General features: G+C 45.1%; 101 protein-coding genes and 2 other RNA genes (1 of these 103 running past the window's edge). 88 read left to right on the top strand and 15 right to left on the bottom strand.

Annotated features, from left to right (window positions below; translation table 11 throughout):
- The first annotated feature begins 244 nt into the window (after positions 1–244).
- Positions 245–421 carry a hypothetical protein gene (locus tag BEP19_RS17765; RefSeq protein WP_170145411.1) on the top strand — a complete coding sequence of 59 codons (177 nt, stop codon included), beginning with the start codon at positions 245–247 and terminating at the stop codon, positions 419–421.
- A 129-nt stretch (positions 422–550) separates the two neighbouring features.
- Here BEP19_RS17765 and BEP19_RS16265 read toward each other — a convergent pair whose 3' ends face one another.
- Positions 551–1,348, bottom strand: coding sequence for an alpha/beta fold hydrolase (locus BEP19_RS16265; protein WP_120190979.1), 798 nt, complete (start codon positions 1,346–1,348; stop codon positions 551–553).
- A 184-nt stretch (positions 1,349–1,532) separates the two neighbouring features.
- Between BEP19_RS16265 and BEP19_RS16260 the strand changes: the two genes are divergently transcribed.
- Entirely contained in the window at positions 1,533–2,564 is a 1,032-nt protein-coding gene (locus tag BEP19_RS16260; protein WP_170145410.1) for an S-layer homology domain-containing protein, read from the top strand.
- A gap of 52 nt (positions 2,565–2,616) precedes the next feature.
- Here BEP19_RS16260 and BEP19_RS16255 read toward each other — a convergent pair whose 3' ends face one another.
- Positions 2,617–3,489: a helix-turn-helix domain-containing protein gene (locus BEP19_RS16255; protein ID WP_170145409.1), complete on the bottom strand. Its 873-nt coding sequence runs from the start codon at positions 3,487–3,489 to the stop codon at positions 2,617–2,619.
- 672 nt (positions 3,490–4,161) lie between these two features.
- Here BEP19_RS16255 and BEP19_RS16250 point away from each other — a divergent pair.
- The 6 genes from BEP19_RS16250 to prfB all read left to right on the top strand — a co-directional run bounded on the left by BEP19_RS16250 (position 4,162) and on the right by prfB (position 10,595).
- Positions 4,162–4,947, top strand: a complete 786-nt coding sequence (locus tag BEP19_RS16250; RefSeq protein ID WP_170145408.1) for a basic amino acid ABC transporter substrate-binding protein — start codon at positions 4,162–4,164, stop codon at positions 4,945–4,947.
- A 60-nt stretch (positions 4,948–5,007) separates the two neighbouring features.
- A complete protein-coding gene (locus BEP19_RS16245) occupies positions 5,008–5,679 on the top strand; it encodes an amino acid ABC transporter permease (RefSeq protein WP_120190975.1) in 672 nt (223 codons plus the stop codon).
- Positions 5,680–5,819: 140 nt separating this feature from the next.
- Positions 5,820–6,017 (top strand): cold-shock protein CspD, encoded by a 198-nt coding sequence (gene cspD / locus BEP19_RS16240; RefSeq protein ID WP_120190974.1) that lies wholly within the window; start codon positions 5,820–5,822, stop codon positions 6,015–6,017.
- Positions 6,018–6,195: 178 nt separating this feature from the next.
- Complete coding sequence (gene hpf / locus BEP19_RS16235) at positions 6,196–6,744, top strand: ribosome hibernation-promoting factor, HPF/YfiA family (RefSeq protein ID WP_120190973.1); 549 nt, start codon at positions 6,196–6,198, stop codon at positions 6,742–6,744.
- A gap of 234 nt (positions 6,745–6,978) precedes the next feature.
- Entirely contained in the window at positions 6,979–9,489 is a 2,511-nt protein-coding gene (gene secA2, locus BEP19_RS16230; RefSeq protein ID WP_120190972.1) for an accessory Sec system translocase SecA2, read from the top strand.
- A gap of 4 nt (positions 9,490–9,493) precedes the next feature.
- Positions 9,494–10,595, top strand: a protein-coding gene (prfB, locus tag BEP19_RS16225; RefSeq protein WP_120190971.1) for a peptide chain release factor 2 whose coding sequence is annotated in 2 segments (ribosomal slippage) — positions 9,494–9,565 and positions 9,567–10,595 — 1,101 coding nt in all. Because the reading frame shifts where the segments join, the coding sequence is not laid out codon by codon here.
- A gap of 186 nt (positions 10,596–10,781) precedes the next feature.
- Here prfB and BEP19_RS16220 read toward each other — a convergent pair.
- Positions 10,782–11,201, bottom strand: a complete 420-nt coding sequence (locus tag BEP19_RS16220; protein WP_120190970.1) for a DUF2935 domain-containing protein — start codon at positions 11,199–11,201, stop codon at positions 10,782–10,784.
- 217 nt (positions 11,202–11,418) lie between these two features.
- Positions 11,419–11,922, bottom strand: a complete 504-nt coding sequence (gene tpx / locus BEP19_RS16215; RefSeq protein WP_120190969.1) for a thiol peroxidase — start codon at positions 11,920–11,922, stop codon at positions 11,419–11,421.
- Between the two features lie 235 nt (positions 11,923–12,157).
- Here tpx and BEP19_RS16210 point away from each other — a divergent pair, with 235 nt between their 5' ends.
- Positions 12,158–12,694, top strand: coding sequence for a peroxiredoxin (locus BEP19_RS16210; protein WP_120190968.1), 537 nt, complete (start codon positions 12,158–12,160; stop codon positions 12,692–12,694).
- Positions 12,695–12,721: 27 nt separating this feature from the next.
- Positions 12,722–14,002 (top strand): FAD-dependent oxidoreductase, encoded by a 1,281-nt coding sequence (locus tag BEP19_RS16205; RefSeq protein WP_120190967.1) that lies wholly within the window; start codon positions 12,722–12,724, stop codon positions 14,000–14,002.
- 499 nt (positions 14,003–14,501) lie between these two features.
- On the opposite strand, the gene fdhF (BEP19_RS16195) is transcribed toward BEP19_RS16205, so the two are convergent.
- Positions 14,502–16,571: a formate dehydrogenase subunit alpha gene (gene fdhF / locus BEP19_RS16195; RefSeq protein ID WP_120190965.1), complete on the bottom strand. Its 2,070-nt coding sequence runs from the start codon at positions 16,569–16,571 to the stop codon at positions 14,502–14,504.
- Between the two features lie 508 nt (positions 16,572–17,079).
- Here fdhF (BEP19_RS16195) and BEP19_RS16190 point away from each other — a divergent pair.
- From BEP19_RS16190 to BEP19_RS16140, 11 genes are all read left to right on the top strand, one after another.
- Entirely contained in the window at positions 17,080–17,766 is a 687-nt protein-coding gene (locus BEP19_RS16190) for a YdjY domain-containing protein (RefSeq protein ID WP_120190964.1), read from the top strand.
- 87 nt (positions 17,767–17,853) lie between these two features.
- The gene (locus BEP19_RS18045; RefSeq protein WP_245983647.1) at positions 17,854–19,041 is read left to right on the top strand and encodes a TVP38/TMEM64 family protein; all 1,188 of its coding nucleotides are present in this window, start codon (positions 17,854–17,856) and stop codon (positions 19,039–19,041) included.
- Positions 19,042–19,050: 9 nt separating this feature from the next.
- The gene (locus BEP19_RS16180) at positions 19,051–20,502 is read left to right on the top strand and encodes a dihydrolipoyl dehydrogenase family protein (RefSeq protein WP_120190963.1); all 1,452 of its coding nucleotides are present in this window, start codon (positions 19,051–19,053) and stop codon (positions 20,500–20,502) included.
- Positions 20,502–21,170: a TVP38/TMEM64 family protein gene (locus tag BEP19_RS16175; protein WP_170145407.1), complete on the top strand. Its 669-nt coding sequence runs from the start codon at positions 20,502–20,504 to the stop codon at positions 21,168–21,170. Before BEP19_RS16180 ends, BEP19_RS16175 begins: the two co-directional genes overlap by 1 nt.
- Positions 21,167–22,429, top strand: coding sequence for an ABC transporter substrate-binding protein (locus BEP19_RS16170; protein ID WP_245983646.1), 1,263 nt, complete (start codon positions 21,167–21,169; stop codon positions 22,427–22,429). Before BEP19_RS16175 ends, BEP19_RS16170 begins: the two co-directional genes overlap by 4 nt.
- Positions 22,407–23,279: an ABC transporter permease gene (locus BEP19_RS16165; protein ID WP_120190961.1), complete on the top strand. Its 873-nt coding sequence runs from the start codon at positions 22,407–22,409 to the stop codon at positions 23,277–23,279. The genes BEP19_RS16170 and BEP19_RS16165 overlap by 23 nt, the downstream gene beginning before the upstream one ends.
- The gene (locus tag BEP19_RS16160) at positions 23,270–24,070 is read left to right on the top strand and encodes an ABC transporter permease (RefSeq protein WP_120190960.1); all 801 of its coding nucleotides are present in this window, start codon (positions 23,270–23,272) and stop codon (positions 24,068–24,070) included. Before BEP19_RS16165 ends, BEP19_RS16160 begins: the two co-directional genes overlap by 10 nt.
- 1 nt (position 24,071) lies before the next feature.
- Positions 24,072–25,142, top strand: coding sequence for an ABC transporter ATP-binding protein (locus BEP19_RS16155; RefSeq protein WP_211329372.1), 1,071 nt, complete (start codon positions 24,072–24,074; stop codon positions 25,140–25,142).
- Positions 25,135–25,725: a CDP-alcohol phosphatidyltransferase family protein gene (locus BEP19_RS16150; protein WP_120190959.1), complete on the top strand. Its 591-nt coding sequence runs from the start codon at positions 25,135–25,137 to the stop codon at positions 25,723–25,725. Before BEP19_RS16155 ends, BEP19_RS16150 begins: the two co-directional genes overlap by 8 nt.
- A gap of 3 nt (positions 25,726–25,728) precedes the next feature.
- Positions 25,729–26,193 (top strand): glycine/sarcosine/betaine reductase selenoprotein B family protein, encoded by a 465-nt coding sequence (locus tag BEP19_RS16145; protein ID WP_120190958.1) that lies wholly within the window; start codon positions 25,729–25,731, stop codon positions 26,191–26,193.
- Positions 26,194–26,217: 24 nt separating this feature from the next.
- Positions 26,218–26,448 (top strand): hypothetical protein, encoded by a 231-nt coding sequence (locus BEP19_RS16140; RefSeq protein ID WP_120190957.1) that lies wholly within the window; start codon positions 26,218–26,220, stop codon positions 26,446–26,448.
- 196 nt (positions 26,449–26,644) lie between these two features.
- On the opposite strand, the gene BEP19_RS16135 is transcribed toward BEP19_RS16140, so the two are convergent.
- Entirely contained in the window at positions 26,645–27,088 is a 444-nt protein-coding gene (locus BEP19_RS16135; protein WP_120190956.1) for a MarR family winged helix-turn-helix transcriptional regulator, read from the bottom strand.
- A gap of 159 nt (positions 27,089–27,247) precedes the next feature.
- Here BEP19_RS16135 and BEP19_RS16130 point away from each other — a divergent pair, with 159 nt between their 5' ends.
- Positions 27,248–27,886, top strand: a complete 639-nt coding sequence (locus tag BEP19_RS16130) for a spore coat protein (RefSeq protein WP_120190955.1) — start codon at positions 27,248–27,250, stop codon at positions 27,884–27,886.
- A 97-nt stretch (positions 27,887–27,983) separates the two neighbouring features.
- On the opposite strand, the gene BEP19_RS16125 is transcribed toward BEP19_RS16130, so the two are convergent.
- Complete coding sequence (locus BEP19_RS16125) at positions 27,984–28,928, bottom strand: EamA family transporter (protein WP_120190954.1); 945 nt, start codon at positions 28,926–28,928, stop codon at positions 27,984–27,986.
- 171 nt (positions 28,929–29,099) lie between these two features.
- Here BEP19_RS16125 and BEP19_RS16120 point away from each other — a divergent pair, with 171 nt between their 5' ends.
- Entirely contained in the window at positions 29,100–29,972 is an 873-nt protein-coding gene (locus BEP19_RS16120; RefSeq protein WP_120191002.1) for a YitT family protein, read from the top strand.
- Positions 29,973–30,151: 179 nt separating this feature from the next.
- Positions 30,152–32,224: a sensor domain-containing protein gene (locus BEP19_RS16115; protein WP_120190953.1), complete on the top strand. Its 2,073-nt coding sequence runs from the start codon at positions 30,152–30,154 to the stop codon at positions 32,222–32,224.
- Between the two features lie 86 nt (positions 32,225–32,310).
- Here the strand turns inward: BEP19_RS16115 and tkt are convergent, their stop codons facing one another.
- Complete coding sequence (gene tkt / locus BEP19_RS16110) at positions 32,311–34,317, bottom strand: transketolase (RefSeq protein ID WP_120190952.1); 2,007 nt, start codon at positions 34,315–34,317, stop codon at positions 32,311–32,313.
- Between the two features lie 245 nt (positions 34,318–34,562).
- Between tkt and BEP19_RS16105 the strand changes: the two genes are divergently transcribed.
- On the top strand, positions 34,563–34,778 hold the full coding sequence (locus tag BEP19_RS16105; protein WP_120190951.1) for a transposase: 216 nt from the start codon (positions 34,563–34,565) through the stop codon (positions 34,776–34,778).
- Positions 34,779–35,202: 424 nt separating this feature from the next.
- On the opposite strand, the gene BEP19_RS16100 is transcribed toward BEP19_RS16105, so the two are convergent.
- Entirely contained in the window at positions 35,203–35,643 is a 441-nt protein-coding gene (locus tag BEP19_RS16100) for an RDD family protein (protein WP_120190950.1), read from the bottom strand.
- Positions 35,644–35,797: 154 nt separating this feature from the next.
- Here BEP19_RS16100 and argC point away from each other — a divergent pair, with 154 nt between their 5' ends.
- From argC to BEP19_RS16055, 9 genes are all read left to right on the top strand, one after another.
- Positions 35,798–36,808, top strand: a complete 1,011-nt coding sequence (gene argC, locus BEP19_RS16095) for an N-acetyl-gamma-glutamyl-phosphate reductase (protein WP_120190949.1) — start codon at positions 35,798–35,800, stop codon at positions 36,806–36,808.
- A gap of 24 nt (positions 36,809–36,832) precedes the next feature.
- Positions 36,833–37,579 (top strand): acetylglutamate kinase, encoded by a 747-nt coding sequence (gene argB, locus BEP19_RS16090; RefSeq protein WP_120190948.1) that lies wholly within the window; start codon positions 36,833–36,835, stop codon positions 37,577–37,579.
- A 3-nt stretch (positions 37,580–37,582) separates the two neighbouring features.
- On the top strand, positions 37,583–38,716 hold the full coding sequence (locus tag BEP19_RS16085; protein ID WP_120190947.1) for an acetylornithine transaminase: 1,134 nt from the start codon (positions 37,583–37,585) through the stop codon (positions 38,714–38,716).
- Positions 38,717–38,740: 24 nt separating this feature from the next.
- Complete coding sequence (gene argF, locus BEP19_RS16080) at positions 38,741–39,700, top strand: ornithine carbamoyltransferase (RefSeq protein WP_120190946.1); 960 nt, start codon at positions 38,741–38,743, stop codon at positions 39,698–39,700.
- A gap of 126 nt (positions 39,701–39,826) precedes the next feature.
- Entirely contained in the window at positions 39,827–42,208 is a 2,382-nt protein-coding gene (locus tag BEP19_RS16075) for a Lon protease family protein (protein ID WP_120190945.1), read from the top strand.
- Positions 42,209–42,311: 103 nt separating this feature from the next.
- Positions 42,312–42,732: RNase P RNA component class B (gene rnpB / locus BEP19_RS16070), an RNA gene on the top strand.
- Positions 42,733–42,956: 224 nt separating this feature from the next.
- Positions 42,957–44,216 carry an argininosuccinate synthase gene (locus BEP19_RS16065; RefSeq protein ID WP_120190944.1) on the top strand — a complete coding sequence of 420 codons (1,260 nt, stop codon included), beginning with the start codon at positions 42,957–42,959 and terminating at the stop codon, positions 44,214–44,216.
- Entirely contained in the window at positions 44,209–45,633 is a 1,425-nt protein-coding gene (gene argH, locus BEP19_RS16060; protein ID WP_120190943.1) for an argininosuccinate lyase, read from the top strand. The genes BEP19_RS16065 and argH overlap by 8 nt, the downstream gene beginning before the upstream one ends.
- Before the next feature lie 295 nt (positions 45,634–45,928).
- Positions 45,929–46,135: an aspartyl-phosphate phosphatase Spo0E family protein gene (locus BEP19_RS16055; RefSeq protein WP_170145406.1), complete on the top strand. Its 207-nt coding sequence runs from the start codon at positions 45,929–45,931 to the stop codon at positions 46,133–46,135.
- A gap of 55 nt (positions 46,136–46,190) precedes the next feature.
- Here BEP19_RS16055 and BEP19_RS16050 read toward each other — a convergent pair whose 3' ends face one another.
- On the bottom strand, positions 46,191–47,450 hold the full coding sequence (locus BEP19_RS16050) for a VanW family protein (RefSeq protein ID WP_170145405.1): 1,260 nt from the start codon (positions 47,448–47,450) through the stop codon (positions 46,191–46,193).
- Between the two features lie 234 nt (positions 47,451–47,684).
- Here BEP19_RS16050 and ftsE point away from each other — a divergent pair, with 234 nt between their 5' ends.
- From ftsE to BEP19_RS15985, 13 genes are all read left to right on the top strand, one after another.
- Positions 47,685–48,371, top strand: a complete 687-nt coding sequence (ftsE, locus tag BEP19_RS16045; protein WP_120191001.1) for a cell division ATP-binding protein FtsE — start codon at positions 47,685–47,687, stop codon at positions 48,369–48,371.
- On the top strand, positions 48,361–49,257 hold the full coding sequence (gene ftsX, locus BEP19_RS16040; protein WP_120190940.1) for a permease-like cell division protein FtsX: 897 nt from the start codon (positions 48,361–48,363) through the stop codon (positions 49,255–49,257). The genes ftsE and ftsX overlap by 11 nt, the downstream gene beginning before the upstream one ends.
- Positions 49,258–49,272: 15 nt before the next feature.
- Positions 49,273–50,451, top strand: a complete 1,179-nt coding sequence (locus BEP19_RS16035) for a murein hydrolase activator EnvC family protein (RefSeq protein ID WP_120190939.1) — start codon at positions 49,273–49,275, stop codon at positions 50,449–50,451.
- 109 nt (positions 50,452–50,560) lie between these two features.
- A complete protein-coding gene (locus BEP19_RS16030) occupies positions 50,561–52,051 on the top strand; it encodes a S41 family peptidase (RefSeq protein ID WP_120191000.1) in 1,491 nt (496 codons plus the stop codon).
- Between the two features lie 97 nt (positions 52,052–52,148).
- Positions 52,149–53,417 (top strand): PDZ domain-containing protein, encoded by a 1,269-nt coding sequence (locus BEP19_RS16025; RefSeq protein WP_120190938.1) that lies wholly within the window; start codon positions 52,149–52,151, stop codon positions 53,415–53,417.
- Positions 53,418–53,443: 26 nt separating this feature from the next.
- Positions 53,444–53,674, top strand: coding sequence for a DUF2198 family protein (locus BEP19_RS16020; protein ID WP_120190937.1), 231 nt, complete (start codon positions 53,444–53,446; stop codon positions 53,672–53,674).
- Positions 53,675–53,746: 72 nt separating this feature from the next.
- A complete protein-coding gene (gene uvrB / locus BEP19_RS16015; RefSeq protein ID WP_120190936.1) occupies positions 53,747–55,723 on the top strand; it encodes an excinuclease ABC subunit UvrB in 1,977 nt (658 codons plus the stop codon).
- 7 nt (positions 55,724–55,730) lie between these two features.
- Positions 55,731–58,616, top strand: coding sequence for an excinuclease ABC subunit UvrA (gene uvrA, locus BEP19_RS16010; protein WP_120190935.1), 2,886 nt, complete (start codon positions 55,731–55,733; stop codon positions 58,614–58,616).
- A gap of 108 nt (positions 58,617–58,724) precedes the next feature.
- Entirely contained in the window at positions 58,725–59,657 is a 933-nt protein-coding gene (hprK, locus tag BEP19_RS16005) for an HPr(Ser) kinase/phosphatase (RefSeq protein WP_120190934.1), read from the top strand.
- Positions 59,658–59,671: 14 nt separating this feature from the next.
- The gene (gene lgt, locus BEP19_RS16000) at positions 59,672–60,484 is read left to right on the top strand and encodes a prolipoprotein diacylglyceryl transferase (RefSeq protein WP_120190933.1); all 813 of its coding nucleotides are present in this window, start codon (positions 59,672–59,674) and stop codon (positions 60,482–60,484) included.
- 16 nt (positions 60,485–60,500) lie between these two features.
- A complete protein-coding gene (gene ppaX, locus BEP19_RS15995) occupies positions 60,501–61,148 on the top strand; it encodes a pyrophosphatase PpaX (protein ID WP_170145404.1) in 648 nt (215 codons plus the stop codon).
- 4 nt (positions 61,149–61,152) lie between these two features.
- Entirely contained in the window at positions 61,153–61,656 is a 504-nt protein-coding gene (locus tag BEP19_RS15990) for an acyltransferase (RefSeq protein WP_120190931.1), read from the top strand.
- Positions 61,649–61,939: a hypothetical protein gene (locus BEP19_RS15985; RefSeq protein ID WP_120190930.1), complete on the top strand. Its 291-nt coding sequence runs from the start codon at positions 61,649–61,651 to the stop codon at positions 61,937–61,939. The genes BEP19_RS15990 and BEP19_RS15985 overlap by 8 nt, the downstream gene beginning before the upstream one ends.
- 188 nt (positions 61,940–62,127) lie before the next feature.
- On the opposite strand, the gene BEP19_RS15980 is transcribed toward BEP19_RS15985, so the two are convergent.
- A complete protein-coding gene (locus BEP19_RS15980; RefSeq protein ID WP_211329371.1) occupies positions 62,128–62,556 on the bottom strand; it encodes an acyl-CoA thioesterase in 429 nt (142 codons plus the stop codon).
- 176 nt (positions 62,557–62,732) lie between these two features.
- Between BEP19_RS15980 and BEP19_RS15975 the strand changes: the two genes are divergently transcribed.
- Both BEP19_RS15975 and gabT read left to right on the top strand, forming a co-directional pair.
- Positions 62,733–63,452, top strand: a complete 720-nt coding sequence (locus BEP19_RS15975; protein ID WP_120190929.1) for a class I SAM-dependent methyltransferase — start codon at positions 62,733–62,735, stop codon at positions 63,450–63,452.
- A 222-nt stretch (positions 63,453–63,674) separates the two neighbouring features.
- On the top strand, positions 63,675–65,009 hold the full coding sequence (gabT, locus tag BEP19_RS15970; RefSeq protein WP_120190928.1) for a 4-aminobutyrate--2-oxoglutarate transaminase: 1,335 nt from the start codon (positions 63,675–63,677) through the stop codon (positions 65,007–65,009).
- Between the two features lie 33 nt (positions 65,010–65,042).
- On the opposite strand, the gene BEP19_RS15965 is transcribed toward gabT, so the two are convergent.
- Complete coding sequence (locus BEP19_RS15965) at positions 65,043–65,498, bottom strand: pyridoxamine 5'-phosphate oxidase family protein (protein ID WP_120190927.1); 456 nt, start codon at positions 65,496–65,498, stop codon at positions 65,043–65,045.
- A 290-nt stretch (positions 65,499–65,788) separates the two neighbouring features.
- Here BEP19_RS15965 and BEP19_RS15960 point away from each other — a divergent pair, with 290 nt between their 5' ends.
- The 13 genes from BEP19_RS15960 (at position 65,789) to BEP19_RS15900 (ending at position 77,566) form a co-directional block, all read left to right on the top strand.
- Positions 65,789–66,943, top strand: a complete 1,155-nt coding sequence (locus tag BEP19_RS15960; RefSeq protein WP_120190926.1) for an ATP phosphoribosyltransferase regulatory subunit — start codon at positions 65,789–65,791, stop codon at positions 66,941–66,943.
- On the top strand, positions 66,936–67,571 hold the full coding sequence (hisG, locus tag BEP19_RS15955; protein WP_120190925.1) for an ATP phosphoribosyltransferase: 636 nt from the start codon (positions 66,936–66,938) through the stop codon (positions 67,569–67,571). The genes BEP19_RS15960 and hisG overlap by 8 nt, the downstream gene beginning before the upstream one ends.
- Positions 67,568–68,848, top strand: coding sequence for a histidinol dehydrogenase (hisD, locus tag BEP19_RS15950; protein WP_211329370.1), 1,281 nt, complete (start codon positions 67,568–67,570; stop codon positions 68,846–68,848). The genes hisG and hisD overlap by 4 nt, the downstream gene beginning before the upstream one ends.
- A gap of 3 nt (positions 68,849–68,851) precedes the next feature.
- Positions 68,852–69,436, top strand: a complete 585-nt coding sequence (gene hisB, locus BEP19_RS15945) for an imidazoleglycerol-phosphate dehydratase HisB (protein WP_120190924.1) — start codon at positions 68,852–68,854, stop codon at positions 69,434–69,436.
- 23 nt (positions 69,437–69,459) lie between these two features.
- Positions 69,460–70,200, top strand: a complete 741-nt coding sequence (hisA, locus tag BEP19_RS15940) for a 1-(5-phosphoribosyl)-5-[(5-phosphoribosylamino)methylideneamino]imidazole-4-carboxamide isomerase (RefSeq protein WP_120190923.1) — start codon at positions 69,460–69,462, stop codon at positions 70,198–70,200.
- 1 nt (position 70,201) lies between these two features.
- Positions 70,202–70,969, top strand: coding sequence for an imidazole glycerol phosphate synthase subunit HisF (gene hisF / locus BEP19_RS15935; RefSeq protein WP_120190922.1), 768 nt, complete (start codon positions 70,202–70,204; stop codon positions 70,967–70,969).
- Positions 70,959–71,588, top strand: coding sequence for a bifunctional phosphoribosyl-AMP cyclohydrolase/phosphoribosyl-ATP diphosphatase HisIE (gene hisIE / locus BEP19_RS15930; RefSeq protein ID WP_120190921.1), 630 nt, complete (start codon positions 70,959–70,961; stop codon positions 71,586–71,588). Before hisF ends, hisIE begins: the two co-directional genes overlap by 11 nt.
- Before the next feature lie 120 nt (positions 71,589–71,708).
- A complete protein-coding gene (locus BEP19_RS15925) occupies positions 71,709–73,271 on the top strand; it encodes a tetratricopeptide repeat protein (protein ID WP_120190920.1) in 1,563 nt (520 codons plus the stop codon).
- 106 nt (positions 73,272–73,377) lie between these two features.
- A complete protein-coding gene (trxB, locus tag BEP19_RS15920) occupies positions 73,378–74,331 on the top strand; it encodes a thioredoxin-disulfide reductase (RefSeq protein WP_120190919.1) in 954 nt (317 codons plus the stop codon).
- Positions 74,332–74,441: 110 nt separating this feature from the next.
- Entirely contained in the window at positions 74,442–75,314 is an 873-nt protein-coding gene (rapZ, locus tag BEP19_RS15915; RefSeq protein ID WP_120190918.1) for an RNase adapter RapZ, read from the top strand.
- 19 nt (positions 75,315–75,333) lie between these two features.
- On the top strand, positions 75,334–76,311 hold the full coding sequence (locus BEP19_RS15910; protein ID WP_120190917.1) for a gluconeogenesis factor YvcK family protein: 978 nt from the start codon (positions 75,334–75,336) through the stop codon (positions 76,309–76,311).
- 12 nt (positions 76,312–76,323) lie between these two features.
- Positions 76,324–77,262 carry a DNA-binding protein WhiA gene (gene whiA / locus BEP19_RS15905; protein WP_120190916.1) on the top strand — a complete coding sequence of 313 codons (939 nt, stop codon included), beginning with the start codon at positions 76,324–76,326 and terminating at the stop codon, positions 77,260–77,262.
- A gap of 43 nt (positions 77,263–77,305) precedes the next feature.
- Complete coding sequence (locus BEP19_RS15900; RefSeq protein ID WP_425452794.1) at positions 77,306–77,566, top strand: HPr family phosphocarrier protein; 261 nt, start codon at positions 77,306–77,308, stop codon at positions 77,564–77,566.
- 73 nt (positions 77,567–77,639) lie between these two features.
- On the opposite strand, the gene clpP is transcribed toward BEP19_RS15900, so the two are convergent.
- Positions 77,640–78,233, bottom strand: coding sequence for an ATP-dependent Clp endopeptidase proteolytic subunit ClpP (gene clpP, locus BEP19_RS15895; protein WP_120190915.1), 594 nt, complete (start codon positions 78,231–78,233; stop codon positions 77,640–77,642).
- A gap of 420 nt (positions 78,234–78,653) precedes the next feature.
- Here clpP and rpoN point away from each other — a divergent pair, with 420 nt between their 5' ends.
- The 19 genes from rpoN (at position 78,654) to BEP19_RS15800 (ending at position 97,784) form a co-directional block, all read left to right on the top strand.
- Positions 78,654–80,030, top strand: a complete 1,377-nt coding sequence (gene rpoN, locus BEP19_RS15890) for an RNA polymerase factor sigma-54 (RefSeq protein WP_245983656.1) — start codon at positions 78,654–78,656, stop codon at positions 80,028–80,030.
- A gap of 203 nt (positions 80,031–80,233) precedes the next feature.
- Entirely contained in the window at positions 80,234–81,244 is a 1,011-nt protein-coding gene (gene gap, locus BEP19_RS15885) for a type I glyceraldehyde-3-phosphate dehydrogenase (RefSeq protein WP_120190913.1), read from the top strand.
- A 77-nt stretch (positions 81,245–81,321) separates the two neighbouring features.
- Positions 81,322–82,503, top strand: coding sequence for a phosphoglycerate kinase (locus tag BEP19_RS15880; RefSeq protein ID WP_120190996.1), 1,182 nt, complete (start codon positions 81,322–81,324; stop codon positions 82,501–82,503).
- Between the two features lie 8 nt (positions 82,504–82,511).
- Positions 82,512–83,261 carry a triose-phosphate isomerase gene (gene tpiA, locus BEP19_RS15875; protein ID WP_120190912.1) on the top strand — a complete coding sequence of 250 codons (750 nt, stop codon included), beginning with the start codon at positions 82,512–82,514 and terminating at the stop codon, positions 83,259–83,261.
- Positions 83,258–84,793 carry a 2,3-bisphosphoglycerate-independent phosphoglycerate mutase gene (gene gpmI / locus BEP19_RS15870; protein WP_120190911.1) on the top strand — a complete coding sequence of 512 codons (1,536 nt, stop codon included), beginning with the start codon at positions 83,258–83,260 and terminating at the stop codon, positions 84,791–84,793. Before tpiA ends, gpmI begins: the two co-directional genes overlap by 4 nt.
- A 39-nt stretch (positions 84,794–84,832) precedes the next feature.
- A complete protein-coding gene (gene eno / locus BEP19_RS15865) occupies positions 84,833–86,110 on the top strand; it encodes a phosphopyruvate hydratase (RefSeq protein WP_120190910.1) in 1,278 nt (425 codons plus the stop codon).
- A gap of 117 nt (positions 86,111–86,227) precedes the next feature.
- Entirely contained in the window at positions 86,228–86,461 is a 234-nt protein-coding gene (gene secG / locus BEP19_RS15860; RefSeq protein WP_120190909.1) for a preprotein translocase subunit SecG, read from the top strand.
- Between the two features lie 55 nt (positions 86,462–86,516).
- Positions 86,517–87,272 (top strand): alpha/beta hydrolase, encoded by a 756-nt coding sequence (locus BEP19_RS15855; RefSeq protein WP_147393812.1) that lies wholly within the window; start codon positions 86,517–86,519, stop codon positions 87,270–87,272.
- A 16-nt stretch (positions 87,273–87,288) separates the two neighbouring features.
- On the top strand, positions 87,289–88,110 hold the full coding sequence (locus BEP19_RS15850; protein ID WP_120190907.1) for an alpha/beta hydrolase: 822 nt from the start codon (positions 87,289–87,291) through the stop codon (positions 88,108–88,110).
- A 4-nt stretch (positions 88,111–88,114) separates the two neighbouring features.
- A complete protein-coding gene (gene rnr / locus BEP19_RS15845; RefSeq protein ID WP_120190995.1) occupies positions 88,115–90,376 on the top strand; it encodes a ribonuclease R in 2,262 nt (753 codons plus the stop codon).
- A 108-nt stretch (positions 90,377–90,484) separates the two neighbouring features.
- A complete protein-coding gene (gene smpB / locus BEP19_RS15840; RefSeq protein ID WP_120190994.1) occupies positions 90,485–90,946 on the top strand; it encodes an SsrA-binding protein SmpB in 462 nt (153 codons plus the stop codon).
- Between the two features lie 80 nt (positions 90,947–91,026).
- Positions 91,027–91,386, top strand: a transfer-messenger RNA (tmRNA) gene (gene ssrA, locus BEP19_RS15835).
- A 729-nt stretch (positions 91,387–92,115) separates the two neighbouring features.
- A complete protein-coding gene (gene coxB, locus BEP19_RS15830) occupies positions 92,116–93,138 on the top strand; it encodes a cytochrome c oxidase subunit II (RefSeq protein ID WP_120190906.1) in 1,023 nt (340 codons plus the stop codon).
- A 111-nt stretch (positions 93,139–93,249) separates the two neighbouring features.
- On the top strand, positions 93,250–95,010 hold the full coding sequence (locus tag BEP19_RS15825) for a cbb3-type cytochrome c oxidase subunit I (protein WP_120190993.1): 1,761 nt from the start codon (positions 93,250–93,252) through the stop codon (positions 95,008–95,010).
- Positions 95,010–95,618, top strand: a complete 609-nt coding sequence (locus BEP19_RS15820; protein WP_120190905.1) for a cytochrome (ubi)quinol oxidase subunit III — start codon at positions 95,010–95,012, stop codon at positions 95,616–95,618. The genes BEP19_RS15825 and BEP19_RS15820 overlap by 1 nt, the downstream gene beginning before the upstream one ends.
- 3 nt (positions 95,619–95,621) lie before the next feature.
- Positions 95,622–95,930, top strand: coding sequence for a cytochrome C oxidase subunit IV family protein (locus BEP19_RS15815; protein ID WP_120190904.1), 309 nt, complete (start codon positions 95,622–95,624; stop codon positions 95,928–95,930).
- A gap of 107 nt (positions 95,931–96,037) precedes the next feature.
- Complete coding sequence (locus BEP19_RS15810; protein WP_120190903.1) at positions 96,038–96,889, top strand: cytochrome c oxidase assembly protein; 852 nt, start codon at positions 96,038–96,040, stop codon at positions 96,887–96,889.
- 20 nt (positions 96,890–96,909) lie between these two features.
- Complete coding sequence (locus BEP19_RS15805) at positions 96,910–97,362, top strand: DUF420 domain-containing protein (protein WP_120190902.1); 453 nt, start codon at positions 96,910–96,912, stop codon at positions 97,360–97,362.
- A 116-nt stretch (positions 97,363–97,478) separates the two neighbouring features.
- Positions 97,479–97,784, top strand: coding sequence for a hypothetical protein (locus BEP19_RS15800; RefSeq protein ID WP_120190901.1), 306 nt, complete (start codon positions 97,479–97,481; stop codon positions 97,782–97,784).
- A gap of 62 nt (positions 97,785–97,846) precedes the next feature.
- Here BEP19_RS15800 and hemQ read toward each other — a convergent pair whose 3' ends face one another.
- Positions 97,847–98,632, bottom strand: a complete 786-nt coding sequence (gene hemQ, locus BEP19_RS15795; protein ID WP_120190900.1) for a hydrogen peroxide-dependent heme synthase — start codon at positions 98,630–98,632, stop codon at positions 97,847–97,849.
- A gap of 188 nt (positions 98,633–98,820) precedes the next feature.
- Complete coding sequence (locus BEP19_RS15790) at positions 98,821–99,117, bottom strand: YokU family protein (RefSeq protein ID WP_170145403.1); 297 nt, start codon at positions 99,115–99,117, stop codon at positions 98,821–98,823.
- A 914-nt stretch (positions 99,118–100,031) separates the two neighbouring features.
- Here BEP19_RS15790 and fdhF (BEP19_RS15785) point away from each other — a divergent pair.
- The 7 genes from fdhF (BEP19_RS15785) to pxpB form a co-directional block, all read left to right on the top strand.
- Positions 100,032–102,080 (top strand): formate dehydrogenase subunit alpha, encoded by a 2,049-nt coding sequence (gene fdhF / locus BEP19_RS15785; protein WP_120190898.1) that lies wholly within the window; start codon positions 100,032–100,034, stop codon positions 102,078–102,080.
- Positions 102,081–102,101: 21 nt separating this feature from the next.
- Entirely contained in the window at positions 102,102–102,905 is an 804-nt protein-coding gene (fdhD, locus tag BEP19_RS15780; RefSeq protein ID WP_120190897.1) for a formate dehydrogenase accessory sulfurtransferase FdhD, read from the top strand.
- 335 nt (positions 102,906–103,240) lie between these two features.
- Positions 103,241–104,533 carry a formyl-CoA transferase gene (gene frc, locus BEP19_RS15775; RefSeq protein ID WP_120190896.1) on the top strand — a complete coding sequence of 431 codons (1,293 nt, stop codon included), beginning with the start codon at positions 103,241–103,243 and terminating at the stop codon, positions 104,531–104,533.
- Between the two features lie 157 nt (positions 104,534–104,690).
- Positions 104,691–106,379, top strand: a complete 1,689-nt coding sequence (oxc, locus tag BEP19_RS15770) for an oxalyl-CoA decarboxylase (protein WP_120190895.1) — start codon at positions 104,691–104,693, stop codon at positions 106,377–106,379.
- Between the two features lie 469 nt (positions 106,380–106,848).
- Complete coding sequence (gene oxlT, locus BEP19_RS15765) at positions 106,849–108,123, top strand: oxalate/formate MFS antiporter (RefSeq protein WP_120190894.1); 1,275 nt, start codon at positions 106,849–106,851, stop codon at positions 108,121–108,123.
- A 647-nt stretch (positions 108,124–108,770) separates the two neighbouring features.
- Entirely contained in the window at positions 108,771–109,343 is a 573-nt protein-coding gene (locus BEP19_RS15760) for a beta-class carbonic anhydrase (RefSeq protein ID WP_120190893.1), read from the top strand.
- A gap of 83 nt (positions 109,344–109,426) precedes the next feature.
- Positions 109,427–109,915: the 5' portion of a 5-oxoprolinase subunit PxpB gene (pxpB, locus tag BEP19_RS15755; RefSeq protein WP_120190892.1), read on the top strand. Its footprint extends 249 nt past the window's final position; only the first 489 of its 738 coding nucleotides appear in the window; the start codon lies at positions 109,427–109,429; its stop codon lies beyond the right edge, outside the window.

Raw genomic sequence — 109,915 nt, 5'->3', positions numbered from 1 at the left:
TTGGTAGCAGCTCCTCGATCCGAGCGCGGCGCTGCTACCAACGGACTTATTCACTCTCCACGTTCGCTTCCCCCTTTTTTTGCCATAAGCCTTCCCATTTCGACAAAAGTCGTGTATCCTTTTAGCTAAATGATGACTAATTTCAACAATTTTGTTAACTTTAGTCCAGTTATTTTCATAAAATGCGCACATTTGCCTTTCAGCCTGAAACGCGATTATTTTTGAAGAAATAAGGTGAGATCAAATGACGAAGCGAAGACGAAATTTGTTTTTATTTCTCTTTTTGTTTACGATTGTATTTTACGTCTATCATGTCCGCCAGTTCGGATTCGGTTCTTGGATCAGTATGATGGCTTTAGCTAGTTGTCTGTCTATCATCGGGTTTATTCATACATTTTTAAAAGTAGGCTCGCGCGCATGACAAAAAGCAGGTGGATAAAATCCCGCCTGCTTTTTTTGTGCGTGTTTTGATGCAGAAACGGACCGTGAAGCGGCCCGTCTTTTATTATTCCTAGAAGCCCCCGATCTCCCAAGCCCCGCCTCAGCCAACCTATCGTGACAACAAGGGATTGCTGCACACTTTCGCAAAATGATCGAGCAGCGCGTTAAACTCTTGCGGCTTTTCGACGTTAGGAAGGTGACCGCAGTCCGTGAGAATCTCGAGTTCTGAATTAACGAGTCGCTCAAAAAGCTCGTTGGCGCAAGATTGCGGCACGAAGTCATCGCGGTCGCCATGAATGATAATCGCGGGTACATCGATGATGTCGAGTTGATCCGTTTGCTCATAGTCAAGGAATTCGGTAAACGTGTTGTACATGAAATCAAGCGAAGCGCTCTCCAGCGCTTTTGAAAAGCCTTTTGCGATGGGACCTTGCGGGTCCAAGCCCATTTGGGAGATCACTGTTTCAAGCCAACGATCAGCGCCCCCAGGTTGATGAATCATGTCCCAAATTTCTTTGCGTTTTCGCTTTTCCGCGCTGTTCATATCGGCAAAGGTGGAGGCTATGAATAGCCCAGCGACTGTGTCTGGATAACGGGAGGCAAAATCGATTGCGACTTTACCGCCCATAGATAGGCCGCACAAAATGATTTCGTCCACTCGCAGTTCGTCGATCAGCAACGTTTTTAATAGGTCCTGATAGTTATAAAAGGGGATTTCATCGCCGCCTTCTGATTTTCCGTGGCCTGGCAGATCAACCGCAATCAGTTGATAGTCTTGTTTAAATTGATTGCGTTGGTAGACCCAGTTCAGTGAACCGCCGCCTAATCCATGGAGAAAAACGATGGTTTTTCCTTCTCCTTCAATGGTGTAGTGAATCTCAAAGCCATCATAAATAAAGCTCGCCATAGTTAAAAACCATCCTTTCTACATGATTTTTTCTTATATTCTACCTTTTCTAGCGAAAAAGTCTATATATGAAAGATAATACAGGAAAAACTCGGAAAATAGTAAAAAAGGTCGATTGCTCGCTTTTCGTCTATGCTTTATAGTTATCTGGGTGTCATAATTCAAAGCGATGAGGAGAAACATTGTGAAACGAATAAGGAAACGAATTCTTGCAGGTTTACTTGTTTTTTCTATTTTTACAAGTCCAGCGATTGCGGCAGAGTATCATTTTTCTGATGCGGGTCAAATTTCATGGGCCGCTTCAAGTGTTGAAAAGTTATATCAAGAGGGGATTTTGAGCGGGGTTAACGGCAGCCAGTTTGCGCCAAATAGCCCGATTACGCGCGCCCAACTAATTGGCGCATTATCTAAAGTTGTTAAAAATAAACCCGTTACGCGAACCAATTTTCCGTTTACAGATGTACATAGTAATGATTGGTATTATGGCGCTGTAAAGAAAATGTACAGTATGGGAATTATCGAAGGTACGAGTGAAAATAATAAGCAATTTTCGCCTAATCAACCGATCACACGCGAAGAAGCAGCGGTGATTATCGCCCGTACGTTTGATATTTCTTATCAGTGGAAGACATTCCCGCCATATATTGATGCGAACACCGTTAGTCCATGGGCGAAAGACGCGGTTGCTTCGGTCACTAAAGAAGGAGCCTTTTCTCTATTTGGCAATCAGATTAAAGCGAAAAATGCGCTGACTCGAGCGGAGACAGCGGTGATCCTACATAAGATTTTGTATGGTGAGCCTGCTCCATATCAACCGCCAAAAGCGATGGCGTCTCGGTCAAGCCAAATGATGGACCAACGTTTAACGAGCGCGATTAATTCAGGGCTTGGCGTTCCTTACCGTTATGGGGGCGCGACGATGAGCGGTTTTGATTGCAGCGGCTACACAAGTCATGTATATAGTCAATTAGGCGTCAAATTGCCGCGTGATTCGCGCAGTCAGTATAACGTGGGGCAATCGGTCTCGATGTCCGAGATGGAAAAAGGTGATTTGATCTTTTTCGATACGGGTGGCGGACGGATTACGCATGTTGGGATTTATGTTGGCAATAACCGCATGGCTCACGCCCCGAGTTCGGGCGGGAAGAGCCGTATCGATAGTTTAGATTGGTACAAGAAAAACTACCGCATAGCCGGTGTGAAACGCGTACTCTAGATGACGCGAAGGCCCTTACGGATAGATCCGCAAGGGCCTTTTGTTTATGAGTTCAATTGAATTTGAACTGATGCATTTGTTGAACCGCGTACTCGGCTAATTCCTCCTCCTCTTCATCCAATAAGTAGATGATCGACTTTTCCATGCAGCGCTGCGCTTTTTCCTTATAACCGAGATGGTACGCGCTGTAACCATACTGATAGGTCAATTCGCCGCGGAGGTAAGTGGACTTGCTTTCTTTGCAAATTTGTAGGGCTTGAAATGATTTGTGTTGAGAATCTTTGAACTGTTCTAAGCGCAGGTAAGTGGTGGCAAGGTTATATAAAACACGGACGCTAACATGTGGGTGGATTAAGGGGTCGAGCACAGATAATAAATTTTCAGCCTGATGAAAATAATGCAGGGCGGCTTCAGTGTCACCTGTAACAAGGTGGTAGATTGCGTAGCTATTTAAAATTTCAACCCGTTTGAAGAAGGTTTCGAATTGGTCTGCCATCCGTAAAGCTTCTTCTAAATGTTGTTTAGCGGCTTGGGGATTGTTCATTTCGTGTAGCTCGACAATTCCTTGGTGCCAGTGTAGAAAGACGTGGTCCTTTTTGCTTTGAAAATGAGGCCCGTTCCAACAATCCCGCACTTGGCAGGCCATTGTTTTGTAATCGCGTTTATGAGCGAGGTAACGAATATACTTTTTGGTTTGTTCAACGTTGTGGAAATCTTCCAGCTGACTTACTTTGGTGCCAAAAAACTCTTTGGGGTGAATCCCGAGTTTCCAAGCGACATGGTGTATAATTTCACCACAAACGATTTCGCCTGATTCGATTTTACTAATCATCGCTTGATCGCATCCGAGCATCTGCGCAAAATCTTTTTGCGTGTAATCTAGCCGAGTTCTTAACAGTGAGATATATTGTCCGTATTGTTTCACAGCTGCGCACTCTCCTAACGGCGTGATGTCTATCCCTCTTCCATTTTAATCCTGAATCAGTTTTCCAAAAGTTACAATTGTGTGAATACTTATGAAAAATGAGTCTTTTCATTTAGATGAGGCAAACAATGGGAAAAACGACCTAAATAGTCTTTTGCGCCTACCCGATCGATCGCGTTGAAAGAATATCCGGTTTTACAGCGTGGTTTGTTACGAGTATGCTAAGGACAAGCGATCATGAAAGGAGGGAATCAATGAACGCGTCTTCGGCTGGATGTTACATAGGGAGCCTAGGTAATGACGGCAATCATCATAAACGCCTTCCGACCATTTCCTCACAAGCTTCCTCAAATGAAAAACCAATTTTACCTCCCGCGCATGAGAGCTGTTAAGTTAGTATGTCCTCCCTTCGGAATGCGCTTCTCGTGTTCCGTCTCCCATTCGGGTAGAAAAAAGCGTCCCGCCAATTCCTCAGGAAGGGCGCCAATTACAGAAAATCTAACTTGTAAAGCCAACCTCCATAGGAGGGTGGCTTGTTCTTTTTTTTAATAGGTTTGAACGTTTTATGAAATTTATGGAACCCATTGTACAGGCTCGCAACAGGATGTATAATTATACGAAAATCGATTTCTTAAGAGAAGATTAGAATGAGACCACATGGGGGTAAACGAGATGATCAAGTTTAAAGATATGGCCAAAGCGGTATTAGCTGTAGTTACTGTTGCAGCATTGGTTGCGTGCGGAGGCGGGAAAGAAGATGTGGCGCAGCCAGACGCCAAAGAAGTTTTGACAGTGGGCACTGAAGCGGGTTATCCGCCATTTGAAATGATAGAAGGCGGAGAAATCGTCGGATTTGATATCGATATTATTAAAGCAATCGCCGAAGAGAGTGATTTTGCGGTTGATGTTCAACATTTAGGTTGGGAAGGAACGTTAGAGGGCGTTGAAAAGGGAAAGGTCGATCTGGCGATCGCCGCGATTTCAAAAGATTCAGAGAGGGAAAAGCGTTTCGATTTCTCAGATTCATATTTTGAGGCGATTCAAATGATTTTGGTGAGGGAAGATTCAACCGTGACGTCGTTTACTGAATTGGAAGGTAAAAATATCGGCGTTCAGGGCGGGACAACAGCAGACGGTTCTGTGCAAGAAAAGTTTGGGAAAACGTATCAAGGGTTAAAAGCGTATGAAGATATTCCATCCGCGATTGATGATTTATTAAATGGGCGATTAGACGCGATTGTCGCTGACGATTTCGTGATCAAAGAGTTCATTAAAAAGATGGGTGATCAAGGATTAAAACCTGTTGAGGATCCGCAAGCATTCTCGCCTGAATTTTTTGGGGTTATCGCGCAAAAAGGAAATAGCGAACTACTAACTAAAATCAATGATGGATTAAAGAAGATTCAGGAAAATGGAAAGTATGATGAAATTTACAAAAAGTATTTTCCTGAAGAATAATGTAAATAACAAAAAAGAGTGGTTGTTGTTGGCGGCTAGTCGGTGGAGGAGGAATGAGCTATGGCTTGGGATTGGTCGGTAGTCTGGGATTATCGGGAGTTGTTTTACCGCGGGTTTCTAAATACGATTATCCTAACCTCGCTGGGGGTAGCTTCTGGGCTGGTCATCGGACTTTTCCTCGGCTTGGGAAAGTTGTCCGAAAAATGGTATTTGCGAATTCCATCCAAAATCTATATCGATTTATTCAGAGGGACCCCACTGTTTGTGCAGATTTTATTAATCCATTTTGCGGTGATTCCTTCCGTTTTTGAATTTATCGGTCGCGATATTCCTGGACCTTTTTTCTCCGGGTTTGTCGCGTTGTCGCTCAATTCGGGGGCTTACATTGCAGAAATCTTTCGATCAGGCATTCAATCGATTGCTAAAGGGCAAATGGAAGCGGCTCGTTCGTTGGGGATGACGCATAACCAAGCGATGTTTCACGTCATTTTACCGCAGGCGTTCAAAAGAATTCTGCCCCCGCTGGGCAACGAATTCATTGCCTTGCTTAAGGATTCCTCTTTACTTGCGGTGATCGCTGCAAATGAGTTAGCGTACGCGGGTTTTACAACAGCCAAAAACACGTTTGTTCGTTATCCGCCATATGTGACGGTGGCCGCGCTTTATTTAGTCTTGACACTCATCTTTTCACAAATTGTGTCATGGCTAGAGAGACGCTACAAAACGGACTAGCGTAACATCAATCAGTTTGATTTCATTTATTGACTGGATCCTCAAAACATGGTATAGTCATACTAATGAGTATGGATGTTATTGGGAACCCAACGATTGACCGCTCATTAGTTTATTTCTGAAAGGAATGTGTAACGTACATGCAAGGTAAAGTTAAATGGTTTAACGCGGAAAAAGGTTTTGGTTTCATCGAGAGAGAAGACGGAGACGACGTATTCGTTCATTTCTCCGCAATTCAAGGGGATGGATTCAAATCTCTTGAAGAGGGACAATCTGTTGAGTTCGATATCGTTGAAGGCGCTCGTGGACCACAAGCTGCTAACGTGGTTAAACTATAATAGATGACGATCCAAGCCCTGGAATTTCCAGGGCTTTTTCTCTTACATACACCAATCAACGCTAAAAATCGTTCACAAAGAATTCAAAAAATAACGACTAAATTTTAGCGTAGAGTGGAAGGATTTTAATGTAATTATATAGAATTATTTATTATGAAAAGGAGGAGGAGTTATATTGATGAAATATACGATTCGCGGAGAAAACGTCGAAGTCACACCAGCCTTGAAAGAACATGTAGAAAAGAAGGTGGGACGCTTAGAAAGGTATTTCGATGATATCCCTCCAACAATGGAAGCGATTGTCACGATGCAAGTCCTTAGAGGAGAACACACGATTGAAGTGACGATCCCAGCTCCAGGTGTCATCTTGCGGGCGGAGGAAACGCGCGATGATATGTATGCGGCAACTGATCTTGTTGTTGAAAAATTAGAACGACAAATTCGTAAACATAAAACAAAAGTAAACCGAAAGTTCCGTCAAGATGGAAGCTTGAAGCAATTGTTCGCTGAACATGTGGAAGGCGTTGAGGCGGAGGACGAAGTAAATATTGAAATCGTTCGCAATAAGCGTTTTGATTTAAAGCCGATGGATGTGGAAGAGGCTGCCATGCAAATGGACATGCTTGGTCATAACTTTTTCGTTTTCACCAATGCGGATAACAATCATGTCAGTGTCGTTTACAAGCGTCGCGATGGTCGCTATGGTTTAATCGAACCAGATCTATAAAATGAACACCAACCACCCCTCTTCGGAGGGGGTTTTCTTGTTTTAACAGATGCTGGCTTATTGCATTTACTCTCCGATTTTTATCGCAATATCCTCAAATCAACTCTCTCGTTACGTAAATTATGGTTCTGCCCCAAATATTCTTGTTTTGGCCTTTGGGATACAGTACAATTAAATGCTAGGATGAGATCAGTTTAATTTGATAATGAATGAATGGGAAGGAGCTATCCCAAGATGATAGGACTCGTGAAGAAGATCTTCGGGACTTCTGATGAAAGAGAAATCAAAAGATTGACAAGACGTGTTGATGAAATCAATGGTTTAGAACCTGAAATACAAAAGTTAAGCGATGAACAACTGCAAGCGAAAACTGCTGAATTCAAGTCTCGTGTTGAGCAAGGGGAAACGTTAGATCAACTGTTGCCAGAGGCGTTTGCTGTTGTTCGTGAGGCTTCAAAGCGTGTCATGAATATGCGTCACTATGATGTGCAGCTAATCGGTGGAATGGTATTGCACGAAGGTAAAATTGCCGAGATGAAAACGGGGGAAGGAAAAACGCTCGTCTCTACGTTGCCGACCTATTTGAACGCGCTTGAAGGAAAAGGTGTTCATGTCGTTACCGTCAACGAATATTTAGCGGCTCGTGATGCTGAAGAAATGGGTCAATTACACAACTTTCTCGGTTTGACAGTTGGGTTGAATCAAAGTGGGATGAATCCCGAACAAAAACGGGAAGCGTACGCTTGCGATATCACATATGGAACAAACAACGAATTCGGTTTTGATTACTTACGCGACAATATGGTCCTTTATAAGGAAAATAAGGTGCAACGTCCGCTCTATTTTGCGGTAGTTGATGAGGTCGACTCCAACTTGATTGACGAAGCCCGAACGCCGTTGATCATTTCTGGACAAGCTCAGCGCTCAACAGATCTGTACTTTGTCGCGGCTCGTTTTGTAAAAATGCTTAAGGAAGAAGAACACTTTTTGGTTGACGAAAAAGTAAAAGGGATCACGCTGACCGACGAAGGGGCGTCCCGAATTGAAAAAGCGTTCAAAATAGACAACTTGTACGACGCGGAACATATTATTTTAAATCACCACCTGCAAAATGCATTGCGCGCTGAATATATTATGAAACGCGATGTGGACTATGTCGTCTCCGAGGGCGAAATTATTATCGTCGATGAGTTTACGGGACGGATGATGCAAGGGCGTCGTTACAGTGATGGGCTGCATCAAGCAATCGAAGCTAAAGAAGGGCTCAAAGTGCAAAACGAGAGCATGACGCTGGCGACGATTACATTGCAAAACTACTTCCGTATGTATGAAAAGTTGTCTGGGATGACAGGGACAGCGAAGACAGAGGAAGAAGAATTCAAGCGGATCTATGGGATGGAAGTCGTTGTGATTCCGACGAATAGACCAATCGCTCGCGAAGATTTGCCTGATATGATTTATAAAACAGAAGCCGCAAAATACCGCGCGGCTGTTGATGAGATTGTTGAGCGCCATAAGACGGGCCAACCGATTTTGGTTGGAACGACATCGATTGAAAAGTCGGAAATGATCTCTGAGCTACTGCGCCGTAAAGGGGTTCGTCACACGGTGTTGAACGCGAAGCAACACGAACGGGAAGCGGATATTGTGTTGAACGCCGGTCAAAAAGGAGCCGTCACGATCGCTACGAATATGGCTGGACGCGGAACAGACATTAAACTTGGCGAAGGCGTTCATGAAATTGGCGGGTTGCATATATTAGGTACAGAACGCCATGAGAGTCGCCGAATCGATAACCAGTTGCGCGGACGCGCCGGACGACAAGGGGATCCAGGTTCTTCGCAATTTTTCCTATCGTTGCAAGATGAATTAATGCGACGTTTCGGTTCCGATAACATCTCCAGTATGATGGATCGTTTGGGGATGGAGGAAGACACGCCAATTGAGAGTCGGATGGTTTCTCGGGCCATCGAATCTGCTCAAAAACGAGTCGAAGGAAATAACTTTGATGTGCGTCGCGTCGTTTTACAGTATGACGACGTGATGAACCAGCAGCGAAGCGTGATTTATAAACAACGGAACGAAGTATTAGAGAGCGAAGATTTGCATGAGATTGTTGTCAATATGATCCTTTCCCATGTCGATCGCGTGTTGGAGTCGTTCTGTCCTGAAAGTCAAGTGCCGGAAGAGTGGGATTTGGAAGGCCTTGTTGAACACGCGCAATCTACCTTCCTCGTTGAGGGGGCCCTTGCCGTTGATGATATTCGAGGGTTGGAAGAGGTAGCTGAGATTCGCGCCAAATTTGAAACGGCGATTGAGCAGCTTTACGAGGAACGCGAAGAATTAATGGGACCTGAAAGTATGCGTGAATTTGAAAAAGTAATCTTGCTGCGGGCCGTTGATAGTAAGTGGCTCGACCACATTGATGCGATGGACCACTTGCGTCAAGGGATCCATTTACGCGCCTATGCTCAGACTGACCCGCTTCGCGAGTATCAGTTTGAAGGCTTTGAAATGTTCAATGAGATGATCGCCCAAATTGAGGAAGAAGTGGCGACGCTAATGTTGAAGACAGAGGTTCGCCCAGAAGTCACATTACAGCGTCAAGTCATCGCCGAAGGCAAAGCGGTCAACACGGATGAAGAAGAATCAAAGACGGTTCGTCGCGACGGTGAAAAAGTGGGTCGTAATGAACCGTGTCCGTGCGGCAGCGGGAAAAAGTTTAAAAATTGTCATGGAGAGTGATCGTATGGAAGTCTCAGAATTGCGAAATGAACTTTCCACTATTGAAAGGAAATTGATGAATATCAGGGGGTCTCTTTGACCTCGATAACAAGCAACGCCGCATTGCCGAACTAGAAGAAAAAATGTCCGATCCATCCTTTTGGGATGATCATGATACCGCCCAAGGGACGATTGCGGAGGTTAACCAACTGAAGGACAAAGTCACAAAGGTCCAACAATTGGCGACTACGCTTGAAGACAGTCAACTGATGCTCGAACTGATTGTCGAAGAGCAGGATTTGTCGTTGCTTCCTGATGTGTCGGAAACGGTGGACAGTCTAAGTGAGCAAATTGAGGACTTTGAGTTGCAGCTGCTACTCAGCGAGCCGCACGATAAAAACAATGCCATTTTGGAGCTGCATCCCGGGGCTGGCGGCACAGAGTCTCAGGATTGGGCCCAAATTTTACTGCGAATGTATACGCGTTGGGCCGAGGATCGCGGTTACAAGGTGGAGTCGCTGGACTATTTGCCAGGCGATGAGGCAGGAGTAAAAAGTGTTACTTTGCTGATCAAAGGTTTTAACGCCTATGGTTATTTAAAAGCGGAAAAAGGGGTTCATCGCCTCGTTCGAATCTCTCCGTTTGATTCATCTGGGCGACGGCATACATCGTTTGTGTCTTGTTCGGTCGTGCCTGAGCTGGGTGATGATGTCGATATTGAGATTCGCTCGGAGGACTTAAAAATCGATACGTATCGTTCCAGCGGGGCCGGCGGACAGCACGTGAATACGACGGACTCTGCTGTGCGGATTACACACGCGCCGACAGGCATTATTGTGACGTGTCAATCCGAACGATCGCAGATTAAAAACCGTGAAAAAGCGATGAAAATATTGAAAGGCCGCATCTACGAAAAGAGAATCGAAGAGCAAGAAAAAGCGCTCGTCGAAATCCGCGGCGAACAAAAAGAAATCGGCTGGGGCAGCCAAATTCGCTCCTACGTTTTCCATCCCTACAGTATGGTCAAAGACCACCGCACTGGCCAAGAAACAGGCAACATCCAAGCCGTCGTTGACGGTGAACTGGACCCGTTCATCAACGCCTATTTACGCCAACAATTGAACTAGTTCAATTTGACTTAGTAGGATTAGTTAGTATAGAAAAAGATCCTTGCGCTTCAATGCAAGGATCTTTTTTGGTTGGCGTGAGGTGAGCGTTTGGGAGGGGCGACGACACATTGGGCGGAGAGGTCGCCCATATCGTTGGAAAGTCGCTCATTTCCCAAACGGATCCTCGCCAACCTCGCGTCGACTTTACTGTTTCAACACTTGCAGTACACCGATAAAGTATTCCGATTCACGGGCGATATGATCGATTACGGTGAGCAGCGTCGGCTTTCCTTTAATCGCTTTACTGGTCGTTCTCATTTGATGTAAAAACTGTAAAAAGCGTTCACTTTGCTCCAAGGAAAAGCGGGCCATTTCCATCACATGCTGATGCATGGCTGGTGTCGATTTTCCGTTCATCCTAATGTATGTTTCTATGTCGCGTGTGATCCGATTCAGAACCAATGTAAAGCTTTCCTTCCAAGCATCCAATGCTTCCACAAACTGTGGCTCCAAGTCCTTGACTAATTCCTTAATCACATCGATATGTTCTTCTTCCTGTTGCTTCCAAAAGCGCATCTCATCCAATGTGCGTAAATCTTGGTATGGTCCATAGGCAAAAAGCATAATATAACCCCCTCATTATCGTTGCGCTATTATCCTATTCTGCCTATGCCTAGGCGGTTCACGCAATACAGACAGGGGGCTTTTAACGAGGGAATCTTTCAGTAATCCTTTTGGATCGGAATTCTTTTTAAGTTCCACGTTAGAAGGAGGCAGTAGGGGGGACAGGTTCCATAAAAAAAGGCGAACCCATTTAGAATGGCCCGCCGTCTTTTGCTCGTTATGCTAATGCTTTTTTTGCTGCTTCGATCGCCGCTTCATAGTTCGGGTGATCCGTTGCTTCTGGAACATACTCGACATATGTAACTGTATCGTTTTTGTCAATTACAAAAATCGCGCGCGTCAAAAGTTGGAAGTCTTGGATAAGCACGCCATATGCTTCGCCAAAATTTCGGTCGCGGTAGTCAGAAACCGTTTGCAGGTTTTCAATGCCTGCAGCTCCGCACCAACGTTGTTGAGCAAACGGCAAGTCGACGCTAACAGTTAGAACAGTCACGCCTTCTAATTTCGCTGCCTCTTCATTGAATCGACGTGTTTGTTGATCGCATACCTCTGTGTCGATCGATGGAACCACACTGATTAATCGAACCGTTCCTTTTGAGTCTTCAAGCGTCAATCGGCGCAAGTTATTTTGTCTTACTGTAAAATCAGGCGCTTTGTCGCCTACTTTGACCTCATTGCCTACAAGCGTAACTTCTCTTCCACCAAATGTAACATTTGCCATGTAATAGCCTCCTCTACCTCTCAAGGTAAGTTAATAACCCTATTATGATGGTGAAAAGGGATTTTATCAAGAGGATAAGTGTAATCTATATAATTAAAAACTTATGATCTTGATAAATATAAATTATAGTGGTAACATACTCCATGTCAACACTAATACCCAGGCGCAGGAATTTTTGGATGGAATTCCTGCGTTAGCCCTGGGCTTTTTCAAGACAAAAAGATGAAAGGGGTTAATAAAAATGAGTTTAGTAGGAAGACAAGCTCCACATTTTGAGATGGAAACAGCGTTAGGGAACGGGGAAGATTTTGGACAAGCTTCCTTATCCGACTATAAAGGTAAATATTTGATTTTCTTCTTTTATCCACTTGATTTCACGTTTGTATGCCCGACAGAAATTAAAGCGTTAAGTGACGCTGTTGAAGAATTTAAAGATTTGGATACGGAGATTTTGGGTGTATCGACCGACTCCAAATTCTCGCACCGCGCTTGGATCGCCACATCTGAAGAGGACAAAGGATTGGGTGGACTCAATTTCCCGTTGGCTGCGGATTACAAAAAGGAAGTGGCTGAGGCTTATGGTGTGTTGAACGACGAAGGGATTGCGCAACGCGGTCTGTTCATCATCGACCCAGAAGGGATCATTCAATACCAAGTGATCACGCCAGATAGCGTAGGTCGCAGTGTGGACGAAACGCTACGCGTTTTGCAAGCCATTCAAGCGGGTGGATTATGCCCTGCCAATTGGAGACCTGGCGAAGAGATGCTATAAGCAGCAAAAAGTGAAGGAGGGGGAACAATGGAAGTTATCGTTTACTCGAGCACGGGTTGCCCCAAATGTTTAGAAGTAAAGGAACAGCTGGAACAGTGGGGTATTTCCTACGAAGAACGCAACGTATCAGAGAATGCGGCTTATTTCAAAGAGTTGCAAGAGCGACGCATTTTTGGGACGCCTGCGACATTCATCGACGGCAGACCGGTGCTCGGGTTTCAGCCGAAACGATTACAAGATCGCCTTGGACTTAGCGATGATCAAATTGAGGCGGCGAAAAAAAGCGATCCACAGCAACAACAAGAAAGTTCGTCTGAATCGTCGTCAACCGCCGACTCATTGTTTGAGACGATTGATTCGGATCTGTTAGGCAAAGAATATGATTTTGTGATTATTGGGGCGGGACCCGCGGGTTCAACAGCCGCTCTGTACGCCTCACGGGCGAGATTAAACACGCTTCTCATTGATCGCTCCCCTCAAACAGGCACACTTGCGATTACGCATAAAATCGCGAACTATCCGGGAGTGTTAGGCGAACTGACCGGGTTAGAGCTTGTGGAGCGAATGCAAAAGCAAGCCAAGTCGTTTGGAACAACGCTCGTTCAGAGTCAGGTGTTATCGGTGAACTTTACCGATGAGCAAAAGGAAATTAAGCTTCCTGAAGGTGTGGTTAAAGCAAAAGCGGTCTTCATTGCAGTTGGCGCTCGGGCCGCTGGGAGAAAGTTGCCTGGCGAAGAAGAGTATACAGGTCGGGGCGTTAGTTATTGCTCTACCTGTGATGCCGCTTTTTATGAGGGACGGGAAGTCGTGGTAATCGGCGATGATGAAGAGGCTGTCCAAGAAGCAGGCGCGTTGGCTAAATTCTCCAAACAGGTGCATTTGTTAGTGCCTAGCGGAAAATTAAGAGGCGGCGCATCGTTGGAAGAAGTAGAACAGCTGTCAAACATCAAAGTCTACCCTCGATATCGCATTAAAGAAATCATTGGGGATGACCATGTTAGCGGAGTCAAAGTTACGACCGCCGAACGAACGGAAGAAAAGTGGGATGTAGACGGTGTGTTCCTATACTTAAGCGGGATGAAACCAGGCACCGACTTTTTAGGGGAACAGGTCAAGCGAGATACAGAAGGATACGTATCTGTTAACGAAACGTTGGAAACGAGTGTGCCTGGTGTTTACGCAGGCGGCGACGCCCGTAAAACACAAGTCAAACAAGCCGTGCTTGCAGCGGCTGATGGCTGTGTCGCTGCTTTAGAAGCGGAGAAGTTTATCCATGGACGGAAAACGGTTCGCCCGCAATATAGTTAAATTAAAAGTTGAGAAGGACTGTTCGAGGTTATTCCTCGCAACGGTCCTTTTTCGGTTTTCGCCAAAGTTTGATTGGTGTAACGGGAGATAAGGCCCTTATAAAGGACTGGTGCGATGAACGCAGTCTGTAGCGGGAGTTGAGGCCTTTACAATTCGGGTTGTCCAGCTTTTCGCTGTTTTTGTCACTGTAACGGTCTCGGTGACCCCTACACAAAGTTGATCCGTCGATCTCATGCTGTAAGAGTATATTTGTCCTTTGCATTGACCCGACATCGCATTTACCCTCACGATCAGACCGTAACAAAGGGAATCTCCAAAATTAGGTATAATTTATATGAATCGCAAATAGGATATAAAGCAGCGGCGCTGCTGGCGGGAGAAATGGTGAAAGGTCGCAATGCGTTTTGCGGCCTTTTGCGCATTCAGTTTCCAAAAAAAGAGGTGAAGAAAACAATTGGTTTTCTTCACCTTATCTATTTTTAAAAAGGGGGATCTGCGTTTATCCGATCCGCTCAACTTGAACGGCGCAGGCTTTATATTCAGCTGTGCCAGCTAAAGGACAAGTTGCGTTGATCGTCAATCGGTTTGTATCTGTTTGCTCTGGGAAGTGGAAGGTCATGAACACAAGGCCGCGTGGTTGACGCTTGCTGATCTTCACTTTCGTTTCCACTTCACCGCGACGGGATCGAACTTTAACTGGAGCCCCATCCTCCAGCTGATAAGCCGCCGCGTCTTCCGGGTGGATTTCCAAAGATTCCTCGGGATCTCTCACCTTTTTATAATCGGATGTTTGTACACCTGTATTGTAAAATTCAAGGCGACGCCCTGTTGTTAACTGCAACGGATACTCATCGTCCGGCAATTCTACAGGGTCACGATTGTCCACGGGTTTAAACGACGCTTTTTGCTCGACATGTTCCTTCCACAGTCGCCCGTGAATAAACGGTGTGCCAGGATGCGATTCTTCTGGACAAGGCCACTGCAACCCGCCATCGTCCAAGCGATCATATGTGACGCCAGCGAAATCAGGTGCTAATCTGCGAATTTCCTCCCAAATATCTTCGGCTGATTGGTAGTTCCAATTGGCGCCCATGCGGTTCGCAATATCTTGTACAATAAAATGATCTTGCTTCGCTAAGCCTGGCGGTTGAATCGCGGGACGCACTCGTTGAATCCGTCGTTCCGAGTTTGTAAAGGTACCGTCATTTTCTGCCCAACCGGCAGCAGGAAGCACTACGTCAGCTAACTCTGCTGTTTTTGTCATTAAAATATCTTGGACAACCATAAAGTCTAGTTTTTTGAGCAATTGTTCCACATGGTTCGCGTCGGCATCTGCCTGGACTGGGTTTTCGCCGATCACGTACAATGCTTTAATATCTTCGTTGTCAATTGCTTCCTGCATTTCTGTCAAGTTTAAGCCTAACTGCTCAGGAATTGGAGCGCCCCATACCTCTTCGTGCAACTGGCGTCCTGTCGCGTCGTTATATAACCATCCTCCAACAGAGCGGTTCGGAAGCGCGCCCATATCACCGCCGCCTTGTACGTTATTCTGACCGCGAAGTGGGTTGACCCCTGAACCCCGTTTTCCGATATGACCCGTTAATAGCGCGAGGTTAATCAGGGAAAATACGTTTTCCGTCCCATTCGCATGTTCGGTAATCCCTAAAGTCCAGCAAATAATCGCTTTATCCGCTTGCGCGTAAAGGCGGGCGACTTCACGGATATCATCCGCGGGAACACCTGTAATCTCTTCGGCGTACTCCGGTGTATATTTTTGCGTGTGTTGTTTGTATGATTCAAAATCTAGCGTGGCCCGTTCGAGAAATGCTCGGTTTTCTAAACCTTCTTCTATAATTACGTGTCCCATGGCATTGGCGAGCGTGACATCGTAACCGACCTTAATAGGCAACCACTTATGCGCGAGTCTTGTTTGGGCGATTTCACGCGGATCCACGACGACCATTTTTGCCCCGTTACGAATCCCTCTGCGCATATGATTGAACACGATGGGATGACATTCTTGTGTGTTACTTCCCCAGGCGATAATCACATCTGTTTCTTCTAATTCATCATAGGATGTCGTCGAAGCCCCTGTGCCGAATACTTCTACCAAACCTGTCACACTCGGGGCGTGACACGTGCGATTGCAACTATCAATGTTGTTCGTGCCAATTACCGTACGCATAAACTTTCCAGCAATAAAGTTTAATTCATTCGTGGAACGAGAGGAGCTAAAACAGCCCAACGCGTTTGGTCCATGGGTGTCTCTGATCGTAGTAAATTGCTTCGCGATCAAGTCCAATGCTTCGTCCCAAGAAGCGGGCGTTAATTTTCCGTTTTTACGGATTAATGGCTCCTTAATTCGTTTGTTGCTATACACATAGCCCCACCCCATCGCCCCTTTAATGCAAGTCTCTCCATGGCTTGTTGGATTTTCCTTGTGTCCTCTAACTCTACTAATTCGACCGTCTTCCACCTGAACTGTCAAACCGCACCCTGTGCCGCAAAAGCTACAAATCGTGTTTACTTCGCTGTTGGCAGGAAGGGTTACATGATTGGTTGTCGTCATCCTCTTCACCTCTAAAAACTTATATTTTTGAGAAGATTAGCTGCGCCACATGTAGTAAAATTACTCTTCTCCCTATCTCACAAATCAAAATATATCACAAAGTTTAACAACTGTATATAACTTATTCTTAATTTTAATATAATAATTACTTATGATAGAGGCGTGATATGGATCATGATGTGATGATGGAATGGCGCTAGGATTTCGAAAGAGAGTGCAAGAGGATCAAGTTAATTGCTTTAAAATAGAGGATTTTCGGATGTCGTATCTTAACGCGCAATCAGATGGCTTACAAATAAAACTTATTTTGAATATAATAGGGATGTAATCTATAATCGTCTATTATATAATGGATAAGGAATGTCTCCTGTCCAAGGGCAGGTTCATTACGAACATAGAGCCGCTCATCTGAGTGGCTTTTATTACTTTATAACCAAATTGTATCTAGATAATAATCCAATCTTATGTATAATTAGACTTGGATTATTTTTGTGAGGGGGATCTACATATGAAAAAAGTATTAGGAGTTGTCCTTGTTGGACTGTTGACCATCGGCTTAACGGCCTGTGGAGGAGGTCAGCAATCATCGAGCGATGGGCAAGAGCTGTCTGTGAAAGGCGCGCAAACATTGCCTGAAGAAGGAGTGGAAGTATCGAAAGATCATCCGTTGGTGATCGACAAGGAAGCGAGGACGGTAAAAGTTTACGCGACGGTGAACGGGAAATATACAGTAGAACCGACTCGCCATGGGCTAAACTTCCATGAAGGGAAGTATGGAGACGAGGCCTTGTTCACGTCTTTTGCTAATCAGACCAACTTCCATGACGCTTTAGTTGAAATCGAAGCGGAACCTGGCAACAATCTAGCTGGAAAGTCAAAAGATGAATTCATCGAAGGAGACGATTTAGTTGTATCGGTTTCTTGGGATGGCGCGGAAAAAGATTACGATATCTCCGAGGTTGTCAATGTTTCTACAGGGAATCCGATTAATTACAAATTTGGCGGAAACCGCGATAACGCAAATAGTTATTTTACAGGTTGTTTAGCTTGCTTTGACAGTTGTTCGGTTGGAGTGACAAGTAATAGTTCAGAGCCTGTTAACGCTTTTGACAGTAAACAAGCTGATTTCGTTGGGAACAAGGATGTATTACCAGAAGACGGAACACCAGTGATTGTAACGTTTGCGTTGAAATAGCATCTTTATATTCCTATTCAATTGGGGCTGACTCGTTGAGATCTGGCGAGCGGCCTCCTCATTTATTTAGGGAAGGTGGAATCGAAGGTGGCAACCCTAGGGAGGAAGGAATGGCTCTCATTTTTCGCTGGACTTATTCATACCGTCTTTATATTGTTCTTTCTAGGACTCAGTTTGGCGAACAGCCTCCTTCGTTTTACATGGCTCGATATGCGGGCAAATTTAGGGGGGCTGATTCCTGGTTTTATTTTGATTGCGGTTGTCTTGTACGTGATCAATCATAACTATGTTTTTGCTCGGCGATTTTTTTGGGAAAATAAAAAGTTTGTTATTTATTTTATTCCTATCAGTTTGTTGCTGTTAGGATTAGTCAACGGTTTCAATGGCGAGCGGTTAAGCATTGTACCGGCCTCGACAGTGCGACAAGGACTTGGTTGGAAACAGTGGACATTAGCAGAGATCAATGGTCTGATCGTTGCGGCGTTCGCTATCGGTTTGATCAATTTGTTCTTTTTCTATACAAAGATCGGAAAGGAGAGAAAACATAACATGGATAAAAAACAACGGTTATCGATCTGGATTGTCGTGGCTTTGCTCGGTGGCAGCGTGATTTTATATCTTGTTCAACCAGGGGTCCGCTACTTTATCAATGATTCCGCAAAAATGCTGGCCTCTGCGGGCGCAACTGGAAACATTGAATCGTTCCGTAATTATCTACTTTCATTTGGGATTTGGGCTCCCATTATTTCGGCTTTTTTAATGGTGTTTCAAGCGATTGCGGCGCCATTGCCCGCGTTTGTTATTACATTTGCGAATGGGATGTTGTTTGGCGCTTTTTGGGGAGGATTGCTGTCCTGGAGCAGCGCCATGTTGGGAGCGGCTCTCTGTTTCTTTATTGCTAAGGCGTTGGGACGTCCAGCGGTTGAAAAATTGGTCACGCGAACAGCTTTGGATTGGACAGATCAGTTTTTTGAAAAATACGGTAAACATTCAATTTTGATTGCTCGCTTGCTGCCGATCGTTTCGTTTGACTTAGTCAGTTATGGCGCGGGATTGACCTCAATGCGGTTTTGGGGATTCTTTATCGCGACGGGAATTGGTCAGGCGCCAGCGACCATTTTATATTCCTATCTAGGGCAAACGGCCTCGAGTTCTGTAAAAGTATTGTTCTTTATTTTCGTTGCTGTGATTTGCTTGGCGATTATTTTGGCCGCTTGGAAGAAGAGATCGTCATTTACGAAAATGGATCAATCGAAAACGGATAAGGCTCAATAAACGAAACATATGTCAGATTATTATGATGTGATTGTCATTGGCGGGGGCGCTGGGGGGCTAACAGCCGCATCGGGGGCCGCTGCCTTTGGCGCGAAAACAGCGCTTATTCACGAGGGTCCATTAGGCGGCGATTGTTTATGGACGGGGTGCGTACCAAGTAAAGCGTTATTACACACAGCCCAGCTTATACACTCGGCGCGAAGAGCGGCGCCGTTCGGTTTTACGCAAACAACACCGCTTGATTACACGAAAATTCGCGAACATTATTTGAAGGCGATTCGCGTCATCCAAAAGCACGATGATCCTGCTCGTTTTGAGGGGTTGGGCGTCACGATTTTTCCAGGCAAAGGGGCTTTTGTCGATGACCGTACGGTGATGATCAATGGCCAGCAACAGATTACAGGGGATAGAATCATCATCGCGACAGGTTCTCGTCCGTTTATCCCCTCAATTCCCGGTTTGCAAAAGGTGGGCTATGTCACAAATGAAACCTTTTGGGAAATGACCGACTTGCCAAAAAGATGGCTCGCGCTTGGGGCGGGGCCAATTGGGCTGGAGTTGGGGCAAGCGTTGCGGCGCTTTGGTTGTGAAGTGACCATCTTGGAACGGGCGTCAACGATTTTAGCTAATGAAGAGCCTGAAACAGTGGGACACCTGCGCGCGGCGTTGGAACAGGAAGGTATCCACATTTTAACCAACGCGACTGCAACGTACTTTGCCAAACATAAACAAGCGATTCAAGTCACATTACAGATTGAGGGTCGTGTTCAGCAACTAGTGGTCGATCGGATCCTCGTCGCCGCGGGCAGAGTAGCGAATACGGCTGGACTGAACTTAGAGCAGGCGGGTGTAGAGGTGGACGAAAAAGGAAGGGTCGTTGTGGATCAACAGCTGCGGACAACGCGCAAACATATCTATGCGGTCGGGGATGTCAATGGTCGTATGCCGTTCACGCATGTGGCTGGAGCAGAGGGGAAAGCGGCGATCTCCCACGCTCTTTTTCACGTCAAGAGCAAGCTCGACTATGATACGATTCCGACTGTGCTTTATACGGATCCCGAGTTCGTTCAGCTCGGTTGGACCGAACAAGAAGCCCGTCGCCGCGGCGTTCGCTGTCAAACGTATCGACTATCGCTCGATCAAGTCGATCGGTTTATTACTGACGATGAGGCCAATGGATTGTTGAAGGTGGTGACTGATCACAAGGGAAAAATCCTTGGGGCTCAAGCGGTCGGTCGCGGGGCTGGAGATCTGCTGCAAGAAGTCGTTTTCGCCAAACATTTTAACCATAAGATCGGCGCGTTGTCGCAGGTGATCCATCCGTATCCATCTCGCGTCGGAGCGGTCCAACAAACGGCGGATTTGTACTGGCGAGAGAAACTTTTTTCGGGAAGGCTGAATCAGTTGCTTAAGCTATATGCCCGTTTGTTACGACGATGGAGGAGGAAGGGGAAGAAATAGTGAATAAAGTGATGAAGTTGAGCCTAGCTGTCGCAGTCTTATTGGGCTTGGGGATCATCAGCGCGAAAATCGGGATGGACGTATTAACGCCGGAGCGGATTCGCGATTTTATTCTTTCGTTTGGCTGGTTAGCCCCTGTGCTGTACGTCCTCATCTACACGATTCGGCCCCTTTTTCTGTTTCCCGCGATTATTCTATCGCTGACCGGCGGGATGACCTTTGGTCCGTGGTGGGGAACCTTGCTCGATTTGATTGGGGCCACGCTGGGCTCCTTTTTAGCATTCGGCCTGGCTCGTAAATTAGGCAGGGAGACGATCCAAAAGTGGATGGGACGTCGTTTAACGTTGTGGGATCAGCAACTCGAGCAACAAGGATTCAAAGCGATCTTTCTATTGCGCTTAATCCCACTTGTTCCATTTGACGCGGTTAATTATGGAGCGGGGTTATCGAAAGTTCGCTTCCGCGATTATGCATTGGCGACGCCGTTCGGTATTATCCCCGGGGCTTTTGCCTACAATTACTTGGGGCATTCACTGCATGCTATCTTTTCCCCAACGTTTTATTTTGCCATCATTCTGGTCGTGATTTTAGCGGTCGTTCCTTTCTTTTTTAAAAGAAGACAACAACAAAAAAATAGTATGGATTATGGAGTGGAGCAGCAAAAATGAAAAAAAATTTTAGAAAATATGCGATGGTTGGGTTTATTTGCGCCCTCGGTTTATTGACGGCATGTTCCTCTGATTCGAAGGAGCCAGTCGCGGAGTCGGAGCAACCTACGGAAGACATCTTGGCCTTGAATTGGGAGCAAATTACAGAGCAAGCGAAAGGTCAGCAAGTGAACATATATATGTATGGCGGCAGTGATACGACAAACCGTTATTTGGATGAATGGATCAAGCCGCGTTTGCAAGAAGAATACGAGGTGGACCTGCGTCGCGTGCCTGTTAGCGATATTGAAGAAACGATCAATCAGTTATTAGTCGAGAAGAAAGCGGGTAAAGAGACAGGCAGTATTGACCTGCTTTGGTTAAATGGGGAAAACTTTAGGACGGCGAAAAGCAATGACCTATTATGGGGGCCGATCACTGAAAAGTTGCCTAATTTTAACGAATACGTCGACGGCGAGGCCGCAGATATCCAATTTGATTTTGGTATAGAGACGGATGGCTTGGAGGCGCCGTGGGGCAAAGCGCAATTTGTGTTTGTCTATGATCAAGATAAAGTGGCGGAGCCGCCGCAAACAATGGAAGAGTTAAAACAGTGGGTTGAGGAAAATCCGGGAAAGTTCACGTATCCGTCTCCGCCTGATTTTACGGGCAGTGCCTTTATTCGTCACGTGTTATATGAAACGACTGGGGGACATGAGCAATACATGAAACCCTTTTCAGAAGAGGTGGTCGGGAATTGGCAACCGATGTGGGATTATTTAAACGAAATTAAACCGTTTTTGTGGCGGGAAGGGAAGACGTATCCCGAAAACTCAGCAAAGCTGGACCAACTATACAGCAATGGCGAAGTGTGGATGACGATGGGTTATGATCCAGCGAAAGCGTCCAATGAAATGATGAAAGGGACGTTCCAGGATTCCACCCGAACATTTGTGTTGAAAAATGGAACGTTAGCGAATACGCACTTTTTAGCGATTCCGTACAACTCGGGAAAACAAGCGGGAGCAATGGTTGCGATTAACTTCTTACTGTCTCCTGAGGCCCAAATTACGAAATTTGATCCGCAATATTGGGGAGAAGGAATGGTCTTAGATATGGACAAGTTGTCTGATGAGCAACGTCAACAAATTGAAGCGATCGATCGAGGCGTCGCAACGCTGAGCAATGAAGTGTTGTCTGATCATCAAGTTCCTGAAATACCCGCGGAATACGTAGAGGCGTTAGAGAAACAATGGCATGAACATGTGGCGAAACCTTAAGCCTTATCTTTTAGTGTTGCCAGCGATTAGCGTCATCGGTTTGTTGTTTTTCGGCGGTTTTTTACTCGGATTTCTGGAAAGTATCGGCCTTTATTCGTTGGTGGGCGAGCGAGAGATCTCTTTCCAGCCTTATGTAGACTTACTGCAAAACGCGGATTTCAGGCGATCGATTCTGTATACGTTGCGGATTACAGCGTTATCGACTTTGCTATCGGCGTTCGTCGGTCTCGCGTTGGGACTGAGTTTTATTCAGATGAAGGGGATTGGGCGGCGCATTTTGCAATTTCCAATGTTGATCCCGCATTTGGCGGTCGCTTATCTGGTCGCTCTGCTGTTGATGCAGAGCGGTTGGATTTCCCGGTTGTTGTTCGCGTTTGGCTGGATCGATGAAATTCAGGATTTTCCCATCCTTGTCCATGAATCATTCGGTTGGGGGATTATCAGCGCCTACGTCTGGAAGGAAAGTCCGTTTATTGCTTTTATGCTTGTTCCTGTATTGCTGCGGATTCAGGATCAATGGGGCCAGGTTGCCCGCATCCTTGGGGCGGGTCGATGGGCTTATTTTCGTGAGATTGTGTTGCCCCTTTTGATGCCGAGTTGGTTGGCCGCTAGTTTTATCGTGTTCGCTTTTAAATTCTCCGCTTTCGAAATCCCGCTCTTGTTAGGGGTCACCTACCCGCAGATGATCTCGGTTTTTGCCTATCAACTTTTTTCCGGCGACATTGTGAATGAGCGACCGCTGGCGCTTGCTTTAAATATATTGATTGCCTTCATTACCGCTTTGTTAGGGTTGTTGGCTTACCGTTTGAGCAAGAGCTGGTTAGGGGAAGAAAGCAGGGGATGGAATTGAGGCTGATTGGAAGTATCTTTGCGATCGCTTTTCTGTTTCCTTTCTTTCCGTTGTTGTTAATGAGTTTGTCGGGGTCGTGGCGTTGGCCTGAACTGATCCCTGTTGAATGGAGTTTGCGAACGTGGCAATACGTTTTTTCCAGCCATTCGGGAACCTATCAAGCGGTTGGTTACAGTCTGGCGATTGCGTTTGCGGTGACGGCGATCAACTTGTTGTTGGCGATCCCTGCAGGAAATGCGTTGGCGCGAGCGGAGTTGCGGGGGAAAACATGGATCAGCGCAATTCTTTATTCTCCGATAATTATTCCGCCATTTGCGGCGATGATGGGGATTCATTTCACGTTTGTCCGTTTGCAATTAACGGAGACGGTATTTGGTGTGATCTTAGCTCATCTTCCGCCGACATTGCCGTATGTTATACGGGCGCTCACTTCGAGCTATCAGACATTAGGCTATGCTTGGGAACAGCAAGCGCAGATGCTTGGAGCGGGTCCGCTGCAACGTTTTTGGTATGTTGCCTTGCCTCACTTAATTCCAGGAATCGCTGTCGGTTCCGCGTTAAGTATACTTGTTTCATTGAGTCAATATTTGATCACGTTTCTGATCGGAAGCGGTCAAGTGATCACGCTGCCTATTTTGCTATTTCCGTTTTTAAACGGCGGAGATTTAGGAGTCGCGGCGGCATACACGATCTTGTTCACGATGATGGCATTGTTTGCTCTCGTGTTCATGGATCGACTGTTAAAACGCTATTATCGGCAAGAGTCGAATCAAGTCGTAAAGGAGGGGTAACGTGTCGGCATTGCAAATGAATGACATTCAGAAACAATACGGGGCCGATGATTCCTTTCGCTTGGTTGTCGAGCACATAGAAGTTAAAAAGGGCGAATTATTCGCGTTGTTAGGTCCGTCTGGCTGCGGTAAAACAACTCTTTTAAAGTTGATCGCCGGGTTAGAACAGGCTGATGCGGGCGAGCTTTACGCGGACGGTCGGTTAATCACCGGTGTTGCTGCTGAAAAACGAGGATTTGGGATGGTCTTTCAACAAGCGCTGCTGTTTCCGCATATGAGTGTGGAAGATAATGTCGCCTTCGGTCTTAAAATGAAAGGGATGGGGAAGGCCGCTCGTTTAGAAAAAGCGCGTGTTTTTTTGGAGCGAGCGGGACTGAGCGGTTTCGAACAACGGTTTCCGCATGAGTTGAGCGGCGGTCAACAGCAACGCGTTTCCCTCGTTCGTTCGCTTGTATTGGAGCCAACAGTGCTGTTAATGGATGAGCCATTCAGCGCCCTTGATCCGGGTTTGCGCGAGGAAATGCAAGCCTGGTTAAGAGGACTTCATGAAGATATGGGAGTGACGATCGTGTTGGTCACGCATGATCGAGCCGAAGCGTTTGCTTTGGCGGATCGTGTGGGAGTAATGAGTGAAGGGCGGCTGTTACAAGTTGACGCTCCGGAACGTTTGTATCGTCAACCCGCTAGCGTTGAGGTGGCGCGTTTTCTCGGCTTGAATAACTTGATCCGCGGTAAACTGGAAGCTGGGCAATTTGTTGCAACTGATGCCGATTGGCAAACGCCGTTTGATCGTCAGGCGACAAAGGTTGATCAGGCGGGTTGGTTGTTGATTCCGCCATATGCCGCTCGGATCGCCACATACGATCAGGCGCAAGCCCAGGCTGAAGTAATCGAGGTTCGATTTTTGCAAGGCGCTTATCATCTAGAGCTGCAAATTGGACATGCTGTCCGTTTGGAAATAATTGAAACCTCGCGACAAGCAGCAACGACGCAACGTGGTGATCGAATTGGGCTTAATTGGGATCCCGCTGATTTGTACTTTATTGAGGAAGAGGGGACCGTTCATGCTTGATACCCATGCTCGTAAATATGTTGAACCTGTGATTAGCCGCGCAGCCAGCTTGTGTATTCGACTCGGATTATCAGCGAATCAAGTGACATGGCTCGGTTTCTTAATCGGATTGACGAGCGGATTATGGATTTATTTCGATCACGTCTATTGGGCGGCTTTGTTTCTGTGGATTTCTGGATTTCTAGATGCGGTCGATGGCTCCATGGCTCGTTTGGAGAATAAATCAACAGCATGGGGGACGGTGCTTGATATTACGTTTGACAGGGTTGTTGAGCTGTCCGTTGTAATTGGATTGGCGGCGCGTTATCCTCACGCCCAGTTTATGTTGTTGCTCGTCACAGCGACGATTGTCATTTCAATGACGGTGTTTTTAACCGTCGGGGCGGTGACCGAAAAGCAGGGCGCCAAATCGTTTTATTACCAAGCGGGTTTAGGGGAACGCACAGAAGGCTTTATTATGTTGACCGTGATGATGTTGCTTCCAAACGGGTTACTTTGGAGTAGCGGCGTGTTTATGGGGATCATGCTGGTTACGATTGGACAACGCCTCGCGGAAGCAAGACGAATTTTAAAGGAGGTGTAAAAGATGTTGTTACTAAAGCAAAGATTGATTGGGAAGTATGCCCAAACACAAGTCGAGGAAGTGGAGACGGCGCCGCAGATTGCGGAGTGGGATAAATCGATTGAAGCGGCTCGAGTAGTGTTGGTGACGACTGCGGGGGTCCATTTGCGCGAGCAACCGATATTTCAAGTGAAGGAACACGATTCAAGCTATCGGATTATTCCGGGGGAGACGCCGATCGAACAGTTGATTACGAGCCATACCCATTTCGATCGCGCTGACGCGGATCAAGATATCAATTGCGTGTTTCCGTTGCAACGGCTGCGCGAATTAGCGTCCGAAGGGAAAATCGGGAGTATTGCCGCCCATCATTTCGGTTTGCAAGGCTATGTGCCTGACCCGACCCCATTGATTGAAAAAGTTGGACCTGAAATCGCTGAACAGCTTGTTGTCGATGAAATCGATATTGCGATTTTATCGCCCGGCTGATATATTTGCCATCAATCCGTGGGATTGATTCAGCGGGCGATTGAACAACGTGGGATACGGACAGCCGGGATTAGCCACCTGCCGAATGTGACGAAAAAGATGAAAGCGCCGCGAACGTTGTATATCCGTTTTCCATTGGGGCGTACCTTCGGGCAGGCAGGGGATGTTACAACGCAGAAAGAGATTCTATGGGAAGCGATTCAATTTGCGGTAAAGGGGGAGCCCGAAAGCATCGTCGAACTGCCTTATCGCTAGAAACGGTTTTTTAAAAAAGGGGAGTTGTGGAAAATCGATCATTTGCGGTTGTCCCTGACGCCCCTTTTAAAATTTCACGGAACATAGTGCCGCGGTTAGTTGTCGAAATTCCATCTATTCCATCTCTTTTCTCAACCATTTGATTGAATAGGTGGACTTTTGACTCTTAACTCTATTCGTTCCATCCATTTATGGTCTACGCTTCATCCATCTTTTGCGCGATCTGACCTAACTTTTCGTAGATATGCAGTAAATGGTCTAACTCATTCGGATCGAGATGTTGCAAATATTCCGCTAAAATTTTGAACCGACGTTTTTGCGCGTTGGCCAATACCTCTTTCCCGCTGTCCGTCAGACCGATCCATACGACGCGGCGATCTTTTTCATCGCGAGAGCGGGCGACCCAATCGTTCTTATGCAAACGCTCAACCATCACTGTAACCGCGCTCGTTTTGACACACATCTTATTGGCAATCTCCGTAACGCGGAATTTTTCTTTTTGTGAAAGTAGATGCAAAATATAAAATTGGGCGCCTGTTAAACCAGACTCTGCATCTTCCGATAGTTTCGGTCCCAAGTGGCGCATAAAGGTAACAAAAGCTTGTTCCAGTTTTTCGATGGTACTTTGAAAATGTTTCATAATTCAATCCTTTCCTTGATTTCATTATCGAAATAGTTTGACGATTTGGTTCGTCAGTTTTCTGATCATGTCTATGAACTTTATCCTATGACTAAAGTTGTTCGATTTGGGCAATCCTAATTTTTGCGAGCAAACAACAAGATGGGGGAGATGAGTGTGATGGCAGCGCAATTTGGAGCCCACGAACTGATGGAAATGCATGAAGTATTAACGGATACGATCAATGGGATTAATCTATTTCAATTGTATCGTCCCCACGTAAAAGATCAACAGTTGGCTCAAATGATGGATAACCATCTGCAATTTATGATCAGTGAGTACAATGGGATGGTTCAAGCGTTAAATCAAAGAGGGATGGGCCAAGCGGTACCTTATCAGGCGCCTAAAAATTTCACGCCATCCTATGGGTTAAACAATCCACCGACGCAAATGCCGAATACAAGCGCCAACCAAATGGATGACCGAGATGTTTCCAGCGGCATGCTTGGTTGCTACAAAGCGTCAACGATTTGCAAGACAATGGCGGCTCTCGAATGCGCTGATTCCGGATTGCGTAGAATGATGCAACAAGGGGCAACGAATTGTTCCGAGATGGCCTATGAAGTTTGGCAGTATATGCACCAACAAGGGTATTACCAGGTGCCAACGATGAAAGACATAACGACGCATACGGTAATCGACAGCTATGGACAAGCGCAAATGGGCCAAATGTCGAATATGCCGCGCATGACTCCGATGCAAAATATGCAAGGTACGCAACATTTGCAGCAAAGTCCGTTGATCCGTACCTATATGTAAGCGATCAAACCCGCCAACTTGAATTGGTGGGTTTTTTCGTGTTGTTAAAGCGCATATAGTTAAATGAAGGAAAGTTCCCGTCTCCATCCCGCGTAGGTTAACTGACTTGTCGCGTTGCGTCTGTTTTTTTATCCGTTACGGATGTCCCTTGATTTACGGCGACGAATATGAGCATGATCATCATACAGGCGGAGCCCAGCCATTGAAAGGGGCCAAAGGGTTCGCCGAGCCAAAATACGGTCGAAAGAACGGCCGCCAATGGTTCCAGACTGCTCAGTAAACTCGTTTCTTTCGGCGCTAAGCTTTGTAAGCTTTCGATATAAAACCAAAAGGCGATCATCGTGCCGAGTACGACTACGAAAAATAAATACCCCCAAGCGCTTAACGTCAAGCGGCTAACATCCATTTTCCAAATGGGGTGAACAACGTTTAAGACGAGACCGCCAATGACCATGGCCCACCCAACAATTACGATCGAATCAAACTTTTTTAAGAGTCGAACAGGATAAAGCGTATAAAAGGCTAACGCAACTGCGGAGAGCAGGCCCCAAACAATTGCCATCGGCGGAACGGAGAGCTTTGATATTGCGCCATCCGTAAGCAGCAAAAAACATCCGATTAACGCTAAACTAACAGAAACAGTGTCGCGTATGTTCAGCGCAGATTGTTTGCGCAAAATGAGATAAAGGATAATTAGCGCAGGCGCTAAATATTGCAACAACGTGCCAACAGCCGCGTTTCCTTGATCAATCGCCGCCATATACGTATATTGCACGGCTAACGTCCCGAATAGAGCAAAGATGAGCAGCTGGATGGCCGAACGAGGTTGGCGCCATACGTTAAATATTTGGGCGCGATCTCTGAACTTAAATTGAACGATTAATAACAAAAAGCCTGCTATGAGCAGTCGTGATGTCACTAACCAATTGACCTCAATATGATATTGTTGAAACAGCTTTTGGGCGACGGCGCCGCTCATCCCCCATAACAACGCTGCAGTGATGACCAGCGTAAATCCTTTTGAATTGTTGCCGCGGCTCATATTTGTTCCCTCATGACATTTACCACCCTATTATTTTCGATGAAGTGAATTGCTCTTATCATACTCCGTTTACTAGAATAATGACAAGTTTCAACCTTTTACAAAGCGGCGTGTGGAATGATATACTTCTTTGCAGACAAAGTATTTAATGAAAGTGAGATAAGTTTTAAGATGATCGCGAGAAAAAAGCGTAACCGAGGTCGTCGCGAGCAAACGCGCTTGAACATCGCTCGAGAATATGCGTTCCTGTTTATAGGGTCGTTTTGCATTGCGCTAGCTTTTAATTTGTTTCTAGCCGCATTTGATATTGCTTCGGGCGGGGTCAGCGGAATTAGTATTATCACGAAACATCTGTTCAATTGGCGTCCCGCTTTTACTCAATGGGTTTTTAATTTGGGATTGATCGGACTTGGATTTGTTGTGTTAGGCAGGCAATTTGGCTTGAAAACGATCATCGGGACGTTGGTCCTACCTTTGTTTGTATTTTTAACAGAAGGCTGGCCGACGATTACGGATGAACCGTTGCTTGCCGCCTTGTATGGCGGAGTTGGGGTCGGACTTGGGCTCGGGCTTGTCTTTCGGGCAAATGCTTCGACAGGCGGCACGGATTTGATCGCCCAAATCATTCATAAGTTTACGGGGCTTTCGCTCGGGATCGCGGTGCTCTTGATCGATGGACTCGTCGTGTTGAGCGCGGCGATTGTGTTTGGACCTGAACAAGCTCTGTATGCGTTGATTGCCCTCTATATTACAGGCAAGACGATTGATGTGATTCAAGTGGGGTTAAACGTATCCAAAATTGCGTTCATTATTGCCCAAGACGCTGAAAAAATTCAGCAGGCGATTTTGTACGAAATGGATCGGGGTGTAACGAAGATTCCAGGTTATGGCGGCTATACGGATAAAGAACGTCCTGTGTTGATGTGCGTTGTCTCGCAAAATGAGATCAACACCTTAAAACAGGCCGTGCGCGAGATTGATCCAGCCGCGTTTATCATTGTCACGAGCGCGAATGAAGTGCTTGGCGAAGGTTTTAAAAGATAGCATAATGGACGATAACCATAGCCCGCGGTTGCTGAAGGAATCCCTTTTGGCACTGCGGGTTTTTTAAATCGTATTTAAAGGCGCTAATTAAAAAATGGAAAAAGGCGCCTATACAAAACAAGTGATTATAGTATAATGGGCCTAACCATGTTAAAGATATCCAAGAAAGGAGACAGCTTATGAACCGATTCATCGAATCTAACTCTGTTGAAAAATTAATGAAGGAACTGTCTGACATTCGGACGGCGTTAGATGAATCATCTATTCTTGTGATTACGAATCAACGTGGAGTTATTGAATACGTGAACGATAAATTTTGTGAAATCTCGCAATACAGAAGAGAAGAATTGCTAGGTCAAGATAACCGCATAGTCAGTTCCGGGTACCATGATCGAAATTTTTTTAGAGAGATGTGGCGGACGATTGGACAGGGTGAAACATGGCGTGGCGAGATTAAAAACAGAGCGAAAGACGGCAGTTGTTATTGGGTTCACACGACGATCGTTCCGTTTCTTAATGAACAGGGGAAACCTTATCAATATGTGGCGATCCGCACGGATATAACGGAACAGAAGGAAGCGGAAGCCGCGCTGCAAAAAGCATTGAAAGATGATTTTAGACAAACGGTTAAAAATCTACATAATGGTATTTTTAAACTTAAAATGCGCGAAAATGGCATGTTTTACTATACGATGTTGGAAGGGAAACTGCTCGCCTCGCTCCAATTAAGCACGGAAACACATGCTGGGAAAACACCGTACGATATTTTTTCGCCAGAGGTTGCGGCGCATAAATGTTTGCATTATGAGCGATCGTTCCGTGGTGAAGTCGTTAATTATGAAGTCGACTTAGTAGAAAGATGTTTTCGATTTGAGTTATCTCCTGTCAGACAAAATGGACAAGTTTTGGAAGTGGTCGGTTCTGTTTACGATATAACGGAACAAAGGAAGATGCAGCAATTGAATGAGTATCTTGCGTATCATGATGAGTTAACTGATCTACCTAATCGGAGGAAATTCCAACGAGAGTTGAAACAAGCAATTAAACGGGCGGGTGACCAGGAACAGGTCGCTTTGATGTACGTAGACATGGACCGTTTTAAATATGTGAATGATACGTTAGGGCATACGATTGGCGATATGTTGTTGCAACAAGTAGCATCTCACCTCAAACAACACCTACCTGAAAAAGCAACGTTAGCCCGCATGGGCGGAGACGAATTCATGATTCTATTACCCAATTTGGATAATCGAGAAGAATCGATTAACACAGCCAAGTGTTTGATAGACTCCTTGGAACAACCATTTATCGTGCAAAATTACCATCTGCATATTACTATTAGCGTCGGAATCAGCATCTATCCAACGGACGGGAAGCATAGCGAAGATTTATTGAAGCGAGCGGATATTGCGCTGTATCGCGCCAAGGGCGAGGGTCGCAATCAGTGCCAAATCTACTCCACTTGGATGAATAAAGTAACAACCGATTGGTTCTTTTTGGAAAAGGATTTACGAAAAGCGCTAACAAATCATCAACTGGAGCTATATTATCAACCGAGAGTAGACGCTACAAAAGGCACACTCGTCGGCGCCGAAGCATTACTTCGTTGGAACCATCCAGAACATGGCATGATCCCTCCGGGTACTTTTATTCCATTGGCCGAGGAGACTGAATTAATTTTAGCAATAAGTTCTTGGGTCAAAAGGAAAGTGTGCGAACAGCTTGTTGATTGGAAAAAGAGAGGTTTCCCGCTTTTGCCGATCAGTGTGAACATGACCTCTCAGCATTTATTGCAACATAATTTTGTGAATGATATGGCAGATTTATTGGAGGAATATGGACTACAAGGGAGCTGTCTAGAATTGGAGATCACGGAGAACTCGCTCATGAAAAACGAGGACTTTGTGATTCAAACATTGGTCGAGTTGAAGAAGATGGGCATAAAGATCTACATCGATGATTTTGGCACAGGCTATTCTTCGTTTTTCTATCTAAAATCTTTTCCAATCGATGGCATCAAAATCGATCGATCGTTCATTCGAAACATCTACCGTGACAACAAAAATGCGGCGATTACGTCTGCGATGATTCAAATGGCTCGTCAACTACTGTTAGATGTTGTGGCGGAAGGAGTGGAAACGAAAGAAGAGTTGGCGTTTCTGCTCGAAGGGCAATGCGATCAAATTCAAGGGTTTCTATTCAGCAGGCCGTTGCCTGTCGGTGAATTTGAACGTTATTTGTTAAACGCTTGATTACCTAAATAAATATATTGGAAAGAAAACAGAGCCGCGGATTATTTCCACAGCTCTGTTTTTTATTAGACTAACAGGCGGTCTCTTTATTTTAAAACTTGTTCTGCGTGTTTGACGACGTTTTCGACTGTGAATCCGTATTCTTTGATGACAGTGTCACCTGGAGCGGATGCGCCAAATCCATTTACGCCAATGATCGCGCCTTGATCGCCAACATAGCGTTCCCAGCCAAGTGGCGTCGCCATTTCAATTGCGACACGAGCCTTCACATCCGGTAGGATTACCGTGTCTTTGTAATCTTGTGATTGCAGTTCAAAGCGTTCCCAGCTCGGCATACTAACAACCCGAGCCGCAATCCCTTTGCTGGCTAACACTTGTTGAGCTTCGACCGCAAGACTTACTTCCGAACCTGTCGCCAGTAATATCACTTGCGGTTTTGCGCCGTTAGCCGGATCGGCGAGTACGTAGGCCCCATTGGCGACACCGTCGCGCGCTTTTTCTGCTGTACCTGACAAGACAGGCAGCTTTTGACGCGTGAGCACCATTGCTATCGGCGTTTCATTTTGTTCCATCGCAAAACGGTATGCTTGGATCGTCTCGTTGGCGTCAGCTGGGCGCATGACGGTTAAGTTTGGCATGACCCGTAAGGACGGTAAATGCTCAACCGGCTCGTGCGTCGGTCCATCTTCACCAACAGCAATACTGTCATGAGTCAACACATAAATGACAGGCTGGCCCATCAGCGCGGACAGACGAACCGCCGGTCGCAAATAGTCGGAGAAGACAAAGAAGGTGGCCCCATACGGACGAACCCCACCGTGCAACGCCAACCCGTTTAAGGCGCAAGCCATCGCAAATTCGCGCACACCGAACCAAACGTTGCGGCCCGCATAATTTTTCGTTTCAAAAATATCGTATCCTTTTAGCGTCGTATTGTTGGAGGAAGCTAAGTCAGCAGAACCGCCAAACAAAGTCGGTACCGTTTGAGCAATGGCGTTAAGCGCCGTCCCGGATGATTCCCGCGTCGCCATTTTGGGACTGTCAGGTTGATAAACAGGTAACTCAGCGTCCCAGCCTTTCGGGAGCTCGCCTTTCATCGCCTGCTCAAACTGGGCCGCTAATTCAGGGTAGGCTTGTTTGTACGCCGTAAACTTTTCGTTCCATTCTTGTTCTTGTTGTTGCCCTTGTTCCTTTATCGTTGCAAAATGAGCGCGAATCTCGTCCGGGATTTGAAAAGGCTCGTATTCCCAGCCGTAATATTGGCGTGTAAGCGTGTTTTCTTCGGCTCCGAGCGGCGCGCCGTGCGCGGCTGACTTGCCTGCCTTGTTCGGACTACCGTAACCGATCACCGTTCGAATCTCGATCATGGTCGGTCGCTTCGTATCTTGCTTAGCCGCGGCTAACGCCCGTCCAATCTCCTCGATATCGTTCCCGTTTTCGACGCGGATGTACTGCCAGCCGTAAGACTGATAGCGCGCCTCGATGCTTTCGGTAAAAGCAAAAGAAAGCTCCCCGTCCAGTGAAATATCATTGGAGTCATACATCACGATCAATTTGCCAAGCCCCATATGGCCCGCCATCGAAGCGGCTTCCGCAGAAACGCCTTCCATTAAATCGCCATCGCCACAAATTGTGTACGTATAATGGTTGACGATTTCGTGGCCGTCTTTGTTGTATGTAGCGGCAAGATGGGCTTCGGCCATCGCCATTCCAACAGCCATTGAAATTCCTTGTCCAAGTGGACCTGTTGTTGCTTCTACACCCGGCGTGTATCCGTATTCAGGGTGGCCAGGCGTGCGGCTATTCCATTGACGGAATTGCTTTAAATCGTCAAGCGACAAATCATAGCCAGTCAAATGGAGTAAGCTATAAAGCAAAGCGGAGCCGTGTCCAGCCGATAAAACAAAACGATCACGGTCGTACCACTCAGGATTGTTTGGATTATGCTTCATTTGCTTCGCCCATAGCGCGTAAGCCATTGGCGCTGCTCCCATCGGCATCCCCGGATGACCGGAATTGGCTTGTTCAACCATATCGATGGAAAGGGTTCGAAGCGCGTTGATCGCTAATTGATCAAGATTGCTACTCGTCATGTTGAAACCTCCTTAATTGGTAAATCCCACTAAATTAAGCGCGATATTCCTATCTTATCATATAAGTAAAATCCCCTGTTAGCAAAAGAATCATACATCGTAAATAGATCGGGAAGTCAGGAGGGCATCGCTATGCTTTGGAGGCGGCCTGGTCGTCCATAAACGTAGAGTATGAATATAGCCCCCTGACTAAATTGGACGCTTTCTAACAAAGCAATATACAATAGAAAGGCAGAGGTAGTCCAATGAGAAATAGATTTCCAAATACGAATGAATTTATAGAAATAAAGAAACGACTCGCGCGTGTAGCTTTAGAGGGAGGCAATGCCGCATTTGTGGCGCGTAAAAATGATTATTCCCCTAAAACGCTTAATAAATGGGTTCATGAGTACAGGGATGAGGTGGAGGAAGAGATGGAACAAAACAAACATGACCGAATCCGCGTCGCCATCGTTGCGTAACGAATGAAATTACCTTATTTAGGTGATCTAAAAGGGAGAGTCTACCGTCAGCCATTGAACCGCTGAACTGCACAGTCTCTTCCAGAGGTCTTCCAAATGATTTAAAAGTGTGGGCCGAGTTTTATTTGTTTTTTCTGTGAAATCGGAGGGTGGAAGCTAAAGGGGGGGCGGTTCCCCCTTAGTTTTTGTAGATGAAAAAATAACTGTGTGTTCATCAAAAGCGCGCGCCCCGAGGTCCCGCTAGTTAGTGGTCGCCGATAAACGACGGGTAGTCGCTCATATCTCTGAAATCTTTCTTAAATCCCAAAATAGTCGCCTATATCGCGTGAAAGTCGCTCACAAACGCGCGCCTCGCGATCCGCCCGCCCGCCTGACCTGCGCACTCGCAGCTCGAGACGCCACGGCTGACAGCGCTCCCTTCAGCCTAACGATCGCCGCCGTATCCAGAGTCGTCATCTTGCCATCTGTCAAAATTGGAGATCAGGTTTTTTCTCACAACCAGTGTGCTTGCTATTTTGTCGTGCAAGCCTTGTTTACGAGATGAGAAGGCAACCATGAGGTACCCCAAAAACAACAAAAGAGTGGAAATCGCTTTGGAGAAGTAACGACCTGTCGCCCGGGCAAACGAAATTCGATTTCCAGACAAATCAGTTACTTTTAAGCTGAATAACATTTTGCCCAAGGTTGCTTGACGTGATGACGACTCCAACCCGGCGAAATAAAGCCACCCAATTACGGCTGATAACGCGTAAAAGAGCGAGCTTTCGCCTAGAAACAAAATAAAGAACATGTTGATAAAACTAAGTACGATCGTATCGGCAATGATCGCCAACAATCGCACCCAAAATCCAGCAGGTCGATTCATGCGGAAGTCCTCCTTTTTCTCGGTTATACTTTGACTCACAACATATGTATGCATCGTCGGCGTGTCTTATCTCTTTGATGAAAATAGGTGTTGTATAAAAATTATACAGACTGTATAATGATTCATATTAGATTTGAAACAGGGAGAGATTGCTATGAATATTTCGATTATTGGAGCGACAGGATACAGTGGCGTGGAGCTGATTAGGCTGTTACAAAACCACCCAACCGCGAAAATCAAATCATTGTTTGCCAGTTCACAGGCTGGACTTGATTTAACAGAGGTATATCCTCATTTGACAAATATTGAACAACATACTTTGGAAGAATTAGACGTGGAAAAAACAGCGGAATGGGTTTTTCTAGCGACGCCGTCTGGGGTCAGCGCGAAACTTGTTCCTTCATTATTAGAAGCAGGTCGGAAAGTAATCGATTTATCGGGTGATTTCCGGCTTCCTAAAGAGACATACGAATCATGGTATAACAAAGAAACTGCGAATGAATCTGATCTGCAAAAAGCGGTCTATGGGTTGCCCGAATGGTTCAAAGAGCAAATTCAGAACGCTCAATTGATCGCCAATCCGGGTTGTTATCCGACGGCGGCTGCGCTTGGGTTAGCGCCAGCGATGCCTTATATAGATCCAAAATCGATCATTATTGATGCAAAATCAGGGGTATCTGGGGCGGGGCGTTCGGCGTCACTTGCGACACACTATGGAGAAGTCAACGAAAATTTTGCGGCCTATCGTGTCGCGAACCATCAACATACTCCAGAAATCGAACAAACGTTGCAACGCGTTTCAGAGCAACAACCTTTGATTACCTTTACGCCGCATTTAGCGCCCATGACACGCGGGATTTTATGTACGATGTATGCGACAATAACGGAGGAAGTTGATTTTCAAGAAGTGTACAAAGCAGCCTACGAAGGGAAACCGTTCATTCGTTTGCGCGCGGAGGGAAGCTATCCGAGAACAAAAGAAGTGTCCGGTTCAAACTACTGTGACATCGCAGTCCATGTGGACCCTCGAACGAACCGCCTGATCGTTATCTCCGTGATTGATAACGTGGTCAAGGGCGCGGCGGGGCAGGCGATTCAAAATATGAATATCATGGCGGGCTTGGATGAAACGACAGGATTGACGTTCAGTCCGCTGTATCCATAAGGAAAGCGCGAAGGGGAGAGAAAGATGATCGTTTTAAAATGCGGCGGGAGCACGTTGGACAATCTGCCCGATTCTTTATACGAACAATTGATTCAGTTAAAGAAAGACGGATTTGATCCGGTGATTGTCCATGGCGGCGGGCCCGCTATTTCAAATGCGTTGGAAACGTACGGAATTGAGCCGCAGTTTATCGACGGATTGCGGGTGACGGATGAGCAGACGCTCAAAGTGGTGGAAATGGTGTTGATTGGTCAGACGAATAAGCAAATTGTGAAAAAGCTGGGCGGACTTGGTTTTGGGTTGAGTGGCCTGGATGGTAACTTAATTGAAGCGAGCCAATTAAAAGGACCACATGGATTTGTTGGTCAAATCGAGCAAGTTCATCCTGAAACGATTCGGATTATTAGTCGGATGGGTTTGATCCCAGTGATTGCGCCTTTGGGTATCGACGAAAATGGGCAAACCTACAACATAAACGCAGATACAGCCGCTGGAGCGATCGCAGCAGCGCTTGAGGTATCGCAATTGATCGTCGTGACGGACGTGCCGGGTGTCATGGAAGATGGCGAGGTGCTGTCTGAACTAACAGTGGACCAAGTTAATCAACTGATTAACTCCGAAGTGATTACTGGCGGGATGATTCCGAAAGTGAAAGCGGCCATGGACGCGTTGCGAGCGGCGGAACAGGTTGTGATCATTGATCCGTCTAACCTAACAATGGCGGTTCAAGGGCAAGCGGTTGGCACGAAGATTATAGGGAAGGTGAACTAGACGATGAGCCATTTATTTTCGAATTATGGACGTTGGCCGATTTCGATCGTCAAAGGGGAAGGGAACTATGTATTTGATGCGGAAGGCAATAAATATTTAGACCTTGTTTCGGGAATTGCAGTGAATTCTCTTGGTAACGTTCCGCCTAAGGTGAAGGCGAAGGTCGCCGAGCAACTTGATACGCTGTGGCACTGTTCGAATTTATTTCAGATTCCGATTCAAGAAGAATTGGCGACTAAATTAGCGGAAATCTCAGGTTTGGATCGTGTGTTTTTTTGCAATAGCGGAGCGGAAGCGAACGAAGCGGCGATCAAATTAGCGCGGAGATACGGGAATCAGCAAGGAAAGTATGAAATTATTACGTTTGAACAATCTTTTCATGGACGGACGTTGGCGACATTGACAGCGACGGGACAAGATAAAGTGAAAGAAGGTTTTGAACCGTTGCCAGCTGGGTTTAAAACGGTCCCGTATAATGATCTAGAAGCGCTGCAAGCGGCGATTACACCGCAGACGTGCGCCGTGATGTTGGAAATGGTGCAAGGTGAAGGCGGTGTAAATCCCGCGGATTCGGATTGGGTTAGGCAAATTGCGGCGTTGGCGAAAGAGCATCAGTTGCTGTTGATTATCGATGAGATTCAAACGGGCATTGGTCGCACAGGAAAATGGTTCGGATTTCAGCACTACGAGTTTGAACCCGATATCGTGACTTCGGCGAAGGGGCTTGGCAGCGGATTCCCTGTTGGGGCGATGATCGCAAAAGAATTTTTGGCGGATAGCTTTGGCCCAGGCACTCATGGTTCGACGTTCGGGGGGAATCCGTTGGCAATGGCGGCGGGTTTGGCGACATTAGAGGAAGTGGGATCGTATTTACCGCAAGTCCAGCAAAAAGGGGAGTACTTGCGCAGTGAGTTAGGCGGTCGCGGCCAAGGGTTGCTCGTCGGGGTGGAGTGTAAGGTTGAGGTGGCCCCGATTATTAGTGAGTTGCGTGACGAAGGCATTCTCGTGTTAATGGCGGGACCGAACGTGTTACGCTTGTTGCCTCCTTTTACAATTACACAAGAAGAACTTGAGTTTGCGATTGAAAAAATCAAGCAAGTGATCGCCAAGCATCAAGGAGCGGCGGCGCAAGCATAACGATCAAAGAAAGAGAGTGACGAGATGACAACGATTGAACTTTTACACAAACGGTTGAATTTAACGGGACGAGATTTTTTGCGTCTCGCCGATTTTACAAAGCAAGAACTAACCGATCTATTGGCGCTTGCGGCGGAATTGAAGAAATTGCAAAAGGCGGGAGGGTCCTATCAACCTCTAAAAGGAAAAGCGTTGGGAATGATCTTTGAGAAGGCTTCCACCCGTACACGGGTTTCGTTTGAAGTTGGGATTTATCAACTTGGCGGTCAGGGGATGTTTTTTAGTTCAAAAGATTTGCAGATTGGTCGGGGTGAACCGATCTCTGACACCGCTCAAGTGTTGTCCCGCTATGTGGACGGAATCATGATCCGCACGTTCGGACATGAGATCGTCGAGGAGTTGGCGAAATATGCGTCGATTCCAGTGATCAATGGTTTGACAGATGAGTTTCATCCGTGTCAAATTATGGCTGATTTCCAAACGATTATCGAACATAAAGGAAAGTTGGAAGGATTAAAATTTGCCTACGTTGGTGATGGGAACAATATGGCCCATTCATTGCTGATCGGAGCGGCAAAAATGGGCATGGACATTGCCGTGGCCTCGCCGCAAGGTTATATGCCCGATGAAGCGATCGTGTCCATGGCCAAGGAATTTGCTAAAGAGAGCGGCAGCAACGTGTTGATCACGGATAATCCGATTGAAGCGGCAACACAGGCCGATGTCATCTATACAGATGTATGGGCGAGTATGGGGCAAGAAGAGGAGCAGGAAAAAAGGGAGAAAGCTTTTGCCAATTATCAGGTGAATGGTTCATTAGTCGAACGTGCGAACGCGGACTACATCTTCATGCATTGTTTACCCGCCCACCGCGGTGAAGAGGTGTCGGCAGAGGTCATTGACGGAGCGAACTCGGTCATATTCGATGAAGCGGAAAACCGTTTACATGCTCAAAAGGCGATTATGGCGGCAATTATGTCATAGCTTAAAATATAGAAGTGAATTAGTCTGTTTTGGGAGTGAATCGAAGCGATTCCTTGCGGGACAGACTTTTTTTTACGAAGGCTGTCCCGCTGTCGTATAATAGAGAGAGAAAGGAGGGGTGACGGATTGAAACAATCACGTCAAGTCCCTGCCGCTCAACTGCGCGGCGATATTAAAGCTGACGACTTTCCGTTTGAAACGACAAATGAGATTGAGTCTTTGTCAGACGTTGTTTTTGGTCAAAAACGGGCGGAGCGGGCGAGTGAGTTTGGCTTAAAAGTAAAACAGCCCGGATACAACTTATTTTTGGTCGGTCCATCTGGTTCTGGCAAGAGCGCGTATGCGTTGGCCAAAGTAACCGAGATGGCTGAAGATGGACAAGCGCCTAATGATTGGTGTTATGTTTACAATTTTGAATCACCGGACCATCCGCTGGCCATTTCGTTTCCTGCTGGACAGGCGGCGCAATTTAAACAGACGATCGAGACATTGATCAAAGATATTGAACGGAATGCGCGCGCGGCTTTTGCCAGTGAAGAGTTCGAGAAAAAGCGGAAAAGTGTACATAAAACATTTAACGATCAAGCAGAGGAGATTTGGAAGCAGCTTGAGCAGTATGCGAAGGATCAAAACTTTGGGGTTGAAAAAACACAGCAAGGTTATTTGACAGTACCATTGCGATTCGGTCGTCCGATTAGCAAAGAAGAATTTAAAGCGATGCCTGAAGCTGAACAGGATGAATTGAATCAAAAAGGCAAGGAAGTTGAGGCGGAAGTAACAGAGGCCGCGCGTCGCATTGAATTGGTGGAACGTCAACTAGAGGAAGAGTACGATAAACTTAAAAAGAAGATGGCGCGAGAAGCGGTGAACGATTTATTTGCGGCATTGTTGGATTTATACGCGGACAATGAAAAAGTGTTGACTTATTTAACAAAAATGCATGACGATGTGAGTGAAAATTATCGGCTTTTCCAGGGTAGCGACGGTTCAGAAGAAAACTTTTTGTTTCCATTTGTGGAAAGCAAGGTTCGATCGACCCGATATCAGGTTAATGTGTTCGTTGATCGCAGTAAATTAACAGGCGCCCCCGTCGTGTTCGAGACGAATCCAAGTTACCATAATTTATTCGGAAAAGTGGAATATCGTGGTTCATTTGGATCGATGTCAACGGATTTTACGATGATTAAACCAGGCGCTCTACATACGAGTAACGGTGGATACTTAATCGTGCAAGCGGCAGAACTGTTGGCGAACCCATTATCATGGATCATGCTCAAGCGCACGTTAAAGACAAGACAAATCCGCATTGAAAATGTGTTGGAAGAACAAGCCCTCGTTTCTACAGCGGGCATTAAGCCGGAGGAAATTCCGCTTGATGTAAAAGTGGTCATGATTGGCAGCGCGCATTTGTATCATTTACTGGCGCAATGGGATGAAGACTTCCATAAAATTTTTAAAGTCAAAGTTGAATTCGATACGGATATGGAAAAATCGGCTGAGCACATTCAGGATTTTGCCTCTTTTGTGAAACGCTATACGGAAGAGTCGGGCTTGCTTCCGTTTCACCGCGGCGCCTTAGCGAGTTTGATGAATTACAGCTCGCGATTAGCTGGCGATCAGCGCAAACTATCGACCCGTTTTCATGATATTACCAAAATTATAGTAGAATCTAGTTTTTGGGCGGAACAAGCGGAAGCGCTGGTTGTGGAGGAGGCTCATCTGCGGCAAGCGTTGGATGAACAAGAATACCGCTCCAGTCGGATTGCGGAACGAATTCGAGAAATGATCGCTGACGGTACGTTGATGGTTGATACGGAAGGTGAAGTTGTCGGGCAAATTAATGGCTTAGCTGTGTTGCAAACAGGCGATTACATGTTTGGTCAGCCGCATCGGATTACCGCTCAAACGTATTTGGGGCGCAAAGGGATCCTCAACATCGAACGAGAAACATCATTAAGCGGTCAATTGCACGACAAAGGGCTGCTAATTCTAAGTGGCTACCTCAATGGAAAGTTTGCTCAAGAACGACCGCTGCCGATTTCGGCAAGTGTGACCTTTGAACAAACGTACAGTATGATCGACGGTGACAGCGCCTCAAGCACAGAATTGTACGCGCTGCTTTCTTCGTTGAGTCAAACGGGGATCAAACAAGGCATTGCGGTTACAGGTTCTGTTAATCAAAAAGGAGAAATTCAACCAATTGGCGGCGTTAATGAAAAAATCGAAGGGTTTTTCTACGTTTGCGCAGCGAAAGGCTTAACAGGCGAGCAAGGTGTCATCATTCCGCATCAAAATGTTAAAAATCTGGGGTTAAAAGCGGATGTTGCTGAAGCGATTGAACGCGGTCAATTTCATGTTTGGTCAGTGGAGACGATCGAACAAGGCATTGAAATGTTGACGGGAGAATCGGCGGAAACGATTTTTGCCCGTGTGGAACAACGATTGAACCAAATGTTCGAACGCTTAAAAGCGTTGGAACGAAAGGGCGACGTTAAGCCATCTGATTAACAAAAACTACCGATTGCTTTTCACTGCGGGCCATGATAAGTTTATACATGTCGCCAGACTTGATTGTCAGCGTCATTCACATTAAAATAAGAACAGAAGTAAGGAATGTGTGTAGTCGCTGCTTACTGTTAAGTAAGTAGAGGAAAGTCCAGGCTCACCCGGAAGTGGATCGTTGCTTTTTAAAACGATGATCCCTGCTGAGATGCCCGGAGTGATCACGCCTATCGCAAGGTAGGGCAGCTGAGTGTAACGCTTGGTTGACGGCGAGGAACTAACCTAAGGCGTTTCGCTATGGTTATATTACTCTGAAAGTGCCACAGTGACGAATCTGTTCGGAAACGAACCAGAGTGGAACGAGGTAAACCCCGTGAGTGAGCAACCCAAATATAGGTAGGGGCGCCGTCCTGCGGGAAATGAACCAAAGGGACGGATCGATTTTGCGATCGATAGTTAAATGACTGCAACTTCTCGTACGAGGCTGGCTGCCGCGATCAGTACGGAAGAACAGAACCTGGCTTACAGCATTCCTTATCGCCATCTTATGAATAGTAAAAGGTGATACCATGAGACGATCGTGGCATCACCTTTTTATTGTTTTTTTTGCGAGTCAAATTTTTTTTTGAATTTATCTAAAATAACGGTTGAATTTTTATTACATATGATGCATAATGTTACACAGAAGCTACGAAATATACTTTCATTTTGAATTTTAATATTTATTTGATATAGAAGGAAGAGGGGAATTAGTATGGCGCGTGAAAAAGTTGTGTTAGCATACTCTGGAGGGTTGGATACATCGGTTGCCATCAAATGGTTGCAAGATAATTACAAATACGATGTCATTGCTGTCGGGTTAGATGTTGGAGAAGGAAGCGATCTTGATTTTGTGCGAGACAAAGCGATTCAAGTTGGGGCGATCAAATCTTACATTGTTGACGCCAAAGAACTATTCGCTGAAGAGTTCGTGTTGCCCGCGCTAAAGGCAAACGCGATGTATGAAGGGAAATACCCTGTTGTATCCGCGTTGTCTCGTCCGCTAATTGCTAAGATTTTAGTGGATATCGCGAAAGAAGAAGGGGCGGTTGCGGTTGCTCATGGATGCACGGGAAAAGGCAACGACCAAGTTCGTTTTGATGTCTCGTTCGCCGCATTGGATCCTAACTTAAAAGTAGTGGCGCCCGTTCGTGAGTGGGGCATGACGCGTGACGAAGAAATTGCTTACGCGGAAAAACACGGCATTCCAATCCCGATTGATCTAGACAACCCGTACAGCGTGGACGAAAATCTTTGGGGACGCGCGTGTGAGTGCGGCGTTTTGGAAGACCCTTGGGCTGAACCGCCTGCGGGAGCGTATGATCTAACTGTTGATATAAAGGACGCGCCTGATACGCCGGAAGAAATTGAACTCGAGTTTATACAAGGGAAGCCAGTGGCTATCAACGGTAAGAAAATGCTGTTAAGCGAACTGATCCTTGAATTAAATAAAATTGCGGGGAAACATGGGATCGGACGAATCGATCATGTTGAGAACCGTTTGGTTGGAATTAAGTCTCGTGAAGTGTATGAGTGCCCAGGAGCGATCACGCTTATTTTAGCTCACCGTGAATTAGAATTCATGACGCAACCACGCGAGTTAGCTCAATTTAAGCCGATTATCGAGCAAAAGATAACGAACGTGATTTACGAAGGGCTTTGGTTTTCGCCAGTCATGGACGCATTGAAGGCGTTTGTCGAGGAAACACAAAGATTTGTGACGGGAACAATTCGCGTCAAGTTGTTTAAAGGACACGCGATAGTTGTCGGACGTAAATCACCGCATTCATTATATGATATGAACTTAGCGACCTATGGAGAAGGAGATACATTTGACCATCAGTCGGCGCTTGGCTTCATTGAACTATACGGCATGCCGACACAAGTGTATTCGCAAGTGAACCGCAAGCATTTAGGGTATGAACCGCAAGCGGTGATTATCGATAAGAAAGAAGCGATTTTGAGCAATGAGTAAACTGTGGGGCGGAAGATTTACGAAAGCGACCGATCAATTAGTCGAAGAATACACGGCATCGATTCAATTTGATCAGCAATTATGGAAAGAAGATATTACAGGCAGCTTAGCCCATGTGACGATGTTGGGGAAATGCGGCATCCTTCCAGCGGAGGATGTCGAAACAATCAAACAAGGCTTAAAAAAAGTTGCGGCGAAAATTGAACAAGGCGAAGCTGAATTTACGATTGCCAATGAAGATATTCATATGAATATCGAGAAAATGCTCATCGACGAAATCGGACCTGTTGGCGGTAAATTACATACGGGTCGTAGTCGAAACGATCAGGTTGCGACAGACATGCATCTTTATTTGCGCGAGCAGACGATCGAGCTTGTGGAATTAATTTCGAAGCTGCAACAATCGTTGATTGGCCAAGCGAAGGAAAATATCGATACGATTATACCGGGCTACACGCATTTACAGCGAGCCCAGCCGATTTTGTTTGCCCATCATTTGCTCGCTTATGTGGCGATGTTGCAACGTGACGCTGAACGATTAATGGATAGTTGGAAACGAATCAATGTGTTGCCATTAGGAGCGGGCGCGTTAGCGGGCACGACATTTCCGATCGATCGAGAATATACCGCGGAATTGTTGAAGTTTGACTCGATTTATATGAATAGCTTGGATGCTGTTAGTGATCGGGATTTCATCGTTGAATTTTTAAGCGCGGCTTCCTTGTTGATGACACATCTGTCTCGATTATGCGAGGAACTCGTGCTCTGGTCGAGTGATGAATTTTCGTTTGTTGAACTCGATGATGCTTTTTGTACGGGCAGCAGTATTATGCCGCAAAAGAAGAACCCTGATGTGGCCGAGCTCGTGCGTGGAAAAACAGGACGAGTTTACGGGAATCTAGTGGGGATGTTAACGGTGTTGAAGGGCTTACCGTTAGCGTATAACAAAGATATGCAGGAAGATAAAGAGGGAATGTTCGATACGCTTGAAACGATTCATGGCGCGTTGTCGTTATTTATCCCGATGATTGCGACGATGAAAGTCGGTAAGGAAAAGATGCGACAGGCCGCTCAACAAGACTTTTCTAATGCGACGGACTTAGCGGATTACTTAGTAAACAAAGGATTGCCTTTTCGACAAGCGCACGAGGTCGTTGGGAAAACGGTGCTGTACTGTATTCAACAGAACAAATATTTGCTTGATTTAACGATGGATGAATACCGACAGTTCTCTGATTTGTTCGAAGACGATATTTACCAAACGTTAGATGTAATGAACGTTGTCAACGCGCGAGACGCGCTTGGCGGAACGGCGCAAAGACAAGTCGAGAAGCAACTCGCTTATATGGAACAATTGAAACAAACAACGGATGAATGGACCGCAAACCATCGTAAAAAAATAGAGGTCCAACTGTAAAATGGATAAACAGGTAAAGGGAAACGATTCGTTTTCCTTTACCTGTTTGTTTTTTAGGCAAGATAGACAACAAGACCTAGGCGTGAGTGTGGAAAGAACTGTATAACAGTCTTGAAAAAAGGCTTGATAAAAAAAGGGTGTAGAGCATACAATATGGATAGTTAATTTTTTTAAAAAAATGTCTAGATATAGAAGGAATTTTAAAGTGAGTGTAGAATACACATATAAAGGTTTAGGAAGTATTAACCAAATCAACAAAAATGATTCACATCTTATAGGTTAGGGGGAAGTGTCCGTGTCCTTAGCAGACTCAACCCACCGTTCATCAGTCAAACTAGGATTGGATGCATTGTTAGAAGAGATCTGTCGCCTTCGCTCCCGGTTGAACGAGATGAGTCTAGAGGTGGGTAATTTATCTAATCCAAGCATTGTTGAGATCAGTCAACAGCTGGATCAAAAATTGAATGCGTACGAACAAATGAAAAATAAACAAGCTTGTTAAGACATGAAAAAAACAGGAGTTGGCCTAATCGGGCTAACTCCCTTTTATTTTATTATTATTTTGGTGATCGATACGTGTCGCTGGAAATTAACTCTTGATTGACGACCTCTCCGTTTACGATCACGCGTTTATATACATTGACGCTATGACTGGACCTTCTTTCCGTAAAAATTTCAATTTGTTTATCATCATCAGAATCCTTTCCGAAAATTTTGACGGTCAATTTCCCATTTTTTGTTTCGGCGCGAATGAGCAGGTTGTTTTTTGTCGTATTCTTAAAGCGAAAATCAATTCCTCCATCATTTGTAAACGTGGCGTCACGTCCTAAAGGGGCATAGCCGATCGGTAACGAATGGTTGCGGCGTTCGACGATTTCCAAGTCTGAGAGGAGGGCTGCATTGTAGAGTGTGGTCGACACTTGGCAAACCCCGCCGCCAATTCCTGGGCGTAATTCACCATCCATAATAACAGGAGCCGCGCGATAACCATGGACGGTTTCCGTGGCGTCAACAATCTCCTTATAGCTGAATACTTCCCCTGGTTCTAGCATTTTATCGTTTAAGATCATTGCGGTCTTTTCCACATTATGAATCCTACCGCTTGAACTCTTAGAATAATGGGTTGAAAATTCAGAAATCTTACGATCGATTCCTTCGCTTTTTAAATCCTCCACCGTAATTGCTGGCTTTAGCTTTTCCATCGGTAGGACGATGGCTAGTTTTTCTTCACTCCACAGTCGCTCGCCTTCCAATTTCCCGAGTTTGATTACGAGATTACTGATATTCGGTCGAAATACGGACTGTTCCGATTTGTAACTGATCTGATCCTGTTCGTCGAAGACACGTTCCGCGTTACTTGGTTCGCGCGCAAATACATCGGCCCACTCGGAGCTGAGCGCGTTATGTAATTTTTGTTCATTCCATTGGGGCGCGAGGTAAAAAGGCTTACTGTCGGGACCGCGCATGCGATCGAAGATTCTTTTGTACAGTTTTTCTTGCTTGGAGTAGGCTAATATATCATTGAGTACTTGCTGTTCGTTGAAGGGAATGCCTAGTTCTTTAAATGTAAAGCTGACTTCTTTTATTTCCGAGTCTTCTAAGAGCTGGAAATAGATCTTTTTTTGTTGTAAAGCGGCGATTCGCTTTGGATATTGCTGTTTGAGTTGCTCAGGCGACAGCGTTCCGATGTGCCAATCGTGAAAAAAGTAGCCGATTGGAATCGTCGTTTGTTTCCCATACGCATAGAGACCCCCCAATGCAATCGCTAAAATCAGACATAAACTACCTAATCGGACAAACCTTTTCTTCTCACCCAAATTTGATTCCTCTCCTCTCCCGGTCATGCAAGATCATATATATGAAAGTCTTTAAGAAATATGCGAGAATCATTTGACAGCGGTGTTATAATGGAAAAAGGTCGAAAACGAAAACTTTGTCATTTCCCTGGAAATAATGGAGGAATCTGTTGCGAAGTTGTCGAACAAAAAGATAGAGTTCTTTCGAGGATTCTTTCCTCCGTTGTTGAGATTGAAAGAGGTGGAATAAAAGCAATGATTGAAATGGTTGACGTTTGGAAATCGTATCCCAACGGAACGGATGCCCTGAAAGAGATCAATATAAAAATTGAAAAGAGTGAATTCGTTTATGTCGTTGGACCGAGCGGGGCTGGTAAATCTACATTTATCAAACTGATGTACCGCGAGGAACGGCCATCGAAGGGCCAAATTTTTCTTGACGGCAAAAATGTTGAAAAATTAAAAGAAAAGCAGATTCCAAAGTTACGCAGAAGTATCGGCGTTGTCTTTCAGGACTATAAATTACTGCCAACGTTGAATGTCTATGAAAATGTGGCTTTTGCGATGGAAGTTGTTGAAGCGCCAAAAAAAGTGATTCGATCACGGGTAATGGAAGTGCTAGATCTCGTAAAATTAAATCATAAGATGCGGGCCTATCCAGATGAATTATCGGGCGGAGAGCAACAGCGCGTGGCAATTGCTAGAGCGCTTGTTAACGATCCAATTACGATTATTGCCGATGAACCGACCGGGAACCTAGATCCAGAAACATCGTGGGAAATCATGAAGATCTTTGAAGAAATCAATTGCAGAGGGACGACGGTCGTCATGGCGACGCATAACCGTGAAATCGTCAATACGATGCGAAAACGTGTCATCGCAATTGAGGCGGGTCGAATTGCTCGCGATCAACAAAGAGGAGAGTATGGCTATGAAATTTAGAACGTTAACGAGACACGCCCGCGAAGGTTTTCGAAATATCGGGCGTAACGGTTGGATGTCGTTTGCTTCAGTCAGCTCCGTCGCGATTACGTTGTTTGTGCTCGGCCTATTCTTGGTGTTGGCGATGAATGTGAACCATTCAGCGGATGTTGTTGAAAAGCAGGTCGAAGTTCGCGCCTACCTCAAGGCGGACACAACGCATGAACAAGTTGGTCAAGTCCAAGAGGAAATTGAACAGCTGGCGACGGTTGAATCGGTTAACTTTATTACGAAAGAACAAGGTTTGGAAACATTTAGAGAAAGCTGGGGGGATAAGGGGAATCTGCTGACAGGTTTAGAGGGGGAGGAAAATCCGCTCCTCGACGCGTTTGCGGTAAAACCAAAAAATCCCCAGGAAACTTCGACTATCGCCGAAACGTTGACAGAGTTGCCGCACATTGAAAATGTTGTGTTTGGGGAAGAGACGATTGAAAAGTTATTTAGCGTCACCAAAGTAGTGCGTAACATAGGTATGGTACTTATCATTGCGCTCGCTTTCACCGCGATGTTTTTAATCGCGAATACGATTAAGTTAACGATCGTCGCTCGTCGCCGAGAGATCGAGATTATGAAATTAGTCGGGGCGACGAATGCGTTTATCCGTTGGCCGTTTTTTATTGAAGGGCTGTTAATGGGTGTGGTGGGGGCAATTATCCCGATCGCCATTTTGCTTACAGGTTACTATTACGTTATTAAATTTGTGAAAGTTGATCTCAATCTGTACTTTCTGCAACTGTTGCCGCTCGATCCGTTGGCGTGGCAAATTACGCTCCTATTAATGGGAATAGGCGCGTTTATTGGCGTGTGGGGCAGCATGGTCTCTGTTCGCCGATTTCTAAAAATATAGAGGAGAGAGGAACGTATGCGCAAAACACCGTTATTGCTCGTATTGCTCCTATCGACATCGTTGCTTACGCCGTTGTCGGATGTGGCAGCTAGTTCAATCGATAAAATTAATCAAAGGATTACCCAGATTCAAAAAGCGCAGCGCGCCGCTGAAAGTCGGATCAGTGAAATTGAGCGGGAAAAGATCCAGGTCGCATCGCAAAAAGATCAAGCGCATCAAGATTTAGTCGTGATCGATCGGAAACTGAAGGAGACACAGGAACGCATCTCTCACTTGGACATTCAGATCGGTCAAACAACGCTTAAAGCGCAAGATGCGGCGGCCCAATTGGATGAAGCGACAAGGCGTGTTGAAGAACGGGACGAGCTTTTGAAAACGAGAGTGAAGGTCATGTATGAAATGGGGGAGATTTCATACTTAGATGTCCTGCTCGGTTCGAATAGTTTCGGCGATTTTCTCGATCGGCTGAATACGGTCAGATTAATCATTGATCAGGATGTTCGAATTTTGGAAGCAAATATTGAAGATCAGAAAATTATTGAGGCTAAAAAACGCGAAATCGAAAATCATTTAGCCAGTTTACAAGGAATGTACAAGGAAACGTCCGATCTTAAAGCTGATTTAGAGAGACAACAAAACGAACGAGCCGCGATGATTGCCCAACTGGCGGCAAAACAAGAAGAATTGGAACGCGTTCGACAGCAACAAGAACAGGCAATGCTCGATTTGATGCACAACATGCGTGAAGCTTTGCGCGATAAAGATCAAGCGTTGCGCCAGAGACAATTTGTCGGCGGAAGGTTTGCTTGGCCCGTACCAAGCAGCAATCGGATTACGTCCAATTTCGGCTACCGAACGGATCCGTTTACAGGCCGTAAAACAGGACATGATGGGATAGACATTGGCGCGCCGCAAGGAACAACAATTGTCGCTGCCGCTGATGGGGTTGTCGTTGTAGCCAGCTACGTGCGCGGTTATGGCAATATGGTCAGCATCGATCATGGCGGAGATATTACAACTTTGTACGCCCATATTCGCAATGGCGGAATTAAGGTGAAGGTTGGACAAAAAGTTACGAAAGGCCAGAAGATTGCCGAAGTGGGCTCAACCGGTCGTTCGACAGGTCCGCATTTGCATTTTGGCGTGTATAAAGGTCGGACGGTGGTTGACCCGATGGGCTATCTTCGCGGCTGATTGATTATGATATAATGAAGATCATATCCAACTCGGCTCCATCATATAATAATGGAGAAAAAGCATGGCAATCAGACAGGCTAACAAAGGTGGTGGAGAAGGATTGCGGATGAAAAGGCTAACACTAGCAGCTCTGTTAGGGGTCACCGTCGCGTTAAGTAGCCTCTTTACAGCGGCGGCGCTCGGTTCAGGGGACGGTGGAATTGGACAAACTGTTGATCAATTTCTGGGGAAAATAGGCCTCCGAAATTCGGATACAGACATCCCAAAGGCAGGACGAACCGCTAGCGGGGCAGATCTTCAAAAAATTAACGAAGTATATCGCCTCATCAAAGAAAATTATTTGGAAGATGTTGCGGATGAAAAGCTGATCGATGGTGCAATTAACGGCATGTTAAATGCGTTGGAAGATCCTTATTCGGTCTATATGGATCCGACATCGACGAAGGAATTTAACGACTCGATCCATTCTTCTTTTGAAGGGATCGGAGCGGAAGTGACATTGGATAACGGCAAAGTGACAATCGTGTCGCCGTTCAAAGGATCACCTGCTGAAAAGGCGGGACTAAGACCGAAAGACCAAATTCTAAAAGTTGACGGGAATTCATTAGAAGGCCTTGATTTATATCAAGCAGTGCTTAAGATTCGCGGACCAAAAGGTTCTTCAGCGAAGATGGAAGTACTTCGTCCTGGCGTGAAAGATCCGCTCGTTGTTGAGGTCGTGCGCGACGAAATTCCGATTGAGACGGTGTACAGCGAGACGATTGAACGAGATGGGATGAAATTAGGTAAATTAGAAATCACCCAATTTGCAACGGAAACAGCTGATCATTTTAAACAAGAGCTAGAAAAATTAGAAGCGCAAAAAATAGACGGCTTGCTCGTTGATTTACGCGGGAATCCAGGTGGGTTATTACCGGCTGTCGTCGATATGGCCCAGCTGCTCGTTCCGGATGAAGGTGTCATTTTGCAAGTCGAAGATCCAAACGGGAATCGTGAACTGATTAAATCATCGAGTACAAAGAAAAAACCGTATCCAATTACAGTCTTAATTGACAAAGGAAGCGCGAGCGCATCCGAAATTTTAGCGGGCGCGCTGCAGGAAAATGGCTACACGCTTGTTGGCCAACACTCGTTTGGTAAAGGAACGGTGCAAAATACGGTGCCGCTTGGGGATGATAGTCAGTTGAAGATGACGATTGCCAAATGGTTAACGCCATCTGGCAAATGGATCAACAATGACGGTATTGAACCGAATGTGAAAGTGGAACAGCCTGCTTATTTTGAGGCGGCTCCGATCCATTTAGAAGAAAATAAAACATTGCAATTTGACCAAAATGGCGAGGAAGTGCGTAACCTTCAAGTGATCATGAGCGGACTTGGTTTCCCTACGGGACGTTCAGACGGCTATTTTGATGAAAAGACGGCTACAGCGGTCAAGGCGTTTCAAAAATTGAACAGTTTGCCGACGTCTGGTCAAGTCGATGGGCAAACAGCCAAAGCGATGCAAGAAGCGTTGCTGAACAAGATGAAAGAACCCGAAAATGATCTGCAATTACAAGCTGCGATTCAAACAATAACGAAGCAAGTTAAAAAATAACAATATAAAAAGCAGGAACATCAGCGGGAAATGTAGAAAAATGTAATGATAGACAACTATCATTACATTTTTTTCTTTTGATTGGAGGAACAAGTTAGTGGACTGGATTGTTTCATTCGGTTCGGTTTTAATGAGAGGGATTCCTTCTATATTTATAAATCCTTTTCTCTATTTTTTCTTGGCGCTGGCCTGGATGCTTTACCAGCGTCAAACGTTATTTGAACGAAAGTTGTTTCATCGACGCCTGAACCGACCTTGGGAACAATGGACCCTTACGTTAATTTACGGTCTGTTGGGCGCGATTTTTGGTTCGATGTTATTGTTGGCGCTAGGGGTGATCTTGCAGCCTTTTGATTTATGGACGATTGTCGCGCTTAGTTTTATTTTTTCTTTCTTCCATGTACAGTTATTGTCCTTTACCTATGCAGTCGGTTGTTACGCGTTGATTGCAGCCGTTGTTCAATTGTGGCCACAAGGTCAGTCGATCGCCGCGTTTGCATGGTTATGGGAAAGACTCGCCTTGACCGATGTCGCTTCAATTATTGGCTTAGCAGCAATCCTTTATTTTGTAGAGGCTTTTTTAGTTCGCAGGAATCGCGGTCGCGGAGCAACACCGATTTTTTTAAATGGAAAACGGGGGCGATTAGTCGGCGCTTATCAGTTGCAGAAGTTTTGGATGTTGCCGATGGTGATGGTCGTTTCGATTCCCGACGGAGCGCAGGGCGGTCTTGGTTTGCCGTCTTGGTGGCCGTTGTTATTAGCGGGCGATCAATCAAATGTTGCGATCATTGGTTTTCCGATCATGCTCGGTTTTTCTGATTTGATGTTAAGCCGCTTACCGAGCCGAAAAGCGGGTCAATCTGCGCTCGCTCTTGTTCGAGTCGGTTTGGTGTTGCTGTTGCTCGCCTTGTTTAGCATGTGGTCGTTATGGGCGGGAGCCGTTGCGGGTTTATTTGCTTTATTCGGTCATCCATTATTGAGTCGGTGGAACCACTGGAAAGAATGGCAACGACCGCCGATGTTTGTCCAGCTAGGCGAAGGGGCTGTTGTGCTGGCAGTTTTCCCGGACACACCGGCTGCAAAAATGGGGATTACGTCGGGCGATGTTTTAATGAAGGTGAATGACCAGCCAATAACAAGCAGCAAAGATTTATATCCCGCGTTGCAACTCAATTCCGCCTTCTGTAAAATGGAGGTTAGAAACATCGAAGGTCATATGAAATACGCGCAGCGGGCGGTTTACGAAGGAGAGCATCATCAGCTTGGTTTGATTCTAGCGCCAGATGAACGAACTCCTTATTATGTAGACTTAAAGCCTGTCAGTATTGCGCAGCTCTTCCGTCAGCAAATTGACCGAGGAGCGTAACAAAAAAAGGGGAGAGGGAAAGGTTCATGTTTGTAAAATTGCTCATCGCTTTCGTTGCGCCGTTTGCATTGATGGTCAGTTTGTCTCGTTTTTCTCTAAATATGATTGTGGGGGCGCTGGCTACGATCGGAATTATGATGGCCGTTTTTGAGGGGTACAATCACGGTCCAACACCGATGGCGATCGGAACGGTCTCATTGATCGGCGGGTATTTCGTATCTCGTAAATTGCTAAAGAATATAAAATTGACAGAATAAGCGCGTGGGGTCTTGCCAGTCCAAATCGATGGCAAGACTTTTTGTACTTAATGGGAATGAGGTGAAGCGCAATTGGAACGTTTTAAACTGGTTTCTGAATTTGAACCGAAGGGCGATCAGCCGCAAGCAATCCGCCAATTGGTTGAACAATTGCAAAATGGGGAAAAATATCAAACACTACTCGGGGCGACGGGCACAGGCAAGACGTTTACCGTCGCTCAAACCATTGCTCAACTTAATAAACCTACGCTGATCATGGCCCACAATAAGACATTAGCCGCCCAGCTATGCAGCGAATTTAAAGAGTTTTTCCCTGAAAATGCGGTCGAATATTTTGTTAGTTACTACGACTATTATCAACCGGAAGCGTACATTCCGCATACCGATACGTATATTGAAAAAGATGCAAGCATTAATGATGAAATTGACAAGCTGAGGCACTCGGCGACAAGCTCTTTATTTGAGCGACGCGACGTGATTATCGTTGCGAGTGTGTCCGCCATTTACGGATTGGGATCACCGCAAGATTATCGGGACTTGTTACTTTCATTGCGAACTGGCATGGAACGAAGCCGCGATGAGATGTTGCGTAAGTTGGTCGACATACAATATGAACGAAATGATATTAACTTCACGCGCGGGACATTTCGCGTGCGTGGCGATGTCGTCGAGATTTTCCCAATTTCAACGAGTGAGCAAGCGATTCGCGTCGAGTTTTTCGGAGATGAAATTGAGCGAATGACGGAAATTGATGTGTTGACTGGCGAGATCATTGGTGAACGTCAGCACGTCGCTATCTTTCCTGCGTCACACTACGTTACTTCGGGTGAAACAATGCGTGTCGCTTTAAAGAATATTGAAATTGAATTGGAAGAACGGCTCGCTGAGTTGCGAGCGAACGATAAGTTGCTGGAAGCGCAGCGGCTTGAACAACGCACCCGTTACGATATGGAAATGATGCAGGAAATGGGATTCTGTTCAGGTATTGAAAACTACTCGCGCCATTTGACAGGCTTGCCCGCAGGCGCGACCCCATACACGTTGTTTGACTATTTTCCAGATGATATGCTGATCGTAATTGATGAGTCGCACATTACACTGCCGCAAATTCGCGGGATGTATAATGGGGACAAAGCCCGAAAAGATATGTTGATTGACCATGGGTTCCGTTTACCTTCAGCGCGCGATAACCGACCGATGCGTTTTGAGGAATTTGAAGAAAAAATTGATCAGATCGTGTTCGTGTCGGCGACGCCGGGTCCTTATGAGTTAGAGCATGCCCCGAATATTGTGGAACAAGTAATCCGTCCGACAGGTTTGCTCGATCCTGTGATCGAGGTGCGTCCGATCAAGGGACAGATTGATGATTTGATCGGGGAAATTAACGGACGAATCGAACGGAAAGAAAGAGTATTGGTTACGACGCTAACGAAAAAGATGTCTGAAGATTTGTCCGATTATTTGAAAGATGTTGGGATTAAAGTGAAGTATTTACACTCGGATATTAAAACGATTGAGCGGATGCAGATCATTCGCGATCTTCGATTGGGAACGTTTGATGTGCTCGTTGGAATTAACTTGTTGCGAGAAGGCTTAGATTTGCCGGAAGTGTCGTTGGTGACGATATTGGATGCGGATAAACAAGGTTTTTTACGCGACGAACGATCCTTAATTCAAACGATTGGACGGGCGGCCCGTAACGCGTCTGGACAAGTGATTATGTACGCCGATCAAATGACCCACTCGATGCAACGGGCGATCGAAGAGACAGAACGTCGCCGTCAGATTCAGCAAGAGCACAACGAACGGCACGGGATTACGCCGCAAACGATTCAAAAGGCGATTCGCGATATTATCGAAGCGACGAGAGTGGCCGAAGAGGGCGAAGATTATTTGCCGACGAAAGAGTACCAAAAGATGAACAAGAAGGAGCGGAAAACCTTTATCGACAACCTAGAGGCGGAGATGAAGGACGCGGCGAGACATTTGCAGTTTGAGCGCGCGGCGGAATTGCGCGACCTAATTCTGGAATTGAAAGTGGAAGGATGATCTCCTGGTGAGTCTTGAAAATATTGTGATTAAAGGGGCTCGCGCCCATAATTTAAAAAACATCGATGTGACGATTCCGCGTGATCAGCTCGTGGTAATCACGGGCCTATCTGGTTCGGGTAAATCGTCGCTAGCTTTTGATACGATTTACGCGGAGGGACAACGTCGCTATGTTGAATCGCTATCCGCTTATGCGCGGCAGTTTTTAGGTCAGATGGATAAGCCTGATGTGGATTCGATTGAGGGGCTATCGCCTGCAATCTCTATCGATCAAAAAACAACGAGCCGCAATCCGCGTTCAACGGTTGGAACTGTTACCGAAATTTATGATTATTTACGGTTGTTGTTTGCCCGTATTGGACAACCGTTTTGTCCGAAACATAACGTGGAAATTACAGCTCAAACGGTGGAGCAAATGGTCGATCGTATCGTCAGCTTGCCGGAGCGGACTCGACTGCAAATTTTAGCCCCCCTCGTTGAAGGTCGAAAAGGGGAACATGCAAAGTTGCTGGATGAGATTCGCAAAGAAGGGTATGTGCGGGCGCGGATTAACGGTGAGACGACGGATCTATCTGAGGAAATTAAACTAGAAAAAAATAAAAAACACCAAATTGAGGTTGTCGTCGATCGTATTGTCGTCAAAGACGGCATTGAATCCCGGTTGGCAGATTCCCTAGAAACCGCATTAAACTTAGCGGATGGGAATGTGCTGATCGATGTGATTGATCAAGAGGAGCTGCTATTTAGTCAAAACCTGGCATGCCCGCAATGTGGCTTTAGTTTGGCTGAGCTTGAGCCTCGCATGTTTTCTTTCAACAGTCCATACGGGGCCTGTACGGCCTGTGATGGATTAGGGATGCGAATGGAAGTGGACGCGGACCTGATTATTCCTGATCGAAGCAAAAGTCTGAATGAGGGAGCGATCGAGCCGTGGGAGGGTTCGACTTCGCTGTATTATGAACAGCTGCTTCATTCAGTTTGCGATCATTTCGAAATTGATATGGAACTGCCTGTTGAACAGCTGCCAAAGGAAAAGCTGGACATTATTTTATTTGGAAATCGAAAAGAAAAGTTTCGCTTCGTTTACACGAGTGATTTTGGCGGTCGTCGCCGCGACTCGGAAATTTATTTTGAAGGGGTCGTTCATAACTTGCAGCGACGCTACGTCGAATCGAGTTCAGAACATATTCGCGATTCGATCCGCAACTATATGAGTGAACGTGCTTGTCCTTCCTGCAAAGGGCAGCGACTCCGTCCAGAATCGCTCGCGGTGCGAATAAACGGGGAAAACATCTCATTCATTACATCCAAGTCGGTGCAAGACGCTTACGATTTCTTCACCGAGTTAGAGTTGAGCGAAAAAGATCGGTCGATCGCCCATCTTATTTTGAAAGAAATTGAATCTCGCTTGAGCTTTTTGCGGGATGTCGGACTCGATTATTTAACGTTGCATCGAGCGGCTGGTACGTTGTCAGGCGGGGAGGCGCAGCGGATTCGTTTGGCGACGCAAATCGGTTCCTCGTTGATGGGCGTGCTCTATATTTTGGATGAGCCGAGTATCGGTTTGCACCAACGAGATAATGATCGCTTAATTCGCACGTTGGAGCATATGCGTGATCTTGGCAATACATTGATCGTTGTTGAGCATGATGAAGATACGATGCTCGCTTCGGATTATATTATTGATATCGGGCCCGGGGCAGGTGTGCATGGCGGAACGGTCGTCGCTCAGGGAACGCCAGAACAGGTTATGCAACAGGAACACTCGTTAACGGGGCAGTACTTGTCGGGCAAAAAGTTGATTCCTGTTCCCGCTGAACGTCGTCAGCCCGATGGACGTTGGATCGAAGTAAAGGGAGCGAAGGAGAACAATTTAAAAAATATTAATGTGAAGGTTCCACTTGGTCTGTTTACTTGTGTGACAGGTGTTTCAGGATCGGGGAAAAGCACGTTGATTAATGAGATTCTTTATAAAACATTGGCGCGCGATCTCAACCGAGCAAAGGCGAAGCCTGGGGCTTATCGAAAAATCGAAGGACTGGATCAGCTTGATAAAGTGGTTGAGATTGACCAGTCGCCGATCGGGCGCACACCGCGTTCTAATCCAGCCACGTATACAGGCGTGTTTGACGATATTCGCGATGTATTTGCTCAAACGAATGAAGCGAAAGTGCGAGGTTACAAAAAGGGACGCTTTAGTTTTAATATTAAAGGGGGCCGCTGTGAAGCGTGTCGCGGCGATGGAATCATAAAAATCGAAATGCACTTCTTACCCGATGTGTACGTGCCGTGTGAAATCTGCAAAGGAAAACGATACAATCGCGAGACATTGGAAGTGCGTTATCGAGGCAAAAACATCGCTGATATATTGGACCTGACTGTGGAAGACGCTGTTGAGTTTTTCAAAAATATTCCGCGGATCCACCGCAAGTTGCAGACGATCTATGATGTCGGGTTAGGCTATATGCGACTGGGGCAACCCGCTACGACATTGTCCGGGGGAGAGGCGCAACGCGTCAAACTCGCGTCTGAATTGCACCGTCGCAGTACGGGGCGCACCCTCTATATTCTAGATGAACCGACCACGGGACTGCACGCTCATGATATCGAACGCTTGCTGAAAGTGTTGCAACGTCTCGTTGAGGCGGGGGAATCCGTGCTCGTCATTGAACATAATCTTGATGTCATCAAAACGGCGGATTATATTATTGACCTTGGTCCCGAAGGCGGCGACAAAGGCGGTCAAGTTGTCGCGGTTGGCACGCCGGAAAAACTGAGTCAGGTGGAAGGATCCTACACGGGTAAATATTTAGGCCGAATTTTAGAACGAGATCGGGAGCGGACAGCCGCCTATTTGAGCGCGTTGGAACAAAAAGCAGTAACATCATCGTAAAGAGCTGAACCGTTGGCTGGTCAGCTCTCCTTTTTCAAATTGATATGATAGAATATGCTTTATATTTTCCCATTAGAAAAAGAGGATCAACCATTTGGGGGAGGTATTATGAAGAGGACGATCGTGAAAGACATCAGTCAACACCTTGAATTTGATGTGGTCAGCGGTAATCAAGGGATTACACGCGAAATTAAGACGAGCAATATTCACCGTCCCGCCTTGGAATTGGCCGGGCATATTAATCTGAGTAAGCTCGATCGGGTGCAATTGTTGGGTGATTCGGAGGTTTCCTTTGTGAAAGGACTCGATCCCGCGCTTCGTCTGGAGCGGTTTCAACAACTTTGCGCGGAACATACACCTTGTGTGTGTATCTCTCGTGAATTAGAAATTCCGACAGAGTTGATTCAAGCCTCTAACGAATTCGGTGTGCCTGTCCTGTATTCCAATTTATCGACGACAAAACTATTTAGTAAGGTCGCCACGTTTTTAGAAGGAAGGTTGGCTCCAGTCACCACGATCCATGGCGTGCTCGTTGATGTTTATGGAATCGGCGTATTATTAATGGGCGGCAGCGGGATTGGCAAAAGTGAAACGGCTCTAGAATTGGTGAAAAGAGGGCATCGCTTGATCGCCGATGACGCTGTTGAAATACGGCAAACGCAAGAAAATCAGTTAATTGGAAATGCCCCTGAGTTGATCCAACATTTGCTCGAAATACGCGGCTTAGGAATTATCAATGTGATGACCTTATTTGGGGCTGGAGCAGTGCGCAATTTCAAACGGATCTCTCTCGTTATTAAGATGGAACTGTGGGATCAGGAAAGGCATTATGAACGTTTAGGGATTGACGAAGAGACCATGAAAATTATGGATACAGAACTCCCGCAAATTACGATCCCCGTTCGTCCAGGACGAAATATGGCCGTTATCTGTGAAGTGGCGGCGATGAATTTCCGTTTAAAACGGATGGGCTACAACGCTGCGGTACATTTTAGCCGAAGATTAACAGACACCATTGAAGAAGCGTCTGAAGAAATGTAGGGAAAGGGGAAAGTATGGATTCGATTACACCACTTAATCCCGTCGCTATTCAATTAGGGCCGATCCCGATTCATTGGTATGGCCTCATTTTAGGATCAGGAGCCCTGATTGGCTTACTGCTAGCGATGCGAGAGTCGAAGCGTTTCGAGTTAGATCCAGATGTATTTTTAGATTTAGTGATGTGGGGCGTTCCCATATCCATTATTTGCGCCCGCATTTATTACGTTGTTTTCGAATGGGACAATTATTACCGCCATCATCCTGGGGAAATTATTGCGATTTGGCAAGGCGGGATTGCGATTCATGGCGCGCTAATCGGGGCAATCCTGACGGGCATTGTTTTCTGTCGTAAAAGAGGACTCAGTTTTTGGCGAATCGCGGATTTTGCCGCTCCGAGTATCCTGATTGGTCAAGCGGTTGGACGTTGGGGTAACTTTATGAATCAGGAAGCATACGGCGGCCCGGTTTCTCGCGCTTTTTTGGAGTCGCTGCAATTACCAACTTTTATCATTGAACAAATGTACATTAAAGGGGCTTATCACCATCCTACGTTTTTATATGAATCGGTTTGGAATCTGCTTGGCGTCGGTCTGTTGCTGTTGTTGCGCAGAAAAGCGCCGTTACGTCGCGGGGAACTATTTTGTTCCTATTTAATCTGGTATTCGATCGGTCGCTTTTTCATTGAAGGGATGCGAACGGATAGCTTAATGGTGACGGATACGTTACGCGCCGCGCAAATGATCAGTGTCGCGATCATCGTGGTTGCGATTGGACTCTGGATTGGTCGAAGAAAAATGGGTTACGCGAAACTGAAATACGGAGAATAAAGGTGGTTTGCGTAAGTTGTTAAAATATGAAACGGTTCTGTTCGATCTGGATGGAACGTTAATCGATACGAATGAATTAATTATTACGACGTTTTTGCATGTGCTGGGGATCCATTTGCCAGGACAGTATACGCGCGATGATATTATTTCGCATATGGGGCAAACATTGGCCGAACAGATGGGTCGTTATGGCGGGGAAGAGTTGCGTGATACGTTAATTGAAGCGTATCGCGACTATAATTTGAAGATCCATGATGAGTATGTAAAAGAATTTGAGCGAGTGAATGACACGTTGGAACAATTGCAGTCATTGGGCGTGACGATGGGGATTGTCACTACTAAGCAAAGAAAAACAGCGGAGATGGGCGCCAAATTATTTGGGATTGATCAGTATATGAATGCCTTTGTCGCTTTTGAAAGCACTAAGAAACATAAACCGAATCCAGACCCCGTGTTGAAAGGGATCGAACTGACCGCTGCCGACCCGCAAACAACGATTATGATCGGCGATAGTCAATACGATATCCAGGCCGCTCAAGAGGCCGGTATTGATTCAGCAGGTGTGGCTTGGAGCATGAAAGGTCCTGATTTTCTAAAACAGTTCAATCCGACCTATATATTGAACGATATGGCGGATTTAATTCCGATTATAAAAGGAGAATAAGTCGATGCGTCGCACCGAACGTTACCCGATTAAGGGTCCCAATTCTTTATGGCAACTTTATAATACGATTGGCTTTTGGCGGGTATTCCTGAATACTCTTGTGATCGTAATCGGACGCTACACGCCGTTTCCAAGTTGGAAAAATTGGATGTATCGCGTGTTTCTAGGCATGAAAATTGGAGAACATACGGCGCTCGCTTTTTTAGTTCTTCCGGATATTTTGTACCCGGAGCGGATCACAATCGGCAATAATTCAATTATTGGCTATAATGCGACAATCATGACACACGAATACTTGATCGATGAATATCGAATTGGCGAAGTGCGGATTGGCTCAAACGTAATGATCGGGGCGAATGCGACGATTTTACCTGGTATCACGATCGGCGACGGGGCCGTCGTTGCCGCAGCTTCGCTCGTTTATCGAGATGTGCCTCCAGGCTCCCTTGTCGGCGGGAATCCCGCCAAGGTGATTCGTGAACGATATAAGGACACGGGTCATGCGTAAATTACTAAGATTCATGATTGTCACGGCGTTATGTTCATTGTTCCGTTTTTATCTTGGGGAAGACTCGATCAACTTTCTATGGTTTATTATCCTTTATCTCCCTGTGATCAATTGGTCCATATATGGGTTGATCATGTCCATTCGTAAGGGATTGAATCGCCTGAGGAAAGACGAATGGGTGACGGTCCCGCAAGCGCGGCTATTCTATGCGTGGTATCTGAATTTCCCCGGGGCGGCGGCATTGGCCGATCTCATCTATCGAGGATATGTTTTTCATAGTTAGTTAGACGAAAAGAGGCAACGGCCGAGGTAGTGTCGGTTTCGTTGCCTCTTTTTATGCCGCGCGGACGGGCCGTCGCTCGGGCGGGTGGCCTGTAAGGGTCTGCGCGTCCTTTACAACTGACGCTTCCTATAAAGTGTTCCGCGCGTAAGGGTCAATTGGACCTTTTCATCTTGTAGGCTGTTTTATCTTCAATTCTGCTCGCTGTTTTCGACTATCCCTTGCCCAAAAAAAATGCGTAACGGTTCAGGAGCTGGCCGTCCTTTTCGTGTGGACAGGTCCATCGTGACAGAGGTGACAAGGGCATCCGCGCACAACTCGCCGCGCTGGTTAATAATTTCTTGCTTAAGGACGTAACTGCTATTGCCCATTTTTTGCGGGGTCGTCTTCACGGTAAGTTTGTCGCCTTGCCGACACTCTTTGCGATAGTTAATGTTAATGTTGACCGTGACGGTTTGGATGCCCATCGTTTCAAAGGTTTCATACGTCAGTCCAGCCGCGTCATACCACGCTTCGCGCCCCCACTCTAAGTATTCCAAGTACTTTGCGTTATTGACGTGTCCGTTCACATCCAATTCGGTGGGACGGACGATAATGTTATCCAACGTAACTATTGACATTGAATCGCCTCCGTAGTCTGTTTTTTTAGAGTCATTATACTATGAAAAGGGGAAAAGAGGGGAGTATACTGGAAAAGCGGTCCCAAGCTCGTTCGTGAGAAACCTCACCGCGTTACTTGTTTGAATAAGATAGGCTAGCTACTATAAGGACTACATTGTTGTAAGGAGGTAACTTGATGGGTTTTTACAATATATTAAGCGACTACTATGATCAAATTTTCCCGCTTAATCAACAGCAAGCGCAGTTTATAAGCGAGCGCGCGGGAACGAATATTTTGGATGTGGCAGCTGGTAGCGGCAGTTTGGCGCTCGCCTTGGCCGAACAAGGATACACGGTGACCGCGACAGACCTCGAACCGAATATGACCAAGCAAATCAAACGTAAAAAAGAGCAGGCTCAGGTGGAGCTTGAGATTCGAACGATGGACATGCGTCAGTTGGACCAGTTACCATCAGGCGCTTTTGATACGATTATATGCCTAGGTAATTCGCTGGTCCACTTAGCTTCCGAAGGCGAAGTGGCTGATGTATTGGAAAAGGCGTTCAACTTGTTAAGCGAACGAGGTCGCTTAATTATCCAAATCGTCAATTACGACCGAATTATCGCCGATCGGGTTCAAGCTTTGCCGCCAATTGAGCGAGAACAAGTTCAATTTTACCGAACGTATGAATGGAAGGCGGCCAAATTGTTGTTCCAAGGTCGTTTGATTGTCACGGGCGATGATGGGCAATATCGAACTTTTGAACAAACGACCGAATTACTCCCCTTAAAGAAAGACGCGTTAGGGCGATTATTGGAAACGAGTGGCTTCCAGCAAATTGAGTGGTACGGCAATTTTAAAGCGGAAGCGTATCAATTAAATTCACCCGCAATGATCGCGGTGGCGCAACGGTAGGGGGACGAACCTGGCGTGATCATGACCGTTTCCTCTCGGAATTCATGGCGCATCGGTTGTGAAGGTGCCGCTCATGACCGTTTCCTCTCCGATTTCAGTCGTGATCCCCACCGCGAAGCGGCCATAATTGTCCGTCCATGCTTCGCCAGCCCTCTCCTTCCTTTACGAAATAGATGTATTGACTCAGTCGAAAGCATACAGTGTTAGAAAGGAGGGGGTAGCATGGGAAGCATTCGCATGCGGACATCGATACCGGGACAGAAGGCGCGGGAGCTGTTAAAAAGAAAGGAGCAATTCGTTGCTCAAGGTCCATTTAATACGGTGCTGTCTTTTGCGGCAAAAGGGGAAGGGGCGTTACTAACGGATGTTGACGGGAATACATTCATCGATTTTGCCGGGGCGATCGGTACGTTGAATGTTGGACATTGTCCACCGTCTGTGACGCAAGCGCTTAAGCAACAGCTCGATAACTATATCCATACGTGTTTTAATGTGATGATGTATGAGCCTTATGTGCAATTAGCCGAAGAGTTGGCGCGGATTACGCCTGGCGATTTTGCTAAAAAGACATTTCTCGCCAACAGCGGAGCGGAAGCGGTCGAAAATGCGGTCAAAATCGCTCGCAAGCACACGGGACGTAAAGGGATTATTTCTTTTGATCGGGGCTATCACGGTCGAACGTTGTTGACTATGTCGTTGACGAGTAAGGTGAAACCATATAAATATCAGTTTGGTCCATTCGCCCCAGAAACCTACCGCTTGGGCTATCCCTACTATTATCGAAAACCGAATGGAATGAGTGATGAACAGCTTGATCAACATCTTTTAGAGCAGTTGGAGCATTTCTTTTTGGCGGAGGCTCCAGCGGATGAAATTGCGGCGATCTTACTTGAACCCGTCCAAGGGGAAGGCGGTTTTATCGTTCCTTCAAAAACATTTATGCAAGGGTTAAAACAAATTTGCGAACAACACGGCATTTTATTTATCGCTGATGAGATCCAGACTGGATTTGCTCGAACAGGTTCCATGTTTGCGATGGAGCAGTTTGGGGTGGAACCTGACTTGATCACACTTTCTAAATCGCTTGGAGCAGGGATACCGATCAGCGCAGTCGTTGGTAAATCAGAAATTATGGATGCCCCGAACGTCGGTGAAATTGGGGGTACGTTTGCGGGCAGCCCGCTTGGTTGTGTTGCCGCATTGGAAGTAATCAAATTAATCGAACGGGATGGACTTATTGAACGATCGCAAGCAATTGGGCGAATCATGGATGAACGTTTCAAAACGTGGCAATCGAAATACCCGCAAGTCGGTGATGTTCGCGGTTTGGGAGCGATGCGAGCTTTGGAACTCGTTAAAGACCCGCAATCGAAACAACCCAATCGGGAAGCGGCCGCTCAGGTTGTTCAGACGGCGCAGCAGAAAGGCGTAATTTTATTGAGCGCGGGCTTGCATAGTAATGTGTTGCGGTTACTTCCGCCACTCGTGATTACAGATTCACAATTAATTGAGGGGCTGGACGTGATGGAACAAACATTGGATGTAGCATTAACATAGGAAAAGGGAGGCTCAAGTGAGCCTCCCTTTCACTTATTTCATTAGTAATTCGTACACATCATCATCTAACTTTTTCGCCTTTTCTGGATCGTATGTTTTTTCATAGGTCGGTTCTTGTGTAATTTTTGCGCCCCAGAACATGCTTTCGAATACTTGGTCTAGCTTTACCTCAATTTTTGCTAACCGCATGTTGATTCCTTCCATCGCATCTTCCAAAACGGTGGCGTCGCCAGTAATTGAGTAGACAGTCTCGTTTCCGATAAAGGCAAGTGAAACCCGCTTGTTCGCTTTGATGTTATCAACGATGCGAGAAGAACTTGATACCGAGATGCGGATCGTTTTGTTGTCTTTCATTTTCACCCAGGAGATCGCGGAAACGCTCGGTGTTTGGCTGTCAGCCTCAACTGTCGATAAAAAAATTAAACTTTCCCCGCTAAGATAGGGTTCCATTTCGGTAGAAATGGTTGTTTGTTGTTCCTTTGCTGCCATTTTAAAACCTCCTCTATATATTACTGCAGAATGATTGTCTGCAAAATAATCCCTTACTTGGATATTTTAAGATATGTAAACCGTTTAACGCAAATATGGACTGTTTTTAAAAGAATAGAATGCGTAAACGTGGTCGGCGGGAGACTACTTTTTTCGAACTAGCGGAAGTATAATCGGTTTGATTTCAAAAGGTTGACGCTATTTGGGAAACTGTGTTAAAATGCTAACAACAATAAACACTTTATCTTATTAGCAGGCTAAAGTAAGTAGAGTAAAAGAGGTGGATCGGCGTGAGCAAGCCGCTTAGTTTTGAGAAACCATTAGGGATGCGGGACTATCTCCCGGATCTGTTAGCGAAACAACGGGATATCGAATATAGAGTGAATCAATGTATGATGCGTTGGGGATATCAAGAAATTTTGACGCCGACGTTGGAATATTACGAGACGGTGGGCGAAGCAAGCGCCACGCTCGATAATCGCTTGTTTAAATTGTTGGACCGTCAAGGCCGAACATTAGTGATGAGACCGGATGTGACGACACCGATCGCCCGCGTTGTATCATCTTTACTAAAAGATGAACCGCGTCCGTTACGCTTGATGTATAATACGAGTGTGTTTCGGGCGCAACATCATGAAGCGGGACGCAATGCTGAATTTACGCAAAGCGGGGTCGAACTGATCGGGGATGAGACGATTGACGCTGATGCGGAAGTGATTGCGTTGGCATCAGAGGCATTGCGGGCTGCAGGTTTAGAGAAGTTCAAAATTGTTGTCGGACATGTTGGGTTTATCGAAGGATTATTGGAAGAAACCGTCCCGAAAGAAGAGGATCGAGTCAGGCTGAAAGAGCGGCTGCATCAATTTGATTATGTTGGGTTTCGGGAAGATGTGGACAACCTACCGATCGCTGCCACAGAGAAAGAACGTTTAATCGGTCTTTTGAAGTTGCGCGGCGGAATCAATCGTTTAGCGGATGCGGAAGCGTTGACGGTCAATGGTCGCGCGCGCGAAGCGGTCCGTAATTTGCAACAATTGTGGTTGGCTCTTGAAGCGTATGAAGTGACCGAATATATTATGTTTGATTTAAATTTGCTAAGCAGTTTGGATTATTATACAGGTATTTTGTTTGAGGGGTACGCCAAGGATCAAGGTTGGCCTGTGTGCGGCGGAGGACGGTATGATCAGTTGATTTCTCGTTTTGGCGTCGATAACCCGTCGACAGGCTTTGCGATTAAGATGGACCGTTTAATTGAAGCGTCGCCATTACAACCGCAATCGACAGAAAGAAAGATGTATATTATTTATGATCAGCAAACGAGGGCGCAGGCGATTCGTAAAGCGCGGGAGCTGCGCGGTGAAGCAATCGTCATCATGGGAACCGTCCCGCCCAGCGCGCCTGTGGATGGATTGATCGATCTCAGAGGAGGTGGAGTCGATGCCTAGATTGACCGTGGCAATGCCGAAGGGAAGAATTTTTGAAGAAGCGGTGGAGCTACTGCGTCGAGCGGGTTTGGCTATTCCGCCCGAATTTGAGGAGTCACGTAAGTTGATTATCCCTGTTGAAGAGGCGGGAATGGACTTTATTCTAGCAAAGCCTGTCGATGTGCCGACGTATGTTGAATATGGTGTCGCCGATATCGGTGTCGTTGGCAAAGATGTGTTGCTGGAAGAAGAACGCGATGTATATGAATTGCTCGATTTAAAGATTAGCGCCTGTCGGTTGTCTGTGGCGGGTCTGCCTGATTGGCAGCCAACAGACGCGCCGCGAGTAGCCACCAAATTTCCGAAATTAGCGTCGCGCTACTTCCGTGAACAAGGAGCTCAGGTCGAAATTATCAAGCTGAACGGTTCGATTGAGCTGGCCCCGTTAATTGGTTTGGCGGATCGGATTGTCGATATTGTATCGACGGGTCAAACGTTAAAAGATAACGGCTTAGTTGAGTTGGAAACGATCACCTCGATTACGAGCCGATTGATTGCCAATCGGGTTAGTTATCGGATGAAGAGCGAGGCCATTGATTTTATAATTGATAAATTTTCAACCGTGGTTCCGAAAGGAGTAGAAGTATGATCAAGATCGTCAACGCCGCTCACTTCTCTACAAAAAGAGATGTCGACACAGGAACAGAAACTCAGCGCCAAGCCGTACTATCTATCATAAGCGCTGTAAAGGAAACAGGAGATCAGGCTGTCTTTTCCTTTACAGAACAGTTTGATCGTGTTCGCTTAGAGCAGCTGGCTGTGACCGAACAGGAACGGAACAACGCGCTTGATGAGGTGTCCTCGCAAGTGCGGGAAGCGTTAGAAGCGGCTGCCATTAATATTCGACGTTTTCATGAAAAACAAGCGCGTCAATCGTGGATCGAAACCTCACCGACAGGAACGATGCTTGGTCAGTTGGTGCGTCCATTGCAACGGGTCGGGATTTATGTTCCTGGCGGCACGGCGGCTTATCCTTCATCAGTACTGATGAACGCGATTCCCGCTCAAGTTGCGGGTGTGAAAGAAATTGTGATGGTGACGCCCCCGAATCAAGAAGGTCGCATTGATCCGGGGGTGCTTACCGCCGCGAAAATTGCGGGTGTAACTGAAATTTTCAAAGTTGGTGGAGCGCAAGCGATCGCAGCCCTCGCGTACGGGACAAAGACCATCCGATCAGTTGATAAAATTGTCGGGCCCGGTAACATTTATGTTGCCCTGGCGAAACGTGAGGTGTTCGGTCTTGTTGACATTGATATGGTCGCTGGACCAAGTGAAATTGTTGTATTAGCTGATGAACTGGCGAATCCAGCCTATATCGCGGCCGATCTGTTGTCGCAAGCGGAACATGATCCGATGGCATCGGCCGTGTTGGTCACACCGTCAAAAGAGTTAGCGGCGCAGACGCAAATTGAATTGGAGCAGCAACTCGCCAATTTGCCGCGTCGAGAAATTGCTGAAGCTTCGATTCGGGATTATGGAGCGATCTGTCTCGTTGAGGATTTGGAAGAAGGGATCAAAGTCGTTAACGAGCTTGCGCCTGAACATCTCGAAGTGATGATCGAGCATCCGTTTGAGCAGCTAGGCAAAATTGAGAATGCAGGCGCGATCTTTCTTGGCGAATACAGTTCAGAGCCAGTTGGAGACTATTTTGCGGGGCCGAACCACGTACTTCCGACGAATGGCACCGCTCGTTTTTCATCCCCGTTAAATGTGGATGACTTCATTAAAAAATCGAGTTTAATTTCATATAGTAAGCAAGATTTACTTGAACATGGACCGAAAATTATCGCTATGGCTGAATCGGAAGGATTAACCGCCCATGCTCGAGCGATCGAATTGCGGTTGAAGAAAGAAAGGGGTAACTAAAAGATGCGTAGCAGTCAAATTAGTCGTAAAACAACGGAAACGAGTGTTGAATTAAGTTTTTCGATCGATGGGGAAGGGAAGACAGAGATTGATACAGGCGTTCCTTTTTTAGATCATATGTTAGATTTATTTACGAAACACGGGCAGTTTGACTTAACCGTAAAAGCGGTTGGCGATATCGAGATCGACTACCACCATACAGTGGAAGATGTCGCGATCTGTTTAGGAAACGTATTGCGTGAGGCGCTCGGCGATAAAAAGGGAATCAAGCGGTACGGAAATTCATTCGTTCCAATGGATGAAACGTTGGCTCAAGTGGTGATTGATTTAAGCAATCGGCCCCATTTGGAATACCGGGCCTCTTATCCAAGCCAACAGGTGGGTCAATTCCCGACCGAATTGGTTCATGAATTTATGTCCAAACTTGCCTTGGAAGCGCGTATGAATTTACATATCATTCTTCATTACGGCATGAATACGCATCACATGATCGAGGCGATTTTCAAAGCGTTGGGACGAGCCTTAGATGAGGCGGTGACGATCGATCCGCGCGTCAAAGGTGTGCCGTCGACAAAAGGACTACTGTAAAAGGGTCGAGGAGGGATTTTAGCATGAGTGAATTTATCATCTATCCGGCGATCGATATTCGCGGCGGAAAATGTGTGCGGTTGTTTCAGGGAGATTATGATCAAGAAACAGTGTATGGCGATTCTCCAGTCGATATGGCAAAACAGTGGGAACAGCAGGGCGCCGCTTGGATCCATGTCGTTGACTTGGATGGAGCTAAGGCGGGGGCGCCTGTCAATGATGAGGCGATCTTGGAAATGGCGCGGACGGTCAACGTTCCCATTCAAGTTGGCGGGGGAATTCGAACGATGGAACATGCGCGTAAGTATTTGGATGGCGGAGTTGCCCGCGTTATTTTAGGAACCTCTGCGATTCAAGATCGACCGTTTGCTGAAGAAGCGTTGGCGACCTTTGGCGGCTCGAAAATCGTGATCGGCATTGATGCTCGCGAAGGGTATGTGGCGACGCACGGCTGGTTGGAAACATCGGAAGTGAAAGCGGACACGTTGGCTCGCGAGTTAGCTAAAAAAGGGGCGGAGGTGTTCATTTACACCGACATCGCCCGCGATGGCACACTGGAAGGACCAAATATTAAAGGAAACCTTGAACTGGCGCGTGAAGCGAATGTGACGGTAATTGCTTCGGGCGGAGTCAGCAAGATGGAGGACCTGAAACAATTGGCTCCCCACGCGGCGGACGGGATTAGCGGTGTGATCGTCGGTAAAGCGCTCTATATGGACCGTTTTACACTTGCTGATGCGTTAAAAGAAGTCGAGGTGAACTAGGATGGGCACGAAACGAATCATCCCTTGTCTCGATGTGAAAGATGGACGCGTTGTAAAAGGGGTTAGCTTTGTCGGCTTGCGTGACGCGGGTGATCCTGTCGAACTGGCGGAACTGTATAGTCGCGAGGGGGCCGATGAGCTTGTCCTGCTGGATATATCCGCATCGCAGGAAGGACGAGCTACCATGGTTGACGTCATCCGAGCGGCGGCTGAAAAATTGACGATTCCGTTAACTGTCGGCGGCGGGATAAATAGTGTCGAAGATATGCGACGCGTTCTGCAAGCGGGAGCTAACAAGGTGTCGATGAATACGTCAGCAGCTGCCAATCCTGAGTTGATTAGCGAAGGGGCCCAAGCCTTTGGTTCTGCGGCGATTGTCGTTGCGATTGACGCCAGTTGGAATGAACAACGGCAAGCATGGGATGTGTACACACATGGCGGGCGTACGCAAAGTGGTTTAGACGCGGTTGAATGGGCCAAACAGGCAGAATCGTTTGGGGCGGGCGAAATTTTACTAACGAGCATGAACGCCGACGGGCATAAAGACGGTTTTGATATTGGTTTAACGCGGGCGATTGCGGAAGCGGTTCAAATCCCTGTAATCGCCTCGGGCGGAGCAGGAAATGCGGACCATTTCCTAGCCGCTTTTACAGAAGGCAAAGCGGCTGCAGGCTTGGCCGCCTCGATCTTTCATTATAAAGAAGTAACGATTCGGGACGTGAAGCGGTTTCTTAAGGAGAAAGGAGTCGAGGTTCGCGATGAAAGTTGATTGGGAGAAAATAAAATTTGATGAGAGCGGCTTAATTCCGACTGTCGTGCAGGACGCGCAAAGTAAAGAAGTGCTGATGATGGCCTATATGAATAAGGAGTCGCTTCAGAAAACAATCGAAAGCGGGCAAACATGGTTTTGGAGTCGTTCGCGACAACAATTGTGGCATAAGGGAGCGACATCAGGGAATACGCAACAAGTGAACAACATCGCCCTCGATTGCGATGGGGATACGTTGTTGATTAAAGTGGAACCTGCCGGTCCAGCCTGCCACGAAAACACGTACAGTTGCTTTCGGTCGCTTAATGGTGAATCCGAGCCAATGGGATCAGATCGTTTTAATATCATAGCGAACCTTGAAACATTGATCGCCAAGCGACATGCCGAGCGGCCCGAAGGGGCGTACACAACGTATTTGTTTGAGGAAGGCGTCGATAAAATTTTGAAGAAGGTTGGGGAGGAAGCGAGTGAAGTGATCATTGCCGCCAAAAATCGGGATCATGATGAACTTCGCTATGAGACAAGTGACTTAATTTACCATTTGCTCGTCTTGCTGCGTGAACAACAGCTTTCTTTCGACGAAGTATTAAACGAACTATCGAAACGATTCGAATCTTAAAGAGATCCAGCGAGGGTCTCTTTTTTTTGCCTCCAAGCGAGCATCAAATAATTTCCAAATCTTTTTATTAACTGTAAATATGATATACTGGAACTATCAAATGGGATGTGAGGAGTCAACATGTCTTCAAATATTATATCGTTAAAATTGACAGCCGACTTTTTTGCGGAAAGAGCGAATCGTTCCCTCGACCGCTATAATTATTCCAAGGCATTGCGCTACTTTAAACGCGCGGGAGAGATGGAACCGAAAAACCCAAGTCATCTATGCAATATGGCGGGGGTGCTCGGACACCTTGGAAAGTTTTCAGAGTCTAATGAAATTTTAATGAATGTTTTAAAAAAATTCGATGATAATGCTGCGGAATGCCATTATTATTTGGCCTGTAACTATGTATATATGGATTTGCTAGAGCAAGCGGAGGAACACGCCTATCTTTATTTGCGCAAAGATCCGAAAGGGCGCTTTGCCAAAGATGCGGTTGAAATTTTGGAGTATGTCGCTCAAGATTTGAATCATCCTCCTTTAACAGAAGATTTAAACTTGGAAGAGGATGAAAAGACGATTCTCCACGAACAAGCGAGAACGATGATGGAGGAAGGAAGATTTCAGCAGGCGGAAAAATTGTTATCGCAATTACTAGAGGATCATCCTGATTTTATTGCCGCTAGAAACAACCTTTCGCTTTGTTATTACTATAAAGGGGAGATTGAGAAGGCGCATCAAATGATCCGATCCGTATTGGAGCAGGATCCTTGCAATATCCATGCGCTGTGCAACTTAGCGATCCTTTATTATCAACAACAGGAATTAGAAGAACTGAGCGCGTTGCTAAAAGAGTTGCGTAAGATCATACCGCTTCAATATGACCAAGCCTATAAACTAGGCATTACGCTTGGTGTGTTAGGCGAGCATGACGCCGCTTACCAACTGTTCAAAAAAATGTCCGCGTATGCCTGGCGGCTCGATTTTCATTTGTACCACTATTGCGCGGTTTCAGCATTTAATCTTGGCCGCTACCAAGAGGCGAAGAAATATTGGAAGTGGGTGCAGCGCGAAGATCCCGAGTCGCCGATTGCGCCTTACTATTTGGATTGGATTGAGAGTGGGCAGACGCATAGGGAAGCGCCCTATTATTATCAAGTTCCCCATCATTATCAGGAATCAAAGAAAAAAGAAGCTTTGCAAGATAGCATGGAACGCGACCCGTTCATTCGTTCTTCTTTCCTGTGGGCTTTGCGGCATGGGGATCGGGAAACGAAATTACAAGTGCTGCAAGCGTTTGAATGGTTAGGGGATCAAGAGGTAATTGAAGCGCTGAAAGAGTTTGTAGCTGATCCTGAACAAGAGGACGATCTGAAACAGATGGCTAACTTTGTGCTAGGCACGTTAGGCTATGCAGGTTCTAATCAACCTACAATTCGCTGGCGATCCAGTTGGAAAGAGGTGGTTAATTGTTTGCGTGATCGGTTAACGGGTGAGGAGCAGGAAGCGGCTCAACAGTTGTGGACGGAATTTATCCAAGCGCGTTATCCAAATGTGCCGATCATTCGCAAGCCAAAAGCGTGGGCGGCGGCGCTTGAATATTTGATTACGCCGACCTCGTATAAAGAACTGGCGCAAAGCTATAGTGTCAGCGCTCAAACTGTGAAGAAAAACGTGGATACGATTCGCGAAAAATAAGAAAAAATCAAGGAACCTGCGTTGTACAGGTTCCTTGTTATTTGGAATAATTATAGATATAAAGTATACTAACATGACAGCTATTTAATTGAGAAAGGATGGTTGGATGATGGAATCGAAAGTGTACGATGTGATTATTGTCGGGGCCGGGCCCGCAGGGTTAACGGCAGCCGTTTATACAGCGAGAGCAAATATGTCTACCTTATTGTTAGAGAGAGGGATGCCAGGCGGACAGATGGCAAATACAGAAGCGATTGAAAATTATCCTGGTTATGAATCAATCCTTGGACCTGATTTGTCGACGAAAATGTATGATCACGCGACCAAACTTGGCGCTGAATATGCTTACGGGGACATATCAGGGGTGGAGAACAGTTATCCGTACAAAAAAGTGTTCGTTGGCGATCAGGAATATTTAGCAAAATCGTTGATTATTTGCACAGGGGCTGAACATCGATTGTTAGGCGCTCCAGGTGAAAAGGAATTTACCGGTCGCGGCGTTTCGTATTGCGCGGTTTGTGACGGAGCGTTCTTCCGTGAGAAGGAACTGGTTGTCATCGGCGGAGGGGACTCGGCGGTGGAAGAAGCGATTTTCTTAACCCGTTTTGCCTCGAAAGTAACGATCATTCATCGTCGCGATGAGTTCCGCGCCCAGAAGATCATCCAAGACCGCGCCTTTGAGAATCCAAAGATCGAGGTGATCTGGGATTCTGTCGTTAAGGAAATCAAAGGAGATTCAAAAGTAAGCGGTGTTTTGATTGAAGATGTAAAAACCGGCGAGCAAACAGAATATGCTTGTGATGGAGCGTTTATCTATGTGGGAATGGATCCGTTAACAAAGCCATTTGAAAACTTAGCGATTACGAACGAAGCGGGCTATATTTTGACCGATGAAAATATGAAAACAGAAGTGGATGGGGTTTTTGCCGCGGGTGATGTTCGAGAAAAGCTATTGCGGCAAATCGTAACAGCGACAGGTGACGGCGGAATCGCCGCGCAAAGCGCCCAGATTTATGTCGAAGACTTAGAAGAAAAGTTAAAAGAAGAGCAAACTAATTAAAAATTGAGACAATTCTTGAGTACAAAGGCGTGATTCAGTGGAATCACGCTGCTTTTTTTTATAGTAGATGGTAAAATAGAATTTATGGAAAAGGATTGAGGTGGCAAGTCATGTCGGAACAGATCAATCTTCTTATAATTACAGGGATGTCGGGAGCGGGAAAAACGGTTGCCGTGCAAAGTTTAGAGGATTTAGGCTTCTTTTGTGTGGATAATTTACCGCCGCAATTGATCCCTAAATTCGCCGAATTAATTGAACAGTCGGGCGGAAGGATAAAAAAGGTTGCCCTTGTCATTGACCTGCGCGGTCGCGAATTTTTTGACACGCTATCCGACGCGCTTTCGCAGTTAGAGGAAATGCAACACATTCATCATCAAATCTTATTTTTAGATTCATCCAATCAAATTCTTGTGCAGCGCTATAAAGAAACGAGACGACGTCACCCGCTTGCCCCAGAGGGGCTTCCATTGGAAGGGATTGAAGCGGAACGGAAAATGCTAGAGGAACTGAAAGGGAGAGCAAACCTAATCGTTGATTCCAGTCAATTAAAGCCCGTTCAGTTAAAAGAAAAAATAGCGAGTTATTTTTCAACAATAGAAACTAAGATGATCGTTAACATTACTTCTTTCGGTTTTAAATATGGGATTCCGATTGATGCGGATCTTGTCTTTGATGTACGGTTTTTGCCAAACCCGCATTATATCGATGAATTGCGGCCAAAGACAGGGCTCGAATCAGAAGTTTCTGATTATGTTTTTCAGTGGGATCAATCAATTGAATTTCTCGAGAAATTAGATGATTTTATCGGTTACACGCTGCCGCATTACCAGCGGGAAGGGAAAAGCCAACTCGTGATTGGAATCGGTTGCACTGGTGGAAAACACCGCTCTGTCTCCATCGTCGAGCATCTTGGTCAGAAGTTTAAAGAAAACTATATTACGAGGGTAAGTCACCGCGATATTGAAAGAGATCGTCGCTCGTAATAAGAGTGAGGTGTCAGAGATGGAAAGGGTCGCCGAGCTTGAAGGAGAACAGCTTAAAAAGGTCGTCGTGATCGGCGGAGGAACTGGCTTGTCTGTGCTTGTGCGCGGATTGAAGGAAAAACCAATGGATATTACCGCTATCGTCACAGTCGCTGATGACGGCGGTAGTTCAGGGCGTCTGCGCGAAGAATTATCCATGCCGCCGCCAGGCGACATTCGCAACGTAATCGTTGCCTTAGCGGATACAGAACCTTTGCTGGCGAGTTTGTTTCAACATCGTTTTTCCTCTGGAGCGGGTTTAGCGGGGCATAGTTTAGGCAATTTATTTATTGCCGCGATGAAAGAAATTACAGGTGATTTTGTGACGGCTGTCAAAGAAATTAGCCGTGTTTTAGCAGTGCGCGGACAAGTTTTGCCCGCCGCGAATCAAGCGATTATTTTAAATGCGGAGATGGAAGACGGCACGATCGTCTCTGGTGAATCGCAAATCCCGAAAACGGGCAAGAAAATCAAGCGTGTTTTTTTAGAGCCCAAAGACGTTGATCCGCTTGAAGAGGCAATCGAGGCGATTTATCAAGCGGATTTGATCTTGCTCGGTCCGGGCAGTTTATATACGAGTATTTTACCTAATTTACTCGTGCCGGGAATTTCACGGGCAGTGAAAGATGCGTCTGCGAAGAAAGCTTACATTTGTAACGTCATGACTCAACCAGGCGAAACAGACCATTATGACGCGGCTGATCATGTGAACGCCTTGTATAATCATGTCGGCGCCGATTTGTTCCAAACGATTATCGTGAACAACGCGCAAATTCCGAGTGCTGTGTTGGCCAGGTACAAAGAAAAAGGAGCTTTGCCCGTTGCGTATCATCCGGAAAGGTTAAGCCGCTTTGGTTTTGAGATCATTGAGGACAATTTTGTGATCTATGAAACTTACCTGCGTCATAACGCATTAAAGGTAGGGGATGCGATCATGGGACTCCTTGAGTCGAAGTGAGGTGACTGATCATTGTCTTTTGCAGCCTTAACCAAAAAAGAACTAACGCAATTGGATCGAACGCCGTGCTGTTCACAAGCGGAGTTGGCGGCGTTGATCCGTATGAATGGAAGCATTCGGTTTGGTAACGGGCGTTTTTTGCTCGATATCGTCACGGAAAATGCGGCGATTGCTCGGCGCATCTATACCCTTTTAAAAGAGCAATTTGACATTCATCTGGAACTGCTGGCTCGTAAAAAGATGCAATTAAAGAAGAATAACGTTTATATCGTGCGTCTATCGACAGGGGCCCAGGATATTCTCGAGTCTCTACAAATTTATCGCGATGGGACGATCACCCAAGGAATTCCAACGGAAACGATTCAGAAAGATTGTTGTCAACGGGCTTATTTAAGAGGAGCGTTTCTGGCGGGAGGTTCTGTCAATCATCCTGAATCAAATAGTTACCACTTAGAGATTTTTACAATCTATCAGCAGCATTGTAAAGATTTAAAAGCGTTGACGAATCGTTTTAGGTTAAATGCTCGGTATATTGAGCGAAAAAAAGGGTTCGTGATGTACTTAAAAGAAGGCGAAAAAATTACTGAATTTCTTAGTTTGATTGGAGCCCATCAGGCTTTGCTGTATTTTGAAGACGTGCGAATTGTCAGGGACATGCGCAATTCGGTGAATCGTCTCGTTAATTGTGAAACCGCCAATCTAAATAAGACGGTTACAGCAGCAATGAAACACATTGAAAACATTAAATTGATTGAGCGAAAAATGGGCTTAGAAAAACTACCCGATAAGCTTCGGGAAGTGGCGGAAGCGCGCATGAAACATACGGATCTAAATTTATCCGAGCTTGGCGAAGTGATTCCGAGCGGGAAAATTAGTAAATCGGGCATTAACCATCGTCTGAGAAAACTAAATGAAATCGCTAACAAATTAAAAGAACACCCTTCTTTATGATATAATAAATCCATAGGAAACGAAGGGAATGGGAGGAATGAACGTGGCTCGCGAACTTACGACAGTTAGGTTGAGAACAGGCTTGCAAGCACGCCCAGCAGCATTCTTTGTCCAAGAAGCAAATAAATATACAGCGGATGTTTTTGTAGAAAAAGGGAGTAAGAAGGTTAATGCTAAGAGCATCATGGGGATCATGAGTCTAGCGGTGCGGACGGGAACCGAAATCGCGATCTCCGCGGAAGGAACTGACGCTAGTGAAGCGGTCGCTAGTTTGAAAGCGCTTGTAGAAAAAGAAGAAGTGTAAGAGGGGCCCCCTGAACAGGGCTCTTTTTTCTGCCTGCCATAACAATAAAACAAGCCGCCCGCAGGCGACTTGTTTATTTTTTCTGTTGTTCAATATTTTGGATAACATCGTCAATCAATCCATAGTCTTTCGCTTCCGCGGCGCTCATAAAGTTATCGCGATCCGTGTCTTGCTCTAACCGTTCTTTCGGTTGACCTGTACGTTCGGCCATGATCGAGTTAAGATGATCACGCATACGAATGATGCGTTTCGCGCTGATTTCAATATCGCTTGCTTGCCCTTGCGCCCCGCCTAATGGCTGGTGGATCATCACTTCGCTATTTGGAAGAGCAAAGCGCTTGCCCTTCGTCCCCGCGCAAAGCAGAAAGGCCCCCATGCTTGCGGCCATTCCAATACAGATCGTCGATACATCAGGCTTAATGAATTGCATCGTATCATAAATCGCCATGCCCGCAGTAATTGAACCGCCAGGACTATTTATGTACAGATTGATATCTTTATCTGGGTCCTCCGCCGCCAAAAATAACAGCTGAGCGACAACGCTATTCGCTACAACATCATTAATCGGCGTACCAAGGAAGATAATCCGATCCTTCAGTAATCGAGAATAAATATCATAAGCTCGTTCTCCACGATTGGTTTGTTCGATGACGGTAGGTACTAACATCAAAGATCCTCCTCTCAGTTTTTAGGCGCTATTGTATTAATTACACGCTTACATCTACATAGTACATGAAATAAAGCTGAAGGTCAATGAAGGTCAAAATAATTTATTTCCAGTCCCTTACTATATTCACATTTGGACCCTATTTTATACTTCGCCGACAATAACGCAAAAAAAATCCACCGAACCGATTCGGTGGGATGGATAAGATAGGAGTGGAGAGAAACCTGAACAATGGTATCAGGATTAGGTTAAGTATAGCTCACATAGAAAGCGTTTTCAATTACAAACATTCTTCAAAATACCTCACTTTTTGACAAGAGGCTACGTTCGATTTGCCGCGGCATTAGTGGAATGTCTGCGCATATAAATAGACAGACAAAAATAGTTGAACGTGATGAAAGAGGGGACAACCACGTGCAAATGGGTTACGGTTTCTTTCAGGAGCAGAGCATGAAATTGGCGATGACCGCGGAATTAAGACAGGCAATTGCGATCTTACAGTTGTCTGCCGCTGATCTTGTTGATTTTATCCATCAACAGATGAATGAAAATCCAGCCCTGGAGCCAATCCATATAGAGCTAACCTCTAGAGAAGATCTTTCCGAACATCTTTCGGAAACTAATTTTGAATGGTCGGATTATATTCGGGCCCGCGCTCAAGGGGACTACAGCGCTTCGGCTGTTCGCTCAATCGACAATGAATTTGATCCGTTAGAACGGGTAGCGGACCAAACGCAATCGCTCGAAAGTGAGTTGCTTGGGCAACTCGCGGGAATTCAATCACTTGACGCCAGATTACAAACTGTTTGCGCCTGCCTAGTTGGAAATCTAGATGAAAAAGGGTACCTAGATTTGACGGTTGAACAACTAGCTGTTGCTTGTCAGGTTGAACTTAAAGAGGCAAGAAAGGCCTTGGGGATTGTGCAAAGTTTAGAGCCGCATGGGATCGGAGCCAGAAATTTAAAAGAATGTTTAATGATCCAGTTATCGGTAAAAGGAATGGGAGAAAGCCTTGCTTATCAGATTGTCAAAAATCATATTCAAGCATTAGCGGATGGAAAAATGCAGCAAATTGCGACGAGTCTAAAAGTGAGCTTGCAACAAGTCCAAGCAGCCATCGACCAGATCCGTGACTTGGACCCGCGACCCGGTTTACGTTACGAACGTTTTATTTCCCACTATATCATTCCGGATGTATTTGTTGATCGCGCGGCAAATGAATGGATCATTTCGGTCAATGACCGCTTTGCGGCTCATCTGAAGATTAGCGAAAATTACCGAACAATTAGTCGGCAAGAACAAGAGGTCCGCCACTATATGCGAGAAAAACTGCGCGATGCTCGCTGGTTAATTAAAAGCATCGAACAACGCAACTTGACGCTCTATCGCGTAACGGAAGCGATCGTTCATACCCAGCGATCGTTCTTTGAAAAGGGAGTCGCTTTTTTAAAGCCGATGACACTTAAAGAAATTGCGGAGGTGATCGGGGCTCATGAATCGACCGTTAGTCGGGCGACGGATCACAAGTACGCGCAAACGCCTCGCGGTATCTTTCCGCTAAAATACTTCTTTTCATCTGGCGTGTCGACAATACGCGGCGAGATGACCTCATCGGAGAGTGTCAAAGCAAAGTTAAGCGCGTGGATTAAGAAAGAGGACGGGAGCCGACCGCTATCCGACCAAAAATTGAGTGACCGTTTGAATGCGGAAGGCATCTCGATTTCACGCAGAACAGTGGCAAAATACCGGGAGCAACTCGGTATTTTGCCTTCCGCAAAAAGAAAGAGATACCGTTGATTGAACAACAGGCTTCTAATTTAGAAATTAGGGCTTGTTCTGGGGGGCTAGCGGCACCTGACAAGACTCCGCGACGTAAACTGCCTCGTATCGAACGAATGGATGAATCGATCCTGCATCATACTAATGGTTGTATTAAACCAACGTGTGAAAATGAAGTATAATGAGGTAGAGTATGGTGGGAAATTGAGGGAGGAATTTGAATGGTGAGAATCGGGATTAACGGGTTTGGTCGAATCGGTAGAAATGTGTTTCGAGCCGCCTTAGCGTATCCAAATATAGAAATTGTTGCAGTTAATGATCTAACGGACGCAAAATCGTTAGCTCATCTCTTAAAATATGATACTGTTCATGGTAAGCTAAACACGGATGTAAAAGTGGACGGCGATACGATTATTGTGGATGGAAAAAAATTAACGGTGTTTGCCGAACGTGATCCAGCTCAACTGGATTGGGGTAAGCTTGGCGTTGATATTGTTTTAGAAAGCACAGGACGTTTTACAAAACGCGAAGATGCGGCAAAACATCTGGAGGCGGGAGCGAAACGCGTAATTATTTCGGCTCCGGGCACAGATGTTGATATTACAGTCGTGTTAGGCGTAAATGAAGAGCAGTACGATCCGCAAAACCATCGGATCATTTCAAACGCATCATGCACAACCAACTGTTTGGCTCCTTTTGCGAAAGTGTTGCATGATCAGTTCGGGATTCGGCGCGGATTGATGACGACGGTGCATTCCTATACAAATGACCAACAAATTTTAGACTTGCCGCATAAAGATTTACGTCGGGCTCGGGCCGCTGCTGAAAATATTATTCCAACATCGACGGGCGCGGCGAAGGCGGTTGGAATCGTGTTGCCTGAGCTAAAAGGAAAGTTAAACGGATTTGCGATTCGTGTGCCGACTCCGAATGTATCGGTCGTTGATTTGGTCGCGGAACTAGAGCGAGATGTGACGGTAGAAGAAGTAAACGGCGCTTTTCGCGAAGCGGCTGAAGGTCCGTTGCAAGGCATTTTAGGGTATACGGAGGAACCGCTTGTTTCAAGTGATTTTAACGGGGATTCGGCCTCTTCTACAATCGATGCTCTATCGACAATGGTTCTTGAAGGGAACCTCGTAAAAGTCATTTCATGGTATGATAACGAATGGGGTTATTCGAATCGGGTGCTTGATTTAGCGGAATTTATTGCCAAAAAGGGCTTGGAACAGTAAAATAAAAGAGGTCAAACATAAAAAAGGGAGACAGGGCTTCTCCCTTTTCGGTATGTAAAGAGGAGGCTAGGGGCTTGATCTTGAAAAAAACGGTTCGCGATGTGGATGTATCAGGGAAGAAAGTGTTTTGTCGGGTTGATTTTAATGTACCGATGAATAATGGACAGATCACAGACGATACTCGGATTCGAGCCGCATTGCCAACAATTCAATACTTAATTGAACAAGGGGCAAAGGTGATCCTTGCTAGTCATTTGGGTCGTCCGAAAGGACAGATCAACGAAGGGCTGCGTCTGACGGCAGTGGCAAAAAGGTTGTCGGATTGTTTAAATAAGCCCGTTCAAAAAGCAAATGAAGTGATTGGAGAAGCTGTAAAGAAGCAAGTGAACGAGCTGCAAAACGGCGATGTCTTGCTGCTAGAGAACGTCCGTTTTCTGCCAGGTGAAGAACAAAATGATCCACAACTGGCGCGGCAATTTGCTGACTTAGCAGATCTGTTTGTACATGACGCATTTGGGGCCGCTCATCGAGCGCATGCTTCGACAGAAGGAATTGGGCATTATTTGCCTGCTGTCTCGGGTTTCCTGATGGAAAAAGAAATTCAATTTTTAGGAAGCGCGTTAAGCCATCCAACCCGCCCCTTTACAGCCATTATTGGCGGCGCCAAAGTAAAGGATAAAATTGGCGTAATTGAAAGTTTGTTAGATAAAGTGGATCATTTGATTATTGGCGGCGGTCTTGCCAATACGTTTATAAAAGCTCTTGGACACGAGATTGGAGCTTCTTTATTAGAAGAGGACAAAGTTTCATTGGCCGCTTCTTTCATCTCCCAAGCGAAACAAAAAGGTGTTAAATTTTATATTCCAACTGACGTTGTGGTCGCGGATCGATTCGCCGATGACGCCGAAACGCAGATTGTGTCAGTCGATGCGATTCCTCCAGGCTGGCAGGCGCTCGATATTGGTCCAGATACCGCTGAAACGTATCGGCAAGTTATTGCCGCTTCAAAAACGGTCGTTTGGAATGGGCCGATGGGTGTGTTTGAAATGCCAACCTTTATGAAAGGAACAGAAGCAATCGCCCAAGCTATGGCGGAAGTGAACGGAACGACGATTATCGGTGGCGGAGATTCGGTGGCTGCCGTGGAGAAAACGGGAGTAGCTGAAAAGATGTCGCATATTTCTACAGGTGGCGGCGCTTCCTTGGAGTACATGGAAGGCAAGCAATTGCCAGGTGTCACGATATTGCAGGATAAGTAGGTGTAGAGATGAGAAAACCGATTATTGCGGGGAACTGGAAAATGTTTAAAACAATTGCGGAGGCGGACTCATTTGTTCAACACCTTCCTGTCGTAGAACAGGAAGTGGATGTTGTCGTTTGCGCTCCATTCACTGCTTTGTTTAGCTTAACCGAACCTTTACGCGCTAAAAACATCGCGCTTGGCGCTCAAAATGTTCACTGGGAATCGGAAGGGGCTTTTACGGGAGAGGTTAGCCCAGGGATGTTAGCTGAAATTGGCGTAAAGTACGTTATTATTGGTCATTCGGAGCGTCGCGCGTATTTCAATGAAACGGATGAAACGGTCAACCGTAAAGTTCGGTCCGCGTTGGATGCGCGGTTAATGCCAATTGTTTGCGTCGGCGAAAATTTGTCTGTGCGCGAAGCGGGGCAAACATCGACGATCGTCAACGGGCAAATTACAGCTGCTTTAAGTGAACTGAGCGCTGAACAGTTGAATCAAATCGTGATTGCATATGAGCCGATATGGGCGATTGGCACAGGGCAGACAGCAACAGCTGAAGAAGCTAACGAAGTGATTAAGGCGATCCGCGGATGTATAGCCGAGCAATTCGGTTCACAATGGGCCGAACAGGTTCGAATTCAATATGGCGGTAGCGTCAACCCACAAAATATTCAAGGTTTTATGTCACAATCTGATATTGATGGGGCTCTTGTCGGAGGGGCGAGTCTTACGCCTGATTCGTTTATAGCCTTAGTTAAAGGAGCTGCGGAATGAATAAACCCAAACCCGTCGCTTTGATTATTTTGGATGGTTTCGGAATGCGAGAAGAAACGGATGGGAATGCGGTTTATCATGCGGAGAAACCGAATTTTGATCGTTTGTGGCAAAGATATCCGCATACATTAATCGGCGCTAGCGGCAAGGCGGTCGGTTTGCCGGAAGGTCAAATGGGCAATTCCGAGGTAGGCCATTTAAACTTAGGCGCTGGCAGAGTCGTTTACCAAGACTTCACCCGGGTAAGCAGTGATATTCAGGCGGGCTCTTTTTTTGCTAACCAGACGTTGCTAGGAGCAATGAAACATGTGAAGCAAAAAGGCACAAAGCTGCACCTGTATGGTCTACTATCAGATGGAGGCGTACATAGTCATATCGACCATCTATTTGCGTTATTAGAGTTGGCGAAAAAAGAGCAGGTTGAACGCGTGTTTGTGCATGCGTTTTTAGATGGACGCGATGTAGCGCCAGGCACAGCGCTTCAATACATTCAACGCGCAAACGATAAAATGAAGCAATTGGGTGTTGGGGCGTTTGCGACTGTGCAAGGTCGATATTACGCAATGGATCGAGACAAACGCTGGGAACGAACGGAAAAATCTTATCGAGCGATGGTTTATGGGGAAGGCCCTAAATACGAAGATCCGTTGCAAGCAGTTAAGGAATCATATGACAAAAGTGTGTATGATGAGTTTGTGATGCCGACGGTCATTGCGAACGAACGAGGGGAACCGAGCGGTCTAGTGGAAGATCACGATGGGGTTATCTTTTTTAATTTCCGACCGGATCGGGCCATTCAAATTTCGCTGGCCTACACAAACGAAGATTTTCGCGGTTTTGATCGCGGCGAACGAGTCCCAAAAGAATTGTATTATGTCTGCTTAACAAAATTTAGTGAGTCTGTGAATGGTTTTGTCGCCTACAAGCCGACGGACTTGGATAATACGTTAGGAGAAGTATTGCAACAAAATAAACTAAAGCAACTACGCATTGCTGAAACCGAAAAATACCCGCATGTCACGTTTTTCTTTTCGGGTGGCAGAGAACAAGAGTTTGAAGGTGAAACGAGGGTGTTAATTAACTCACCCAAAAACGTGCCGACCTATGATCTCAAACCGGAAATGAGCGCCTATGAAGTGACAGAAGCGGCTTTGCAAGAGATCGAAAAACGAGTTCATGATGTTATTATTCTCAATTTCGCCAATTGTGATATGGTTGGCCATTCCGGAAAAATGGAACCGACTGTACGAGCGGTGGAGACCGTTGATGAATGCATGGGGAAAGTAGTCGACGCGATTGTTGCCCAAGGCGGGGTCGCTCTCGTTACCGCAGATCATGGAAATGCGGACTGGATGATCGATGAGACTGGAAAACCTGTTACGTCGCATAGCACGTGTCCCGTTCCGTTGATCGTTACAAAAGATGGAGTCGAACTGCGCGAGGACGGGATTTTAGCCGATTTAGCGCCGACCATTTTAAAACTACTTAATATCAAACAACCGACAGAAATGACGGGAAAACCAATATTTTAACTAAATCAAATTACTCAAATACAGAAAGGAAGTAACTAAATGACTATTATTTCTGACGTATATGCAAGAGAGGTGCTCGACTCCCGCGGGAATCCGACGGTGGAAGTCGAGGTTTATTTAGAATCAGGAGCGTTTGGTCGCGCATTAGTTCCATCCGGCGCTTCAACAGGAGCTTATGAGGCAGTCGAACTTCGCGATGGGGATGCCGCTCGCTATGGTGGCAAAGGTGTTTTAAAAGCGGTTGAAAATGTGAATGAAATTATCGCGCCGGAATTAACCGGACTAGATGCTCTTGATCAAATTGGAATCGATCGTCAAATGATCGAGTTAGATGGAACGCCGAACAAAGCGAAGTTAGGGGCCAATGCGATTTTAGGGGTTTCAATTGCGATCGCTCGCGCCGCAGCGGATGCGTTAGGTCTTCCGCTGTATGTGTACCTTGGCGGATTCAACGCGAAGGAACTTCCTGTGCCGATGATGAATATCTTGAATGGCGGGGAACACGCGGATAACAATGTCGACATTCAAGAATTTATGGTTATGCCAGTTGGGGCCGAAAGTTTCGCTGAAGGATTAAGAATGGGAACAGAGATCTTCCATAGCCTAAGATCGGTATTGCAAGAAAAAGGTCTGAATACCGCTGTTGGCGACGAGGGTGGTTTTGCCCCGAATCTGCCATCGAATGAAGCTGCGTTGGAGACGATTGTGGAAGCGATCAAACAAGCTGGTTACAAACCAGGCGAAGACGTGTTGTTGGCGCTGGATGTAGCCGCAACTGAATTATATAAGGATGGCGTTTACCATTTAGAGGGTGAAAAGACGACTGATCAAATGATTGATTACTTAGTGATGCTGGCCGATAAGTACCCAATTATTTCAATCGAAGACGGACTTACTGAAGATGACTGGGATGGCTGGAAGAAATTAACCGATCGTCTGAAAAATAGAGTGCAACTTGTTGGCGACGACTTGTTTGTAACGAATACGGAGCGGTTAGCGCAAGGAATTGAGACGGATACAAGCAACTCGATTCTAATTAAAGTAAACCAAATTGGGACATTGACCGAAACGTTTGACGCGATCGAAATGGCAAAACGAGCCGGTTATACGGCAGTCATTTCACATCGTTCCGGTGAAACAGAAGATTCAACGATAGCGGATATTGCCGTTGCTACGAATGCGGGACAAATTAAAACTGGGGCGCCATCGCGCACAGATCGCGTCGCGAAGTACAATCAATTGTTGCGAATTGAAGATGAACTTGGCTCGTTAAGTCAATATAACGGACAGCAGGTTTTCTATAATTTAAAGAGATAGTAAAAAACCAAGGGGCTACATAGCCCCTTGGTTTTTCTTGATCGATTCGGCTGCCTGTGATAAAATAGGTTAAATAGAATAGTTAATGCTATTTGTAAGAAGTTTGGGGGTACCGATATGGTTCTTTTTTTGAAAGTTTTATTGATCACTTTTTCGATCGGATTGATTGTTGTCGTGCTGCTGCAATCAAGTAAGAGCGCAGGGTTATCTGGTTCGATCGGCGGCGGAGCGGAACAAATGCTCGGTAAACAGAAAGCCCGCGGAATGGACGCGGTTCTAAATAAACTTACGATTGTGTTTGCTGTCGGATTTATGATTTTAGCGATTGCCGTAGCCTTTTTTTCTAAATAAATGATTGCAGAGGATGTTTCTACAGGACTAAACAACCAGACGTTGGAGCTAGTCAGTGAAGCATCTTTTTTTATCACAATACGTAAAACATGGGATTAAGGGAGAGGGGATCATGATCGGTTGTTTGCTCCTGCATGGGTTTACCGGTGGACCATTTGAAGTTGAGCCGTTATCTGAACGGCTTGCAGCGCAAGGATGGAGCATTGCCGCGCCGACATTGCCGGGACATGGCGATGAAAAAGATGCGATGAAACAAGTAACATGGAAAGACTGGATTAAAAAGGCGGAGGATGAACTGAAGGAGTTGCTTTTGACGTGTTCTGAAGTATACCTGATCGGCTTTTCGATGGGGGGCATGATTGCCGCCTACTTGTCGACGAAATATCAAGTGTCTAAATTGGTCTTACTAAATGCCTGTGTATACTATATAAACCCTGCCCAAGTTTATCAAAATATAGCGGAAGCAATTAAATCGAACTTCACAGCTAATTCAGAGATTATAAAACGTTATATGGAAAAGTCGCTTTCAGCGCCTGTTCGTTCGATTGTCCATTTTAGACGTTTAATCACGGTTTTAAGACCTGAGTTAAGCAAGGTAACTGCGCCAACTTTAATTTTGCAAGGAGAGCGCGACGATCTCGTTGAACCGCGCAGCGCGGAGTATATATATGATCAGATCGAATCAGATATTAAGGAGATACACTTTTTACCACAATCGAAACATTTGTTGTTACGTGATTGCGAGAAGGAGCAAGTATTCGAGCTGGTCGAACGATTCTTAATGACAGAACTTGCCCCGCAACCAACGTGAGGAGGTAACATTGTCCATGCAACAGGTGTCATCCATTTTTCATAAAGGACATAATGGTCGGGGCATATTATTGATACATGGATTTACTGGGACTCCGTTGGATATGGATCCCCTTGTTAAATTTTTTTGCGGGATTGGCTTTGCGATAGCCGCGCCTTTGCTAGCAGGTCACGGAACGACGCCAGAGGCGTTGCGCAAAACAACTTGGATGGATTGGATGCAGTCCGCGGAAGAAGCGTATCACCAATTACGCTTAAGTGGAGTCGGATCGGTTTATACGATTGGACATTCCATGGGTGGACTGCTTTCTTTGAGATTGGCTTTACGTTATCCGTTTGCGGCAATGTCTACATTGAGTTCTCCCATTTTTACGCGGGATCAGCGAATCAAATATGCGCGCTATCTGAAATGGGTGAAGCCGTATGTTCGACGAACAGAGCAGAAGGCGCCTCATATTGAACAGCATTTGCGCCCTTATCCGCGTACACCGTTAGCGTCAATCGATCAGTTACAGCGATTAATTGAATCAATTAAGGATGACTTGCCAAAAATAAAAACACCGATCTTTGTGGCGCAGGGCGGGGCGGATGAAACTGTCGAGCCGAAAAGCGCTAATTATATATATAATCGGATTGGGTCACACTATAAAAAAGTTCAGCTCTATCCAAGTTCTTCACACATCATTACGAGAGATCATGATCACCACCGCGTTAATCAAGATATCGCTAGTTACTTTGAAGCTATTCGTATTCAAACGGAAGGGGAACGCCCCTTTTTTCACATAACTGGGAACACAAAGGAGTCGAGACGATGTGATCACAGAACTAAAATTGATTGAATTTATGAGAGAAGAAGCCTATCATCCGATGACCGCCCAAGAGTTAGAGGAGGAATTTGGGAGTCAGTCTGCGGAGGAATTTAAAGAGCTTGTTAAACTATTGAACGTGTTGGAGGAAGCGGGTAAAATTGTCCGCACTCGTTCTAACCGATATGGCGTTCCAGAGCGGATGAACCTTGTTCGCGGAAAACTGCAAGGACATGCAAAAGGATTTGGATTCGTGTTGCCTGAGGAAGAAGGCATCGAAGACATTTTCGTGCCAGCGCATGATATTAATGGAGCGTTAAACGGGGATATCGTTCTTTGTCGCCTATCCAAAGCAAAGGGCGGCGCGCGCCTTGAGGGTGAAATCATTCGTGTTGCGCAGCGGGCAACGAATCGCTTTGTGGGAACGTTTTCTGATCAAAAACATTATGGTTTCGTTATTGTTGATGATAAACGCTTTTCTAAAGACATTTTTATCTCTAAAGCAGATACGATGGGGGCTGTCGACGGGCACAAAGTAATCGTTTCGATTGTTAAGTATTCCGAAGATGGCAGAGCGAATCCTGAAGGAAAGATTGACCAGATCATTGGACATAAAAATGATCCAGGCATTGATATTCTGTCCGTCATTCATAAATATGAGCTGTCCGAAGCGTTCGATGATCATGTGCTGAGAGAGGCGGAAGCAGTTCCAGAGGAAATCTCTCCTGACCAAATGGAAGGTCGTCGAGACTTACGCGACCGAACGATTGTAACGATCGATGGGGCCGACGCGAAGGATTTAGATGATGCGGTTTCGTTAGAAATGCTGGACAATGGCAATTACCAATTGGGTGTACATATTGCCGATGTCAGCTATTATGTAAAAGAAGGATCGCATCTCGATGAAGAAGCATTTCGCAGAGGAACGAGTGTTTATTTAGTCGATCGCGTCATCCCCATGATTCCGCATCGATTATCAAACGGAATCTGCAGTTTAAATCCGCAGGTGGACCGCTTAACGATCACCTGTGAAATGGAATTTGATCCACGCGACATGAGCTTGGCCCGTCATGATATCTTTTTAAGTGTAATCAAGACAAATGAACGGATGACTTATGCGGATCTCTTTAAAATTTTAGAAGAAGAAGATGAAGGCCTTATGGCTCGATATGAGCCGCTCGTGCCTATGTTTCAACAGATGAAAGAGCTTGCCTTGAAATTACGTCAAAAAAGAATGGATCGCGGGGCAATTGATTTTGATTCTCCCGAATCTAAAATTATTGTTGATGAACAAGGCGCGCCGACAGATATTGTTTTACGGGATCGAACGGTTGCTGAACAAATTATTGAGGAATTCATGCTTGCCGCAAATGAAACCGTCGCTGAACATTTCCACTGGTTAAACCAACCGTTTATTTATCGGACGCACGAAGATCCAGACGAAGGGAAATTACGTTCATTCTTGGAATTCATTACGAATTTTGGCTACATGGTCAAAGGATCCGCAAACAATATTCATCCGCGGGCGTTACAGACGTTGTTAGAGCAAGTAAAGGAATCGCCTGAAGAAACGGTCATTAATAAAGTGATGCTTCGTTCTATGAAACAGGCGAAATATGACGCTCAAAATATTGGTCATTTCGGCTTGGCTGCGGAGTATTATACCCATTTCACTTCCCCGATTCGTCGCTATCCTGATTTAATCGTGCATCGCTTAATACGAGAGTGGTTGGAACGAGGAGCGATGAATGAGGATCGCAAAGAAGCCTGGCGAGAAAAACTGCCTGATATTGCCCGCCATACGTCTGAGCGAGAACGCGTTGCGATTGATGCGGAACGAGAAACAGATGATATGAAAAAAGCGGAATATATGGCTGATAAAATCGGTGAAGAATTTGAAGGGATCATTAGCAGCGTTACGAATTTTGGGATGTTTATTGAGTTGCCGAACACGATTGAAGGCCTTGTTCACATGAGTTATATGACAGACGATTATTATCGATATGATGAACGCAATTACGCTTTAGTTGGAGAGCGAACGAAAAAGACGTATCGCATTGGCGATCTTGTAAAGGTTCGCGTTCACGGTGTTAATAAAGATGAACATACGGTCGATTTTGAACTCGTTGGCATTGCGAAAAAGGCGGAGAAACGAAGTAAAAAGGCGACAATTGTTATTCAAGGCGGAAAACGTGAGTCAAAGCCTAAAAAAAAAGAAAACAAACCGTTTTATAAAGGTTTAGCCAGCGGTAAGCAAGGCCGAAAATCCAAACGGAAAAATAAGAAAAAACGAGCATAGACATTACAATTGTAGGCACTCGATGGTTAGTCGGGTGCCTTTGATTTGAGCATCCAGTATGGTGTATAATACAGGGACGCAAACCATTTGAGGTGAAAAGCAATGGCCATTACAAGAGGAGAAAAAGTCATCGCCCAAAATAGAAAAGCGTTTCATGACTACCATATTGAAGATCGTTATGAAGCGGGGATCGTATTAACAGGGACAGAAATTAAGTCGATTCGAGCTGGTAGAGTGAATTTGCGGGATAGCTTTGCGCAAGTGCGTAGGGGAGAGGCTTTTTTGCATAATATGCATATCAGCCCGTATGAACAAGGCAATCGTCACAACCACGAACCATTACGAATGAGAAAATTATTGTTACATCGTCAAGAGATCGATCGGATATTCGGAATGATGCGTGAAAAGGGTTACACATTAGTGCCGACTCGTTTATATTTAAAAAATGGATTGGCTAAAGTCGAAGTTGCGTTAGCGCGAGGGAAAAAACAATACGATAAACGTGAAGCGATAAAGCAACGAGACGCAAAACGCGAAATGGACCGCGCGATAAAAGATCGCTTACGGTAATTACCATTTGAAACAAGATACTAGATATGCTATATTATTATTATTACACGATTCACACCCTAGAAGTTTCTCGTTTATACGGGGGCGTTCTGGATTCGACGGGGGTAGGTCGGGCATAAGTAGCGAGTCGGGGGGCTGCGGGCCTCGTTAACAACGCGGAGTTAAATATAACTGCAAAACAACCTAATTTACAATTAGCTGCCTAGTTGCAGCCTAATCCTTCTCTAGGGAATCGCCCATGTTCGCTTTAGAAGGTCATCTTAGTGGGATAGCTCTTCCGAACCGTATCTGATCGGGGAGCGAACTTAAAAGATACTAGCCAATCCGATAGCCTGTCGTTGGGCGACGGAGCGGCGAACCTTTAAGTACAACGACTGCGCTCGGAGAAGCTTATGTTGCGTTACTTTCGGACGTGGGTTCGATTCCCACCGCCTCCACCAATACATAGTGGGGGTTTTTTATTTTGTATTTATTATCTTTAAAGCATTGGATTAGTCATGTTTAGAGGGAATACAAACAATAAAGAGCCGTAAAGCCTTTCAAATGATGGAGGGCTTTTTTCAATGGTCTACCATTACTTATAAATAAGTTCACCGATCATCTAAATTGGAACGTAAAAAATAGATCTTGCTCTATCTTTCGTCAGAAATCGACATTGATTTCAACGTCATTTATACGGAATATTAAGGAAAAGGGAACTTTAGTTCCCAAGAGAAAGTTCACACAATTTTCATAATTAATTTATAAAATAACTTGATTTTCACAAGGAGTAAACTTCTAATGGGAAATATCTGAAAAATCAGCGCTTATTTAGTGATAAGAACAAAATAACCTTTTTTACGCTTTTAATAATGGTAATTATGATGTATAATCTTCAAGTGTAGTTAATAGAGCATACAGAAAAGGAGAGGAAGCCAGTATAAGCAAGCCGCATGGAACTTTATTCGCAAACTAATCTCTACCTAAGAATACTTGTTGATCCTATCCTAGACATACGATAAAAGGCATAGGTTTTAATAGTAGGTTAGTGAACAAGATGTCATTTTTTCTGTTTTTTTATGCATTGCCTTTTCATCGGCAATTAAGAAGTTCATCATTCAACTTGATGATATAGTTTTTATACTTAGCTTAGGTAGAGCTATTAAACAAGAAAGTGGGGTAGAATTGTGATGAGTCAGTGGAAGAAAGCTTGGCGTCTCCTACCGCTGCTGGCGGTAATGATGCTAGTGCTCACGGGATGTGGTCAAGACCCGTTTCTATCAGCGCTCACTCCGAGAGGACCGGTCGCTGAGCAGCAATTTTACTTGATTAAACTGAGTATCTACATCATGATGGGTGTATTTGCTGTAGTTATGGTCATTTATGTTTATGTTCTGGTGCGGTTTCGTCATCGTCCGGGACAAACTGGAATTCCAGAACAGATTGAAGGAAGTCATAAGCTAGAAATTATCTGGACGACGATTCCTCTTATTTTATTAACAATTTTAGCAATCCCAACGGTTAAGATAACGTTTGATCTTGCGGAGAAATTTCCGACAGACGATGCGTTGCAAGTTAAAGTTATCGCTCATCAATTCTGGTGGGAATATGAATATCCAGATTTAGGCATTTCGGCTGCGCAGGACTTATATATTCCAACTGGAGAAAAAGTTCAATTCCAACTAACTTCTGAAGATGTCATTCACTCATTCTGGGCGCCTGCATTAGGCGGTAAAACAGACACGAACCCAGGAATGGTCAACGCGATGTGGTTACAAGCGGATGATCCAGGAGTATACAAAGGAAAGTGCGCTGAGTTATGCGGAGACTCGCATACGCTGATGGACTTTAAGATTGTGGCGATGGATCGACCAGAGTTTGACGCTTGGGTAGAAAAAATGAAAGAACCGCATGTCTCAAGTTCTGATGTGGCGGAAGGCGAACAGATCTTTGCAGATAGCTGTATTAGTTGTCACGCAATAGACGCAACACAGGGATTGGATATTCCTGATTTCGCTCCTAATTTAAGAAACTTTGGTGACCGAGTCGTCTTAGCTAACTACTTTAATATGGACGATGAAACAATCGCTGAATGGATTAAGAATCCTGAAAAAATGAAACCGGGCAACCTGATGCCTGGATTCGCAGATGAGTTAGATGATCAACAGCTTGCTTCTCTTGTTGATTATTTGAATACTTTGTCAGTTAAATAGTCTAAATCTTTATAGGAGGTATTTTAAGTGGCTGAACAAACACTTTCTCATCCGAAGAGATCGGGATTATGGGACTGGATTACGACGGTTGACCATAAGAAGATAGGGATCATGTACCTCTTGGCAGGTGGATTCTTCTTCCTTTTGGGTGGACTAGAAGCCTTGTTGATCCGTATCCAGTTAATGTATCCAGACTTAGATATCTTTGTTGGCGGTACATTTAACCAGTTGTTGACGATGCATGGCACGACCATGATTTTCTTCGCGGCAATGCCGATTATCTTTGCTTTGCTTAACGCGATTGTACCACTTCAAATTGGAGCGCGTGACGTTGCGTTTCCATTTATTAACGCGTTAGGGTTATGGTTGTTCTTCCTGGGCGGTGTCATCTTGAATGCGAGCTGGTTCCTTGGCGCTGGAGCTCCAGAAGCGGGCTGGACAGCTTATGCTCCATTATCGACACCGGCGTTTAGTCATATGGGTGTAGACTTCTATGTGCTTGGTCTACAAGTGGCGGGGATCGGTACATGGTTAGGTGGAATCAACTTCCTAGTGACGATCATTAATATGCGCGCGCCAGGTTTAACGTTCATGCGTTTGCCTATGTTCACGTGGACGGCGTTCGTTACATCCGCATTAGTGTTGTTCGCTTTCCCAGCGATCACAGTAAACTTAATTCTATTGATGTTTGACCGTTTGTTTGGCGGAGCGTTCTTTAACGCAGATATGGGTGGAAACGTTGTAATCTGGCAACACTTGTTCTGGATCTTCGGACACCCTGAGGTTTACATTTTGATTTTGCCTGCGTTTGGAATCGTTTCAGACGTTATCTCAACATTCTCAAAGAAACGTTTATTCGGACACAGCGCGATGGTTTTTGCTACGGTATTGATTGGTTTCCTAGGCTTTATGGTTTGGGCTCACCATATGTTTACAGTAGGAATGGGACCAATTGCTAACTCCTTGTTCGCATTAGCGACCATGTTGATCGCTGTTCCAACAGGAATTAAAATCTTTAACTGGTTATTTACGATGTGGGGTGGACAGGTACGGATCAATACGGCTAGTTTATGGTCGATTGGATTTATTCCAACGTTCCTCATTGGCGGTATGACGGGTGTTATGCTTGGAGTTGCTCCAGCTGACTTCCAGTACCAAGACACGTATTTCGTTATCGCTCACTTCCACTACACAATCGTAGGGGGAATGGTGTTCGGTTTATTCTCCGGTATGTACTACTGGTGGCCGAAGATGTTTGGTAAGATGTTAAACGAAAAGCTTGGAAAGTGGAATTTCTGGACATTCTTTATTGGTTTTAACTTAACGTTCTTTCCGCAACACTTCTTAGGTTTAATGGGAATGCCGCGTCGCGTATTTACATTCTTGCCTAATGCGGGTCTTGAAATGGGTAACTTTGTTAGTACGATTGGCGCATTCGGTATGACGTTGAGTATCTTGATTTTCCTTTTGAACATTGTTATCACAAATCGCAGTGAGCAAACCGTACCTGCAGATCCGTGGGATGGACGCACGTTAGAGTGGACAATTCCTTCACCTGCTCCTGAGTACAACTTTGCTCAAACGCCATTAGTGCGTGGTTTGGATGCGCTATGGGTTGAAAAAATGGAAGGTAACGGTCAGATCTCATATGCTGAACCATTAGGCAGGATCCATATGCCTTCACCATCCGTGTTACCGTTTTTGATGGCGATTGGGTTGACGTTTGCAGCATTCGGATTCATCTACCATACGTGGTTTGTGGCCGCGACGGGATTGATCTTCACATTTGTATTAATGTCGATTCGTTCGGTTAAGGACGATCCGGGTTATTATATCGAAGTTGAGGACATAGATGAGGGGGTAAAGGTCTAATGGAACCAGTGAAGACGACTTTACCTGCCTATCCTGAAAAGGCTACGTTAGAAGGTAGAAATAAAGTTATTGGTTTTTGGTTATTCCTTGGTGGGGAAGTAGTGCTGTTTGGTTCGCTATTCGCAACTTTTATTGCTTTGCGTCAAGCGTTCCATACAGGTCCAACGGGCGAGGAGTTGTTTGATTTAAGACTCATCGCCCTGGCTACAGGGATTTTGTTAACGAGTAGTATGACAAGTGTTATGGCGATTGTCGGAATGCATCGTAACGACGTTAAGTCGCTGAGAACATGGATGAGTGTGACGATTTTCCTTGGACTTTGCTTCCTAGGATTAGAAATTTATGAGTTTACGCATTACACAAGTATGGGTCATAAAATGTCGAGTAGTCCGTTCGGATCCGCGTTCTACACATTAGTAGGAACACATGGCGCGCACGTCATTGGCGGAGTTATTTGGATGATTCTACTCGTTGCTCGCTTACCTAAAACAGGCTTGACAGTAGTTACAGCGCCTAAGTTCTACCTTGCAAGTTTATACTGGCACTTTGTTGACTTAATTTGGGTGTTCGTATTTACTGTAGTATATCTGATGGGAAAGGTGGGTTAATCGATGACTGAACAAGTCAATGCTGAGACTCATCAGCATCGTCCAGAAGGACCTAAAAGACATTTGGTCACGTTCATCATCTCCATTGTCTTAACAGCTTTCGCGTTTGGAGCTGTACTCATCGGCGGTAACGCAACATGGGTTGTTCCATTTATTATTGGTATCGCGGTCGTTCAAGTTCTCTTTCAATTATATATTTGGATGCATATGGAACAAAAAGGACACGGTTTTCCCGCAGTAGCAATTTTTATGGGTACAGTTTTTGTGGTTGCGTTCATCGTAACGTTTGTCTATTGGTTAGGTGGATGGTAATTTCTTAAAAAAGGGGCTCGCCTACCAGGCGCCCCTTTTTCTTTTCCTATATTGTAAAATCCTGTAAAGAGTCATGCTATATTATTCTCCAATAGGAGGGATATGTTATGTTAGATGCGCACAATCAAGTCCAGGCGATCATGAACTTCGGATTCTGGCAGATGTGGGACCCGTTTCAATTCTTTCTTACCGCTGTCATGATTTATTTTTATGTTCGTTTTCTAAAACAAGAAGATCCGCTAGATCCTGTGCCATTAACGAAGAAACTATTATTTTTTTCAGGATGCTTTATATATCTTATTGCAGCTGGCGGTCCGATTAATTTCTATGGACACCATTTTTTACTCAGCGCGCACATGTTTCAACAAGCCTTAATGTATTATGTTGTACCTCCATTGTTAATCTTAGGCACACCTAAATATGTTTTTGAAGCGTGGATTAATAACAAATGGATGAAAAAACTTCTAGAAACCCATTTAATCATTTATTTACTCGCCTTCGACCTCCTATTTTCCATGTATCATTTACCGATGTTCTTTGATTTTATAATGTCAAAATATGTTGTGATGGTTATTGCTCATCTGTTCTTATTTGTGCTAGCGATTCAGATGTGGTGGCCAATTCTAAACCCGCTTCCAGAGGTCGCATCCGTTTCCGAGATCAAAAGAATGGCTTGTATCATTCTTGGCGCGGTATTGTTGACGCCCGCATGCGCTTTAGTGATTTTTGCTGACCATATCATTTATGCTCAGTATATTGGGGCGCCGCAGATTTTTGAAATACTGACGCCGATTTATGACCAGCAATTGTCGGGGATCGTTATGAAGTTTGTGCAAGAAATTTCTTTCGGTTCAACGTTGGCCTATATCTTTTTCCGCTGGTATCGCAAAGAAAACACGGTGGATCCCCTTGAGCGAGACTCATCTATTTTAATTCATCAAAAGGAAATCACTGAATAACCGTAAAGGGGAAAGTATGAATGATACTACCATTCTTAAGCACTGTATTTATCGTCACGAGCGCCATTTTGGTCGCATTTGGTTGGTATTATATTGCCAAAGGAAAAATTGACACACACAAGAAAGTGATGACCTTTGCTGGGGTTTTTGCTTTAGCCTTCTTTATCATTTATTCGTCACGCACGATCTTTGTCGGGAATACGACATTCGGCGGGCCTGAGCACTTGAAAATGTTCTACACGATATTTTTGATTTTTCATATTTTCTTAGCGACAGTTGGAGCCGTGTTCGGATTAACTTCTTTAACGACGGGTTTTAGAAATAAGTTAAAGTTGCATAAAAAGATCGGACCGATTACTTCAATCATATGGTTCTTTACCGCGACTACAGGTGTTATTGTTTATTTGATGCTCTATATTTTGTGGACGCCGGGTGAAACTGACAGCATGATCAAAGCGATCTTAGGCATTTAACTAAAAACAAGCAATGAAAGGCCGAATAGGAGCATTCGGCCTTTTTTTGTGTCGATTTACTAGATTAATGAGAAATGGCAAGCTACAATGGAAAGGAAGAAGAGGGGGGATCTAGGTTGGAGGAAACAGTGATTAAATTAAGCTCAGTTCAAATTCAATTTTTGATAGATACAGTGGAAAGCTTTGTCGACAACAAAAAACTACTGCATATTCCAGATCAAAGAGGTGAAATCGTAGCCTTGCCATTCACGTTGAAATCGTTGCAAGCTATGAAATCGATCCTAGACAAACAATCTTTAAAAGATCCGATCGAAATTAAAATTAACTTGAATAAGGAAATAGAACGTACAAGATTGACTTTCTCCATGCTGAACCAGGAGCGGAGTTATGAAGTAAATCTTGACGAATTTGATGAATTATAGCAAAAAAAGGCTGTTTATAAAGTCCGTTTCAAGGAAACTTTATAATCAGCCTTTTCATTAATTTATACTTCTAAGTAACTTGAGAGTGATTCTGGATCTAAACGACTTCCAACAAAGAACGTTCCGAATTCCCCATAACGCGCGCTCGCTTCATCAAATCTCATTTCATAGATCAAATGTTTGAATACGACGGGATCGTCCGCGAACAAGGTTACGCCCCACTCCCAATCATCTAAGCCGACAGAACCTGAAATAACCTGTGTCACTCGTCCTGCGTACTTTCGTCCGATCATGCCGTGGTCTCTCATCATCCTGGCGCGATCTTCCAATGGGAGCATGAACCAGTTGTCATTTCCATCTCGTTTTTTGTTCATTGGATAGAAATTAATGTATTGTGTTTTCGGCAAGTTTGGTTTTAATCTACCTTGAATGTAAGGATCAGTTTCTGGATCCACGTTTGCGTCTATATATGTACTTAGTTCAACAACTGAGACATAAGAGTAGCTTGGGATCGTCACTTCAGCTAATAATGTTTTGTTAAATGCGTTTTCTAATTCATCCAATTCCGCTAAGGTTGGGCGTAAATGCATAAATGTTAAGTCAGCTTTATGCCCGATACAGGTATATACGGCTGTACTGCCTTGCTTTTGTTCCCCAACATTTGACCATTCGCCCATAAGCGAAATTAACTCATCCTTTGCTCGGGCGCGATCTTCTTCCGAGAGCGCTTTCCAAGCGTTCCAATCAATTGTTCTAAAGTCATGAAGGGCGTACCAACCTTCTAGTGTTTTAACGCCTTGACCTTGTCCTTCGCTTTGAGCTTGTCCATGCCCGCGTCCTTGACTCACAGAGCAACACTCCTCTCAATTCTATTCTAATATTCAGTATATCACATTAAAGGACTTTACCAAATTGTTAATGCTTGAATTAAATGTATAGACACTGTAAATATGTCAGATTCGTGAATGTGAAATAATGAAGTTAAAAAAACAAAAAAAGACCGCCCCACTTCTAATGAGGGACAGTCTGCTATCGCTTAAGGACATTTGAATGACGCGCCGCTACTATATAATTCAAAGATGTTCATCTTTGGAGCGTTTGTTAACTCATCATAAGAGAAACGAAAGCCTAGTTTGTCTAAATCAACCGTGTTTAATGCCTGTTCTATTTCCGCGTTTAGCTGGTCATCAATATAAACGTCTTGGCAGCTTTGACAATCAATTGCGGGCACGTCGGTAACAAGTACAACATCTATACCGCCGGGCTCAATCCATTGACAATCTTTTTTGGCGCTTGTAGCCTTTCTTTCCCCGCACCAGATACATTCGAACATCATATCAGCTCCCTTTCCATTAATTTTAATGGTCTGCATCCATCTTAACATGATAAAAAAGAAGTTTAAACCAATCTAACGCATTTTTAAGATATTATTTCAGATACCTGGAGGTAATCAATTTTTTTCGTGAAGTATGCATAATATTGTAATAATAAATGTTTTTGCAGTAACTTTTGTTACAGATAAGTGACAGTACCCATTGTCAGAACACCCAAAATAGTGTTATCCTATGTTATATATAGAAACTATCTTGAGTCTCGTAAATCAGTGTTATGGATTATCGCAACAAATTAAAGGACAAAGCACCAAAACAAACTTAGCTTGTCAAATAGCCGACTTCCAGAAGTTTCTTTATATTTTAACTTTCTGATTTGTGTTAAAATTATAACTAGGATGGAGTTGTAAGCAGTGGAGGTGGTTTTGCAATAGCTTAGGAGTTTGCGGAGGAAAGCTAATTTGTTTCTTATATATAAGAAGAGATCCGCGCATCCTAAGTCATGTAATACAAACACACAAATAACGAACCGTGAAATAGTGAAAATCAATTGGACTGTTTTTTCTTATTTCGATTATATAAAATCATAATGAACGATTTCGACATACCATCCAAAAGGAAGTTAGGGCGTTGAGGCTAAGAAAAAGTCGCGCGATAACACTGATGAACTCTATTTCACGTAACTAAGGCTTAGAAAGAAACAGTCGTTCTAACATCAATAAAAATAACTTCTGCGATTGTTTGTAGAGATCATTCCATTCTACCTTAAGAAGAAGCGTATTTCGTTTAGGCGATGTCTAGAAAAAACGAATTTCCGCAAAAAGTAATAAAAGAATTTATTAGGCGGAAGGATTTTCTCGGAATATAGCGAATAGTAGAAATGGAAAATAAAATAAAATTTATGGAGGGGAACTGAATGAGCGCAACTCATGAAGTTAATACCATTTGTAGCTTTTGTGGTACTGGCTGTGGTTTAACAGTTCAGGTGGAAGAAGAAAAGATCTCCAGAGTTAGAGGTAACAGAGATAACCCATCCAGCCATGGGGAAACTTGTGTCAAAGGGGCCTTAGGCTGGGGTTATGTATACAGTGATAAGCGTATAAAAGATCCAATGGTTCGCAAGAATGGCGAGCTTACACCTGTATCTTGGGATGAGGCTTTAGATTATATCGCTGAACGTTTTAACGCGATCAAAGAAGAGCATGGGCCTGACGCATTTGGCTGCTTTAGTTCTTCACGTTCAACAAACGAATTAAACTTCTTAGCTGGGAAGTTTATGCGTCAAGTAATTGGCACGAACAACATCGACAGCTGTAATCGTACTTGACACGCTCCAAGTGTCACCGGTCTGGTGACTGTATTTGGTCAAGGCGCTGCAACAACGTCCTATGATGAATTGGAAAACACGGATGTGATTATTGCTTGGGGAAGTAACACGCAAGAGTGCCACCCAATTATCTTTAACCATATGCGAAGAGGAATTCGAAATAATGACGCTAAGATGATCGTTATTGACCCACGCGAAATTACGCAAACAAGAATGGCTCATAAGTGGTTGCCTGTTAGGGTAGGTTACGATATTGCGCTTGCTAACGCAATGGGTCACGTTATTATAAAAGAAGGTTTAGAAAACAAAGCGTTTATCGAGCGAGCAACGTTCGATTTTGAAGCGTACAAAGAGTTGGTTGAAGAGTACACGCCAGAGTACGCGGAAGAATTAACAGGCGTGCCAGCGGATGACATCCGTGAAGTGGCTCGTCTATATGCGACAGCTGATAAAGCAATCATTTGCTGGACGCTTGGAATTACAGAACACCAAAAGGGAACAGAGAACGTATTCTCACTTATTAACCTTGCGATCCTAACGGGTCACGTAGGAAAGTATGGTTCAGGCGTTAACCCGCTGCGCGGACAAAACAACGTGCAAGGCGGCGGAGATATGGGCGCGTTGCCTAACCGTCTTGTTGGCGGATGGGAATGGGATGATGAAGAGGCTCACAAACTATTCTCAGAAAAATGGGGAACGCCGCTTCCTGATAAGATCGGCTTAAACTTAACGCAAATGATTGAAGCGATGGAAGCAAAAGAAATTAAAGCTTTGTATGTAATTGGAGAGAACCCAGTTCAATCTGACGCGGATGCAAATCATGTTGAAGAAGTGCTAAAGGGTCTTGATATCATGGTTGTTCAAGAGATCTTAATGACAAAGACAGCTGAAATGGCAGATGTCGTGTTGCCTGCTGCTGGTTGGGCTGAAAATGACGGGACGGTAACAAACTCTGAGCGCCGCGTTCAACGCGTTCGTCCGGCAATAACGCCTCCAGGTCAAGCGAAACAAGATCACTTCATCGTTCAAGACATTGCGAACCGTATGGGAGCGAACTGGAACTATGAATCAGCGGAAGATGTTTGGAATGAAATCCGTAGCTTAGCTCCGATTTTTGGGGGCATTTCGTATAAGCGTTTAGATGAAGCTGGAATCCAATGGCCTTGCTATGATGAGTCGGATCCTGGCACAGAATTCCTGCATACTCGTCTGTGGGAAGACGAAGTCGGAATGAAAGCTCAATTCACGCCGGTCCGCCACCAGCCGCCAGCAGAGTTGCCGGACGAGGAGTATCCTCTAACGCTAACTACAGGACGTCGTCTAGAGTTCTACAATACGGGTGTTCAAACTTCTGACTATAAAAAAGTAAGAGATCCGTATGAAGCTTTAGAAATCAATGAAGAAGACGCGACTGCGTTTAACTTCAAAGATGGTGATCCAGTAAAAGTAAGCTCGCGTCGAGGAGAAGTAGTGACCAAGATTAAAGTGACGGACAAAAACCCGCGCGGTCTTGTGTTCATGACGTTCCACTTCCCAGATCAAGCTGATACAAATAGACTGACGCTTAACGCTACATGCCCGCTAGCTGGAACAGCTGAGTATAAAGCGTGCGCGGTTAAGATTGAACACGTAAAATAATAAATGATGGAGGAGGATAACATGGATCAACAAGTCACTGTTCAACAACCGATTATCCGTTATGCTGACAATGCTCTACGGGAATTAGAGGATGAAATTGCTGTTGAGTACCCACTGACGATTGTTGTGGATGGTGAAGAATTTGCAACCATGGTATGCACTCCTACTCATATTGAAGAATTAGTAGTTGGATTTTTAGCGTCTGAAGGACTCATTCGTTCTTCAGACGAAATCCTTTCTTTATCAATTGAAGAAGCGCGTGGATTTGCTCATGTGGAATTAAAGAATAAACAATCTGTAAATAAAGATCAGCATTCAAAACGATTTATTGGTTCTTGCTGCGGGAAAAGCAGACAGTTTTATTTGCAAAATGACGCTCGGACTGCCAAAACGGTAATGAGCCAGTATGCGATCACTGTTGATCAATGTTTTTCATTGGTTTCTCAAATGCAAAATCATTCGCGTGATTTCCAAAGCACTGGGGGAGTTCACAATGCTGCCCTATGCAGCGCGGATGGGATCGAGATATTTAGGACAGACATCGGCAGGCATAATGCGTTAGATAAAATTTATGGCTACATGGTCCGTAATCGAATTCCAGCTGCGGATAAGGTTGTCGTATTCAGCGGAAGGATTTCTTCTGAAGTGCTTTTGAAAGTTGCGAAAATGGGAGTGGGAATTATTTTATCTAAGTCTGCCCCGACTACATTGGCCTTAGATCTTGCGAAAGATCTCGGAATTACGGCCGTTGGTTTCGTGCGACAGGCGAGTATGAATGTATACACACATCCACAACGCATCTTGACGAGCCCGGAAAATCAATAATTTAGAAAAAGAATATAGACTTAATTTGACGAAAAAGTGTGTTTTCTAAACAGAAAACACACTTTTTTTAAAAAACTTTAAAAAATCAATTGTAAAAAAAACAAATAAATAGTAGAATAAATTTAGGCGGAACAACATAGGATAATTATCGAAGCAAAAAACAAGTTGTTTTGCTCAGTAATATCGTGTTAGGAGGAGAGCGCTTAGCAACGAAGAATATGGGGTCAAGCCCTCGCGAAAAGAAGAAGGATTGCTTACACTGTATTTCCCTTGGTGAAACAGTGGACACAGTTCAGATGGTTTGCCAATTTAATTAATTCTAGGAGTGATTAATAATGAGCTTGCCTTTAGAAGGAATTAAAATTATTGACATGACTGGGGTACAAGCTGGACCGGCGTGCACGCAAATGCTTGCTTGGTTAGGCGCTGATGTTCTAAAGATTGAGCGTGTAGGAGAAGGAGATATCACCAGAAGACAGTTGCGTGACATTCCTGAAAAAGACGCTTTATATTTTACTCAATTAAACAGTAATAAGAAGTCTTTAGAACTTAACCCTAGAACTCCAGAAGGTAAAGAAGTTTTAGAAAAGTTGGTTCGCGAGTATGACATGTTAGTTGAAAACTTCGGTCCTGGAGCGTTGGATCGTATGGGCTTTACTTGGGAGCGTTTGCAAGAACTAAATCCTAAATTGATCTTCGGTTCAATCAAAGGTTTCGAAGAAAACTCACGTTATAATGACCTGAAAGTATATGAAAACGTTGCTCAGTGCGCGGGTGGATCCGCTTCTGTAACTGGATGGTGGGATGGACCTCCAACAGTAGCCGGAACTGCTCTCGGTGACTCAAACACAGGAATGCACTTAGCAATTGGATTGCTAGCTGCGGTAAGACAGCGTGACCTTACAGGTAAAGGTCAAAAAGTAATGGTATCGATGCAAGCGGCTAACATTAACTTGAACCGCGTTAAGCTTCGTGACCAACTACGCTTAGAAGCGCTTGGTAAGTTAGAAGAGTATCCACAAGAAAGCTTGAATTTAGGCTTTGGAGACGCTGTGCCTCGCGGCGGTAACGCTGGCGGTGGTGGACAACCAGGTTGGATTCTGAAGTGTAAAGGTTGGGAAACAGATCCTAACGCTTACATTTACTTCACAATTCAAGGTCAAAACTGGAAGCGTACAGCAGAGGCAATTGGAAAGCCTGAGTGGGCTGAAGATCCTGAGTACGCAACAGCGCAAGCTCGTCTGCCTAAAGTATTTGACATCTTCAAGTATATTGAGGATAATGTTTTAGCAGATAAAACTAAAGATGAAGCGGTTGACTATCTACGTAAGTTCGATATCCCTTGCGCTCCAGTCAAGAGCATGAAGGAAATCGCTTATGACGAAGATCTTCGTGAAAGCGGAACGATCGTTGAAGTTGACCACAAAGATCGCGGTAAGTATCTAACGGTTGGATGCCCAATCAAGTTTACTGCGTTCACACCAGAAATTAAGGAGTCTCCGTTATTAGGGGAGCACAGCCGTGAAATCCTTTCTTCTCTCGGTTATTCAAACGAACAGATTGATGAACTGATTGAGAAGCGTGTTACTGGTGAGCACTTGAAAGTAAGTCTAGCGACCGAATTCTAATATTCTTATTAGTTAATTTGACTCGCATATAAATACGGCTTGAATGTGACCGCTTTCAGCGTTTTAAAAACGCTTTCAAGCGGTCGCCTCAGGCCTAGCAAAATGGTTCGAGCCTAGAAACGCTATTTAGGATTACATTGGTACAGGAGGAATAAAATTGAGTACACAAAATTTAACAGATGGATTCCACGCCCTTATTGATGCATTTAAAAAGAACGACATTAATAACATTTACGCTGTAGCTGGTATTCCAATTACAGACGTACTTCGTTTAGCGGTTGAAAGAGAAATGAAAGTAATTGCGTTCCGTCACGAATCAAATGCTGGACATGCTGCTGCGATTGCTGGTTATTTAACACAAAAACCAGGAATTTGCATGACGGTTTCGGCTCCAGGGATGTTGAACGGTATGGTTGCTTTAGCAAACGCTACTGTTAACTGCTTCCCAATGATTCTGATCAGTGGTTCTAGTGACCGAGCAATCTCCGAGTTGAAGCGCGGTGACTATGAAGAACTTGATCAAGTAAACGCTGCTGTACCTTATGCAAAACTTTCAATTCGAGTTAATAGACCAGAAGATATCGGATTGGCAATCGCTCGCGCATACCGTGTTGCTGTATCAGGCCGTCCTGGCGGAGTTTATGTGGACATCCCTGGTGAAGTACTAGCTACAACAGTAGATAAGGATGTAGCGGAGAAGTCAATGTTTAGAATCGTAGATCCTGCTCCAGCTCAACTACCAGGTAAAGCGGCGCTTGATCGCGCAATTGACTTGTTAGCTTCGGCAGAGCGTCCTATGATCCTATTGGGTAAAGGAGCAGCATACGCTCAAGCTGAGAACGAAGTTAAGGATTTCGTAGAATCCAACAAAGTTCCATTTTTGCCAATGTCCATGGCTAAAGGGATTCTTCCAGACAGCCATGAGCAATCAGCTGCTGCAGCGCGTTCGCATACGATTGGTAATGCTGACGTTGTGTTGTTATGCGGAGCTCGTTTGAACTGGCTTCTAAATCAAGGACAAGGGCCACTTTGGAGCGATGATACGAAGTTTGTTCACATTGACATCGAGCCAATCGAGATGGATAGTAACCGCTTGATTCACGCTCCACTAGTTGGGGATATTAAATCCACACTTGCAGCTCTAACTGAAGGGCTTAAAGCAAAAGGCGGCATGAAGCCTTCTGAAGAGTGGTTAAATAGCATCAAAGAAAGAAAAGAAAGAAACTTCGAAAGAATGGCTAAGCGTTTGGAAGCAGATCCAAGCCCAATGAACTTCTCAAGCGCATTACGCGCGGTTCGTGATGGCTTTAATGCTAACCCAGGAACCATTCTAGTTAACGAAGGAGCAAACACGCTAGACTTTGCTCGTAGCATTATCGATATGGAAGAACCGCGTAAGCGTCTTGATACAGGAACATGGGGAATCATGGGTATTGGTATGGGTTACGCAATCGGAGCGGCAGTTGAAACTGGAGAGGCTGTATTAGCTGTTGAAGGTGACAGCGCGTTCGGTTTCAGCGGTATGGAAATCGAGACGATTGTTCGTTACAACTTGCCAGTTGTTACAGTAATCTTTAACAACTCTGGTATCTATCGTGGGGATGCTCCAGGAACTGATCCATCTCCAACAGGATTGTTACCAGCTCGTTACGATAAAATGATCGAAGCTTTTGGTGGAGTGGGTTACCACGCAGAAGACTCAGCTAGCTTACAAAAAGCTGTTGACGAAGCGCTAAAAGCAAGAAAGCCAGCTTTAATTAATGCTGTAATCGATCCGACTGCTGGTACAGAGTCTGGAAACATTACACACTTGAATCCACAAAGCGCGCTTTCAAAAAGCAATTAATTAGATCCAATATTCTCAGTCTATCTGAAGAAATAGATCTGATTAGAAAATAGCACAATATGTTCACATCGGCTCATAACGAGCCGTTGTGAACATAAACTATTTTCTGAATTTTGATAAAAGATGGTAATGTTGGTGACCATGAGGGAATCTTTCATGATAATGTATGGCGCATCGTCGTTGCTAATCATACAAAAATGCAAAACACCAACTAGAATAAACTTCATTTTTGTATAATTCGGTTAGTTCTATAATGACGCAAACAATATGCGTTTGGTGAGTTTTGCAAACTAACCTGCTTTCATTTTTCTATCTTGAACTTAATTAGTCAATGATCGTATTAGCCATATGTTTTATCTAACTAAATTTTTATTGAATTAAATAGGGAATCGATTCCATCATGTTGAAGTTATTTAACATAACTAAGTTACCAACTCCATATATATTAATTTTTTAAGGGGGTTATAACTTGAGTACTGCAGTAGTAACAAAAGGTGGATTTCGAAATAACCGGTGGGTCCAACTTGTCATTGCGATTCTCATGATGATGAGTATTGCATGTTTACAGTACGCATGGGAACTCCACGCAGCTCCACTACAGGAAAAAATGGGTGTGGATCTGTCGGGTATTCAATATGCATTTACTGTATACGTTATTTTCCAAACGTTAATCCAACCAGGTGGGGGATTTGTCGTTGATAAGGTCGGTCCAAAACTAACCATTATCGCAGGTCTGGCGGTAGGTCTTGGATGGGCTATGATGGGAAATGTAAACTCTCTTCCGATGCTTTATTTATGGTACGCGGTTGCAGGTAGTGGAGCTGGTCTTGTATACGGATGCTGTGTTGGGATGGCTAACAAGTGGTTCCCAGATAAACGTGGTTTAGCCGCAGGATTAATTGCTGCTGGTTACGGCGCTGGAGCCTTACCATTTATTCCTGCTATTACTGTTATGATTGAAAATGCTGGGATCACTTCAACTATGACTCGTTTTGGTATTTTATTCGCTGTAGTTATTGTCATCGGGGGGCTTCTGCTAAAATTCCCTGATCATTTAACTCAAGCTAACAAAGCGAAGGACAAGAATGAAAAGAAAGTTATTCGTCCTGAAGACTTTACTCCGGGCGAAATGTTAAGAACACCTCATTTTTGGGTATTATACGCGATTTTCACATTTGTTAACCTTGGTGGTTTATTAATTACAGCCAATAGTGTTCCTTACGGTCGAGCAATCGGTATTCCAGTTGCGATGATCACATTAGCAGCATCATTAAAAACAGCTAGTAATGGTTTAAGCCGCGTTGGATGGGGATGGTTCTCTGACAAGGTTGGTAGATATGCCGCAATGGGAATATCCTTTGGACTGAATGCTGTTTGTTTAATTCTTTACCCGTATGTTGGTTCAACTCCAGTTGGTTTCGTAATTATGACTACGTTAGTCATCTTTACATGGGGAGCTGCTTACTCCATATTTCCACCTGCTACAGGTGACTTGTTTGGTTCTGCTTATACAACTTCTAACTATGGATTTGTTTACTCTGCTAAAGGTATTGCCTCCGTATTCGGTGGAGGGCTTGGCGCCGCAATTGCAGCGTCAGTTGGATGGAACGTGTCATTCTTCATTGCTGCCGCTACTTCGTTAGTTGCCGCAGTACTTGGCTGGTTTGTCTTACCGAGAATGGGTAAGCCTAGAAATAAACGTATGCTCGAGGGTACTGTTGAAGAAAAGCAAGTGAGTGTTTAAACAACTATTACAACTAACTTAAGAAATATACTAACAACAAGAGCAACAATAGAGCGGATCTGAAATAGAGGCCAGCTCTCATTTTAACATGTGTTTTCATTATGGCTACAGTAATTAATGTGGCCACCATAAAAGCGTCAACTCAACTGTATTATGGGGATACGATTGGAGTCGATGGTTTTTAAGTGGCTAAGATGGACCAAGACTGAGCGGTTTAAATTAAGCCTGCTCTTGGTTTGATAAAACTTCATAAACCTAACTTAATTGAACGTATCATGGGGATACGTTCAAGACAAAACAGAACAATAAACCTTACACCATGAAATGAGAGCCGATCTGAAAAAGAGATCTGCTCTCATTTTTTAAAGCAGTCAAAAAATGTATTTTCAAATGTGGAATTAATTATTATTTTTCTTATGGTGTCTCAAAAAGAGCTTCCTGCTTTCTATTGTCAGTCAAATGAAAGTAGTGTATAATGCAATGAAACCTTAAAATCCGTTGCAATCGTTTTCGTGAGGTAAAAAAGTGATGATTGCGCGCCCGACCGAATAGAAGTAAATGCTATCAGAAAGAGCGTTCAATCTATAAATATTCGTTCAGTATTCATTGCAAGATCAAAAATATGTGAAACAAATGGTGGTGGAATCATGAATTTATTAGATTCAATTCTAGAGTATAATCGCGCGTTTGTGGATGAAGACAGGTTCGTGCCTTATTTAACAAATAAACTGCCTAACAAAAAGTATGTTGTAATTAGTTGTATGGATACAAGGTTAGTAGAATTACTGCCTGCAAGTATGGATATAAAAAATGGCGATGTAATACTGTTAAAGACTGGCGGGGCCATTGTTTCACATGCTTTTGGTAGTGTGATGCGCAGTATCCTCGTTAGCGTTTATGAGTTAGGAGCAAAAGAAATTTTTCTTGTAGGTCATCATGACTGCGGTATGGGGAAAGTGAATTCGAGTGTGATGATTGATAACATGAAGAAGAATGGGATCACACAAGATACATTAAACACGATTGAAGCATCTGGAATCGATTTGAAAAGCTGGTTACGTGGTTTTGATTCCGTAGAAGAAACCGTTAAAAACGGTGTCAAGATTATTCGAAACCATCCATTACTTGCAAATATTCCTGTTCACGGTTTAATCATGGACCCAGACACAGGTCGGATGGATGTTGTTGAAGCGGGATATGAAGCTGTAGTAAGCAGTTAAATTAAAGCGTATACAAAATGCGTCTTGGAGGTTGCTTTATGACCTAGGAGACGCATTTCTTTTTTATTTGGGGGGACACTTCTATGAAGCAAGTTGAATTTTCGGCTTTAGGTGATTCAGCCGTACTAATTCGCTTTGGGCTGGAGATCGATGAGCGTATTCAGCAACGAGTGACACTTTTTATGAATGCGTTAGAACAGGAGCCATTCTCCGGGTGGATCGAGTGTGTGCCTGGTTATTCAAGTGTAGCTGTTTTTTACGATCCAATGATTGTTTTTGATTACCATCAGAGTGAACAGAAGCAAGGTGAGAAAACGGGGTCCCCTCATTTAATCGTAGTAAGTTTGCTTAAGGATAGACTAAAAATGTTAGAATTATGCGCTGTTTCCAAGGCTCGAACCGTGGAGATCCCTGTTTGCTACGATTTTGAATTTGGACCGGATCTAAAAGAAGTGGCTGCATTTCATCGGTTGGATATTGATGAACTCATTCAAATTCACACAGAATGTGAGTATCTCGTTTTTTTGGTTGGTTTTTCTCCTGGGTTCCCGTACCTTGGCGGACTGGATCCC

This window comes from Ammoniphilus oxalaticus (assembly GCF_003609605.1).
Taxonomy (GTDB): Bacteria; Bacillota; Bacilli; order Aneurinibacillales; family RAOX-1; genus Ammoniphilus; species Ammoniphilus oxalaticus.
The sequence above is the reverse complement of the archived record's forward strand: the minus strand, read 5'-3'. Positions and strand labels throughout refer to the sequence as shown.

What these genes read in the sequence shown, in the direction of transcription:
- BEP19_RS17765 (WP_170145411.1), top strand. Translation starts at nt 245, where the DNA reads ATGACGAAGCGAAGACGAAATTTGTTTTTATTTCTCTTTTTGTTTACG.
- BEP19_RS16265 (WP_120190979.1), bottom strand. Translation starts at nt 1,348, where the DNA reads ATGGCGAGCTTTATTTATGATGGCTTTGAGATTCACTACACCATTGAA.
- BEP19_RS16250 (WP_170145408.1), top strand. Translation starts at nt 4,162, where the DNA reads ATGATCAAGTTTAAAGATATGGCCAAAGCGGTATTAGCTGTAGTTACT.
- BEP19_RS16245 (WP_120190975.1), top strand. Translation starts at nt 5,008, where the DNA reads ATGGCTTGGGATTGGTCGGTAGTCTGGGATTATCGGGAGTTGTTTTAC.
- cspD (WP_120190974.1), top strand. Translation starts at nt 5,820, where the DNA reads ATGCAAGGTAAAGTTAAATGGTTTAACGCGGAAAAAGGTTTTGGTTTC.
- hpf (WP_120190973.1), top strand. Translation starts at nt 6,196, where the DNA reads ATGAAATATACGATTCGCGGAGAAAACGTCGAAGTCACACCAGCCTTG.
- secA2 (WP_120190972.1), top strand. Translation starts at nt 6,979, where the DNA reads ATGATAGGACTCGTGAAGAAGATCTTCGGGACTTCTGATGAAAGAGAA.
- BEP19_RS16220 (WP_120190970.1), bottom strand. Translation starts at nt 11,201, where the DNA reads ATGCTTTTTGCCTATGGACCATACCAAGATTTACGCACATTGGATGAG.
- tpx (WP_120190969.1), bottom strand. Translation starts at nt 11,922, where the DNA reads ATGGCAAATGTTACATTTGGTGGAAGAGAAGTTACGCTTGTAGGCAAT.
- BEP19_RS16205 (WP_120190967.1), top strand. Translation starts at nt 12,722, where the DNA reads ATGGAAGTTATCGTTTACTCGAGCACGGGTTGCCCCAAATGTTTAGAA.
- fdhF (WP_120190965.1), bottom strand. Translation starts at nt 16,571, where the DNA reads ATGACGACAACCAATCATGTAACCCTTCCTGCCAACAGCGAAGTAAAC.
- BEP19_RS16190 (WP_120190964.1), top strand. Translation starts at nt 17,080, where the DNA reads ATGAAAAAAGTATTAGGAGTTGTCCTTGTTGGACTGTTGACCATCGGC.
- BEP19_RS16180 (WP_120190963.1), top strand. Translation starts at nt 19,051, where the DNA reads ATGTCAGATTATTATGATGTGATTGTCATTGGCGGGGGCGCTGGGGGG.
- BEP19_RS16170 (WP_245983646.1), top strand. Translation starts at nt 21,167, where the DNA reads ATGAAAAAAAATTTTAGAAAATATGCGATGGTTGGGTTTATTTGCGCC.
- BEP19_RS16165 (WP_120190961.1), top strand. Translation starts at nt 22,407, where the DNA reads ATGAACATGTGGCGAAACCTTAAGCCTTATCTTTTAGTGTTGCCAGCG.
- BEP19_RS16160 (WP_120190960.1), top strand. Translation starts at nt 23,270, where the DNA reads ATGGAATTGAGGCTGATTGGAAGTATCTTTGCGATCGCTTTTCTGTTT.
- BEP19_RS16150 (WP_120190959.1), top strand. Translation starts at nt 25,135, where the DNA reads ATGCTTGATACCCATGCTCGTAAATATGTTGAACCTGTGATTAGCCGC.
- BEP19_RS16145 (WP_120190958.1), top strand. Translation starts at nt 25,729, where the DNA reads ATGTTGTTACTAAAGCAAAGATTGATTGGGAAGTATGCCCAAACACAA.
- BEP19_RS16135 (WP_120190956.1), bottom strand. Translation starts at nt 27,088, where the DNA reads ATGAAACATTTTCAAAGTACCATCGAAAAACTGGAACAAGCTTTTGTT.
- BEP19_RS16130 (WP_120190955.1), top strand. Translation starts at nt 27,248, where the DNA reads ATGGCAGCGCAATTTGGAGCCCACGAACTGATGGAAATGCATGAAGTA.
- BEP19_RS16125 (WP_120190954.1), bottom strand. Translation starts at nt 28,928, where the DNA reads ATGAGCCGCGGCAACAATTCAAAAGGATTTACGCTGGTCATCACTGCA.
- BEP19_RS16120 (WP_120191002.1), top strand. Translation starts at nt 29,100, where the DNA reads ATGATCGCGAGAAAAAAGCGTAACCGAGGTCGTCGCGAGCAAACGCGC.
- BEP19_RS16115 (WP_120190953.1), top strand. Translation starts at nt 30,152, where the DNA reads ATGAACCGATTCATCGAATCTAACTCTGTTGAAAAATTAATGAAGGAA.
- tkt (WP_120190952.1), bottom strand. Translation starts at nt 34,317, where the DNA reads ATGACGAGTAGCAATCTTGATCAATTAGCGATCAACGCGCTTCGAACC.
- BEP19_RS16105 (WP_120190951.1), top strand. Translation starts at nt 34,563, where the DNA reads ATGAGAAATAGATTTCCAAATACGAATGAATTTATAGAAATAAAGAAA.
- BEP19_RS16100 (WP_120190950.1), bottom strand. Translation starts at nt 35,643, where the DNA reads ATGAATCGACCTGCTGGATTTTGGGTGCGATTGTTGGCGATCATTGCC.
- argC (WP_120190949.1), top strand. Translation starts at nt 35,798, where the DNA reads ATGAATATTTCGATTATTGGAGCGACAGGATACAGTGGCGTGGAGCTG.
- argB (WP_120190948.1), top strand. Translation starts at nt 36,833, where the DNA reads ATGATCGTTTTAAAATGCGGCGGGAGCACGTTGGACAATCTGCCCGAT.
- BEP19_RS16085 (WP_120190947.1), top strand. Translation starts at nt 37,583, where the DNA reads ATGAGCCATTTATTTTCGAATTATGGACGTTGGCCGATTTCGATCGTC.
- argF (WP_120190946.1), top strand. Translation starts at nt 38,741, where the DNA reads ATGACAACGATTGAACTTTTACACAAACGGTTGAATTTAACGGGACGA.
- BEP19_RS16065 (WP_120190944.1), top strand. Translation starts at nt 42,957, where the DNA reads ATGGCGCGTGAAAAAGTTGTGTTAGCATACTCTGGAGGGTTGGATACA.
- argH (WP_120190943.1), top strand. Translation starts at nt 44,209, where the DNA reads ATGAGTAAACTGTGGGGCGGAAGATTTACGAAAGCGACCGATCAATTA.
- ftsE (WP_120191001.1), top strand. Translation starts at nt 47,685, where the DNA reads ATGATTGAAATGGTTGACGTTTGGAAATCGTATCCCAACGGAACGGAT.
- ftsX (WP_120190940.1), top strand. Translation starts at nt 48,361, where the DNA reads ATGAAATTTAGAACGTTAACGAGACACGCCCGCGAAGGTTTTCGAAAT.
- BEP19_RS16035 (WP_120190939.1), top strand. Translation starts at nt 49,273, where the DNA reads ATGCGCAAAACACCGTTATTGCTCGTATTGCTCCTATCGACATCGTTG.
- BEP19_RS16030 (WP_120191000.1), top strand. Translation starts at nt 50,561, where the DNA reads ATGAAAAGGCTAACACTAGCAGCTCTGTTAGGGGTCACCGTCGCGTTA.
- BEP19_RS16020 (WP_120190937.1), top strand. Translation starts at nt 53,444, where the DNA reads ATGTTTGTAAAATTGCTCATCGCTTTCGTTGCGCCGTTTGCATTGATG.
- hprK (WP_120190934.1), top strand. Translation starts at nt 58,725, where the DNA reads ATGAAGAGGACGATCGTGAAAGACATCAGTCAACACCTTGAATTTGAT.
- lgt (WP_120190933.1), top strand. Translation starts at nt 59,672, where the DNA reads ATGGATTCGATTACACCACTTAATCCCGTCGCTATTCAATTAGGGCCG.
- BEP19_RS15990 (WP_120190931.1), top strand. Translation starts at nt 61,153, where the DNA reads ATGCGTCGCACCGAACGTTACCCGATTAAGGGTCCCAATTCTTTATGG.
- BEP19_RS15985 (WP_120190930.1), top strand. Translation starts at nt 61,649, where the DNA reads ATGCGTAAATTACTAAGATTCATGATTGTCACGGCGTTATGTTCATTG.
- BEP19_RS15980 (WP_211329371.1), bottom strand. Translation starts at nt 62,556, where the DNA reads ATGTCAATAGTTACGTTGGATAACATTATCGTCCGTCCCACCGAATTG.
- BEP19_RS15975 (WP_120190929.1), top strand. Translation starts at nt 62,733, where the DNA reads ATGGGTTTTTACAATATATTAAGCGACTACTATGATCAAATTTTCCCG.
- gabT (WP_120190928.1), top strand. Translation starts at nt 63,675, where the DNA reads ATGGGAAGCATTCGCATGCGGACATCGATACCGGGACAGAAGGCGCGG.
- BEP19_RS15965 (WP_120190927.1), bottom strand. Translation starts at nt 65,498, where the DNA reads ATGGCAGCAAAGGAACAACAAACAACCATTTCTACCGAAATGGAACCC.
- hisG (WP_120190925.1), top strand. Translation starts at nt 66,936, where the DNA reads ATGCCTAGATTGACCGTGGCAATGCCGAAGGGAAGAATTTTTGAAGAA.
- hisD (WP_211329370.1), top strand. Translation starts at nt 67,568, where the DNA reads ATGATCAAGATCGTCAACGCCGCTCACTTCTCTACAAAAAGAGATGTC.
- hisB (WP_120190924.1), top strand. Translation starts at nt 68,852, where the DNA reads ATGCGTAGCAGTCAAATTAGTCGTAAAACAACGGAAACGAGTGTTGAA.
- hisA (WP_120190923.1), top strand. Translation starts at nt 69,460, where the DNA reads ATGAGTGAATTTATCATCTATCCGGCGATCGATATTCGCGGCGGAAAA.
- hisF (WP_120190922.1), top strand. Translation starts at nt 70,202, where the DNA reads ATGGGCACGAAACGAATCATCCCTTGTCTCGATGTGAAAGATGGACGC.
- hisIE (WP_120190921.1), top strand. Translation starts at nt 70,959, where the DNA reads ATGAAAGTTGATTGGGAGAAAATAAAATTTGATGAGAGCGGCTTAATT.
- BEP19_RS15925 (WP_120190920.1), top strand. Translation starts at nt 71,709, where the DNA reads ATGTCTTCAAATATTATATCGTTAAAATTGACAGCCGACTTTTTTGCG.
- trxB (WP_120190919.1), top strand. Translation starts at nt 73,378, where the DNA reads ATGATGGAATCGAAAGTGTACGATGTGATTATTGTCGGGGCCGGGCCC.
- rapZ (WP_120190918.1), top strand. Translation starts at nt 74,442, where the DNA reads ATGTCGGAACAGATCAATCTTCTTATAATTACAGGGATGTCGGGAGCG.
- BEP19_RS15910 (WP_120190917.1), top strand. Translation starts at nt 75,334, where the DNA reads ATGGAAAGGGTCGCCGAGCTTGAAGGAGAACAGCTTAAAAAGGTCGTC.
- clpP (WP_120190915.1), bottom strand. Translation starts at nt 78,233, where the DNA reads ATGTTAGTACCTACCGTCATCGAACAAACCAATCGTGGAGAACGAGCT.
- rpoN (WP_245983656.1), top strand. Translation starts at nt 78,654, where the DNA reads ATGGGTTACGGTTTCTTTCAGGAGCAGAGCATGAAATTGGCGATGACC.
- gap (WP_120190913.1), top strand. Translation starts at nt 80,234, where the DNA reads ATGGTGAGAATCGGGATTAACGGGTTTGGTCGAATCGGTAGAAATGTG.
- tpiA (WP_120190912.1), top strand. Translation starts at nt 82,512, where the DNA reads ATGAGAAAACCGATTATTGCGGGGAACTGGAAAATGTTTAAAACAATT.
- gpmI (WP_120190911.1), top strand. Translation starts at nt 83,258, where the DNA reads ATGAATAAACCCAAACCCGTCGCTTTGATTATTTTGGATGGTTTCGGA.
- eno (WP_120190910.1), top strand. Translation starts at nt 84,833, where the DNA reads ATGACTATTATTTCTGACGTATATGCAAGAGAGGTGCTCGACTCCCGC.
- secG (WP_120190909.1), top strand. Translation starts at nt 86,228, where the DNA reads ATGGTTCTTTTTTTGAAAGTTTTATTGATCACTTTTTCGATCGGATTG.
- BEP19_RS15850 (WP_120190907.1), top strand. Translation starts at nt 87,289, where the DNA reads ATGCAACAGGTGTCATCCATTTTTCATAAAGGACATAATGGTCGGGGC.
- rnr (WP_120190995.1), top strand. Translation starts at nt 88,115, where the DNA reads ATGAGAGAAGAAGCCTATCATCCGATGACCGCCCAAGAGTTAGAGGAG.
- coxB (WP_120190906.1), top strand. Translation starts at nt 92,116, where the DNA reads ATGAGTCAGTGGAAGAAAGCTTGGCGTCTCCTACCGCTGCTGGCGGTA.
- BEP19_RS15825 (WP_120190993.1), top strand. Translation starts at nt 93,250, where the DNA reads ATGTACCTCTTGGCAGGTGGATTCTTCTTCCTTTTGGGTGGACTAGAA.
- BEP19_RS15820 (WP_120190905.1), top strand. Translation starts at nt 95,010, where the DNA reads ATGGAACCAGTGAAGACGACTTTACCTGCCTATCCTGAAAAGGCTACG.
- BEP19_RS15815 (WP_120190904.1), top strand. Translation starts at nt 95,622, where the DNA reads ATGACTGAACAAGTCAATGCTGAGACTCATCAGCATCGTCCAGAAGGA.
- BEP19_RS15810 (WP_120190903.1), top strand. Translation starts at nt 96,038, where the DNA reads ATGTTAGATGCGCACAATCAAGTCCAGGCGATCATGAACTTCGGATTC.
- BEP19_RS15805 (WP_120190902.1), top strand. Translation starts at nt 96,910, where the DNA reads ATGATACTACCATTCTTAAGCACTGTATTTATCGTCACGAGCGCCATT.
- BEP19_RS15790 (WP_170145403.1), bottom strand. Translation starts at nt 99,117, where the DNA reads ATGTTCGAATGTATCTGGTGCGGGGAAAGAAAGGCTACAAGCGCCAAA.
- fdhD (WP_120190897.1), top strand. Translation starts at nt 102,102, where the DNA reads ATGGATCAACAAGTCACTGTTCAACAACCGATTATCCGTTATGCTGAC.
- frc (WP_120190896.1), top strand. Translation starts at nt 103,241, where the DNA reads ATGAGCTTGCCTTTAGAAGGAATTAAAATTATTGACATGACTGGGGTA.
- BEP19_RS15760 (WP_120190893.1), top strand. Translation starts at nt 108,771, where the DNA reads ATGAATTTATTAGATTCAATTCTAGAGTATAATCGCGCGTTTGTGGAT.